Annotated in this window: 105 protein-coding genes, 1 pseudogene and 1 riboswitch (2 of these 107 cut by a window edge); of the genes and pseudogenes, 62 read left to right on the forward strand and 44 right to left on the reverse strand. The window is 71.4% G+C overall.

The features are described 5' to 3' along the window. A protein-coding gene (locus BMY97_RS13850) for an RNA polymerase sigma factor (RefSeq protein WP_245787324.1) crosses the window boundary here: on the forward strand, positions 1-735 show its 3' portion. 444 nt of this gene lie to the left of the window's left edge; only the last 735 of its 1,179 coding nucleotides appear in the window; its start codon lies off the left edge, out of view; it ends in the stop codon at positions 733-735. A 47-nt stretch (positions 736-782) separates the two neighbouring features. On the opposite strand, the gene BMY97_RS13855 is transcribed toward BMY97_RS13850, so the two are convergent. Further along, positions 783-2,456, reverse strand: a complete 1,674-nt coding sequence (locus BMY97_RS13855; protein WP_091617217.1) for an L-lactate permease — start codon at positions 2,454-2,456, stop codon at positions 783-785. Between the two features lie 37 nt (positions 2,457-2,493). Continuing rightward, positions 2,494-3,270 (reverse strand): IclR family transcriptional regulator, encoded by a 777-nt coding sequence (locus BMY97_RS13860; protein WP_091617504.1) that lies wholly within the window; start codon positions 3,268-3,270, stop codon positions 2,494-2,496. Between the two features lie 239 nt (positions 3,271-3,509). On the opposite strand from BMY97_RS13860, the gene BMY97_RS13865 reads away from it, so the two are divergent. The 4 genes from BMY97_RS13865 (at position 3,510) to BMY97_RS13880 (ending at position 7,679) form a co-directional block, all read left to right on the forward strand. Next, positions 3,510-4,736 carry a MurT ligase domain-containing protein gene (locus BMY97_RS13865; RefSeq protein WP_177231333.1) on the forward strand — a complete coding sequence of 409 codons (1,227 nt, stop codon included), beginning with the start codon at positions 3,510-3,512 and terminating at the stop codon, positions 4,734-4,736. Continuing rightward, positions 4,729-5,442, forward strand: coding sequence for a type 1 glutamine amidotransferase (locus BMY97_RS13870; RefSeq protein WP_091617219.1), 714 nt, complete (start codon positions 4,729-4,731; stop codon positions 5,440-5,442). The genes BMY97_RS13865 and BMY97_RS13870 overlap by 8 nt, the downstream gene beginning before the upstream one ends. Before the next feature lie 207 nt (positions 5,443-5,649). Then, positions 5,650-7,008, forward strand: coding sequence for a HAMP domain-containing sensor histidine kinase (locus tag BMY97_RS13875; RefSeq protein WP_177231334.1), 1,359 nt, complete (start codon positions 5,650-5,652; stop codon positions 7,006-7,008). A gap of 2 nt (positions 7,009-7,010) precedes the next feature. Then, positions 7,011-7,679 (forward strand): response regulator transcription factor, encoded by a 669-nt coding sequence (locus tag BMY97_RS13880; protein ID WP_091617220.1) that lies wholly within the window; start codon positions 7,011-7,013, stop codon positions 7,677-7,679. Positions 7,680-7,760: 81 nt separating this feature from the next. Here the strand turns inward: BMY97_RS13880 and BMY97_RS13885 are convergent, their stop codons facing one another. The 3 genes from BMY97_RS13885 to BMY97_RS13895 are packed head-to-tail and all read right to left on the reverse strand — an operon-like array spanning position 7,761 to position 9,339. Further along, a complete protein-coding gene (locus BMY97_RS13885; RefSeq protein WP_091617221.1) occupies positions 7,761-8,162 on the reverse strand; it encodes a CoA-binding protein in 402 nt (133 codons plus the stop codon). Positions 8,163-8,205: 43 nt separating this feature from the next. After that, a complete protein-coding gene (locus tag BMY97_RS13890; RefSeq protein ID WP_091617222.1) occupies positions 8,206-8,778 on the reverse strand; it encodes a hypothetical protein in 573 nt (190 codons plus the stop codon). A gap of 57 nt (positions 8,779-8,835) precedes the next feature. Next, positions 8,836-9,339: a VOC family protein gene (locus tag BMY97_RS13895; RefSeq protein ID WP_091617223.1), complete on the reverse strand. Its 504-nt coding sequence runs from the start codon at positions 9,337-9,339 to the stop codon at positions 8,836-8,838. 163 nt (positions 9,340-9,502) lie between these two features. Here BMY97_RS13895 and BMY97_RS13900 point away from each other — a divergent pair, with 163 nt between their 5' ends. Then, the gene (locus tag BMY97_RS13900; protein ID WP_091617224.1) at positions 9,503-10,297 is read left to right on the forward strand and encodes a 2-keto-4-pentenoate hydratase; all 795 of its coding nucleotides are present in this window, start codon (positions 9,503-9,505) and stop codon (positions 10,295-10,297) included. After that, positions 10,294-11,055, forward strand: a complete 762-nt coding sequence (locus tag BMY97_RS13905; RefSeq protein WP_091617225.1) for a 2-keto-4-pentenoate hydratase — start codon at positions 10,294-10,296, stop codon at positions 11,053-11,055. Before BMY97_RS13900 ends, BMY97_RS13905 begins: the two co-directional genes overlap by 4 nt. A 24-nt stretch (positions 11,056-11,079) precedes the next feature. Here the strand turns inward: BMY97_RS13905 and BMY97_RS13910 are convergent, their stop codons facing one another. After that, on the reverse strand, positions 11,080-11,952 hold the full coding sequence (locus BMY97_RS13910) for an alpha/beta fold hydrolase (RefSeq protein ID WP_091617226.1): 873 nt from the start codon (positions 11,950-11,952) through the stop codon (positions 11,080-11,082). A gap of 12 nt (positions 11,953-11,964) precedes the next feature. Continuing rightward, entirely contained in the window at positions 11,965-12,453 is a 489-nt protein-coding gene (locus BMY97_RS13915) for a DUF1579 family protein (RefSeq protein ID WP_091617227.1), read from the reverse strand. Between the two features lie 54 nt (positions 12,454-12,507). Between BMY97_RS13915 and BMY97_RS13920 the strand changes: the two genes are divergently transcribed. The 9 genes from BMY97_RS13920 (at position 12,508) to BMY97_RS13960 (ending at position 24,065) form a co-directional block, all read left to right on the forward strand. Then, on the forward strand, positions 12,508-12,960 hold the full coding sequence (locus BMY97_RS13920; protein ID WP_091617228.1) for a MarR family winged helix-turn-helix transcriptional regulator: 453 nt from the start codon (positions 12,508-12,510) through the stop codon (positions 12,958-12,960). Between the two features lie 1,106 nt (positions 12,961-14,066). After that, positions 14,067-16,502 carry a beta-glucosidase H gene (locus BMY97_RS13925; protein ID WP_091617229.1) on the forward strand — a complete coding sequence of 812 codons (2,436 nt, stop codon included), beginning with the start codon at positions 14,067-14,069 and terminating at the stop codon, positions 16,500-16,502. Positions 16,503-16,574: 72 nt separating this feature from the next. Next, positions 16,575-17,420 (forward strand): GNAT family N-acetyltransferase, encoded by an 846-nt coding sequence (locus BMY97_RS13930; protein WP_091617230.1) that lies wholly within the window; start codon positions 16,575-16,577, stop codon positions 17,418-17,420. Positions 17,421-17,485: 65 nt separating this feature from the next. After that, on the forward strand, positions 17,486-17,935 hold the full coding sequence (locus BMY97_RS13935; RefSeq protein ID WP_091617231.1) for a hypothetical protein: 450 nt from the start codon (positions 17,486-17,488) through the stop codon (positions 17,933-17,935). A 19-nt stretch (positions 17,936-17,954) separates the two neighbouring features. Further along, a complete protein-coding gene (gene boxC / locus BMY97_RS13940) occupies positions 17,955-19,610 on the forward strand; it encodes a 2,3-epoxybenzoyl-CoA dihydrolase (protein ID WP_091617232.1) in 1,656 nt (551 codons plus the stop codon). Positions 19,611-19,614: 4 nt separating this feature from the next. After that, entirely contained in the window at positions 19,615-21,036 is a 1,422-nt protein-coding gene (boxB, locus tag BMY97_RS13945; RefSeq protein WP_091617233.1) for a benzoyl-CoA 2,3-epoxidase subunit BoxB, read from the forward strand. 9 nt (positions 21,037-21,045) lie between these two features. Beyond that, positions 21,046-22,623, forward strand: coding sequence for a benzoate-CoA ligase family protein (locus BMY97_RS13950; protein ID WP_091617234.1), 1,578 nt, complete (start codon positions 21,046-21,048; stop codon positions 22,621-22,623). A 13-nt stretch (positions 22,624-22,636) separates the two neighbouring features. Further along, positions 22,637-23,491, forward strand: coding sequence for an amidohydrolase family protein (locus BMY97_RS13955; protein ID WP_091617235.1), 855 nt, complete (start codon positions 22,637-22,639; stop codon positions 23,489-23,491). A 202-nt stretch (positions 23,492-23,693) separates the two neighbouring features. After that, entirely contained in the window at positions 23,694-24,065 is a 372-nt protein-coding gene (locus tag BMY97_RS13960) for an RNA polymerase sigma factor (protein ID WP_245787325.1), read from the forward strand. A 6-nt stretch (positions 24,066-24,071) separates the two neighbouring features. Here the strand turns inward: BMY97_RS13960 and BMY97_RS13965 are convergent, their stop codons facing one another. Continuing rightward, complete coding sequence (locus tag BMY97_RS13965) at positions 24,072-24,524, reverse strand: MarR family winged helix-turn-helix transcriptional regulator (protein WP_091617506.1); 453 nt, start codon at positions 24,522-24,524, stop codon at positions 24,072-24,074. A gap of 389 nt (positions 24,525-24,913) precedes the next feature. Here BMY97_RS13965 and BMY97_RS13970 point away from each other — a divergent pair, with 389 nt between their 5' ends. Further along, on the forward strand, positions 24,914-26,050 hold the full coding sequence (locus BMY97_RS13970; RefSeq protein ID WP_091617507.1) for a dipeptidase: 1,137 nt from the start codon (positions 24,914-24,916) through the stop codon (positions 26,048-26,050). A gap of 46 nt (positions 26,051-26,096) precedes the next feature. Further along, positions 26,097-26,510: a LapA family protein gene (locus BMY97_RS13975; RefSeq protein ID WP_091617237.1), complete on the forward strand. Its 414-nt coding sequence runs from the start codon at positions 26,097-26,099 to the stop codon at positions 26,508-26,510. 13 nt (positions 26,511-26,523) lie between these two features. Here BMY97_RS13975 and BMY97_RS13980 read toward each other — a convergent pair whose 3' ends face one another. Further along, positions 26,524-27,372, reverse strand: a complete 849-nt coding sequence (locus tag BMY97_RS13980; protein ID WP_091617238.1) for a maleylpyruvate isomerase family mycothiol-dependent enzyme — start codon at positions 27,370-27,372, stop codon at positions 26,524-26,526. An 87-nt stretch (positions 27,373-27,459) separates the two neighbouring features. Here BMY97_RS13980 and BMY97_RS13985 point away from each other — a divergent pair, with 87 nt between their 5' ends. The 8 genes from BMY97_RS13985 (at position 27,460) to BMY97_RS14020 (ending at position 39,292) form a co-directional block, all read left to right on the forward strand. Then, the gene (locus BMY97_RS13985; RefSeq protein WP_091617239.1) at positions 27,460-28,233 is read left to right on the forward strand and encodes an Abi-alpha family protein; all 774 of its coding nucleotides are present in this window, start codon (positions 27,460-27,462) and stop codon (positions 28,231-28,233) included. Beyond that, positions 28,234-29,478, forward strand: a complete 1,245-nt coding sequence (locus BMY97_RS13990; protein WP_091617240.1) for a DUF445 domain-containing protein — start codon at positions 28,234-28,236, stop codon at positions 29,476-29,478. Positions 29,479-29,518: 40 nt separating this feature from the next. After that, positions 29,519-32,542, forward strand: coding sequence for a patatin-like protein (locus tag BMY97_RS13995; protein ID WP_091617241.1), 3,024 nt, complete (start codon positions 29,519-29,521; stop codon positions 32,540-32,542). Positions 32,543-32,847: 305 nt separating this feature from the next. Beyond that, complete coding sequence (gene ectA, locus BMY97_RS14000; RefSeq protein WP_177231335.1) at positions 32,848-33,351, forward strand: diaminobutyrate acetyltransferase; 504 nt, start codon at positions 32,848-32,850, stop codon at positions 33,349-33,351. A 38-nt stretch (positions 33,352-33,389) separates the two neighbouring features. Next, on the forward strand, positions 33,390-34,643 hold the full coding sequence (gene ectB / locus BMY97_RS14005; protein WP_091617242.1) for a diaminobutyrate--2-oxoglutarate transaminase: 1,254 nt from the start codon (positions 33,390-33,392) through the stop codon (positions 34,641-34,643). Positions 34,644-34,674: 31 nt separating this feature from the next. Further along, entirely contained in the window at positions 34,675-35,070 is a 396-nt protein-coding gene (locus BMY97_RS14010) for an ectoine synthase (RefSeq protein ID WP_091617243.1), read from the forward strand. Positions 35,071-35,104: 34 nt separating this feature from the next. Beyond that, on the forward strand, positions 35,105-36,007 hold the full coding sequence (thpD, locus tag BMY97_RS14015) for an ectoine hydroxylase (RefSeq protein WP_091617244.1): 903 nt from the start codon (positions 35,105-35,107) through the stop codon (positions 36,005-36,007). A 513-nt stretch (positions 36,008-36,520) separates the two neighbouring features. Next, positions 36,521-39,292, forward strand: a complete 2,772-nt coding sequence (locus BMY97_RS14020) for an AfsR/SARP family transcriptional regulator (protein WP_091617245.1) — start codon at positions 36,521-36,523, stop codon at positions 39,290-39,292. 4 nt (positions 39,293-39,296) lie between these two features. Here BMY97_RS14020 and BMY97_RS14025 read toward each other — a convergent pair whose 3' ends face one another. Next, positions 39,297-39,869, reverse strand: coding sequence for a TetR/AcrR family transcriptional regulator (locus tag BMY97_RS14025; protein ID WP_091617246.1), 573 nt, complete (start codon positions 39,867-39,869; stop codon positions 39,297-39,299). 106 nt (positions 39,870-39,975) lie between these two features. On the opposite strand from BMY97_RS14025, the gene BMY97_RS14030 reads away from it, so the two are divergent. Together BMY97_RS14030 and BMY97_RS14035 are read left to right on the forward strand one after the other, a co-directional pair. Next, complete coding sequence (locus tag BMY97_RS14030) at positions 39,976-40,890, forward strand: SDR family oxidoreductase (protein WP_091617247.1); 915 nt, start codon at positions 39,976-39,978, stop codon at positions 40,888-40,890. A gap of 436 nt (positions 40,891-41,326) precedes the next feature. After that, positions 41,327-41,548, forward strand: a complete 222-nt coding sequence (locus BMY97_RS14035) for a hypothetical protein (protein ID WP_091617248.1) — start codon at positions 41,327-41,329, stop codon at positions 41,546-41,548. 9 nt (positions 41,549-41,557) lie between these two features. Here the strand turns inward: BMY97_RS14035 and BMY97_RS14040 are convergent, their stop codons facing one another. The 6 genes from BMY97_RS14040 to BMY97_RS14065 form a co-directional block, all read right to left on the reverse strand. Then, a complete protein-coding gene (locus tag BMY97_RS14040; RefSeq protein ID WP_091617249.1) occupies positions 41,558-42,223 on the reverse strand; it encodes a hypothetical protein in 666 nt (221 codons plus the stop codon). 252 nt (positions 42,224-42,475) lie between these two features. Next, the gene (locus BMY97_RS14045) at positions 42,476-43,360 is read right to left on the reverse strand and encodes a hypothetical protein (protein ID WP_091617250.1); all 885 of its coding nucleotides are present in this window, start codon (positions 43,358-43,360) and stop codon (positions 42,476-42,478) included. Further along, complete coding sequence (locus tag BMY97_RS14050; protein ID WP_091617251.1) at positions 43,357-43,836, reverse strand: DUF6932 family protein; 480 nt, start codon at positions 43,834-43,836, stop codon at positions 43,357-43,359. The genes BMY97_RS14045 and BMY97_RS14050 overlap by 4 nt, the downstream gene beginning before the upstream one ends. Positions 43,837-43,908: 72 nt before the next feature. Beyond that, positions 43,909-44,349 (reverse strand): LapA family protein, encoded by a 441-nt coding sequence (locus BMY97_RS14055; RefSeq protein ID WP_091617252.1) that lies wholly within the window; start codon positions 44,347-44,349, stop codon positions 43,909-43,911. Between the two features lie 6 nt (positions 44,350-44,355). Then, positions 44,356-45,102: an OmpA family protein gene (locus BMY97_RS14060; RefSeq protein WP_091617253.1), complete on the reverse strand. Its 747-nt coding sequence runs from the start codon at positions 45,100-45,102 to the stop codon at positions 44,356-44,358. Between the two features lie 124 nt (positions 45,103-45,226). Further along, complete coding sequence (locus BMY97_RS14065) at positions 45,227-46,054, reverse strand: SGNH/GDSL hydrolase family protein (protein ID WP_091617254.1); 828 nt, start codon at positions 46,052-46,054, stop codon at positions 45,227-45,229. Between the two features lie 276 nt (positions 46,055-46,330). Between BMY97_RS14065 and BMY97_RS14070 the strand changes: the two genes are divergently transcribed. Further along, a complete protein-coding gene (locus BMY97_RS14070) occupies positions 46,331-46,999 on the forward strand; it encodes a DUF3159 domain-containing protein (RefSeq protein ID WP_091617509.1) in 669 nt (222 codons plus the stop codon). A 107-nt stretch (positions 47,000-47,106) separates the two neighbouring features. Here BMY97_RS14070 and BMY97_RS14075 read toward each other — a convergent pair whose 3' ends face one another. Next, the gene (locus tag BMY97_RS14075; RefSeq protein ID WP_091617255.1) at positions 47,107-48,099 is read right to left on the reverse strand and encodes an N-acetylglucosamine kinase; all 993 of its coding nucleotides are present in this window, start codon (positions 48,097-48,099) and stop codon (positions 47,107-47,109) included. After that, positions 48,096-49,139: an SIS domain-containing protein gene (locus BMY97_RS14080; RefSeq protein WP_177231336.1), complete on the reverse strand. Its 1,044-nt coding sequence runs from the start codon at positions 49,137-49,139 to the stop codon at positions 48,096-48,098. Before BMY97_RS14080 ends, BMY97_RS14075 begins: the two co-directional genes overlap by 4 nt. 145 nt (positions 49,140-49,284) lie before the next feature. Here BMY97_RS14080 and BMY97_RS14085 point away from each other — a divergent pair, with 145 nt between their 5' ends. Next, positions 49,285-50,040 (forward strand): GntR family transcriptional regulator, encoded by a 756-nt coding sequence (locus tag BMY97_RS14085; RefSeq protein WP_091617257.1) that lies wholly within the window; start codon positions 49,285-49,287, stop codon positions 50,038-50,040. A 70-nt stretch (positions 50,041-50,110) separates the two neighbouring features. Further along, positions 50,111-51,664 (forward strand): MFS transporter, encoded by a 1,554-nt coding sequence (locus BMY97_RS14090; protein ID WP_091617258.1) that lies wholly within the window; start codon positions 50,111-50,113, stop codon positions 51,662-51,664. A 6-nt stretch (positions 51,665-51,670) separates the two neighbouring features. Here the strand turns inward: BMY97_RS14090 and BMY97_RS14095 are convergent, their stop codons facing one another. Beyond that, positions 51,671-52,615: a threonine ammonia-lyase gene (locus tag BMY97_RS14095; protein ID WP_091617259.1), complete on the reverse strand. Its 945-nt coding sequence runs from the start codon at positions 52,613-52,615 to the stop codon at positions 51,671-51,673. Positions 52,616-52,770: 155 nt separating this feature from the next. Here BMY97_RS14095 and BMY97_RS14100 point away from each other — a divergent pair, with 155 nt between their 5' ends. Beyond that, positions 52,771-53,595, forward strand: coding sequence for a hypothetical protein (locus BMY97_RS14100; protein ID WP_091617260.1), 825 nt, complete (start codon positions 52,771-52,773; stop codon positions 53,593-53,595). Between the two features lie 6 nt (positions 53,596-53,601). On the opposite strand, the gene thiE is transcribed toward BMY97_RS14100, so the two are convergent. After that, positions 53,602-54,267, reverse strand: coding sequence for a thiamine phosphate synthase (gene thiE / locus BMY97_RS14105; protein WP_091617261.1), 666 nt, complete (start codon positions 54,265-54,267; stop codon positions 53,602-53,604). Positions 54,268-54,297: 30 nt separating this feature from the next. After that, positions 54,298-54,403: riboswitch (TPP riboswitch) on the forward strand. Between thiE and thiO the strand changes: the two genes are divergently transcribed. The 4 genes from thiO (at position 54,398) to BMY97_RS14125 (ending at position 57,061) form a co-directional block, all read left to right on the forward strand. Next, positions 54,398-55,474, forward strand: a complete 1,077-nt coding sequence (gene thiO, locus BMY97_RS14110) for a glycine oxidase ThiO (RefSeq protein ID WP_091617510.1) — start codon at positions 54,398-54,400, stop codon at positions 55,472-55,474. (Overlaps the previous riboswitch by 6 nt.) Then, complete coding sequence (gene thiS / locus BMY97_RS14115; protein ID WP_091617262.1) at positions 55,474-55,674, forward strand: sulfur carrier protein ThiS; 201 nt, start codon at positions 55,474-55,476, stop codon at positions 55,672-55,674. The genes thiO and thiS overlap by 1 nt, the downstream gene beginning before the upstream one ends. 2 nt (positions 55,675-55,676) lie before the next feature. Then, positions 55,677-56,438 carry a thiazole synthase gene (gene thiG, locus BMY97_RS14120; RefSeq protein ID WP_091617263.1) on the forward strand — a complete coding sequence of 254 codons (762 nt, stop codon included), beginning with the start codon at positions 55,677-55,679 and terminating at the stop codon, positions 56,436-56,438. 191 nt (positions 56,439-56,629) lie between these two features. After that, complete coding sequence (locus BMY97_RS14125) at positions 56,630-57,061, forward strand: MarR family winged helix-turn-helix transcriptional regulator (protein WP_091617264.1); 432 nt, start codon at positions 56,630-56,632, stop codon at positions 57,059-57,061. A 3-nt stretch (positions 57,062-57,064) separates the two neighbouring features. Here BMY97_RS14125 and thiD (BMY97_RS14130) read toward each other — a convergent pair whose 3' ends face one another. Beyond that, positions 57,065-57,898, reverse strand: coding sequence for a bifunctional hydroxymethylpyrimidine kinase/phosphomethylpyrimidine kinase (thiD, locus tag BMY97_RS14130; RefSeq protein ID WP_091617265.1), 834 nt, complete (start codon positions 57,896-57,898; stop codon positions 57,065-57,067). Positions 57,899-58,010: 112 nt separating this feature from the next. On the opposite strand from thiD (BMY97_RS14130), the gene BMY97_RS14135 reads away from it, so the two are divergent. Next, a complete protein-coding gene (locus tag BMY97_RS14135) occupies positions 58,011-59,030 on the forward strand; it encodes a phosphatidylinositol-specific phospholipase C domain-containing protein (protein ID WP_091617266.1) in 1,020 nt (339 codons plus the stop codon). Between the two features lie 44 nt (positions 59,031-59,074). Here BMY97_RS14135 and BMY97_RS14140 read toward each other — a convergent pair whose 3' ends face one another. Beyond that, positions 59,075-60,001 carry an NADP-dependent oxidoreductase gene (locus BMY97_RS14140; protein ID WP_091617267.1) on the reverse strand — a complete coding sequence of 309 codons (927 nt, stop codon included), beginning with the start codon at positions 59,999-60,001 and terminating at the stop codon, positions 59,075-59,077. A 101-nt stretch (positions 60,002-60,102) separates the two neighbouring features. On the opposite strand from BMY97_RS14140, the gene BMY97_RS14145 reads away from it, so the two are divergent. Further along, on the forward strand, positions 60,103-60,498 hold the full coding sequence (locus tag BMY97_RS14145) for a winged helix-turn-helix transcriptional regulator (protein ID WP_091617268.1): 396 nt from the start codon (positions 60,103-60,105) through the stop codon (positions 60,496-60,498). A gap of 3 nt (positions 60,499-60,501) precedes the next feature. On the opposite strand, the gene BMY97_RS14150 is transcribed toward BMY97_RS14145, so the two are convergent. From BMY97_RS14150 to thiC, 3 genes are read right to left on the reverse strand one after another with little or no spacing between them, the layout of a single operon-like run. After that, on the reverse strand, positions 60,502-60,714 hold the full coding sequence (locus BMY97_RS14150) for a hypothetical protein (protein ID WP_091617269.1): 213 nt from the start codon (positions 60,712-60,714) through the stop codon (positions 60,502-60,504). A gap of 43 nt (positions 60,715-60,757) precedes the next feature. Continuing rightward, the gene (gene thiD, locus BMY97_RS14155; protein ID WP_091617270.1) at positions 60,758-61,576 is read right to left on the reverse strand and encodes a bifunctional hydroxymethylpyrimidine kinase/phosphomethylpyrimidine kinase; all 819 of its coding nucleotides are present in this window, start codon (positions 61,574-61,576) and stop codon (positions 60,758-60,760) included. 34 nt (positions 61,577-61,610) lie between these two features. Further along, positions 61,611-63,254 (reverse strand): phosphomethylpyrimidine synthase ThiC, encoded by a 1,644-nt coding sequence (gene thiC / locus BMY97_RS14160; protein WP_177231337.1) that lies wholly within the window; start codon positions 63,252-63,254, stop codon positions 61,611-61,613. 291 nt (positions 63,255-63,545) lie between these two features. On the opposite strand from thiC, the gene BMY97_RS14165 reads away from it, so the two are divergent. Continuing rightward, positions 63,546-65,720 (forward strand): glycoside hydrolase family 15 protein, encoded by a 2,175-nt coding sequence (locus BMY97_RS14165; RefSeq protein ID WP_091617271.1) that lies wholly within the window; start codon positions 63,546-63,548, stop codon positions 65,718-65,720. 42 nt (positions 65,721-65,762) lie between these two features. Here BMY97_RS14165 and BMY97_RS14170 read toward each other — a convergent pair whose 3' ends face one another. Next, complete coding sequence (locus BMY97_RS14170; protein ID WP_091617272.1) at positions 65,763-66,329, reverse strand: peptide deformylase; 567 nt, start codon at positions 66,327-66,329, stop codon at positions 65,763-65,765. Positions 66,330-66,469: 140 nt separating this feature from the next. Between BMY97_RS14170 and BMY97_RS14175 the strand changes: the two genes are divergently transcribed. Continuing rightward, positions 66,470-66,778 (forward strand): DUF3263 domain-containing protein, encoded by a 309-nt coding sequence (locus tag BMY97_RS14175; RefSeq protein ID WP_091617273.1) that lies wholly within the window; start codon positions 66,470-66,472, stop codon positions 66,776-66,778. Beyond that, complete coding sequence (locus BMY97_RS14180) at positions 66,775-67,422, forward strand: LytR C-terminal domain-containing protein (protein ID WP_091617274.1); 648 nt, start codon at positions 66,775-66,777, stop codon at positions 67,420-67,422. The genes BMY97_RS14175 and BMY97_RS14180 overlap by 4 nt, the downstream gene beginning before the upstream one ends. A 47-nt stretch (positions 67,423-67,469) precedes the next feature. On the opposite strand, the gene BMY97_RS14185 is transcribed toward BMY97_RS14180, so the two are convergent. Next, complete coding sequence (locus BMY97_RS14185; RefSeq protein WP_091617512.1) at positions 67,470-69,761, reverse strand: AAA family ATPase; 2,292 nt, start codon at positions 69,759-69,761, stop codon at positions 67,470-67,472. Positions 69,762-69,771: 10 nt separating this feature from the next. Next, positions 69,772-70,389, reverse strand: a complete 618-nt coding sequence (locus tag BMY97_RS14190; RefSeq protein WP_091617275.1) for a nitroreductase family protein — start codon at positions 70,387-70,389, stop codon at positions 69,772-69,774. A gap of 76 nt (positions 70,390-70,465) precedes the next feature. Here BMY97_RS14190 and BMY97_RS14195 point away from each other — a divergent pair, with 76 nt between their 5' ends. Continuing rightward, positions 70,466-71,110, forward strand: a complete 645-nt coding sequence (locus BMY97_RS14195; protein WP_091617276.1) for a TetR/AcrR family transcriptional regulator C-terminal domain-containing protein — start codon at positions 70,466-70,468, stop codon at positions 71,108-71,110. A gap of 4 nt (positions 71,111-71,114) precedes the next feature. Here the strand turns inward: BMY97_RS14195 and pssA are convergent, their stop codons facing one another. Both pssA and BMY97_RS14205 read right to left on the reverse strand, forming a co-directional pair. Then, positions 71,115-72,107: a CDP-diacylglycerol--serine O-phosphatidyltransferase gene (gene pssA, locus BMY97_RS14200; protein WP_091617277.1), complete on the reverse strand. Its 993-nt coding sequence runs from the start codon at positions 72,105-72,107 to the stop codon at positions 71,115-71,117. A gap of 2 nt (positions 72,108-72,109) precedes the next feature. After that, positions 72,110-72,823 carry a phosphatidylserine decarboxylase gene (locus BMY97_RS14205; RefSeq protein ID WP_091617278.1) on the reverse strand — a complete coding sequence of 238 codons (714 nt, stop codon included), beginning with the start codon at positions 72,821-72,823 and terminating at the stop codon, positions 72,110-72,112. Positions 72,824-73,080: 257 nt separating this feature from the next. On the opposite strand from BMY97_RS14205, the gene BMY97_RS47020 reads away from it, so the two are divergent. Next, positions 73,081-73,257 carry a hypothetical protein gene (locus tag BMY97_RS47020; RefSeq protein WP_177231338.1) on the forward strand — a complete coding sequence of 59 codons (177 nt, stop codon included), beginning with the start codon at positions 73,081-73,083 and terminating at the stop codon, positions 73,255-73,257. 38 nt (positions 73,258-73,295) lie between these two features. Here the strand turns inward: BMY97_RS47020 and BMY97_RS14210 are convergent, their stop codons facing one another. Continuing rightward, positions 73,296-73,583, reverse strand: a complete 288-nt coding sequence (locus BMY97_RS14210; protein WP_091617279.1) for a GlsB/YeaQ/YmgE family stress response membrane protein — start codon at positions 73,581-73,583, stop codon at positions 73,296-73,298. Positions 73,584-73,658: 75 nt separating this feature from the next. Between BMY97_RS14210 and BMY97_RS14215 the strand changes: the two genes are divergently transcribed. Continuing rightward, a complete protein-coding gene (locus BMY97_RS14215; RefSeq protein ID WP_091617280.1) occupies positions 73,659-74,222 on the forward strand; it encodes a helix-turn-helix domain-containing protein in 564 nt (187 codons plus the stop codon). A 243-nt stretch (positions 74,223-74,465) separates the two neighbouring features. Beyond that, positions 74,466-75,470 carry an MFS transporter gene (locus BMY97_RS14220; protein WP_091617514.1) on the forward strand — a complete coding sequence of 335 codons (1,005 nt, stop codon included), beginning with the start codon at positions 74,466-74,468 and terminating at the stop codon, positions 75,468-75,470. 3 nt (positions 75,471-75,473) lie between these two features. Here BMY97_RS14220 and moeA read toward each other — a convergent pair whose 3' ends face one another. After that, complete coding sequence (gene moeA, locus BMY97_RS14225) at positions 75,474-76,679, reverse strand: molybdopterin molybdotransferase MoeA (RefSeq protein ID WP_091617513.1); 1,206 nt, start codon at positions 76,677-76,679, stop codon at positions 75,474-75,476. A 265-nt stretch (positions 76,680-76,944) separates the two neighbouring features. Here moeA and BMY97_RS14235 point away from each other — a divergent pair, with 265 nt between their 5' ends. The 4 genes and pseudogenes from BMY97_RS14235 (at position 76,945) to groL (ending at position 81,738) form a co-directional block, all read left to right on the forward strand. Continuing rightward, a complete protein-coding gene (locus BMY97_RS14235; protein WP_091617281.1) occupies positions 76,945-77,562 on the forward strand; it encodes an AIM24 family protein in 618 nt (205 codons plus the stop codon). 103 nt (positions 77,563-77,665) lie between these two features. Further along, complete coding sequence (locus BMY97_RS14240) at positions 77,666-77,872, forward strand: cold-shock protein (RefSeq protein WP_005164266.1); 207 nt, start codon at positions 77,666-77,668, stop codon at positions 77,870-77,872. Positions 77,873-77,940: 68 nt separating this feature from the next. After that, positions 77,941-78,819 (forward strand): annotated as a pseudogene (locus BMY97_RS48390) (serine/threonine-protein kinase); the annotation flags it as partial. 1,290 nt (positions 78,820-80,109) lie between these two features. Beyond that, complete coding sequence (groL, locus tag BMY97_RS14250) at positions 80,110-81,738, forward strand: chaperonin GroEL (protein WP_091617282.1); 1,629 nt, start codon at positions 80,110-80,112, stop codon at positions 81,736-81,738. 60 nt (positions 81,739-81,798) lie between these two features. On the opposite strand, the gene BMY97_RS14255 is transcribed toward groL, so the two are convergent. Both BMY97_RS14255 and BMY97_RS14260 read right to left on the reverse strand, forming a co-directional pair. After that, the gene (locus tag BMY97_RS14255) at positions 81,799-82,128 is read right to left on the reverse strand and encodes a hypothetical protein (protein ID WP_091617283.1); all 330 of its coding nucleotides are present in this window, start codon (positions 82,126-82,128) and stop codon (positions 81,799-81,801) included. Between the two features lie 257 nt (positions 82,129-82,385). Next, the gene (locus BMY97_RS14260) at positions 82,386-82,628 is read right to left on the reverse strand and encodes a PspC domain-containing protein (RefSeq protein WP_091617284.1); all 243 of its coding nucleotides are present in this window, start codon (positions 82,626-82,628) and stop codon (positions 82,386-82,388) included. A gap of 131 nt (positions 82,629-82,759) precedes the next feature. Here BMY97_RS14260 and BMY97_RS14265 point away from each other — a divergent pair, with 131 nt between their 5' ends. Further along, entirely contained in the window at positions 82,760-83,569 is an 810-nt protein-coding gene (locus BMY97_RS14265) for a transporter substrate-binding domain-containing protein (protein ID WP_091617516.1), read from the forward strand. Between the two features lie 6 nt (positions 83,570-83,575). Here BMY97_RS14265 and BMY97_RS14270 read toward each other — a convergent pair whose 3' ends face one another. Further along, a complete protein-coding gene (locus BMY97_RS14270) occupies positions 83,576-84,511 on the reverse strand; it encodes an o-succinylbenzoate synthase (RefSeq protein ID WP_091617285.1) in 936 nt (311 codons plus the stop codon). A gap of 67 nt (positions 84,512-84,578) precedes the next feature. On the opposite strand from BMY97_RS14270, the gene BMY97_RS14275 reads away from it, so the two are divergent. Continuing rightward, the gene (locus BMY97_RS14275; RefSeq protein WP_091617286.1) at positions 84,579-87,380 is read left to right on the forward strand and encodes an AfsR/SARP family transcriptional regulator; all 2,802 of its coding nucleotides are present in this window, start codon (positions 84,579-84,581) and stop codon (positions 87,378-87,380) included. Positions 87,381-88,518: 1,138 nt separating this feature from the next. Here BMY97_RS14275 and BMY97_RS14280 read toward each other — a convergent pair. Together BMY97_RS14280 and BMY97_RS14285 are read right to left on the reverse strand one after the other, a co-directional pair. Beyond that, positions 88,519-89,280, reverse strand: a complete 762-nt coding sequence (locus BMY97_RS14280) for a DUF4253 domain-containing protein (protein WP_091617287.1) — start codon at positions 89,278-89,280, stop codon at positions 88,519-88,521. 222 nt (positions 89,281-89,502) lie between these two features. After that, positions 89,503-90,240 carry a TetR/AcrR family transcriptional regulator gene (locus BMY97_RS14285; RefSeq protein WP_091617288.1) on the reverse strand — a complete coding sequence of 246 codons (738 nt, stop codon included), beginning with the start codon at positions 90,238-90,240 and terminating at the stop codon, positions 89,503-89,505. A 78-nt stretch (positions 90,241-90,318) separates the two neighbouring features. On the opposite strand from BMY97_RS14285, the gene BMY97_RS14290 reads away from it, so the two are divergent. Then, positions 90,319-91,770, forward strand: a complete 1,452-nt coding sequence (locus BMY97_RS14290; protein WP_245787311.1) for an MFS transporter — start codon at positions 90,319-90,321, stop codon at positions 91,768-91,770. Between the two features lie 12 nt (positions 91,771-91,782). Here the strand turns inward: BMY97_RS14290 and BMY97_RS14295 are convergent, their stop codons facing one another. Then, positions 91,783-93,429, reverse strand: a complete 1,647-nt coding sequence (locus tag BMY97_RS14295) for a DNA repair helicase XPB (RefSeq protein ID WP_091617289.1) — start codon at positions 93,427-93,429, stop codon at positions 91,783-91,785. An 89-nt stretch (positions 93,430-93,518) separates the two neighbouring features. On the opposite strand from BMY97_RS14295, the gene BMY97_RS14300 reads away from it, so the two are divergent. Then, positions 93,519-94,148, forward strand: a complete 630-nt coding sequence (locus BMY97_RS14300; RefSeq protein WP_091617290.1) for an LppU/SCO3897 family protein — start codon at positions 93,519-93,521, stop codon at positions 94,146-94,148. On the opposite strand, the gene BMY97_RS14305 is transcribed toward BMY97_RS14300, so the two are convergent. Then, the gene (locus BMY97_RS14305) at positions 94,149-95,114 is read right to left on the reverse strand and encodes an ABC transporter substrate-binding protein (RefSeq protein WP_091617291.1); all 966 of its coding nucleotides are present in this window, start codon (positions 95,112-95,114) and stop codon (positions 94,149-94,151) included. Positions 95,115-95,309: 195 nt separating this feature from the next. Here BMY97_RS14305 and BMY97_RS14310 point away from each other — a divergent pair, with 195 nt between their 5' ends. The 4 genes from BMY97_RS14310 (at position 95,310) to BMY97_RS47025 (ending at position 99,974) form a co-directional block, all read left to right on the forward strand. Further along, complete coding sequence (locus BMY97_RS14310) at positions 95,310-98,144, forward strand: sensor histidine kinase (RefSeq protein WP_177231339.1); 2,835 nt, start codon at positions 95,310-95,312, stop codon at positions 98,142-98,144. A gap of 11 nt (positions 98,145-98,155) precedes the next feature. Next, positions 98,156-98,833 (forward strand): copper homeostasis protein CutC, encoded by a 678-nt coding sequence (locus tag BMY97_RS14315; protein ID WP_091617293.1) that lies wholly within the window; start codon positions 98,156-98,158, stop codon positions 98,831-98,833. 76 nt (positions 98,834-98,909) lie between these two features. Then, complete coding sequence (locus BMY97_RS14320; RefSeq protein WP_091617518.1) at positions 98,910-99,641, forward strand: GAF and ANTAR domain-containing protein; 732 nt, start codon at positions 98,910-98,912, stop codon at positions 99,639-99,641. Between the two features lie 168 nt (positions 99,642-99,809). Then, positions 99,810-99,974: a hypothetical protein gene (locus BMY97_RS47025; protein WP_177231340.1), complete on the forward strand. Its 165-nt coding sequence runs from the start codon at positions 99,810-99,812 to the stop codon at positions 99,972-99,974. On the opposite strand, the gene BMY97_RS14325 is transcribed toward BMY97_RS47025, so the two are convergent. Then, a complete protein-coding gene (locus tag BMY97_RS14325; protein WP_091617294.1) occupies positions 99,962-100,552 on the reverse strand; it encodes a sigma-70 family RNA polymerase sigma factor in 591 nt (196 codons plus the stop codon). The genes BMY97_RS47025 and BMY97_RS14325 overlap by 13 nt on opposite strands. Before the next feature lie 285 nt (positions 100,553-100,837). Here BMY97_RS14325 and BMY97_RS14330 point away from each other — a divergent pair, with 285 nt between their 5' ends. The 3 genes from BMY97_RS14330 (at position 100,838) to BMY97_RS14340 (ending at position 105,451) form a co-directional block, all read left to right on the forward strand. Beyond that, positions 100,838-102,475: a S53 family peptidase gene (locus BMY97_RS14330; RefSeq protein WP_091617295.1), complete on the forward strand. Its 1,638-nt coding sequence runs from the start codon at positions 100,838-100,840 to the stop codon at positions 102,473-102,475. 107 nt (positions 102,476-102,582) lie between these two features. Continuing rightward, a complete protein-coding gene (mdlC, locus tag BMY97_RS14335) occupies positions 102,583-104,172 on the forward strand; it encodes a benzoylformate decarboxylase (RefSeq protein WP_091617296.1) in 1,590 nt (529 codons plus the stop codon). Between the two features lie 61 nt (positions 104,173-104,233). Beyond that, positions 104,234-105,451 carry an acyl-CoA dehydrogenase family protein gene (locus tag BMY97_RS14340; protein ID WP_091617297.1) on the forward strand — a complete coding sequence of 406 codons (1,218 nt, stop codon included), beginning with the start codon at positions 104,234-104,236 and terminating at the stop codon, positions 105,449-105,451. Positions 105,452-105,493: 42 nt separating this feature from the next. On the opposite strand, the gene BMY97_RS14345 is transcribed toward BMY97_RS14340, so the two are convergent. Genes BMY97_RS14345 through BMY97_RS14360 form a run of 4 tightly spaced genes read right to left on the reverse strand, consistent with a single transcriptional unit; the run spans position 105,494 to position 108,938 of the window. Beyond that, on the reverse strand, positions 105,494-106,357 hold the full coding sequence (locus BMY97_RS14345; protein ID WP_091617298.1) for an ABC transporter ATP-binding protein: 864 nt from the start codon (positions 106,355-106,357) through the stop codon (positions 105,494-105,496). Positions 106,358-106,379: 22 nt separating this feature from the next. Then, a complete protein-coding gene (locus tag BMY97_RS14350) occupies positions 106,380-107,210 on the reverse strand; it encodes an ABC transporter permease (RefSeq protein WP_091617299.1) in 831 nt (276 codons plus the stop codon). Further along, positions 107,207-107,974 (reverse strand): ABC transporter permease, encoded by a 768-nt coding sequence (locus tag BMY97_RS14355; RefSeq protein ID WP_091617300.1) that lies wholly within the window; start codon positions 107,972-107,974, stop codon positions 107,207-107,209. Before BMY97_RS14355 ends, BMY97_RS14350 begins: the two co-directional genes overlap by 4 nt. A gap of 1 nt (position 107,975) precedes the next feature. Continuing rightward, on the reverse strand, positions 107,976-108,938 hold the full coding sequence (locus BMY97_RS14360) for an ABC transporter substrate-binding protein (RefSeq protein ID WP_091617301.1): 963 nt from the start codon (positions 108,936-108,938) through the stop codon (positions 107,976-107,978). A gap of 640 nt (positions 108,939-109,578) precedes the next feature. Here BMY97_RS14360 and BMY97_RS14365 point away from each other — a divergent pair. Beyond that, on the forward strand, positions 109,579-112,725 hold the full coding sequence (locus tag BMY97_RS14365; RefSeq protein ID WP_425425271.1) for a sensor histidine kinase: 3,147 nt from the start codon (positions 109,579-109,581) through the stop codon (positions 112,723-112,725). After that, positions 112,722-113,170 carry the 5' portion of a roadblock/LC7 domain-containing protein gene (locus tag BMY97_RS14370; protein ID WP_396286839.1) on the forward strand. It continues 28 nt past the right edge of the window, so only the first 449 of its 477 coding nucleotides appear in the window; the start codon lies at positions 112,722-112,724; the stop codon falls past the right edge of the window. Before BMY97_RS14365 ends, BMY97_RS14370 begins: the two co-directional genes overlap by 4 nt.

Below are 113,170 nucleotides of genomic sequence, written 5' to 3' on the forward strand. Positions count from 1 at the left end.
CCGTTCGAAGTGCCGGTGGGCGAGGAACGCGTCGCGCGGCTTTCGTCGGTGCTGGAAGTGATCTACCTGGTCTTCAACGAGGGCTACTCCGCCACCCGCGGCGACGACTGGATGCGCCCGGCGCTGTGCGAGGACGCGCTGCGCCTCGGCCGGGTGCTCGCCGGGCTGATGCCGTCGGAGCCGGAGGTGCACGGGCTCGTCGCGCTGCTGGAGATCCAGGCGTCGCGCTCGGCCGCGCGCACCGGGACCAACGGCGAGCCGGTGCTGCTGATGGACCAGGACCGCGGGCGCTGGGACCAGCTGCTCGTCCGCCGTGGCCTCGCCGCGCTGGCCCGCTCGGAGGAGCTGGCCGGCGGCGCCTACGGCCCGTACTCGGCGCAGGCCGCGATCGCCGCCTGCCACGCGCGCGCCCGGACCCCGGACGAGACGGACTGGGTCAGAATTGCTGCCCTATATGAAGGTCTGGCCCAGATCACGCCCTCGCCGGTGATCGAGCTGAACCGGGCCGTGGCCGTTTCGATGGCTTCCGGCCCCGCGGCCGGGCTCGAACTGGTGGACCGGCTGCTCGACGAGCCGGCGCTGAAGGCCTACCACCTGCTGCCCAGCGTGCGCGGCGATTTGCTGCTGAAGCTGGGCCGTCCCGCGGAGGCCAGGGCGGAGTTCGAACGCGCCGCCGGGCTCACCGGCAACGCGCGGGAACGCACTCTGCTGCTGGGCCGCGCGGCGTCCTGCTGAGACGTTCGACGAGGGGCTGGCGTGCGTCTCGGTTTCGGAGGGCCGCGTCAGGGAATCATGAACTCCAGCACGGTCGCCTGAAGCAGTGAGATGACGCCGACCACGGCGGTCAGCGCGATCGACCACAGGAACGTCTGGCGCAGCAGGGATCCCTCCTTGCCGCTCTGACCGATCGCGGTCGCGCCGATGGACAGGTTCTGCGGCGAGATCATCTTCCCCATCACCCCGCCGGAGGTGTTCGTCGCGCCGGCCAGCACCGGGCTCAGGTGCAGCTGCTGCGCGGAGATCACCTGCATGGGGCCGAACAGGCTGTTGGTCGAGGCGTCCGAACCGGTGAGGAACACGCCGAGCCAGCCGATGTAGGCGGAGAACAGCGGGAAAACGGCGCCGGTGGTGGCGAGCGCGAGGCCGAGCGTCTGCGTCGCGCCGGAGTAGTTCATCACGAACGCGATCGCCAGGATCATGAAGATCGTCGCCAGCGCCCAGCGCATCTGGTACAGCGTGGCGCGGTACGCGGCCAGCAGCTGCTTCGGCTTCGCGCCCAGCACGAACCCGGCGATCACCGCCGCGATCAGGGCCACGGTGCCGGGTGAGAACAGGAAGTCGACGGTGAAGGCGGCCGCGTACGGCGTGTCCTTGGGCGTGATCGGCGCGTGCTGGATCACCTGGTTGTGCAGGCCCGGCCAGGCGAACACCCAGTCGGCCCGGTGGAGCAGCTTCGTCAAGTCGAGCCAGGACGGCAGGTGCGTGAAGATCGTGCCGATGCGCGAGGCGAAGATCGCCACGATCAGGATGATGTACGGCGTCCACGCGTAGAGCGCGCCGCGTTCGGACTTCTCCACGGCCGTCTTGACCGGTTCCTCGCCATCGAAGCGCCATACGGTCTTCGGCTGCCAGAACCGCGTGAGGACCCACAGCGCGGCCATCGCGGCGAGCGCGGCGAGCACGTCCACGAGGCTGGCGCTGATGTAGTTCGACGCCGCGAACTGCATCAGCGCGAACGCGACCCCGGCCGTCACGACGGCGGGCCAGACCTCCAGCATCTTCTTCCAGCCGGCCAGCACCACGACGAGGAACGCGGGGATGATCACGGCCAGGAACGGCACCTGGCGCCCGACCATCGACGAGAACGCCGCGGTCGCCTCGTCCGGCTTGAGGTGCATGATCGGCGCGGTGATCCGGCCGAGCACGATCAGCGGGTTGCCGAGCCCGCCGAACGCCACCGGCGCGGTGTTCGCGAGCAGCGCCAGCACCACGGCCTTCACCGGCGGGAAGCCGAGCGCGGCCATCATCGCGGCGGTGATCGCGATCGGCGAGCCGCCGCCCGCGACGCCTTCCAGCAGCGCGCCGAAGCTGAACGCGATCAGCAGCGCCTGCAGCCGCCGGTCCTCGCTGAAGCCCGCGAGCACCCGTTTGATGTGGGTGAACCGGCCGGTGGTGACCGTGACGTTGTGGAAGTACACGGCGTGGAACGCGATCCAGGCGACCGACCACACGCCGAACAGCACGCCCATGGCCGCCGAGTCGAACGCGAGCCCGGCGGGCATCCGGTACAGCAGCAGCGCCACCAGCAGCGCGGTGACCAGCGCCAACGCCGCGGAAAGGTGCGCGGACAGCTTGACCACGCCCAGCGAGACCAGCAGCACGATGATCGGGAGGGCCGCCAGCAGCGCGGAGAACCACAGCCCGCCCGCCGGCTGGTAGTCCTGGATCCAGGTCACGGGTCAGCTCCTTTGCCGCTCCTCGGCCGAAAAGGGTCTAGCGGCTGCGGACGTAACCGAGCCGGAGCGACAGTGCCGCGGCGGTGCCCGCGACGGTCGCGCCGAGTTCCTCGACCCGTCGCAGCACCCGTTGCGCCGGGCCCGCGACGCTGATGGCGGCGATCGGACGGCCGGAGTGGTCGCGCACCGCGGCGGCGACGCAGCCGACGTCGGGCTCGTTCTCGACGTCGTCGATCGCCCAGCCGCGGCGGCTCGCCTTCGCGAGGTCGTCCAGCAGCCGGCCGGGGTCGATGATCGTCTTGAGCGTCAGGCTGTCCAGCTTCATCCGGCGGATGCGCTCGAGCCGGTCGGGCTCGGGCAGCGCGGAGAGCCAGGCCTTGCCCAGCGACGTCGCGTGCTGCGGCCGCCGGGTGCCCAGCCGGCAGGCGAGCGTGACGGCGCTGGCGCTGCGTTCGGTGGCCACGTAGACCATGGCGTCGTTGTCCGGCACCGCGAGGTAGGTCGTCTCACCGGAGCGCTCGGCCAGCGACGCGAGGTAACGCGGGGCGCAGCGGTGCAGGTCGGTCGCGGCCATCGCGCGGGCGCCCAGCTCGACCAGCCGGGTGCCGAGGCGCACGCGCCCGGTGACGCCGTCCGCCTCGAGGTATTCGAGCTTTTTCAGGGTCCCGACGATGCGGTACGCGGCGCTGCGGGAAAGACCCAGTTGCCGCGCGATCGCGTTGGTGGAAATCTCCTGGTGCTGCCCGACGTGCTCGAGCACGGCGAGTCCGCGCTCCAGCGTGCCGCTCTGCTCCAACCCGCGTTCCGTCTCCACGTCGGCCTCCACCAGGTCGTCTTCCCGTTCAGCGGTACGTGTTTCCGCTAGGCGGGGTTGGACGTTAACACCTCCGATGTATGGGCGGAAGATCTTTCACATACCTCTCTTGCGCAGGGCTGAGAGTTGCCCTGAATGGTTCAACCTCCGATCGTTAGGGAAACTAACAAACGCGAGGGTGAGACTGGAGTCACGCTCTCAGGGAAATCACAACGCTTGGGGGTCATGGTCTGGTCCTGATGCCCCCTACCCACTTGCGCACCCGCATGTCCGTCGCCACCGGGCGGCTGACCGCACGGCTCTCCCGCGCCACCGGCCTCGGCCGCGGCGGCGTGATCGGCGGGCGGGTGACGTTGAAGCTCGATCCGGACGTGCTGCGCCGGCTCGGCCGCGAACGCACCGTCGTGCTCGTCACCGGCACCAACGGCAAGACGACCACGGCGTTGATGCTCACCCGTGCGCTCGAGGCGCTCGCGGACGTCGCGTCGAACGGCGACGGCGCGAACATGCCGGACGGTGTCGTCGCGGCGCTGGCCGCGCGGCCCGACGCGCCGTACGCGGTGCTGGAGGTCGACGAGGCGTACGTGCCCTGGGTGGCCGCGCAGGTGCGGCCCGCGGTGCTCGTGCTGCTGAACCTGAGCCGTGACCAGCTCGACCGCGTGGGCGAGGTCCGCGGCATCGAGCGTGACCTGCGGGCGGCGATCGCGTTGCTGCCGCGGACGGCGGTGGTCGCGAACTGTGACGACGTGCTCGTGACGTCGGCCGCGTCGGCCGCCGCGCGTCCGGTCTGGGTGGGCACCGGCCGTCGCTGGTCGGGTGACGCGACGACCTGCCCGCGCTGTGGCAGCGCGGTGCAACACGCCGCGGCGACCTGGCACTGCGAGTGCGGTTTCGCGCGCCCGCAGCCGTCTTGGGTGCTGGAGGGTGAGCTGGTGACGACGCCCGGCGGCCGGGACGTCGACCTGGACCTGCGGCTGCCCGGCGAGGCGAACCGGGCCAACGCGGCGCTGGCGCTGGCGGCCGCGCACTGCGTCGGCGTCCCGCCGCACACGGCCGCGGCCCGGCTGCGGACGATCACCGACATCGGCGGCCGGTACCGGACCGTGCGCCGCACGCGCCATTCGGTGCGGCTGATGCTGGCCAAGAACCCGGCCGGCTGGGCGGAAACGCTGCGGGTGCTGGACGAGGACACCCCGGTGGTCGTCGCGGTCAACGCGCAGGAGGCCGACGGGCGGGACCTGTCCTGGCTGTGGGACGTCCACTTCGAACGGTTGCGCGGCCGCCAGGTCGTGGTCACCGGCGAGCGCTCGGCGGACCTCGCCGTGCGGTTGTGTTATGCCGAGGTGGCGCACTGGACCGCGGCGGACCCGGTGCGTGCCATCGATTCCCTGCCGCCGGGCGGGGTCGAGATCGTCGCGAACTACACCGCCTTCCGAGACCTGGTGGACCGGCTCCCCAGTGGCTGACTCGACCGTCCGGATCGGACTGCTGCTGCCCGAAGTCCTTGGCACCTATGGGGATTCCGGAAACGCGCAGGTGCTGTGCAAGCGGTTGCAGTGGCGCGGCCACGAGGCGGAGGTCGTGCCCGTGGCGCTGGACAGCGCGGTTCCGTCCACATTGGACGTGTATTTGCTCGGCGGCGGGGAGGACACGGCCCAGGTGCTGGCCGCGCGCCGCCTGCTGGCCTCACCCGGCCTGACCCGCGCCGCGGAGACGGGGGCGACGGTCTTCGGCGTCTGCGCCGGCCTGCAGATCCTGGGCACCCGCTTCCGCGGCCTCGACGGCGCCGACCACCCGGGCGTGGGCTTGCTGGACGTCGTCACGGCCCCGGCCCCCCGCCGCGCCGTAGCGGAACTCGCGGTGGTCGGCGGCCTGATCGACACCCCCCTGACCGGCTTCGAAAACCACCAGGGCACCAGCACCCTGGGCGAAGGCAGTGTCCCGCTGGGCCGCGTCGTCCGCGGCACCGGCAACGGCGACGGCACGGAGGGCGCCGTCACGGGCCACGTCGTGGGCACCTACCTCCACGGCCCGGCCCTGGCCCGCAACCCGGAACTGGCGGACCTCCTGCTTTCCTGGGTCCTCGGGCACGAGCTGGCCCCTTTGGAGGTCTCGGAAGTAGACGTCCTCCGCGCCGAACGCCTGGCCACCCTGCCCCGCCGAATCCGATGACAGCCTGGCCCTTCCGCAGACAAGCCCCGCACTCCTCGGGGGGCGTCCCACACCCAGCCTACCGACGCCCCCCGACGAAAAGCGGGTTCGGGCGGAGTTGTCCACAGGGGTGCCCGGATGTGGATGACTGAGCCGCTGCCTGCCGATTCGGCGGGCTGGGGCCGTTACGCTGCGTATGTGAAAGTTCTCGCCGCTACCGGCGTTCGGATGCGCACCACCGCGGTTGCCGTGGTGGCGCTGGCGCTCGCCATCGCCACCGCGTGTGTCGTGGTGGTGCTGCTGCTCGAGGAGTCGCTCGACCGCAGCGTCACCGAGAGCGCGCGCAGCACGGGCCGCCAAGTGGCGATCCAGCTCGTCCGGGAAGGCACGCGTGACCTGTCCGCCAGCGACGTCGCCAGCACCGGCGACACCGAGGCCGTCACCCAGGTGCTCGACGCGCGGGGCAAGCCCATCGCCAGCGACCCCGCCATCACCGGGCAGCCGCCGCTCACCAGGGCGCGGCCGGCGCTGGGGCACGAAACCGTCGAGACCCTGCCGCTCGGGCTGAACGGCGACGGCAGCGAGTACCGCGTCGTCTCGCAGGAGGTGAGCGGGCCGGGCGGGCCGTTCACGGTCATCTCGGCGCGGTCGCTGGAACCGGTCACCGAGGCGTCCACCCGGCTGACCCTGCTGCTCGCGTTGATTTCCTTGCCACTGCTGGGCATCGCGGGCTTCGCGGTGTACCGAGCGGTCGGCTCGGCGCTGCGGCCGGTCGAGCAGATGCGCCGCACCGTCGCGGAAATCTCCACGCGAGACCTCGCCTCGCGCGTGCCGCTGCCACCCGGCGGGGACGAGGTGTACCGCCTGGCCGTCACGCTGAACGGGATGCTCGGCCGCCTCGCGTCCGCCCAGGCCGCGCAACGCCGTTTCGTCGCCGACGCCAGTCACGAACTGCGCTCGCCGCTCTCGACCATCAGCACCGCGCTCGACGTCTCGACCCAGCACCCCGAGACCACCGGCGAGCTGGTCCCGGTGATCACCCGCGAGACGGCGCGGCTGCGCGAACTCGTCGACGACCTGCTGGTGCTCGCGCGCACCGACGACACCACCGACCGCCCGTCGCGCACCGAAGTGGACCTCGACGACATCGTCCGCGCCGAGGCCGAGCGCGTGCGCGCGGAAGGGCCGGTCGAGATCGAGGTGCGCGCCGGTCCCGCGAAAGTGCACGGCAGCGAGGCACAGCTGCGCCGCGCGGTGCGCAATCTCGTGGACAACGCCCGCGGCCACGCCCGTGAACGGATTCGCGTCGCAAGCTCGGTGCACGGCGACGTCGTGGTGGTCGAGGTCAGCGACGACGGGCCCGGCGTCGCCGAGGCGGACCGTGAACGGATTTTCGAGCGTTTCGTCCGCCTGGACGCCTCGCGCCAGCGCGGGCACGGCGGCACCGGCCTCGGGCTGCCGATCGTCGCCGGCATCGCGGTGCGCCACGGCGGTCACGCGCGGTACGCCGACGTCCATGACCCCACTTATCCCGGCGCGCACTTCCGCATCGAGCTGCCCCGGCTCGACCTTTCGGAGGAGGACTGACCATGCGGTTGCTGATCGTCGAGGACGAGCGTGAACTCGCGGAGACCCTGCGCCGCGGCCTGGTCGCGGAGGGCTTCACGGTGTCCGTCGCGCACACCGGCCCCGACGGGCTGTGGTCGGCCACCGAGCACGACTACGACGCCGTGGTGCTGGACATCATGCTGCCCGAGCTGTCGGGGTACGACGTGCTCAAACGCCTTCGCGCGGCCCAGAACTGGACGCCGGTGCTGATGCTCACCGCCAAGGACGGCGAGTACGACGAGGCCGACGCGTTCGACCTCGGAGCCGACGACTACCTGTCCAAGCCGTTCTCGTTCGTCGTGCTCGTCGCCCGCCTGCGCGCGTTGCTCCGCCGCGGCGCGCCGGCCCGTCCCGCCGTGCTCGAAGCCGGTGACCTCCGGCTCGACCCGGCGGCGCGGACCGTCCACAGAGGAGAGAAGCGGATCGAGCTGACCGCGCGCGAGTTCGGCCTGCTGGAGTTTCTGCTGCGGCGCCAGGGCGCGGCGCTGACCAAGAACGACATCCTCGGCCACGTCTGGGACGCGCACTACGAGGGTGACGAGAACGTGGTGGAGGTCTATGTGGGCTACCTGCGGCGCAAGATCGACGCGCCGTTCGGGACCCACACCATCGAGACGGTCCGGGGGGTGGGCTATCGGCTCGTGACCTGACCCGGGAGCCGGTGCCGAATGCCGCAATGCCCAGCCGCGGCCCGGTTCACGGCGCAGCCGGCCGCAGTCGCCCGGCGCAGGTCAGTTCTTCGAGATCGCCCCGACCGCCCGGACCACGGCCGTGCAGCGGTCCTCGACGTACTCGAGGCCCGCGTCCTCCGCGATTCGGCGTGCCTCGGCGGAGACGATTCCTTGCTGCAGCCACAGTGCTTTCGCGCCGATGGCCACGGCGTCCGCCGCGATGCCCGCGGCTTCGCGGGACGGGCGGAAGACGTCGACGAGGTCCACCGGCTCCGGGATGTCCTTCAAGGACCGGTAGACCTTCTCGCCCAGCAGCTCCGTCGCCGACGGGTGGACCGGGATGATGCGGAAGCCGTGTGCCTGCAGGGTCGCCGGCACCCCGTGGGCCGCCTTCGCCGGGTCGCGGCTCAGGCCCACGACCGCGATCGTGTTCGCGCTCGCCAGGATCTCTTCGGGGGTCATGCCGGTGGAACGCCCTCGGCGGGGCGGGGATTCCGCGGGCGGGTCACAGCTTCCACAGCCGCAGCCCGCGGACCCGGTAAACCGGCCAGACCAGGTGCCAGGGCTTGCGTCGCAGGAACGCGCTCGTGCAGGTCAGGATGTTGCGGGCCGAGGTGGTGGCGACGTCGTGCCGGTCCGGCCACACCTCGCCGCTGACGCCGAGGGCGATGCGGAACACCGTGGCCAGACCGCGGCCCTGCAGGTCGTAGCGGGCGCCCGTGTCGCCGGAATCCGGGGCGAGGCGGGCGATCTCCGTGCGGAAGCCGCGGACGGCCTCGGCCTGCGCGCCGGCCGGCACATCGGCGACGCTGCCCACGATTGCCTTGCCGTGCAAGCGACGGGCGAAGCGGACGAGCAGCCGCCGCTCCCACCACGGGAGCACCCGCCGGTGGCTGAGCAGGGCCGCGCACTCGCCGTGGCCGGTGGTGAAGACGTCGGTGAGCTCGTCGTACGCGCTCAGCGCGGCGGGTTCGTTCAGGTGCAGCCGCACCTCGAAACGGATGCGGGCGACCAGTTCGTCCAGGTGCTCGCGGTGGTCCACTCGCGCCTTCGCCCGGGATGAAGACCAATCGGACATGGCTCTCCCTCTTCTCGCGCCACAGGGTAAGCGAGGAAGGCCGCGCCGACCACGGCTTCAGCCGATCTTCGAGCCGTACATCTCCCCGAGGTCGTCGGCGATCAGCTCGATGCGGGCGCCGTCCGGGTCGGGGAAGTAGATCGACGTCTTGCTTTCCAGCTGGTAGGCGACGCCGGCGTCGTCGAGCCGGCTGCGCAGCTCCGCCCAGCGCTCGGGCGGCACGGACAGCGCGAGGTGGTGCAGCCCGCCGAGCACTTCCGCGTACGGGCCGAGGTCGAGGCCCGGCAGGTCGAAGAAGGCGAGCGCGTTGCCGTTGCCGACGTCGAAGAAGAAGTGGCTGGACCCCGGGTAGTCGCGGTTCTCGAACAGCTCGGTGAGCGGGAAGCCGAGGATGTCCTGGTAGAACGCGATGGTCCGCTCGACGTCGCTGGAGATCAGCGCCGTGTGGTGGATGCCGCGGCCGCTGGTGGCGGGCCGTTCGGCCGCGGGGTGAAGGTGCTTGTCCCGCAACCGGTCGCGGGCTTCGGCGAGCTTCGCGACTTCGGACTCGGTGGGTGCCATCGGGGTCACGTCCTCTCTGGGGCCTGTGTTCCGAAACGGTACGCCAGAAATCTCTCGCGAGCAAGAGATTGCTGAGCGAGAGGATTTTCGTCCCGTCCAGCGGAACGGAGGTGTTGCCCGCGCGGACCCGGCGCGGCAGAGTTCGCCGGGTCGGAAGGGGCTCATGGACGCCAGCGAACTGAAGGAAGCCGTCGCCCGGCTGGAGCGCGCGCACGAGACGCGCGAGCCGATCGATCCTCTTGTCGACGCCTTCCCCGGCGCGACCGCCGAGGACGCGTACCGGATCCAGCAGGAGCTGGTGCGCCGCTGGGCCGACGCCGGTGACCCGGTCCGCGGGCACAAGGTGGGCCTCGCCTCGGCCGCGATGCAGCGGCAGATGGGCGTCGACCAGCCCGACTACGGGCACCTGACCGGGTCGATGTTCCACCTCGAGCACCAGCCGATTCCGACCACGAGATTCCTGCAGCCGCGGATCGAGCCGGAAGTGGCGTTTGTGCTCGGCGCGCCGCTGCGCGGGCCTGGGGTCACGGTCGCCGACGCCGTGCGAGCGGTCGACTTCGTGCTGCCGTCGCTGGAAATCGTCGACTCACGCATCAAGGACTGGCGCATCGCGCTCGTCGACACGATCGCCGACAACGCTTCGTCGGGCGGCGTGGTGCTGGGCAGCCGCCCGACCGCACTCGGCGACGTCGACCTCCGGCTCGCGGGCTGCACCCTGCACGTGAACGGGGAGCTGGTCGCGACCGGCGCGGGCGGTGCCGTGCTGGGCTCGCCGATCAACGCGCTCGTCTGGCTGGCCAACACCGTCGGCCCGCTCGGCGTGACCCTGGAGCCGGGGCACGTGGTGCTGCCGGGCTCGATGACCCGGGCGCATCCGGTGCGTCCCGGCGACACTGTTGTCGCGACGATGGCCGGCCTTGGCAGCGTGACTGCCGTGTTTTCCGGGGAGGACGCATGAGTTCCGGCATCCGCGAGGCGGCCGCGGAGCTGCTCTCCAGGACGGAAGCACGCGCGCCGTTGACCGAGTCGTGGCCCGAGCTGGACGTCGCGACGGCGTACGCCATCCAGGACGAGGCCCTGCGCCTGCGCCGGGAGCGCGGCGAAACGCTGGTGGGCGTCAAGCTCGGGCTCACCTCGCGCGCGAAACAGCAGCGCATGGGCATCAACGAGCCCTTGCTGGGCTGGCTGACCGACGCGATGGTGCTGCCCGCCGGCGTTCCCGTCCCGCGGCTGATCCACCCGCGCGCCGAACCTGAGCTGATCTTCGTGCTGGGCCGTCGCCTCGCGGGGCCGGGCGTGACGGCGGCGACGGCGCTGGCCGCGGTCTCCCACGTCTACGGCGGGATCGAGATCATCGACAGCCGCTACACCGATTACCGGTTCACCCTGCCGGACGTGGTGGCGGACAACGGTTCGTCCGCGTCGTTCACCCTCGGCCCGGTCGGCCTGCCACCGTCCTCAATGGACCTTTCGTTGGAGGCCGCGCTGCTGGAAGTCGACGGCCAGATCGTCGACACCGCGACGGGCGCCGCCGTCCAGGGCCATCCCGCCGAGGCACTCGCCCTCGCCGCGAACGCGCTGGGAGCCCGCGGCCTCGCCTTGGAACCAGGCTGGCTGGTGCTGACGGGAGGCCTCACCGACGCGGTGGACCTGCGCCCGGGCTCCCGCGTGGCTGCCCATTTCTCCCACTTGGGATCGGTGACGCTCGCCGGGTGACCCTGTTGGCGTCCAGAGTTCGGGTCAGGGATTGGTGGCGGGCCGGTCGGCGATGCGGGTGATGCCGTCGATGACGCGGGGCCAGGCTTCGCGCGGGAGGTCGTGGCCCATACCGGGGACGACGTCCAGGTCGGCGCGCAGGGCGCGGGCCGTGGCGCGGCCGCCGGAGACGTGGACCAGGGGGTCCTGCGTGCCGTGGACGACGAGGGACGGGACGTCGAGCCGGCGCAGCGCGGACGTGCGGTCGCGGGTCGAGACGATGGCGGCCAGTTGGCGGATGGCGCCGCCAGGGTGCACGCCGCGGTCGAAGGTTCGTTCGGCGCGCTCGCGCATTCGGTCCTCGTCGAACGGGTAGCCCGGCGAGCCGATCAGGCGGAACGTCTTGAGCAGCAGCGCGACGTACTCCTCGCGTGTGCGCGGTTGCGCTGCCAGCATCATCGCCGCGGCGCGGGGGCTGGGGCGGCCCACCAGCCGGTTGCCGGTGGTGGACATGATCGACGTCAACGACAGCACGCGCTCCGGCCGGCGGATGGCGAGCGTTTGCGCGATCATGCCGCCCATCGACGCGCCGGCTACGTGCGCTTGCTTGATGTCGAGCGCGTCGAGCAGGCCGGCGGCGTCGTCGGCGAGGTCGGCGATCGTGTAAGGGGCGGATCGCAGCAGGTAGGCGCGCGGCAGGTTCGCGCGCCCGGCCATCCGTGACGACCGGCCGACGTCCCGGTTGTCGAAGCGGATGACGCGGAAGCCGCGGGCGGCCAAGCCTTCGCAGAACTCGTCGTCCCACCAGATCATCGGTGCGGCCAGGCCCATGATGAGCAGCAGCGGCCGCCCTGAGGGGTCGCCGAACGTTTCGTGACAGAGCGTCACGCCGTTGGCCTCGATCATGGACTCGCTCATGGTTTCAGTGTTTCACTCCTCGACCGCGTTGGGCTGCTCGGCTTCGCGGGTGTAGCGGGCGCGCAGGAACGGGGTGAACTCGGTGGCCTGGCCGAGGTTCACGTCGATCTCGTGGGTGAGGACGTCGCCCTCCGGCGTCAGCCGATGACGGGCGACGCCGCGTGGGGTCGTCTTTTCCAGGTGCAGCGTGCCTCCCGTCCACCCGCCGCGACCGGGTGCGGCGGGTGGGAAACCGTAGCTGTCGAAGCCGTACCAGAGGGTCTCGCCGGTTTCCGGGTCGACGGTGAAAATGTTGTGGCCCAACAGTTTTGATCCGTCTTCGCGTGTCTGCTCGTAGTCCTGCAGCACGGCGAAACCGTCGAGCGCCGGCCGGTACTGGCAGGTGGCCGTCGCGATGGCGGCGGGCGCCCACGGTGACGCGGCGAGCTCCTCGGTACCGGCCCAATCGCCGACGAGCGCGGTGAGGGCTCTGTGCGCTTCGCCTCGGGTGGGGTTGTTCATCGGTCGGCTCCGTTCATTTCGACAGGTGCCTGTCGATGTGCGAGGCTAGCAGGTATGACACGGAGGTCCGCCCGAGCCGAAACACTCACCAGACTCGTCAACGAGGTCTTCCTCTCGAACGGCGCCCTGCTGGCGGCCGGCGACGTGCTGGCGGGCGAGGTCGGGCTGACTGCGACGCAGTGGCAGGTGGTCGGCTTTCTGGAGGACGGCCCCGTCTCCGCCGCCGAACTGGCCCGCCGCCGCGGCTTGCGGCGCCAGAGCGTGCAGGAGACGGTGAACCGCTTGCTGCGTAACGGAATGCTGACGCGGCTCGACAATCCCGCCGACGGTCGCGCGCCATTGCTCCACCTGACCCCGGCAGCCCGCGCCGCCCTGTCGACCTTGGGCCGCCGCCAAGCGAAGTGGGCGGATGGGGTGGCGTCTGGGATAGCGCCGGACGATCTGGCGGCGACGCTGCGGACCTTGCGGGCGCTGCGGGAACGACTGGCTGATGGGGTGGCGGAGTAGAGGGTGGCGAGTGGCTGGGGCCGGGCTGCGGTGGAGAAGTCGGCTTGCGCCATGTGGCTACTGGCGTGTGGTGGTTGGGGGTGCGGCCGCGGTAGGCGTCTAGTCGGGCTGTCGCGGTGGCTGAGGTGCGGTGGCCGCGGCGGTTTGGCGGGTGCCCGGGGTCCCTGCGACTGGCTTGCGGCGACGGTGGTTGGGGTGCGGCGGCGGTGGGTGCGCAGGTGTGTGGACGTGGTGACTGGCTTGTGGTCGTGGTGGCTGGGGGTGGGGCCGCGGTAGGCGTGCTGTCGGTTTTCGCGGTGGATTGTTTGTGGTGGCGGTGGCTGAGTTGTGGTGGCAGCGGGCGCGCGGATGCCGACCGGTGTGCGCCCGCGGCGTTTGGCTTCCGGACGTGGCGGCGGGTTCGCGGGCATGGTGACTGGGCTTGCGGTCTTCGCGGCTGAAGTGCTGACTCGGTGGGTGCAGGCGCGCCGGCATAGTGGCTGGTGAGTGGTGGCGGGCATGCGGACATGGCGGGCGGGTGTGCGGACATGGTGGCTGGCGAGCGGCCGTCGTGGCGGGCGTGCGGGCGCGGTGGCTGGTGAGCGGACATCGTGGCTGGTGTGTGGGCATGGTGGGCGGTGCGCGGCCGCAGCGGTTGGGATGCGGGCGCGGGGGGCTGGAGTGTGGAGGCGGGGACTGGAGTGTGGAAGTGGGGGCTGGAGTGTGGAGGCGGGGACTGGAGTGTGGAAGTGGGGACTGGCGGGCGGAAGTCGGGACTGTCTTGCGGCGACTGTGCCAGCGCTACTGCCAGCGCAGGCGCAGGCGACGGCGAGTGTGAAGGCGGGCGGGAGCGTCGGCGGGTTGAGTTGTTGGTGAATTGCTTGCCGCCTAAAGGAATTCCGACACGCATGGACGGTTCGTCCAGTGGGGCGTGCGCGGCTGCCGCGCCGTGGCGGGTGGCAGGTGGGGTTGCTGGTAAGGCAAAAGAGGGTGAAAGTGCCCGGTGGGAGAGCGTGGAAGGCCGGAGCGGTGAAGGCATGAGCGTGGCGGCGCGGGAGGTGGCGCCGAAAAGAGCCGGGGATGTCGATCGTGGTAACAGGGTGGTGACTTGAGCTAGTCTCCGGCTGGTGACTCGTGACCTGGACGCCCTGTTGAACGAGCTGGACCTCGAGACCAAAACGCGCCTGCTTGCCGGGGCGTCCGTCTGGTCGTTGCCGGCGGTGCCGGGGATCGGGCTTGGGGCGGTGGTTTTCTCGGATGGGCCGGTTGGGGTGCGTGGGGTGCAGTGGAGTGCCGACGATCCCTCGGTGACGTTGCCGAGCCCGACGGCGTTGGCTGCCACGTGGGATCCTGCGCTCGCGAGGCGGGTTGGCGGGCTGCTTGCGGGCGAGGCGCGGCGCAAGGGGGTGCACGTGCTGCTCGCGCCCACCGTCAACCTGCATCGGTCGCCGCTTGGCGGGCGGCACTTCGAGTGCTACTCCGAGGATCCGCTGCTGACCGGGCTGATCGGCGCCGGGTACGTGATCGGGGTGCAGGCGGGTGGGGTGGGTGTCACCGTGAAGCACTTCGTGGCCAACGATTCCGAGACCGAGCGCCTCACCGTGGACGTGCACGTGGCCGAGCGCACCCTGCGCGAACTCTACCTCGCGCCCTTCGAAACCATTGTGCGCCAAGCAAAGCCCTGGGGCGTGATGGCCGCCTACAACAGCGTGAACGGCCGCACCATGACCGAGCACGACGCACTCGTCAACGGCGTGCTGCGCCGCGAGTGGGGCTTCGACGGGGTGGTGGTCTCGGACTGGCTCGCCGCGCGCGACACCGTCGGCGCGGCCCGGGGCGGGCTCGACATCGCGATGCCCGGACCGAACAGCGTCTACGGCGAGCGCCTCGCCGAGGCCGTGCGCGCCGGCAAGATCAGCCCGAAACGGGTGGACGCCATGGTCCGGCGGGTCCTGCTGCTGGCCGAGCGCACGCACGCGTTCACCGACCAGAAGCCGCCGAATCCGTCCGAAGTAGACGGAAACGCGCTGGCGCAGGAAGTCGCGCAGCGGTCGTTTGTGCTGCTGCGCAATGGGTTTTCGCACAAGGAAAGACCCGTGCTCCCGCTCGAGGAGCCGAAAAGCATCGCGCTCATCGGCGCCCTCGCGGCCGACCCCAAGATCCTCGGCGGTGGCAGTGCCACCGTGTTCCCCGAACACATCGTCTCCCCTCTGGACGGCCTGCGGGCCGCTCTTCCTCACGGCACCGAGCTGCGTTACGCCGTCGGTGCCGACCCGCGAACGACGTTACCGCCGGCCACCGACAATTTCCGGCTCCGCGCGATGGTGCACGACGCCGGCGGCTCCGAGCTCGCCACTTTTGCCCTCAGAGAAGGGAAAATCGACTGGATCGGCGAGCTGCCGCGCGGCCTCGAACTGGCCACGCTCGACTCGGTGGACATCGCCGGCACGTTCACCCCGACGGTCTCCGGCGTCCACACCTTCGGCATCACCGGCCTCGGCCACCTCACGCTGCGGGTCGGCCGCCAGACGCTGTTCGACGGCCCCAGCATCCCGTCCGGCGACATCTTCGCCGCGATCATGAAGGTGCGCGAGCACCGCCGGGAAATCGAGCTGGCGGCCGGAAAGCCGGTCGACGTCCGGCTCACCTACCGCGTGCCCAAGGAGCTGCGCGCGTTCGCCCAGGGTTCGTTCGCGTGGCTCGTTTTCGGGCTCGGGCACCAGGAACCGGCGCCGGACGAGGACGCCACGCTGAAGGAGGCGGTCCGGCTGGCCGGGCAGTCCGAGGTCGCGGTGGTCGTCGTCGGCACCACCGCGGAGGTCGAGAGCGAGGGCTTCGACCGCGCTTCCCTGCGGCTGCCCGGGCGTCAGGACGAGCTGGTGGCGAAGGTCGCCGCGGCCAATCCGAACACCATCGTGGTGGTCAACGCGGGCGCGCCGGTGGAGCTGCCGTGGCGCGAGGACGTCGCCGCGATCCTGCTCACCTGGTTCCCCGGCCAGGCCGGCGGGGCCGCGCTCGCGAGTGTCCTCTTCGGACACGAGGAGCCCGGCGGCCGCCTGCCGACCACCTGGCCCGCGACGCTCGCGCAGAGCCCGGTCACGAATGTCCAGCCCCACCAGGGAATCCTCGAGTACGACGAGGGTGTCTTCATCGGCTACCGCGCCGCACCGCCGGACACCGCGTACTGCTTCGGCCACGGCCTCGGCTACACCACCTGGAGTTACGACGACCTCGCCGTCGCCCCGACGCCCGAAGGCGGTGCGGCCGTTCGCGTGCGGCTGCGCAACACCGGCGACCGCGCGGGCCGCGAAGTCGTCCAGATCTACCTCTCCCCGGCGCAGCCCGACGCGGAGCGACCGGTCCGCTGGCTCGCGGGTTTCGCGTCGGTCGAAGCCGGCCCCGGCGGTGGCGTCACCGCGCTGATCCACGTCGAGCCGCGCGCCGCGGAGACCTGGCGGGCCGGCGCCTGGCGGCACAACGGCGGCGAGTACGTCTTCGAGGCCTCCCATTCCAGCGTCGAACCCCGGCTCAGCACCACGGCGACGCTCGGGAAAATCCGTTGACCGCACGGGCCGGCACCTTCGCGAGACCAGAAGGGAGGTGGGGCCGGTGTCCGGTTACTCGTTTTCACTTCCCTGCCCACCACCGGTCTCGTCGGCCGCGGCCTGCTCGGGCAGGACTACGCCGAACAAGCCGCCCGCGGTCAGTACCGCCCGGAGTGGGCCTGGGTCGCGCTGCGTGAAGGCGTGGTCGTGGCCCGCGCCGCCTGGTGGGGCGAGCCGGACGCCGAAGTCCCCGTCGTGCTGGACTGGCTCGACTTCACCGACTTCGACGCCGCCGTCCACCTCCTCCGCACCGCGGCGTGGCGGGCCGAGTTCTCCCTGCTGACGCCGCCGGGCTGGCGTGACCGCGCCGACGTCGCCGAGGAGGTCGCCGAGCGGATCCAGGCGGTCGAGGCCGTCGGGCTGGAGTTCCTGGTCGAGCGCTACTTCTACGACTGGACGCCCGAGCACGGCCTGCCATCGAAACCCGGCCTCCTCACCTTCCGGCCCGAGCCGGACGACGACGTGGTCCTCGAGGTCTTCCGGCGCATCCACGTGGGCAGCCTCGACGCCCACGTCCGCCGCACCGTCGAAGAGCATGGCCTGGACGCCGCCGCGCGAGAGGATCTGGACATCCTGCGCGGAATGCCGGGCCCACGGGACTGGTGGCGCCTCGCATACGCGCGCGAGGGCGACCTCGTCGGCCTCATCGCGCCCACCAGGAATCCGCACGCCCACGTGGTCGGCTACGTCGCTGTGGTGCCCGAACACCGTGGCCACGGCTACGCCTACGACCTGCTGGTGGAGACGACCCACGAGCTGACCGGACACGGGGCCGAGCGGATCGTGGCGGGCACCGATGTCGCGAACGTCCCCATGGCGGCCGCGTTCGCCAAGGCCGGTTACCCCGTGCGGGCCCATCGGATCGATCTGGTCTGACGGTGTGAGCAGCGTGTACTCTCCTCGCTAGAGCGATCTATCTAGTCGTCAGGGGGCGAGGAATAGTGGACGTTCTCAAGGAAAAAGGCCTCACGCCGTTGCGGGTGATCCTGGGGTTCACGCTGCTCAGCACGGTCCTGCACTACTCGCACAATGTCGTCCGCGCGCAGGACTACCCGCAGATCCAGGGCATCAGCGTCCTGGCGACGCAGATAGTGGTCGCGTTCGGCTGGGTCCTGTTCACGACGTTCGGCGTGCTCGGCTACCGCGACTACCGGCACGGCCGCTACTGGCGCGCGCTGGCGTTCCTGCTGGTCTACTCGCTTTCGGGGCTCGCCAGCGCCGGCCACTTCCTGGTGGGCACGCTGCACATCCCGGCGTTCTGGTACGCCACGGTCTTCACCGACGCGGCCTCCGCGCTGGCCCTGTGGATCTTCGTCTGCTGGGCGGCCGTCCGGCTCAACCGGGTGAGTGCCGTCGATCAAGTCCTACAGAACATTGACGTTGGTCACTGATGTGTAGACAATCGATGGGGTGACGACCCACACACCGGTGACCTTCGAGCGCCACCCGGACCGCTACCGGCACTGGCGCCTGACCGTGGACGACGACGTCGCCTGGCTGGAGATGGACGTCGATGAGCAGGGCGGCATCGTGCCCGGGTACGAGCTGAAGCTGAACTCGTACGACCTCGGCGTCGACATCGAGCTGTACGACGCGACCCAGCGGCTGCGGTTCGAGTACCCCGCGGTCCGCACGGTCATCCTGACCAGCGCGAAGGAGAAGGTGTTCTGCGCCGGCGCGAACATCCGCATGCTGGCCGCGTCGGAGCACCACTGGAAGGTGAACTTCTGCAAGTTCACCAACGAGACCCGCAACGGCATCGAGGACGCCACCGAGCACTCCGGTCAGCGGTACCTGGCCGCGGTGAACGGGAGCTGCGCGGGCGGCGGTTACGAAATCGCCCTGGCGTGCGAGAAGATCCTGCTCGTGGACGACAACTCGTCGACGGTCGCGCTGCCGGAGGTGCCGTTGCTCGGCGTGCTGCCCGGCACCGGCGGCCTGACCCGGTTGGTCGACAAGCGCCGCGTGCGCCGCGACCGCGCGGACGTGTTCGCGACGCGTTCCGACGGCGTCAAGGGCAAGACCGCCGTCGACTGGCGCCTGGTCGACGAGCTGGTGCCGCGTCAGGAATTCCGCGAGACCGTGCTGTCGCGCGCGCGGGACCTGGCCGACGAGTCGGACCGCCTGCCCGCCGAAGCCGGGATCGAGCTGACGCCGTTGACCTGCGAGGTCACCGAGGACGGGCTGAAATACCGGTTTGTCGACGTCGTCTGCGACCGTGCGGCGGCGCTGGCCACGCTCACCGTCCGCGGTCCGCGGGACGACCCCGGCGACCTGCACGAAGAGGGCGCCGGCGGCTGGCTGCTCGCGATGACCCGCGAGCTGGACGACGCCATCCTTCGCTTGCGCACCAACGAGAACGAGCTGGGCACCTGGGTGCTGCGCACCGAGGGGGACCCGGCGAAGGTGCTCGCGTGCGAACAGGCCGTGTTCGGCGCGAAGGACTGGCTGGGCAACGAAATCCTGCACTACTACAAGCGCACGCTGAAGCGGCTCGACGTCACCAGCCGCACGCTCATCGCGTTGATCGAACCGGGCAGCTGCTTCGCCGGAGTGCTGCTGGAGCTGGCGCTGGCGGCCGACCGTCAGTACATTTTGGACGGTCCGCCGATCGACGACGAGGATAGCGACGAACGAGCGTCGATCACCTTGTCGGAGGCCAACTTCGGCCCGTTCCCGATGGGCAACGGCCTCACCCGGCTCCAGTCGCGCTTCTACGGCGACGACGACCACGTCGCCTGGCTGGCCCGCGAGCGCGGCCACGCGCTGACCCCCGCCGAGACCGTCGAGCTGGGCCTGGTCACCGACGCCCCGGACGACCTCGACTGGGAGGACGAGATCCGGATCGCGCTGGAGGGCCGCGCCTCGCTGAGCCCCGACGCGCTCACCGGGATGGAGGCGAACCACCGGTTCGTCGGCCCGGAAACCATCGAAACCAAGATCTTCGGCCGGCTCACCGCCTGGCAGAACTGGATCTTCACCCGACCGAACGCCTCCGGTCCCGAGGGCGCCCTGCGCCGCTACGGCACCGGTCAGAAGGCGGTCTTCGACAGGAAGCGGGTCTGAGCAGATGCCCGAGCGGATCGACTACGACGCCAAGATCCCGAACAACGTCAGCCTGGCCGACGACCGGCGGCTGCAGCGGGCCCTGGAGGGCTGGCAGCCGAAGTTCATGAACTGGTGGGGCGAGATGGGCCCGACGCTCGAGACCCAGGGCGTCTACCTGCGCACCGCCGTCAGCGTCGGGCGGGAGGGCTGGGCGCACTTCGACCACGTGAACGTGCCGGACTACCGCTGGGGCATCTTCCTCGCCGAGCGCGAGCCGGACCGTCGCATCGCCTTCGGCGAGCACGCGGGCGAGCCGGTGTGGCAGCAGGTGCCGGGCGAGTACCGCGCGGACCTGCAACGGCTGATCGTGATCCAGGGCGACACCGAGCCCGCGTCGGTCGAGCAGCAGCGCCTGCTCGGGCTGACCGCGCCCAGCCTGTACGACCTGCGGAACCTGTTCCAGGTGAACGTCGAGGAGGGCCGTCACCTGTGGGCGATGGTGTACCTCCTGCACGCGTACTTCGGCCGCGAGGGCCGGGACGAGGCGGAAGGCCTGCTGCTGCGCAACTCCGGCAGCCCGGACACGCCGCGCATCCTCGGCGCGTTCAACGAGGAGACGGCCGACTGGCTGGCCTTCTACATGTTCACCTACTTCACCGACCGCGACGGCAAATACCAGCTGGGCACGCTCAAGGAAAGCTCGTTCGACCCGCTTTCCCGCACCTGCGAGTTCATGCTGAAGGAGGAAGCGCACCACATGTTCGTCGGCACCACCGGGGTCGACCGCGTGGTGCAGCGCAGCGCCGACCTGGTGCGCGAGCACGACACCCTCGAAATCGGCTCGCACGGCGGGATCCCGCTGGCCATCATCCAGAAGTACATCAACTTCCACTACACCGTGTCGCTGGACCTGTTCGGCAGCGAGACCTCGACGAACGCGGCGAACTACTACACCGCGGGGCTCAAGGGCCGCTGGCAGGAGGGCCGCCGCAAGGACGACCACAAGCTCACCGACGACGCCCGCACACTGGACCGCCCGCGGGACGACGGCACGTGGACCTCGGAGGAGCTGCAGGCGATCCTGTTGCTGAATCTCGACCTGCGCGGCGAGTACATGGCCGACTGCCAGACCGGCGTCAAGCGCTGGAACAAGATCCTCGACGACGCCGGCATCGGGTTCCGGTTCAAGCTGCCGCACCCTGGCTTCAACCGCGAGGTCGGCATAAACTCCGGCCACCATGTCACTCCCGACGGCACCATCGTCGACGAGTCGACCTGGCAGGCCGCGAAACACCAGTGGCTGCCCACGACCGAGGACCTCACGTTCGTCCGCTCGCTCATGCACCCGGTGTACGAGCGGGGGAAGATCGCGAGCTGGGTCGCACCGCCGCGGCAGGGCATCAACGGCAAGCCCTTCGACTACGAGTACGTGCACCTCACCTGAGGGGGGCCCATGACGGTTCCGTCGAGCGGCGGGTTCAACGCCGCCGAGTACCTGCTGGGCGCGGGGCGGCCCGAGGCGCCCGCGGTCGTCTCGGCGCGGCGGACGCTCAGTTACGCCGAGCTCACGGCGGAGGCCCACCGGGTCGCCTCCGGGCTGCGGTCGCTGGGCGTGCGGCCGGAGGAGCGGGTGATGCTGTGCATGGTCGACGACGTCGAGCTGCTCACCGGGATCCTCGGCGCGATGCTCGCGGGCGCCGTCGCGGTGCCGGTGTCCACCATGGTCACGGGGCTGGAGCTGGGCCGGGTGCTGGCCGATTCGCGGGCGCGGGTGCTCGCGGTGTCCGGCGAGTTCGCCGCGCAGGCGGTGGCGGCGCTGGGGATCGCGCCGGAGGTCACCGACGTGCTGCTCGACCGGGCGGACCCGGGCCAGTTCCCGGCGGGCGTCCGCGCGCACCAGTGGACCGAAGTGACCACTGTGGACGATCCGGGCGTCCGCGCGGCGCGCACGTGGGAAGATTCACCGGCGCTGTGGCTGTACACCTCGGGCACCACCGGGCAGCCGAAGGGCGCGATGCACCGGCACGCCAGCATCCGCGCGGTGTGCGAGACCTACGCCAGGGAGATCCTCGCGACCACTTCGGCCGACCGGTTCCTGTCCGTGCCGAAGCTGTTCTTCGCCTACGGGCTGGGGAATTCGGCGTTCTTCCCGCTCGCCGCCGGCGCGACGACGCTGCTGGAGCCTTCGCGTCCGACACCCGCTCTGTTCTCGGCCCGTGCGAAAGCCGACAAGCCGACGTTGTTCTTCGGCGTCCCGACGTTCTTCGCGGCGCTGCTGGCCAGCGACGTCCCGGACGACTCGTTCGCCTCGGTGCGGTACGCGGTTTCGGCCGGGGAACCGTTGCCGGCGGCCATTTTCACGCGTTTCCGCGAACGCTTCGGGGTGGAGATCCTGGACGGGATCGGGTCCACCGAGGCGATGCACATCTTCCTGTCCAACCGCCCCGGCGCGATCCGGCCGGGCAGCACGGGCACCGCCGTGCCCGGATACCAGGTACAGCTGCGCGACGAGGCCGGTGAGCTGATCGAGGCCGCCGGGCAGCCGGGTGAGCTGTTCGTCTCCGGCCCGTCCACGGCGACGGGCTACTGGGCGCGGTACGAGGCCACGAAGTTCGTGTTTCAGGGCGAATGGCTGCGCACGGGCGACAGTTACGTGCGCAACGAGGACGGCACGTACACCTGCCTCGGCCGCTTCGGCGACATGCTGAAGGCGGGCGGGATCTGGGTGTCACCGTCCGAAGTGGAGGAACGGCTGCTGGAGCACCCCGCCGTCGCCGAGGTGGCGGTGGTCTCGGCGCCGGACGCCGACGGGCTGGACAAGCCGGTGGCGTGTGTGGTCGCGGCACCGCACCAGAAAGTGGACGCGGACGAGCTGATCGAGTTCTGCCGGGCGGGGCTGGCGGCGTTCAAGCGGCCGCGTGGCGTGGTGGAGCTGGCCGAGCTGCCGAAGACGGCCACCGGCAAGGTCCGGCGGAACGTGATCCGCGAGCTGGTCCGCGAGTCGCTGCTCGTGCCGGAGCCCCAGCCGTGATCGACTGGCGCGCATGATCGACGGTCGTTTCGTGGTCGACGCCCACGTCCACACCCCGCGCCTGCCCACGCTGAAGCCGGCCTGGATGGACTGGGCCCGCGACTTCGCCGGCTCGTACCCGTGGCGCACGGTCTACGACGAGGACGGCGCGGTGATCCCCGCGGCCATGGACGAGCTGATGGACGCCGAGGGCGTCGACCGCGTGCTGCTGTTCTGCGAGTACAGCCCGCGCGCGACCGGCATTCAGCCGATCGAGGACAACCTCCCGCTGGTGGCGCACAATCCCGAGCGCTTCCGCCTGGTGGCGAACGTGAACCCGCACCTGCACCACCCGCTGCGCGACGAGGCGGCGCGGCAGCTCGACCTCGGCGCGGTGGCGCTGAAGATCCACCCGGTGCACGGCGCGTTTTCCCCGGCGGACAAAGAGCTCTACCCGGTGTACGAGCTGTGCGCGGCACGCGGGGTGCCGGTGATCCTCCACTCGGGACTCTCGGTGTTTCCCGGCGCCAGGGCGAGCTTCGGCGACCCGTCGCTGCTGTCGGACGCGGTGGAGGACTTCCCGACGGTGGACTTCGTCTTCGCCCACGGCGGCCGCGGCTGGTGGTACGATGTCGCCGCCTTCATGGCCCAGTCGCGGCCGAACGTCTGGCTGGACCTGGCCGGCCTGCCCCCGAAGAAGCTCCCGGAGTACTACGCCCGCTTCGACCTGGTGCGGCTGGCGCGCAAGTGGATCTTCGGCACGGACTGGCCGGGCGTCCCCGGCACCGCGGTGAACGTGCGCGCGGTGGCCGATCTGGGGCTGCCCGAGGACGTGCTGGAGGGAGTCCTGTCGGGCAACGCGGTGCGGTTGATGCCGGGAATCCGGTAGTTCACCCGTTTCGGCGTTTGTCCCTTTTTTCGGGATCCGGGCCTGGGTGAGCGGCGTCTGCGTTCGGTGACACGGCAATGAAGGGACTGCCCAGTGACCGATCACCGAAGACTCTCGGCCCTGGTCGTCCGGGTGCTCGCCGCCGATCCGGGGGCTGCGGGGTGACGCGGAGGACGCCTGCCAGTCCGCGTGGCTCGACTTCCTGCGGCGGCCGCCGGCGCTGCGTGATCAGACCCGCCTCGGTGGCTGGCTGGCCGCGGTCGCCCGCCGCCACGCGGCCCGCGCCGTCGCCCGCCGCACGCGGGCAGCGCCGGCGCCGGACTCCCCGCCCGCGCCGTCCCCGGAAGCGGTTTTCCTTGCGGCGGAACGGAATACGGCGTTGTGGCGCGCGATCGACCGCCTGCCCGCCCGCCATCGTCAGCTGCTGGTTCTGCTGGCCTACCGCCCGGACCTCTCGCCTCTCGAGGTGGCCGCTGCGCTGGGGATCGCCCCGGGCAGCCTTTCGGTGCTCCGTCGCCGCTGCCTGGCCACCCTGCGCCGCCGGCTGACGTCGGAAGGCTTCAGTTATCCGTGAGCGGCTTCAGCTGTTCACCGAGCGCAGCGTGCGCATGGCTTCCGCCAACGCGGGCGCGTCCTCGCCGAGCGGGGTCAGGACGATCCGCCGCAGGATTTCCGCGCAGGCGGCCCGCGCGCGATCGGCGACGTCGAGGCCGTGGTCGGTGAGGGAGGCGAACGTGACGCGCCGGTCGTCCGGGCTGGGGACGCGGCAGATGAGGTCCGCGGCGACCAGGCGGTCCGCCACCTTCGTGAAGCCGCCGCTGGAGAGGGCGGCCTCGGTGGCGAGCCGGGTCATCGGCATCCGGTGCTCGGGGGAGCGCACCAGGCGCATCAGGATGTCGAACGACGCCGGCGCCAGGCCGAACCGGTCCGCGATCTCGCCCATCAGCTTGTCCTGTGTGGCCAGGTAACCCTCGATCACCAGGCCCCACCAGGTCACGACCTCGTCGTCGTCCGTGTTCGGATCAGGGGTCACGGAGTCACGGTACCGCACAATCTCACCGGAATATATCTTGCGCGCGAGAGAGATGGAGAGGGCTCCCGGACACCGCCCATAAGCTCGGCTGGGTCGAAGCCGAAAGGGAGCCGCACGTGGCCTGCGAGCTCTGCGGTCAGGAGGTCCGGGTCCGGCTGTACAGCGTCACGCACGCCATCCGGCTGCGGCGTCGCTGGCTGGGAGTCTCCGGTGCCGGGCTGGTGGTGCTGGGCCTGGCCTTGTTCGGCCCGTTCGGCCCGGGCCTGGTCCTGCTGGACACCGCCGGACTGGCCGTGCTGTCCGCGTGCGCGGCCGCCGTCGGGTTCGCTCAAGCCCACGGTCCGGCCACACCACAACCTCCCGCGACCCGGACGTCTAGGGTCGAGGGCATGACTTCCGGGGCGCTCGAGCGTGCGACGAACCTGCTGGACACCACGATCCTGGCCGACGGCCACAACGACCTGGCGTGGGAGCTGCGGAGCCAGGCCGGGCCGAACCCGGTCGAGGCGGCCGCCGCGCTGGACCTGACCGTGCGGCAGCCGTCGTTGCAGACCGATTTTCCCAAGCTGGCGCAGGGAAAGCTCGGCCTGCAGTTCTGGTCGGTGTACGTGCCGTGCCAGTTCGAGGGCGACAGTGCCGTGACGGCCGTGCTGGAGCAGGTCGAGCTGGTGCACCAGCTGGCCGAGCGGTACCCGGACCGGCTGCGGCTGGTGGACACGGCGGCCCAGGCCGAGGCCGCGTTCGCCGACGGCCGGATCGCGTCGCTGCTGGGCGCGGAGGGCGGCCACAGCATCGCGGAATCGCTCGGCGTGCTGCGGAGCCTGCGCCGCCTCGGCGTCCGGTACATGACGCTGACACACAACCTCAACACCACGTGGGCCGACTCGGGCACCGACGAGCCGGCGCACGGCGGGCTCACCGAATTCGGCCGCGAAGTCGTGCGCGAGATGAACCGGATCGGCATGCTCGTGGACCTTTCCCACGTCGCGCCGAGCACGATGCGCGACGCGCTGAAGGTGTCCAGCGCGCCGGTGATCTTCAGCCACTCTTCGTGCATCGCGGTCAACAACCACCCGCGCAACATCCCCGACGACGTGCTTTCACAGCTGCCCGCGAACGGCGGCGTCGCGATGGTCACCTTCGTGCCCGGCTTCATCTCCGCCGCGGTGACGGCGTGGGACGAGCAGCTCAAGGCCGCGATGACGGCGGCCGGCCAGAACTTCCTCGACCTCGGGCAGCGCGGCCGGTTCGCCGAGGCCTGGGACGCGCCGCCGAAGCCGACGGCGACCGTGGCCGACGTCGTCGCGCACGTCGAGCACGCGCGTGAGGTCGCGGGCATCGACCACATCGGCCTCGGCGGCGACTACGACGGTGTCGGCACGCTGCCCGACGGGCTCGAGGACGTTTCCAAGTACCCGGTCTTGTTCGCCGCGTTGATGGAGCGCGGCTGGAGCGACGAGGAGTGCGCGAAGCTCGCGGGCCGCAACACGCTGCGGGTCCTGCGGGACACCGAACTCACCCATTAGGGGAACAGCGACAGCGTTTGTGCTCGTGGAGGCGGACAATCGAGGCATGTCCCACGCGCGAGGCGACAATCCCACCGATGCCGGCGGCACCGTCAGTCCCGAGGTCCCCGAAGCGCCGCCGGGCTCGCTCGAACCGGCCGGAGACCAGGCCGGCGACGTCCGGCCCGGCCCAGAGGAAGTGCGGCCGCCTTCCGCCAAGCCCGCGAAGATCAAACGGACGCGGGTGAGCGGCACCTGGATCGCGGTGATCGTCGCGATCGTCGTGCTGGCCTTCCTGCTGGTCTTCATCCTGCAGAACCTCGACACGGCGACCGTGCACTTCCTCGGCGCCCAGGGCAGCATGCCGCTGGCCGTGGCGATGCTGTTCGCCGCGATCGCGGGCGCCGCGCTGGTCGCCCTGATCGGCGGCGCGCGGATCCTGCAGCTGCGCAAGCAGGCTCGGCGCCCGCGTCGTCGCTGATCCCGCCGAGGGGTCAGACGATGATCGACACCATGCCCAGCACCGTCGCGCAAACGCTTTCGTCGCCGCTGACCTCGATGTCCGACGCGACGTCCGCGGGCTTCACGGCGCGCGTGCAGAGCCGCCAGAACGTGTCCGGGTCCGTGGCCACCGCGGCGAGCGGCGAGCGTGAGGTGGGCGCGCCGCGGTCCAGGGTCCAGCCGGTGCCGGTCGAGTGCGCGGTCCACCGGCCGCCGGACGGGCCGGTCACCGTATAGCCCACCTGGCGGCCGGCGCGGGCGGTCACCGAGCGGAGGGTGAACGGCAGCGCGCGCATGAACGTGTCCAGCACCGGCGCCCGGAACTCCGGCTCGTCGAGCGGCGCCGCGCCCACGGCCTCGCGGATCTGCTGCTGGTGCACCCAGTACTCGGTGTACTCCCGCGCCACGTCCAGCCAGATCGGCGCCGGCTCCGGGCCGGCCCAGCTCACCGGCCCGCCCAGCTCGTCCAGGTCGAGCCGCTTCCACAGGTCGGTCAGCTGCGAGGTGCTGTCCACCAGCATCGCGAACAGAACCTCGGGCGAAAGCCGGCGCAGCGCGAGCACCCACTCCGCGTTGATGCGGTTGATGAACGCCGGGAAGGCTTCGCCCGGGCGCGGCTCGTCGACGTGGTAGCCGTCGCGGTCGCGGGAGAGGCGGCCGAGCTTGTCGCCGAGGATGTGGGCGACGAGGTCGTGCACGGTCCAGCCGGCGCACGCGGTGGGCGCGGCCCACTGCTCGGCGTCGAGCCCGGTCAGCAGGCCGACCAGTGCCTGCTCCTCCCGCGCGAGCAGCGGCAGGACGTCGATCGGCGGTCCCCAGTGCGTCGCGGTCATGGGCGCCATCCAAACAGCACCCGGGAGCCGCCCGTCACAGGGCTGTTCGGCCTACTCGCAGGTAGCATCAGCGCGAGCACAGAGGGGAGGCCGCCCGTGGACAACCAGCGACCGAACGACGTCGCGGACCTGGCGCGCCGGGCCGGGCAGCTGGCCGGCTGGGCCGCGCGCACCGGCTTCCAGTTCAGCCGGAAGCTGCCGGGGATCGACACCGCCGAGCGCGGCATCCGCCAGGTCGAGCGGACCCTGCTGGGCGAGCTGCGGCGCCGGCTCGACGAGGTCGACGACCCGTACCACGCGGCGCTCGCCGCGGCGTCCGCGATGAACCGCAACGACGGCAGCCCGCGCGTGGTCGAGGCGAGCGTGACGCTCGTGCCCGCGCGCGACCACGTCGAGCCGCTGCGCGCCGCGATGGCCGAGCTGCTGAACCACTCCATCGGCTTCGGCCGCGACCGGGCCCGCGAGTACCTGTATGCGATCATCCTGCGCCAGCTGACGCCCGACGAGGCGCGCATCCTTTCCGCGCTGTCGGACGGTTCGCCGTTCCCGGCCATCGACGTCGCCGAGCGCACGGCCATCGGCGCCGCCGGGCGGATCGTGCTGCGCAACGCTTCCACCGTCGGCAAGTCGGCCGGGGTCTCGCTGCCCGATCAGGTGCCCGGGTACCTGACCCGGCTGATCGGGCTGGGCCTGGTCGAGCTGGACGAGGAGGTGCCCTCGCTCGAGACGCAGTACGAGATCCTGCTGACCGACGAGGCCGTGCGCGAGGTGGAGAAGCAGGTGAAGCGGATCAAGGTGATCCGCCGGACCGTGCACATCTCCCGGCTCGGCGCGCAGTTCTGGCAGGCCTGCGACCCGAGCCTCGGCTAGATGGGCGCCTTCCTCACCGGCATCTTCGACGACTTCGCCCGGCACTGGCCGCTGTACGTCTCGATCCCGGTGGTCGCCGCGCTGATCGGTTACGGCACCAAGCTCGTGGCCATCCGGATGATGTTCCAGCCCGTGGAGTTCATCGGCATCAAGCCGTTCCTCGGCTGGCAGGGCATCGTGCCCAAGCGCGCCGCGCGGATGGCGAGCATCGCCTGCGACACGATGACCGAGCAGCTGCTGCAGCCCTCGGAGGTCGTGGCCCGGCTGGACGCGGACCGGATCGCCCGCGAGATCGAGAAACCGCTGCTCGCGGCCGTCGAGGACATCGTGCGCGAGGTCGCCGGGCACTACCAGCCGGGGCTCTGGGAGTCGCTGCCGGTGGGCGTGCAACGGCTGGTGATCCAGCGGGTGCAGGCCGAGTCGCCGCACATGGTCAAGGCCGTGCTGGAGCTGATCAAGTCCGATGTGGACAGTGTGTTCGACCTCAAGGGCATGGTCGTCACCAGCCTGGTGAAGGACAAGCGCCTGCTCAACCGGATCTTCCAGGAGGCGGGCGCGGAGGAGTTCAAGTTCATCGCCCGGGCCGGCCTGGTCTTCGGCGGGGTGATCGGCGTGATCCAGATGATCGCCTGGGTGCTGTTCAAGTTCCCGCCGATCATGCCGGTGTTCGGCCTGTTCACCGGCTGGTTCACCGACTGGCTGGCGCTGCGGATGATCTTCTACCCGCTGGAGCCGAAGCGGTACTTCGGCGTGCAGTGGCAGGGGCTGTTCCTCAAGCGGCGCGCGGAGGTGGCCGAGGCGTACGGCGAGCTGATCGCGAAGGAGATCATCACGCCGCACAACGTCATCGAGGCCGTCCTCCGCGGGCCGCTGTCCGATCGCGTGCTCGCGCTGATCCAGCGGCAGCTGGACGCCGAACTCGGCCGCGCGGCGAACGTCGCCAAGCCGCTGCTGGTGTTCGCCATCGGCAGCCGCCGTTACCAGGACATGAAACTCTCCATCGCCGGGCAGATCATGAACCGGCTGCCGGAGACGATGCGCTACATCGAGGAGTACGCCACCGACGCGATGGACATCCGCAACGTGCTGGTGGACAAGATGAAGGAGCTCTCGCCGGAGGAGTTCGAGCAGCTCCTGCGCCCGGCTTTCCAGCAGGACGAGTGGATCCTGATCGCGACCGGCGCGGTGCTGGGCTTCGCCGTGGGTGAAGCCCAGGTGTTGATCCTGGAACAACTCGCCACCTGAGCCTTGTGGCGGCCCCGGCCCGGCCGGGACAATCCCCGGCATGACCGAGGGGGCGGTCCCATGGCCGCAGGAGATCCGGCTGGCGATGACGATGGTCGGGGGCGCGAGCCTGGCCGTCTGGATGGGCGGGGTGGCGACCGAGGTTTCGGCGCTGCTGCACGCTTCGCGCACACCGGACGCCGAAGGCGGCTACCGGAAGCTGCTCGACCTGCTGCACGCGACCGTCTGCCTCGACGTGCTCACCGGCACGAGCGCGGGCGGCATCAACGCCGCGTGCCTCGGCCTGGCGGAGGCCTACCGCACGACCCCCGAGGTGCTGCGGGACACCTGGCTCCACACCGGCTCGATGGACAACCTCATCCGCGACCCCGGCGAGCGGCAGCCGCGATCGCTGCTCGACGGGGACCGGGTGCTGCTCGGCGGACTGGAGCGGGCGCTGCACCGCATCACCGACGGCCGCCCGATGCCCGTCGGCGATCCCGACATCACCGTGCTGCTCACCGGGACCATGGTCGACGGCGAGACCACGCGGTACGACGACGCGCTCGGCAACATGATCCGCGATAGCGAGCACCGCATGCTCTTCCGCTTCGACGGTCCACAGTGGAAACAACAGGTGCACGGGCCGCTGGCGCTGGCGGCGCGGTCCACGGCGTCGTTCCCCGGCGCGTTCGAGCTGTCGCGGCTGCCGATCGGCAAGACCGGCACCGACCCGCTGCACCCGGACATGACCGAGTACACCGAGCTGACGCGCTCGCACTGGCTCACCGACGGCGGGGTGCTGGTCAACAAGCCGCTGCGGCCGGCGTTGCAGGAGATCTTCGAGCGCCCGTCCTCGGCCGACGTCCGGCGGCTGCTGCTCTACGTCGTGCCGACCACGGAGGTCGAGACCACCGCGCTCCCGTGCGACCCGGCGAATCCGCCGCTGCTCGGCGCGGCGCTGGCCAAGGTCGTGTCGACGGTGATGAACCAGACGATCAGCTCCGAGCTCGACGAGCTGACCCGGCACAACGACTCGGTCTCCCGGGCCCGTGACACGCGGGTTTCCCTTGCCGCGCTGGGACTTCAGGGCAGTGACCTGGTCGATCCGCGGATGATGGCCGCCTACCTCGACCGCCGCGTCGCCGACGACGCGGCGGAGCTGGTGCGCTCGGCCGTGCGACGGTATGCACTGTCCGATATGGACAGTGCGGACGCCGGTACCGCGGAGTGGGCGTCCGGCATGTCCGAGGGGCTGCGTGAAATCGCCGCAACGGGGTTGAAGGACGGTATGGCGGTGGACCCGCCGCCGGCTTCGTGCACCGTCGAGCAGCTCGCGGCCTACCGGTCGACGGCGCTCGACGACGCTGTCGCCACCGGGTTGCAGCTGGTCAATGCCGGTTTCCGGCTGGGACCGGACGCGGCGCGGGCGGCGCAGCTCAACGAAGCCCGCGCGGAGCTGCACAAGGCCCGCCAGACGGCCGCCCGTGGGATGCGGCTCTCGGCTTGGGTGGCCCATCACGAGCCGCCCGCGCAGGGCACGTCGCTGACCGCATGGATCGGCGGGCTGGCGCGGGAATGGGCGAAGATGGGCGCCACGGAGGCGTTGCTGCGGGCGTGGCCGATGGTGACCGCCGCACTGCGCGCCGCCGCCCCGCCGTTGCGCTCGCTCGCCACCGATCCGGCGAACGACGCGGCCGAGATCGTGACCACGCTGCTCCGCTGGTTCGGCTTGGCCGGCTCGGAAGCCGCCGAAGGTGCGGCAGCCAGCGAAAGCGCCGAACTCCCGGCTCCGGCTTCGGTAGACGACGGGCTGCTGCGTTCCCGGCTGCTCCGGCTGCACATGGCGACCCGCGGGCTGCTCGCCCAGCCGCCGTCGGTGGATCAGCGGGTGGACCTGGTGCAGGTCAGCGCGGACACCCGCACGTTGCTCGACCTGGGCCGCCGGCGCAGCCGGGACAAGCTCACCGGGATGCAGGCCGACTACTTCGGCGCGTTCTACAAGTCGTCGTGGCGGGCCAGCGACTGGATGTGGGGCCGGGTGGACGGCGCGGGCTGGCTGACGCAGTGTCTGCTGGATCCGAAGCGGCTCAAGGCTTTGCGGGACATCGTCGGCGCGGAGGCCTTTCGCGGTCAGGTGCGCGACACGTTCAACGCGATCGGCTGGCGGCCGCCGGACGCCGCGGACAACGGGCCCGCCGACGAGCTGTCGTCGCTGCTGGCCCAGCTCGGTGCGGAGCTGGCGTTCCTGGGCCTCGACGCGCAGCTGGGCGACGTCGCGTTCGGCGATCGGCTGCCGGCCAGCCTTCCGGTGACGTCGATGGTGCTGGCGCGGGCGCGGCAGTCGCAGATCGCGCGCGCGGAGCTGCCGGAGGTCGGCAAGCAGGCCGAGGCCGACGCCGTCGAGGGCAACGGGAAGCCGTCGGAGAACTTCCGCGCCGTGGCCGCCTCCGTGTTCACCGACCAGAATTCGGCGGACGACGACGTGACCCAGCGGGTTTTCCAGGCCTGCCAGGTTTCCGCCGAGCGGTTCGAGCAGGAGCGCGGCTCGACGCTGCTGACGAAGACGCTCGTCAAGGCGGGCGCCGCGGGCCTGAACGCCGCGGCGGGGGCCACGCGGGTGCCGTCGTCGTTGCAGCCGGCGGCGAAGTTCGCCCAGCTCACCGGTCGCAGCGCGTGGTGGGTCACGCTGGGCGCGACCCGGCTCGGCCGCCCGTGGAACCTGCTGGCGGGCGTGGTCACCATGCTGGCCGGGCTGGTCCTCGGCGGCAATGGCGGTGTTGTGCTCCAGTGGGTGGGCCTGCCGCTGGCCGCGGGCGCGCTCGTGTTCCTGGTGGTGAGCCTGCTGTCGCTGCGCCGCACGTGGCGGATGGTGCTGACGCTGCTGGGCGTGCTGGTGACGGCCGCGTTGCTGTTCGCCGCGTTCCTGCCGCCGATCGCGCACCCGCTGTTCGGCTGGCTCGGTGACGTCGTGGCGGGCTGGCGCCGGGGCGAGGCTCCGGTGTGGTGGCTCGCCGTGGTCCTGCTGCTCCTGCTGCCCGCGCTCTGGTCCCCGATCGCCGCCTGGCGTCGTCGTCGCCGCTGATTCGAAAGGGCGGTTTTCCTGCGGGGTCTCGCGGACAGTCGCTGTTCCGACGCGCCGGGTGACCAGGCCGGTCAGTCGCTCGTCTTGCGGTGTGGCGGTTTTGGGTTCATGGTCGGGAACCAGCGGAAACGCTTGAGGCCGCCTACCTCGGTGGGCGGCCTGGTCGCACGGCATACCCCGCCTGGCTCCGGAGCAAACGTGTTTGTGGGGCTCCTCACCGGGGTACCCGCGTTCCCCCTGGTAACAGGGGTGGGCGCGAGCCGCGTCGCTGGCGGCAGGAAAATTCTCTGTTACGTTTCCTTGGTATGTCCGGAAAGCACTTGATCGAATCGCCGACCAAGGCCGATGGCGCCGCGCTCTGGCGAATCGCGCGCGATTCGCAGAAGCTCGATCTCAACTCGCCGTACGCGTACCTGCTGTGGTGCCGCGATTTCGCGCAGAGTTCGGTGGTCGCCCGCGTCGATGGTGAGGCGGTGGGATTCGTCATCGCCTACCGGAAGCCGTCGGAACCCGAAGCCGCACTCGTGTGGCAGGTGGCCGTCGACTCGTCTCAGCGCGGGAAGGGCCTGGCCGGGCAGCTGCTCGACCGGCTCTACGAGCGTTTGGTGGACAACGGGGTCCGCTACCTGGAAACCACGATCACCCCCGACAACGAGGCCTCCATCCGGCTGTTCGCTTCCTTTGCGAAGCGGTGGAACACGGACCTGGAGAGCAGCCGCTTGTTCGAGGCCGGAGATTTCCCGGAAGACGGCGAAGGCGGGCACGAGCCCGAGGACCTTTACCGCATCGGACCGCTGACCCGCCAATAATCCGCTTTTTTCGGGGCGAGTAGGAGCAAGGAAACGTCATGAGCATCTTCGAAGAGCTCGAATCGGAAGTACGCAGTTACAGCCGCGGCTGGCCGGTGGTCTTCGACCGCGCCCAGGGCAGCTGGCTGCACGACGAGGGCGGCAAGCCCTACCTCGACTTCTTCGCCGGTGCGGGCGCGCTGAACTACGGGCACAACAACCCGAAGCTCAAGGCCGCGCTGATCGACTACATCCAGCGCGATGGCGTCACGCACGCGCTGGACATGTTCACCGTGGCGAAGCGGGACTTCCTGGAGACCTTCAAGGAGAAGATCCTCGGTCCCCGCGAGCTGGACTACAAGGTCGTCTTCCCCGGCCCCGGCGGCGCGAACGCCGTGGAGGCCGCGCTGAAGCTGGCCCGCAAGGTGACCGGCAAGGAGTCGGTCATCAACTTCACCAACGCGTTCCACGGCATGACGCTGGGCGCGCTTTCGGTGACCGGCAACTCGATGAAGCGCGGCGGCGCGGGTGTCCCGCTCGTGCACGCCACGCCGATGCCGTACGACCGCTACTTCGACGGCGCGATGCCGGACTTCATGTACTTCGAGAAGCTGCTCGAAGACTCCGGCAGCGGCCTGAACGAGCCCGCCGCGGTGATCGTCGAAGGGGTGCAGGGCGAGGGCGGCATCAACGCCGCGCGGCTCGACTGGCTGCGCGGGCTGTCCGACCTGTGCGAGCGCCACGGCATCCTGCTGATCCTCGACGACGTCCAGATGGGCTGCGGCCGCACCGGCGCGTTCTTCAGCTTCGAGGACGCCGGGATCAAGCCGGACATGGTCTGCCTGTCGAAGTCCATCAGCGGGTACGGCATCCCGATGGCGCTGACGCTGATCAAGCCGGAGCTGGACGTCTGGGAGCCGGGCGAGCACAACGGCACCTTCCGCGGCATCAGCCCCGCGTTCGTCACCGCCACCGAGTCGCTGCGCACCTACTGGAGCGACGACGAGCTGGAGAAGTCGACCAAGGCCAAGGGCGAGCGCATCGCCGCCGCCTTCAAGGACATCGTCGAGGCCCACCCGGACGCGAACCTGTTCGCCAAGGGCCGCGGCCTGGCGCGCGGCATCGAGTTCGCCGACGGCGACCTGGCCGGCGCGGTGTGCAAGGCCGCGTTCGAGCGGGGCCTGCTGATGGAGACCTCCGGCCCGAACGGCGAGGTGATGAAGTTGCTGCCGCCGCTGACCTTGACCGACGATGAGCTGACCCAGGGGCTGTCGATCATCGACGAGTCCATCACCACGGTCCTGAGCAAGTAGCGAGCAGGCCGGAACAAGTTAGGAGCCGCCAGTGCTGGTCCGCACCCTCGACGAGGTCACCGACACCGACGCCGACATCAAGACCCCGAACTGGCGCAGCAAGCGCATCATCCTGGCCAAGGAGGGCGTGGGGTTCTCGGTGCACGAGACCACGCTCTACGCGGGCACGGTGAACGACTTCTGGTACGCCAACCACATCGAGGCCGTGTTCATCACCTCCGGTGAGGGCGAGATCGAGGACCTGGCCACCGGTGAGGTCCACCCGCTCAAGCCGGGCACCCTCTACCTGCTCAACGACCACGACAAGCACCAGGTCCGGCCGAAGACCGAGATCAAGTGCGTGTGCGTGTTCAACCCGCCGGTGACCGGCCGCGAGGTGCACGACGAGAACGGCGTGTACCCGCTGGTCACCGAAGACCCCGTCTGAGAGACAACGACAGAAGATCAGGAGGCGAGCCACTGTGACGCTGATGGACACCCGGGTCGAGGACGGCTACCCGACCCGGATCACCGGTACGCCGGAGCAGCTTCCGCGCGTGCATCCCACGGTGTGGGGTACCGAGGCAGACGGCCCGATCGACGCCGCCACGCTGGCCCATCACGAGGTCACCGGCTACACCGTCGACGAAGGCCTGCTCTCGCCCGGTGAGGTCCAGACGTACTGGCAGGAGCTCGTGCGCCTCTCCTCCGACGAGGAGCTGCGCGCCGACGAGCGGGTGATCACCGAGGCGAAGACCGGCGAGGTCCGGTCGGTCTTCGACGTGCACGTGCTGTCCGACCTGATCCGCGAGCTGGTCCACGACCCCCGGGTGCTGGACCGCGCGCGGCAGATCCTCGGCTCCGAGGTGTACATCCACCAGAGCCGCGTGAACTACATGCCCGGGTTCAAGGGCACGGGGTTCTACTGGCACTCGGACTTCGAGACGTGGCACGCCGAGGACGGCATGCCGTCGCCGCGCGCGGTCAGCTGCTCCATCGCGCTGACCGACAATTACCCGTACAACGGCGGTCTCATGGTCATGCCGGGCTCGCAGCGCACATTCGTGCAATGCGCGGGCGAGACGCCGGAGGAGAACTACAAGGCTTCGCTGAAGGACCAGCGCGTCGGGGTGCCCGCCGAGGACGACATCATGAAGATGGCGGCCGAATACGGCATCGAGCAGTTCACCGGCACGGCGGGTTCGGCGCTCTGGTTCGACTCGAACATCATGCACGGCTCGTCGAACAACATCACGCCGTATCCGCGGTCGAACATCTTCCTGGTCTTCAACAGCGTCGAGAACGAGCTGCAGGAGCCGTTCGCGGCGAGCGCGCCCCGGCCGGCGTTCATCGCGGGCCGGGACAGCACGCCGCTCAAACGGTGATGGTTGTTACCACCGTGCCGCGGCGGGTCGGAAGTAGCCGGGGAAACGCGCCCTGTTACCTTCTTGCCACTCCGCTCCGGCCCTGGAAGGCCGCTGCGGAGCAGTTGTCCACGGCCGTCCGGGATTCAAGCTCGGGGTGAGCCCCCCGCCCGGCCGGGACAGCGCGAAGTCGGGTGGACCGCGCCCCCTGGCGGCCCGGCCGACGTCACCGAGTCCGGCCCCGCACCATCAGTTCGGGACTGATGGTGCGGGGCCGGATTCGTTTTTCCCGGACTTTCCCGGCGTTTCCGGATTACGGGTTCCTGCTCCGAATCCCGTCCCGCGTTACGACATTCGGGGTAATCGCCGAGCCGGGCTGCCGAAGTGGGCGTACTGACGGTGAAACAGCGGCCAATCGGCGGTTGCCCGGCGGTGATCGTTCACGAAAGAGCTGTATCTGTCAGCTCCCGATCACGGTAGGTTGACGTTTTTGGCGGACAGGCGCCGGACCAGCCCGGGGAGGTGCGCGGGAGCATGGCCGAAAACGGAGCCGGCGCGCGCGTCGAGCTGCTCGGACCGGTGCGCCTGCTCGACGGCGCCCAGGCGGTCGCCATCGGCGGTCCCGGGGTCCGGGGCCTGCTCGCGCTGCTGGCGTTGAAGGTCGGCAAAGTCGTTCCGCTGGAAGAGATCATCGACGCGCTGTGGGGCCACGACCCGCCGGCCACCGCGCGGACCATCGTCCACGGCAACGTCTCGCACCTGCGCCGGGTGCTGCGGGACATGGCCGACGGCCCGGTGGCGGAGATCCTCACCAGCCCGCCCGGTTACCAGCTCGCGATCGACCCGGAGCGGATCGACGCGCACCGCGCGCGGGCGCTGCTGGACCGCGCCGCGCTGGAGCCGCCGGCGCGGGCTTCGGCGCTGCTCGCGGAGGCGCTCGCGCTGTGGCAAGGGCCCGCGCTGTCCGGTGTGCCCGATTCCGTGCGGGCGCCCGAACTCGAAGACCTCCGCCTGGCCGTGCACGGTGCCCGGGTCGACGCCGACCTGGAGCTGCGCCGGCACAACGAGCTGATCGTCGAGCTGAGCCCGATCGTCCGCGCCGACCCGCTCGCCGAGCGCCCCGCGGGCCAGCTCATGCGCGCGCTCTACCGCGCGGGCCGCCGCGGCGACGCGCTCGAGCTGTACCGGACGGTTTCCCGGGCCACCCTGCGCACGCTCGGCGTCGAGCCCGGCAGTGAGCTGCGCTGGCTGCACGAACGGGTGTTGAACGACGACCTCGGCGCGCGCAGTGTGGCCGCGCCGAGCCCGGCCGAGCCCGGGAAAGCGCCTTCCCAGCTGCCCGCCGCGCTGCCCGCGCTGGCCGGCCGCGACGAGGAGCTGGTGTGGCTGGACAGGCTGGCCGAGACGGCCGAGAGCGCTGTCGCCGTCGTCTCCGGGACAGCCGGGGTCGGCAAGAGCGCGCTGGTCGTGTGGTGGGCGCACCACGCGGAGAAGCGCTTTCCGGACGGCGTGCTGTTCGCGTCGCTGCGTGGTTTCGACGCCCGTGACGCCCCGATGGAGCCCGCGGACCTGCTGACCCAGTTCCTGCTCGGCCTCGGCGTGGCGGCCGGCGAGGTCCCGGAGCGGCTGCACGAACGCGTCGCGCTGTACCGGTCGCTGATCGCCGGACGGCGGATGCTCGTGCTGCTCGACGACGCGCGCACGGCCGAGCAGGTCCGTCCGCTGCTGCCGCCCAGCTCGCGCTCGATGACCGTGGTCACGAGCCGCTCGAGGCTGGAGGGGCTGGCCGTTTCGCACGCCGCCCGGCTGCGGGTGCTGGGCACGCTCGCGCCCGAGGACGCCGTGCTCGTGATCGAGGAGCTGGCCGGTCCCGGCGACTTCGACCTGAACCACGCGCTCGCCCGGCTCTGCGGCTACCTGCCGCTGGCGTTGCGGATCGCGGGCGCGCGGCTGTCGTCCAGTCCACAGTGGACTACGAAGGACCTGGTCGACGAGCTCGGCAACGAGCGCACCCGCCTCGCCGCGCTCCAGGTGGACGGCGCGGACGACGGCGTGCGGGCGGCGTTCGACGTCTCGTACCGCGGCCTGCCCCCGGAACTGGCCCGGCTGCTGCTGTGGCTCGGCGCCCTGCCCGGCGAAGCGGTGGGCCCGCACCTGATGGCCGCGGTGGCCGGGATCCCCGTCGCGCAGGCGCGGCGAGCACTGCGGACGCTCGCGACACACAACCTGCTCGCCGAGACCGCGCGTGACGTCTTCGTCTCGCACGACCTCGTCCGGCTGTACCTGTGGGAGCTGGCACAGTCCGAATTGGACACTGACGAGCGCGCGGGCGTGCTGGCCGGTGCCGTGCGCTACTACCAGGCCGCTTCGGACACGGCGCGGCGCCGGATGCTGCGGATCGTCGACTCGCTCGACTTCACCGGCTCGCTGCCGGCCGAAGCGCTGCCGCCGTTGCGGACCTACGACGAGGCACAGGACTGGTTCGCCGCCGAGTGGCCGAACCTGCTGGCGGTGCTCGACGCCGCGTACACCGCCGCGCGGTACTCCGACGTCTGGCGGCTGGCGCGGGTCGCGCACACCTACCGCGTGGTGCACCCGCTTTTCGACGACTGGAACCGCCTGGTCGACCTCGGGCTGGCCGCCGCCGAGGCCGCGGGCGAGGTGCTCGGGCAGTGCTGGATGCTGATCTCCCGCTGCGCCGTCGCGTTGACCTTCGAGCTGCCGCAGGGCTGCCTCGCCGACGCCGAGCGCGCCCTCGACCTGGCCGGCGGGCTGGGCGACAAGCGATTGGTGACGTCGGCGAACATCCACCTCGGCAGCGCGCTTTCCCTGCTGTCGCACCATGACGAGGCCATCGAGCGGCTGCGCGAGGCCGTCGCGGAGACCGAGCGGACCGGCGACCTCGAGCTGCGCGGGCAGGCGCTGGCGAACTGCGCCGAGACGGAGAAGCGCGCCGGCCGCGTCCAGGACGCGATCGCCCACCAGCTCGGCTCGCTGGAGATCGACCGCGAACTGGGCGACGACAGTTATGCCGTGGTGTCCTTGAACAATCTCGCCGAGCTGCACCTGCGCGCCGGCGACCGGGCCGCGGCCGAGCGCTACACGCGCGAAGGCGTCGAGCTGGCCACGGCGCGTCAACTCGAGCTGCAGGAAGGCATCCTGCGCGTCACGCTCGCGCGCATCCTCCGGGCCGGGGGCAGCGTGGACGCCGCGCGGGAGCAGTACGGGCTCGCCTTGGGGCTGTACGAGTGGACGAACCCGGGCCGGGTCTCGGACCTGCGGGCCGAGGCCGCGGAACTGGATTAGGCCTTCAGCCGAGTTCTGCGGCGGTGGCGCGCAGTTCGTCGACCGCCTGGTGGGCGAGTTTCGCGTAGGCCTCGCCGGCCTTCGGCTCGATCCAGCGGGTGAAGGCGAGGTGCAGGGCGAGGCCGCCGAATTCGGCGGCGAGGTTCGCGACCGGTTCCGGGTCCCCGCGCTCGCGCAGGGCGGCGGCCATGGCCGTGGTCAGGACGGTGCCCTTGAGCAGTTCTCGTTCCCGCAGCTCGACGTTGGCCGCGATGATCGCCTGGCGCTCCCGGGCCAAGACGCGCCGCTCGTCGTCGAAGATCGAATCGAGTGCCGTCAGCGCGGCGGTGATCGCTTCGAGCGGGGTCGCGGACGTCGGTGCGGCGGCGATCGCCTCGGCGATCAGCCGGGTGAGCTGCTCCTGGCCGCTGAACAGCAGCTCCCGCTTGTCGGCGAAGTGCCGGAAGAAGCTCCGCTTGGTCAGGCCCGCGCGCTCGGCGATCTCCGCGACGGTGGTGCCGTCGTAACCGCGCTCGCGGAACAGCTCGAGGGCGGCCAGCTCCAGTCGCTCACGTGCGTTCGGTTCCCATCGGCCCATGTCCGCATTCTAGGTGATGGCACCCGGTGTCGTCCGATGCTATAGTCATGGCACCAGGTGTCATCACCTGGACGGGCCGCGGCCCGTTTTCCCAGGAGGAGTTCTCATGCGGGTTTTCATCACCGGCTCGTCCGGTCACGTCGGCTCGGCCGTGGTCGCCGAACTCGTTTCGGCCGGGCACGAGGTCGTCGGCCTGGCCCGGTCGGACGCGTCGGCCGCCAAGGTCGAGGCGCTCGGCGCCGAGGCGCGCCGCGGCGACCTGGACGACCTCGAAGGCTTGCGCGAAGCCGCTTCGGCGGCCGACGGCGTCATCCACCTCGCCTTCAAGCACGAAGCGATGATGAGCGGCGACTACGAGACCGCGATCAAGGACGACCTGACCGTCGTGCGGGTTCTGGGCGAAGCGCTGGCCGGTACCGGGAAGCCGTTGGTGACGACGTCGGGGACGGCCATGCTCGCCGGCGCCGGGCTGGGGCGCGCCATCACGGAGGAGGACACGCTCGAGTCGGGGCCGCGGATCGAGTCGGAGAACACCGTGATCGGTTTCGCCGAGCGGGGCGTCCGGTCCTCGATCGTCCGGCTCCCGCCGACTGTGCACGGCCCGCTGGACCGCCACGGCTTCGTCAAGATGCTGGTCGAAACCGCCCGTGCGAAGGGAATCTCCGGCTACGTCGGCGACGGCGCCAACCGCTGGCCCGCCGTCCAGACCACGGACGCCGCCCGCCTTTACCGGCTGGCATGGGAATCCGCCCCGGCCGGCTCGCGGCTGCACGCGGTGGACGACGAGGGCGTCCCGCTGCGCCGGATCGCCGAGGTCATCGGCCGGCGCCTGGGCGTGCCCGTCGCCCCCATCGCCGACGAGGCCGCGCCGGCGCACTTCGGCTTCCTCGCCCCGATCGTCGCGGCCGACAACCCCACGTCCAGCGCCCGCACCCGCAAGCTGCTGGACTGGGCGCCGGAACTGCCCCGCCTGCTCGCCGACCTCGAACTCGACCACTACTTCGCGGTGGCCGCGGTTTAGCCCGCTCTCGGGCGGCGCCGGTCCGGTGGCGCCTGAATCCGTTTCACCAGCGTTTCCGCAGGTGGTCCATACCCTGGCCGGGCATCCTTAGTGGTTTCTTAGCGTGATCGGAACGGGGCCGCGTAGGGTCCGTCCGGTGCCGGGGGAGCCCTAGGGGAGGGGCAGGCTGGGAAGCCGGCACCACGGCCCCGCGACCGTCCGCGGCCCGGGTCCGGAAGAGCCGCCAGGAGCGGTTCGGTGGCGGTTGGCCGGCCGAAATGGGGGTAGGCCGGCCGGCCGCCAGGCCGCACTCTGCTGGTCTCGGACGGTGCTGGTCTCGGACGGTGCCGGTCTCGGACGGTGGTTGTCTCGCGCGGCGGTGGTCGAGGGCAGTAGTTGTCCCGCGCGATGTGCTCAACGAGTACCGTTCGCGCCGCCCGGCTGGGATCATCGGCCGATGATCCTGTTGCCGATGCCGAGCAGCCCGGCCTTCATGATCTTCTTCGCCACGCTCTACGGCGGCTTCGGCGGCCTCCTGGTTTACGGCGGGCTGGCGTTCAGCGGGCTGTGGCCCATGCTGATCATGGGCGTACCGCTGGTCGTGCTCGCGGTGATCATCTTCGTGCTGGCGATCCGTTCCGTCCGGAAGGGACACGGGTGGTTTCGGCCCATGAGGTGACGCGCCCGGCTAACCCACGTTGGCCGTGCACAGCGCGATCGTCGTGCCGCTGTTCTCCGCGACGGTCTTGCCGTCGACCACGATGGCGCAGCTGATCTCATTGCTGACGCCCGCGTTCGAGCTGTCGGCGGTGAGGGACAGGATCGGCGCGCCACCGTTGTAGGAGGCCTTGCCGTGCCACTGGTCGGTGCTCGGGGGAGCCGAATCGGTGCGCTGGTCATTCAGCGTGCCGTAGCGGACGGTCGCGCCGCCGGCCGAGGTGACCACGTAGTCCACCGAATGCTTGTCGCCGGAGACCGGCGGCAGGTGTAGCTCGCTCGCGCCGCCCGCGCCGAAGGCCGACGGGAACAGCAGCATCGCGCCGGACAGCAGGGCCGCGGCCACCGACACCAGCAGGCTGAGCACGGCGAGGCCGCGTCCCCGCACCACGTTGCGGCCGGCCAGCACCAGGCCGACGAGCGAAAGGACCAGGCCGACGCCCACAAGCGGCCACGCGAGGTAGCTGTAGTCCGGCATGAAGGCCACAAGAATCGCCGCGAGACCGCACAGCAGGGCGATCACGGCGAAGAAGTTCAGCTTGGGTCTGGCCGGCGCGCGGCGCTGCGTGACGGAGACGGGCGCGGGCGGGCGGCCGTGGCGTGCGGGGGCAGGCGGGTACCGGGGGTCGGACGTCATGCGTGGGGCCCTTCGGGTTGAAGTGCGACGACGTTAACCCAAAAGCATGGCGGTAGACGAAATCGTTACATACTGGAAAACGTCAGCATTTCACCGCTTCGGCCGGACTCCGGTCATTTACTGGCGCCACGCCCCCATGATGACCTGCTGGAACGTGCCCGAAAAGGATATTCCGCCATGATCAAAATAGGGCGTACGCAGGGTAGGTGAAATCCCCGCGGAATTCACGGTGGTGAATGGCAGCGGGATCAATCAATGATCGAAGAGGTTCACTTCGGGCGTGATCTCCAGCAGCTCGTGCACCGGACGCCCACGCCGGCCGTCGATGGTGGTCGTGCGCACCACGCGCAGCCGCGCCGTCACCGGGCGGTCGAGGTTCTCCTTGATCTGGTCCAGCAGGTCCGGCGCCACCGCGCCCTGGATCGTCCCGCCCGATTCGCGCTCCAGATAGAAGATCCGCCGTCGCGTGCGGACGCCGTCGAGCCGTCCGCTCACCGTCTCGTAGCCGACGGCCTCGCGCGATTCCCGCAGGCTGCCCTGCAGCACCCGCGCCTGTTCCGTGGTCATGCTGCGCGTCAGCTGCTCGCCCGCCGTGGGCGTGAGCGCCATGCCGATGCCGGCGTGTTTGCTGACCGCGTTGACGACGTCGCTCACCGCGTTGCGGACCGTGTCGCGCTGCAGCAGCACGGCGTCGAGCGCGCCGTCGTCGGAGCCGTTCGCCGGGAGGAAGTCGCACAGTTCCTTGACCGCGCGCTCGGACAGCGTCTCGATCCCGTCGTGGATCAGCGCGTCTTCGAGGGCCGGCTCGGGGAAGCCGAAGAAGATCGCGTTGCCCGCCTGGCCGCGCTGGATCAGCGGCGCCTTGTCCCGGTCGGCCTGCTGGACGAACGTGACCTCATTGGACGGATTGCGGATGATGTGGCCGATTTTCGCCGTCGCGTCCTGCAGTGCGCGGCTGATGTCGGAGAAGGTGTACGCGTCTATGTGCGTCTCGCCGATCACCGAGACGTGCAGCAGCGGCGAGCGCGAAGTGCGCTCGAACTTCGCGTTGGCCGCCATCGCGGACGCGCGGGCCAGGTCGTCGAGCCAGGTGCCGCCGGGGACCTCGTCGGCGATGCGGCGGAACTCGTTCCTCACCAGACCATCTCCGGGAACCCCTTGCCGCCGTCGGCCCACACGGCCTCCCACACGTCCTCGTCCCCCGGCCGGCACAGGAATCCGTCGAGCATGCCGCCGACCGGCTGCACCTGGTCGAGGTACATCGCGGGCTGCCCGACGATGATGCCGCGCAGGGTGAGCAGGCCGTACAACGCGGTGCGCCCGTGGTCGTCGAGCCGCTTGAGCGCGCCCCACTCGTCCGGGATCAGCACGACGTCGAGGCCCTGCGGCGGGTGTGGCGTCGTCCGTGTCACGAACGCGCCGCTGACCCACGCGCGCCCGGACGAGATCACCCGACGGGCGACACCGAGGTAGCTGTTGAGGGCGCTGAACAGGATCTCGCGCTCGTTCTGATACGGCGCGTCGAAGACCAGCCGCTCGTAGACATCGGCCAGGTCCGCGGGGTGACGGCCCGGCGGCAGCAGGTTCTGCGGCGTCCAGTGCGGGAGCGCCATCGGACCTCCTGACCTCGTCCGGGGCTCGCCGGCTCCCGCTCACAGTGCGTAGCCGAACTTACCAGGTGGGTGTCAGCCACCGCGCCCAGGCTGCCGTGGTGAAGGCCGGTCCGTCCGCAGCCACTCGCCGGTCGTCTCCGCGTCGGTCTCCGCCGCGGCGGGCCAGCCGAGATCACCCGACAGGCGCGCTTCGGGCTCCGGCAGGCGGCCCTCGGAGTGGTCCTCCGGCTCGTAGGGCTCGTCGGGGTCGACCTCCGGGTAGTCGTTGTAAACGCGCTCGGGCTGCTGCGGGTCCTCGTGGTCGTAACGGCCGACCGGGATGTACTGCGTCCGCTCGGCCTCCAGCGGCGCCGGCACGTCGAGCGGTTCCTCATCCACCTCGTCGTAATCGTGGATTTCGTGCTCCGCCAACGGTTTCGGCCGCGCCGCGCGCATCAGCAGCCACATCACCGCGGCCCCGAGCAGGAACGCGATGAGCAGCCAGAGCCAGATCTGCCCGAAGAGCCAGAGCATCCGCCGTCACCTCTCTTCGACTGTGATCTCGACGCGCCGGTCGTCGCCGCCGGAGCCGCCGCCCGGTGCGGTCACGCTGGTGCCGCGGGCGAGGAGCCGGTTCGCGGGCACGCCCTCGTCCGTGAGCAGCCGCACGACGGTCCGTGCGCGGTTCTGCGCGAGCTTGAGCGCGGCGGTTCGCCCGCCCGGTCCGTCGGCGACGTGCCCGGTGATGCGGTAGCGCAGGCTGTCCGGCGCGGCCGAAAGCAGCTTCGCGATTCCCCGCGCGGCCTGGTCACCCTCGTCGGTGAGCTGCGCGCTGTCCGGCTTGAACGTGACGGGGGTGCTCGCCAGCTGCTTGTCCAGCGCGTCCTGCATACCGGCGCGGTCCGTCGGCGGCGCGGGCGGTGGGGTCGGGGTGGCGCTCGGGCTCGGCGGCGCGCTGGTGGTGGGCGGCGCGCTGCTCGGCGACGGCGCGGGCGTGGACGGCGTGCCCCCGCCGGAGACCTGCGCGGATTGGACCCCGTCCACTCCCCGGACGATGCCGAGCGCGCGGCCGGCCTGCTCGGCGGGGAAGCCGGACAGCGTCGCTTCGCGCCCGGAGAATGTCACGTCGCCGCCGGTGATCCCGGCCGCGGTGAGCGCGGAGCGTGACCGCTCGCCGAGGCCGGACTCGATGCCGGACCCGCTCACCCACGTCGCCAGCCCCGCGAGCAGGGCCGTCACGACCACCGCGAGGGGGATCAGGCGGAGCCAGCCGCGTGCACCGGACATAAGGGGACCATAGGCCGGTGCACTCCCGTTGGCGACCTGGTCGGGCCCGCCGTTCGGGTGGCCCTTCCTGCGTGGAAGGCCCCCTCACGAAGGCGAGGGGGCCGACCGGGAAGGGGAAACGGCGTCAGGACGCGGCGGCGTTGTCGCGGAAGTTGCGGACCTCGATTTCCAGCGCGGCGGCCTCCGCTTGCACGAGCGGGGACAGCTGCGGCCGCTTCGGTGACAGTCCGTCACCCATGGACTCGCCCTTGATCTGGCGGCGGATCCACGGCAGCAGGTGCGTCTTGGTCCAGGTGAGGTCCGAGCGGCGGGAGGTGATCCAGGTGGCCGGCTCGGTGCTCGCGGGGTACGGCACGCGCCAGTCCTCGTCCACGGGCACGCCCAGCACCTCGGCGGTGTGCAGCGCGATGCGGCGGTGCGCGTCCGGCGTGAAGTGCAGCCGGTCGTCGCTCCAGGCGCGGCGGTCGTGCAGCGGCTCCATCGCCCACAGGTCGACCATCTTCGCGCCGTGGCGCTCCGCGATCGCCCACAGGTGCGCGTTGTAGATGCCGACCTTGCCGCGCAGCACGCTCATCACGGACAGGGACTTGGTGTCGGGGCCGTTGAAGATGACCACCGGGATGCCGGCCGCGCGCAGCTTCGCCACCCCGGCCTCGAGGCGGGCGGCCACGGCGTCGACGTCCGCGCCCGGCACGATGATGTCGTTGCCGCCGGCGCACAGGGTGACCAGGTCGGGCTTCAGCTCGAGCGCGATGGGCAGCTGCTCGTCGATGATCTCGTCGAGCATTTTGCCGCGCAGGGCCAGATTGGCGTATTGGAAACCCGGCTCACCCCCGGAGAGGACCTCCGCGAGCCGATCCGCCCAGCCCCTGAAGGAGCCGTCCGGCAGTCCGTCGTTGAGGCCTTCGGTGAAGCTGTCACCGATAGCCACGTAACTGTCGATTCCGTACACGCTGGGTTCCCCTTCCCATCTCGCCGCGCTTGCCCCCGACATGTAGTTGTACACCCCAACTAACAGTCGGACGTCCCCGTATCCTTCCCGGAAGCCACCCCTGATTCAGCTGGATGTCACAGTCTCTTACCTTGTCGGTCCGATTCGCCCCCGTATTACGCGAACTTCACCACTCGGCAGGCCCGTGAACCGCTCGCCCGGGGGCCAATCGGACATCCGATGTGGTGAAGGTCTCCCGGCCGGGAGGGTCCGGCCGGGATCCGGCAGGCTGTGAATGTGACCGACGAGACGACGCCCGCGCGCGAATCGCTCACGCAGATCCTCGGCGGCCGGCGAGGGGCGATCGACGCGAGCATCCCGCCGGCTGCCTTCGTGATCGGCTGGCTCGTGACCGGGCGTTCGATCGCGTGGGGCGCCGGCGTCGCGATCGTCGTCGCGGTGCTGCTCGGCGGCTACCGGGTGGTGCGCGGCGGCAAGGCGCGCGCGGTGGTGGTGAGCCTCGCCGCGGTGGTGATCGCCGCGCTGATCGCGCTGCACACCGGGCGCGCGGAGGACTTCTTCCTGCTTCAGCTGCTGTCCAACGCGGCGAGCGCGCTGCTCTTCGCGGCCAGCATCGTGGTGCGCTGGCCGTTGCTCGGCGTGATCGTCGGGCTGCTGCTCGGCCAGAAGACCCGCTGGCGCCGCGACCCCGCGCTGCTGCGCGCCTACTCGTGGGCGAGCTGGGTGTGGGTGCTGCAGTACCTGCTGCGCGTGGTGGTCTACGGCCTGCTGTGGTGGGCCGGGCAGGTGGTCGTGCTCGGCATCGCGCGCACCGTGCTTTCCTGGCCGCTGGTGGCGGCGACGGTCGCGGTGAGCGGCTGGGTGCTGTACAAGTCGCTGCCGCCGGAGCATCCGGGCCTGCGCCTGGCCCGCGAACCCGGGGCGGACGAGCGACCCGGGACATAAGGCGGCCCCCGGCGAGGGGGGAGGGTCCGGGGGCCGGTGCCTACGGTACCCGGATCACCGGGCCTGAGTCGACGCTTTCGACCCTTTGAACCAATTTTCGGTCGCATTCACTCCCGGGAAGGCCGCGGGGCCGTCTCGCCCCACGCGTCGACCGCGGCCAGCCAGGTGGCCCCCAGTACCCCGTCGGAGCTGGTCAGCACGTCGAGTCCGGCGAGACCGGCCCGTACGGCGGCGCCGACCGGACTGTCCTCGGCGAGCACGCTGCCCACGAGAACCAGGGGGGTCGACTCGCCGGGCTCGCGCGTGGCGAGCGCCAGCGAGACCAGGAAATCGGCCGCGCGGGCGACGATCTCCATCGCGGCGGGCTCCCCGGCGATGGCCGCGGCGCTCACGAGCGGAGCGAACCGGGCCAGCCGGACGGGCGGTTCGGCGTTGGCCTTCGTGATGAGCGCGCTCGCGGTGGCGACGCGGTCCGCCTCCGTCTCCACGGGTCCGATGTGGAAAGTCGCCTGACCGGAAGCGGGAGAGTCCACAGCGGACGGTCCGGCCGCGGCCGCGAGCACGGCGGCCGGCAGCCCGGTGAGGTCGGCGCCGCCGCGCAGTGCGGCCAAAGTGGACCGCACCGCCTCGCGGCCGAGCCAGTACGCCGAGCCCTCGTCGCCCAGCAGCCAGCCGTAGCCGCCCGCTCTGGCCGCGGTGCGGCGTTTGCGGATGCGGCAGGCGATCGAGCCGGTGCCGGCGACGAGCACGGTGCCGTCCGGGGCCGACGTCGCCGACGCGTACGCGACCTCGGCGTCGGCCACCGTGCGGACCACGCCGCCGAGCCCGACCCGCTGCCACGCCGCGTCGAACACCGCCGCGACGGCCGGGTCGGAGAGCTTGCTCACCCCGGCCATGCCGACCACGGCGGCGACCACGCCGGTCCGCCCGCCGAGCGCGGCGGCGATGGCGTCCGCGATCCGGCCGGCCGCCACCTTGGGTGCGTGGGCGTTCGGGTTCGCGCCCTCGCCGGCGGCCGAGCCCAGCACAACGCCGGCGGCGTCGACCACGATCGCCCGGGTCGACGTGCCGCCGGCGTCCACGCCTACGACGAAGCTCACCGGGTCTTGGTGACCTTCAGCAGGCCGCGCGGGCTGTCGGGGTCGCCGCCGCGGGCGAGCGAGAGGCCCAGCGCGATCCGCTGGATCGGCAGGATCTCCAAGATCGGCGCGAGTTCTTCGGCCGACGGCGCCACCGGGATCCGCAACGCGGCCGGCACGTCCGCGGAGGCCGAGCCCACCGCGAGCACGTCCGCCCCGCGCTTGCCGACGGCGTCGAGCACCTCGGCCATCGCGTGGCCGCCGTGGCCGGCGCTGGTGACCGCGAGCACCGCGGTCTCTCCGTCGACAGCCGCGACGGGACCGTGAAGCAGGTCCGCTCCGCTGTACGCGCGGGCCGCGAGGTAACTCGTCTCGGCCAGCTTCAGCGAGCCCTCCAGCGCGGTCGCGTACGAGTAGCCGCGGCCGGTGGTGAGCACGCGGTCGACGAAGCGGTAACGGTCCACCGCGCGCTGTACGCCTTCGGCCGCGCCGTCGAGCGTCTGCTGTGCCAGCTCGCCCAGCTTCTCCGCGTCGGCACCCTTGCCGCCGCGGATGGCGTCGATGAACAGGTACAACGCGAGCAGCGTCGCGGAGTACGTCTTGGTCGCCGCGACGGCCTTCTCGACGCCGGCACCGATGTCCACGCCCAGCTCCGCCGCCGCGCGCAGCGGCGAATCGAGCGTGTTCGTGACGGAGACGGTCAGCGCGCCTTGCCGACGCGCCGCCTCGGTTACCTCGATCAGGTCCGGGGAGCCGCCGCTCTGGCTTACGGTGACGAAGAGCACGTCACGCAGATCCGGGCGCGCGCCGTAAAGGGTTGCGGTGGACGGCGACACTAGACCCGCGGGCAGGCCAAGGAGTACCTCGATCAGGTACTTCGCGTACAACGCAGCGTGATCACTGGAACCACGGGCGGCGAGCAGAGCGAAACGCGGGGGGTTTTGTGAAATCTTTTCAGCTACTTCCGCAATTCCGGCCTGCCGCTCGACGAGCCCGGCCAGTACGGCAGGCTGCTCCGAGATTTCCGCGGCCATGTGCTCGCCGGGATGTTGTTGGGTCATCACTTTCCTCTCCGCCGGGAACGAGGTCCCGGGTTGTGCAAAGCGGCGTGCGGTCAGGTCTAGACCAATGCTAGCCGGGCGGAGCGTTTGTGGTGAAGGGTACGTTTCCTGATGGGGAAGTGGCGCGTTAGTGAGGGAGCCGTTCATGTTGGAGACATCCCCCGCGGGTGAGGCGGGGACAGCGGCGGGTGTGCGCGGGCAGCGCGAACCCAAGTACTGGGCGCTGAAGCAGCACCTGCTGGACCTGCTCGACGCCTTGCCGCCGGGCTCGCCGATCCCGACGGAGCGGGCGCTGGCGGGCGAGTTCACCGTGTCCCGCACGACGGTGCGCCAGGCGCTGGCGGACCTGACCGCCGAGGGCCGGCTGCACCGCGTCCAGGGCAAGGGCACTTTCGCCGCCGAGCCGAAGCTCGCGCAGCGGCTCCAGCTCTCGTCGTACACGGAGGACATGCGCAAGCAGGGCCTGAAGCCGTCGTCGAAACTGCTCGAGGTCGAGGAGCTGGCCGTCGAGGGCGAGCTGTCGAAGCTGCTGGCGATCCGCGCGGGCGCGAAGATCCTTCGCCTCCGGCGGCTGCGGCTGGCCGATTCCCAGCCGATGGCGTTGGAGACCACGCACCTGCCGCTCGGCCGGTTCCGCGGGCTGCGCAAGCACATCACGGCGGGCGGCTCGCTGTACGCGGTCCTGCGCGAGCACTACGGAGTCGAGCTGGAGCGCGCCGAGGAGACGATCGAGACCTCGCTCGCCGGGCCGCAGGAGGCCGAGATGCTCGGCGCGGACGTCGGCATGCCGGTGCTGATGCTGACCCGCCACTCGTTCGCCACCGACGGCAAGCCGGTGGAGTTCGCCCGGGCGATCTACCGCGGCGACCGCTACAAGTTCGTCACGACGCTGCTTCCGTAAGCCCGATTCGGGTGCTTGCGCCCGAACCGCCGCCGGGCCACCGTGTGCGCATGAACCTGAAACGTGCCCGGTGACCGCGGCCGAGGCCACCGGGATCCGCTGGGGCACCCCGATGGCGAGGGGCGTGCTCTGGACGACGATCCTCGGCTCGGGCATGGCGATGCTCGACGGCAGCGTCGTCAACGTCGCGCTGCCGCGGATCGGCGAGGAGCTGCAGGCCTCCGTCGCGGGCCTGCAGTGGATCCTCGACGGCTACCTGCTCGCGCTGGCCGCCCTGATCCTGGTCGCGGGCTCCCTCGGCGACCGCTACGGGCGGCGGCGCGTGTACCTCGTGGGCGTGGTGTGGTTCGGCGTCGCCTCCGGGCTGTGCGCCGCCGCGACGTCCACCGAGATGCTGGTGGCGTTCCGCATCCTGCAGGGCATCGGCGGCGCGCTGCTCACCCCCGGCTCGCTGGCGATCCTGCAGTCCTCGTTCGCGCACGACGACCGGGCCCGCGCGATCGGCGCGTGGTCCGGGCTCGGCGGCATCGCCTCGGCCGTCGGCCCGCTGGTCGGCGGCCTGCTGGTGCAGGTCTGGTCGTGGCGGCTGGCGTTCCTGATCAACCTGCCGGTGGCCGTGATCGTGGTGCTGATGGCGCGCCGTTACGTGCCGGAGTCGCGAGACACCGCCGCCACCGGCCACCCGGACTTCGGCGCCGCCGCGCTCGGCGCCCTCGGGCTCGCCGGGGTGACGGGCGCGCTCGTGGAGGCGCCCGGCCGCGGCATCGGCGACCCGATCGTGCTGGTCGCGCTGGTCGTCGGCGTGCTGGGGCTCGGCGCGTTCGTCTGGCTCCAGCACCGCTCGCGCGAGCCGCTGGTGCCGCCCTCGCTGTTCCGCGACCGCACGTTCACGCTGTCCAACGCGCTGACGTTCGTGGTCTACGCCGGGCTCGGCGGCGTGCTGATGCTGATGGTGATGCAGCTGCAGGTCTCGCTGGGCTACTCGCCGACCGCGGCCGGGCTCGCGGGGCTGCCGATCACGATCATCATGCTGCTGCTCTCGGGCCGCTCCGGCGCGCTCGCGCAGCGCATCGGGCCACGGCTGCAGCTGGTCGTCGGCCCGATCGTGGTGGGGGCCGGGATGCTGCTGCTGATGCGCGTCGGCCCCGGCTCGTCCTATCTCGGCTCGGTGCTGCCCGCCGTGGTCGTGTTCGGCCTCGGCCTGGCGACGGTGGTGGCCCCGGTGACCGCGACGGTGCTCGCGGCGGCCCCGGACCGCTACGCCGGCGTCGCGTCCGGGGTCAACAACGCGATCGCCCGATCGGGTGGACTTCTGGCGGTGGCCGTGCTGCCCGCCGCGGCCGGGCTGACGGGTTCGGCCTACCGCGACCCGGTCGCGCTGACCGCGGGCTGGCGGATGGCGCTGCTGATCTGCGCCGTGCTGGCGGTGGCCGGCGGCCTCATCGCGTTGGGGATTCACAACGGCGTGCTCGGCGCCGGGCCCGCCGAGACCGACGCCGCCGACGCCGACGACACCGCGGCTGCCACGACGCATCCGGCCGAGGAGTCACCGCACCCGGGCGATTGCTTCCACTGCGGCGTCGAAGGCCCGCCGACCTACATCCGTCCGGTGAAGAGCTCGTAAGCCCTGCTACGCGAGCAGCTCCGCCAGCAGCGCGGGGTCGATGTTCCCGCCGGAGACCACGGCCACGGTGCGCCCGCCCGGCAGCTCGCCGGAGTGGTGCAGGAACGCGGCGGTGGCGGTCGCCCCGCTCGGCTCGGCGACCAGGCGGGCCTGGCGGGCAAGGGCGCGCACGGTGTCGCGGATCTCGTCCTCGGTCACCGTGACGATGCCGTCGAGCACCTTCCGCAGGTGCGCGAACGTGAGCTCGGAGGGCTGCGCGCGCAGGCCGTCGGCGATGGTCCGGGCTCGCCGCTCCATCGGCCACTCGACGCGCCGGCCGATCCGGAGGCTCTCGGCCGAGTCCCCGGCCAGCTCCGGCTCGACGCCGTAGACCTTCGCGCCCGGGCGCAGCGCCTTGATCGCCGTGCCGATGCCCGCGGCGAGGCCGCCGCCGCTCACCGGCACCAGCACGGTTTCGACATCCGGCAGGTCGGCGGCGATTTCCAGGCCGATGGTGCCCTGGCCGGCGATCACGTCGAGGTGATCGAACGGCGGGATCAGGGTCAGCCCGCGCTCCCGCGCGATGGCCAGGGCGGCCGGGGCCTGCTCGGCGATGGGCACCTCCACGACCTCCGCGCCCCACCGGCGGGTGGCGTCCACCTTGAGCCGGGGCGCCACGTCCGGCACCACGATCACGGCCGGGATCCCGAAGGCGTGCGCCGAGTAGGCCACCGCCTGCGCGTGGTTACCACTCGAATACGCGACGACGCCGCGAGCGCGGTCCGCGTCTTCGAGCGCGGCGATCGCGTTGTACGCGCCGCGGATCTTGAACGCGCCGATCTGTTGCAGGCTCTCGGGTTTCACCCACAGCTCACCGGAAGCCCAGGGCTGGCGAAGCAGCGGAGTGCGCACGGCGGTGCCCGCCACCCGATGGGCGGCCGCCTCGATTTCGGAGATCGTCACGAGTCGCATGTGCCGATTATGTCAGGAGAATGTGAGCTTTAGTCCGTCCACTATGGATAGTCAACGTGGCGTCGCTCACCTCTGGGCAACGAAGGGAGTCCCCCGGACGACTTACACGTTGGAACCATCAAGGGAAAACTGGGCGGGACAAGCAGATCGGGATCATGAGCGAGGAGCAAGAGAAGGCGTCCGGGCAGAACGCCAAGAAGGGTTTGCGGCTGACGCCGGTGCTCGCCGCCGCGCTCGCGGCGGTGACGGCGGCATTGCTGGGCTCGACGCTCGGCGTGGCCGGGACGGTCGTCGGCGCCGGGGTGGCGAGCATCGTCACCACCGTCGGCGGCGAGCTGTACCTGCGTTCGCTGCAGCGCACGCGTGACGCCGCGCTGAAGGCGCGCTCCGTGCTGGCCACGGCCGGGCAGCGGCGCGGCACCAGCGGCGGCTTGGAGCCGGTGGAGGACCCGGCCCAGCTGCCGACGATGTACCTGTCGACCCGTATCCCGGCCGACCCGTCGGAAATGCCGACGGTGCGACTCTCGAAGCCCACCGGCCCGGAGAACACCAGCGCGGGGGAGACCGAGCCCGAGCCGGCCGGTTCGCTCGCCGACAAGCTCCGGAAGCTGCGCTGGCCCTTGATCATCGGCACCAGCGTGGTCGCCACGGCCATCGCGATCGTGTTCATGCTCGGCCTGGAAGGCGCCACGAACGGCAAGGCCGGCGCGGGCTTCTACCACAAGCCGGACACCAGCCAGCAGCAGAACCGCGAGGACACCACGCCGACGACGTCGCAGAACACCGCGCCGCCGACCGAGACTTCGTCCGGCACGCCGACGTCCTCGGAGCAGCCGCCCACGTCGTCCACCACGTCGATCTCGCCGACCACGGACAGCAACCCGCCGTCGACCTCGGCGCCGAGCACCGGGACGTCGCAGCCGCCGACCCAGCAGAGCCAGCCGACGAAGGCCGGTGCGCCGACGAACGCGAACTCCTGACGGCGCTCAGCCCAGGCGGCTCTTCAACGTCCGGGCCGCGGCCTTCGGGTCCTCGGCCTCGGTGATCGCGCGGACCACCACGATCCGCGACGCGCCGGCGTCGAGGACCTCGGGCAGCCGCTCCAGGTCGATTCCGCCGATGGCGAACCAGGGCCGCCGCGGCCCGGCCGCCGCGGTCGCGCGCACCAGGTCGAGGCCGGGGGCGAACCGGCCGGGCTTGGTCGGCGTCGGCCAGCACGGGCCGGTGCAGAAGTAGTCCACGCCGTCCTCGGCCTCGGCCGCCCGGGCCTGCTCGACCGAATGCGTCGAACGGCCGATCACCACGTGTTCGCCGAGGATCCGGCGGGCCAGCGGCACCGGGATGTCGTCCTGGCCCAGGTGGAACACGTCGGCGCCGACGGCGAGGGCGACGTCCGCGCGGTCGTTCACGGCCAGCAGCGCGCCGTGCCGTGCGCAGGCCTCCGCGAGCACTTCGAGTGCCGCGATCTCCTGCTTCGCTTCGAGTGGCGCACCGTTCGTCTTGTCGCGCAGCTGGACGATGTCGACTCCGCCGGCGAGCGCGGCGTCGACGAACTCGGCCAGGTCGCCGCGGGACGCGCGGGCGTCGGTGCACAGGTACAGCCGGGCGTCGGCCAGACGCGCGCGGATCCGGTCTCCGGTCAAGGCGGGCATGGCGGCGACGTTACCCGCGCGCTACGGTGGACTGGTCCGCACGGGAGCCCGGGACACGGGCTGAGAGGGAGCTGCCGCTCCGACCGTGGAACCTGATCCGGGTCATGCCGGCGCAGGGAGCGTGATCCCCTTGAACGAGAACTTGACCGTCGTCGGCGGCGGTGTGATCGGGCTGTCCGCGGCCTGGCGCGCGGCCCGGCGCGGCCACCACGTCACGGTCTTCGACCCCGAGCCCGCGCGCGGCGGGGCGTCCTGGCTGGCCGGCGGCATGCTGGCGCCGGTGACCGAGGCGTGGCCCGGCGAGGAGCACGTGCTGAGCCTCGGCGAGGAGTCGCTGCGGCGCTGGCCGGCCTTCGCCCGCGAGCTGGCCGAAGAGGGCGCCGACCCGGGCCTGGCCGGGCACGGGACGATCGTCGTCGCGTTCGACAGCGCCGACGCCGGGCACCTGGACATCCTGGCCGACTACCTGCGCTCGCTGGGCCGCGACGTCGAGCAGCTCACCGGGCGGGAGGCGCGGCGGCTCGCGCCGGGCGTCGGCGCCGTCCGCGGCGGCCTGCACGTGCCCGGCGACCTGGCCGTGGACAACCGGAAACTGCTCACCGCGCTGTTCGACGCCTGTGTCCGGCGCGGGGTGGAATTCCGCCGGGAACGGGTGGAGAGCCTCGACGGCCTGGGGCCGGTGGTGCTCGCCGCCGGGGCCTGGACCGGGCGGCTGCACCCGCTGCTGGAGTCCGCCGTCCGGCCGTTGAAGGGCGAGATCCTGCGGCTGCGCCCGCGCCGGGGCTGCCTGCCGCCCCCGCCGTACACCGTGCGCGCGATGGTCGAGGGCCGGCCGATCTACCTCGTCCCGCGCGCCGACGGCGAGCTGGTGCTGGGCGCGACGCAGTACGAAGCGGGATTCGACCAGGCCGTCACCGCGCGCGGGGTGCGTGAGCTGCTGGAAGGCGCGGAACGGATCCTGCCCGGCATCACCGAGTACGAGCTGGTCGAAATCGCCGCCGGGCTGCGGGCCGCGAGCCACGACGCCCTCCCGTACGTCGGGGAGCTGGGCGAAGGCGTCTTCGCGGCGACCGGGCACCATCGCAACGGGCTGCTGATGGCCCCCGTGACCGCGGACGCCGTGGTCGCGTGGCTGGCCGGGGAGCCGCCGCCGGACGAGATCGGCGCGGCCACGCCCGCCCGCCTGTTGGAGAAGGAGCGAGTCTGATGGAGATCAAGGTCAACGGCAGCTGGTGCGAGTTCCCGGACGACACCACGGTGGCCGACGTGCTCGACGCGAAGGGGGCCGCGCGCCAGGGCGTGGCCGTCGCGGTGAACGGCGAGGTCGTCCCGCGCGGCGCGTGGGCGGGTTCCGTGGTGCCGAAGGGCGCGAGCATCGACGTGCTGACCGCGGTCCAGGGAGGTTGAGCATGACGGACGGGGACCAGCTGGTCATCGGCGCGCACAAGCTTTCGTCACGGCTGATCATCGGGACCGGGGGCGCGGCGAACCTCGCCGTGCTGGAACGGGCGCTGGTCGCGTCCGGCACCGAGCTGACGACGGTCGCGATGCGCAAGGCGGACGCCGAAGGCGGTTCCGGGGTGCTCGCGCTGCTGCGGCGTCTCGGCATCGGGCTGCTGCCGAACACCGCGGGCTGCCGGACGGCCGCGGAGGCCGTGCTGACCGCGCGGCTGGCGCGCGAGGCGCTGGAGACGGACCTGATCAAGCTCGAGGTCCACGCCGACGACCGCACCCTGCTGCCGGACCCGGTCGAGACGCTGGACGCCGCCGAGCAGCTCGCCGCCGACGGGTTCACCGTGCTCGTGTACACGAACGACGACCCGGTGCTCGCGCTGCGCCTGGAGGAGGCCGGCTGCGCGGCGGTGATGCCGCTGGGCGCGCCGATCGGCACCGCGCTGGGCATCCGGAACCCGCACAACATCGAGCTGATCGTCTCGCGCGCCTCGGTCCCCGTGGTGCTGGACGCGGGCATCGGCACCGCCTCCGACGCCGCCTTGGCCATGGAACTCGGCTGCGATGCGGTGCTTCTGTCGACGGCGGTGACCCGCGCGTCCGACCCGGAGCGCATGGCGTCGGCAATGCGTTCCGCCGTGGTGGCCGGTCGCCTGGCCCACGGCGCCGGGCGGGTGCCGCAGCGGTTCTGGGCGCAGGCGTCCAGCCCGCCCCGGTGAGCCGGGCGTGTCCACTGTGAATTGACCGGCCGGGCGCAAACGGGTAAGCCGATAGGTGCGTTCGGACCGCGTCGAGTGTGGAGAGTGGTGATTCAGCCCGCGTTTAACGCGGATCGAGCACGGTCAGGCCGTATGGTTGACGGCACCTTTCCGGCGCACCAGCGGCGGGCAAAGCGGCAAAGGAGCCAGCCGTGACCCTCACCTCGGTCCAGGATGTCTCGGGCAGGCTGTACCTCGCCGTCGGCCGGCTTTCCCGATCGCTGCGGCAGGCGGGGGTCCCCGGGCCCGGCCACGGCGCCATCTCGGCGCTCGCCACGCTGGTGCACTCCGGGCAGCTGCGCCTCGGCGACCTCGCGGCGAAGGAAGGGGTCGCGGCGGCCACCATGTCGCGCATCATCGCCACGCTCGTCGAGTCCGGGTACGTGACACGCGAGTCCGACCCCGTCGACCGGCGCGCCTGGCTCGCCCGCGCGACGGAGGAGGGCGAGCGGCTCGTCTCCGGCGTCCGGTCCACCCGGGTGCAGGAGCTGAACCGTCGCCTCGACCGGCTCGCCCCCGAGGACCGAGAGGCCCTCACGGCCGCGCTGCCCGCGCTGGAAGCCTTGCTCTCCGACGAAGCCTGACGCCTACCGTTCCTCCGGGGCCAGCCGCCAGAAAGCCGACACGGGCCCGATCTTCGCGCCCATCGGGTACGCGTGCTCGACGGCGTGGGAGACGAACCACTTGCCGTACCGGGCGGCCTCCACCACGGACATGCCCTTGGCGAGGCCGGCCGTCAGCGCGGACGCCATCGTGTCGCCCGCGCCGTGGGTGTGGGGCGTCTCGTAGCGGCGGCCGGGCAGCTCCACGAACGACGAGCCGTCGAAGAGCAGGTCGACGCACTCCGGGTCGGACCGCAGGTGGCCGCTCTTGACCAGGACGTACTTCGGGCCCAGCCGGTGCAGCGTCACGGCGGCGGCGCGCATGCCCTCGCGGTCGGTGACGGTCAGGCCGGTGAGCAGCCGTACCTCGTCGAGGTTCGGGGTCAGCACGGTGGCGCGCGGTAGCAGCTCGTCGCGCACCGCCGCGAGGCCCGCGTCGTCGAACAACGGCTTGCCGTGCATCGACGCGGCCACCGGGTCGACCACGAAGGGGACTCTCGCGTCGCGCCCGATCTCCGCCCGGTCACAGGCCGCGGCCACCGCGTGGATGATCTCCGCGGACGCCAGCATGCCCGTTTTCGCCGCGCCCACGCCCATGTCCGTCGAGACGGCCTCGATCTGCCCCGCCACGATGTGCGGCGGGATGTCGGTGCGGTCGTGCACGCCGAGCGTGTTCTGCACCGTCACGGCGGTGACGGCGACGAGCCCGTGCACCCCGCAGGTGAGGAACGTGCGCAGGTCCGCCTGCAGCCCGGCGGCTCCGCCCGAGTCGGAGCCGGCGATGGTCAGCGCGGAGGGCGGGGCCGGGTTTTCAGTCATGGCACGTTCCGACTTCTGGTCTAGTCCATTTGGTCAGCTGTCCTTCATCCACAGTCCATCACGGTGGCACAGTGTGAAAGCCATTGCACTACCGGTGGGCGAAGGGGCCAGGATGAAGATTTCCTCAGTGGTCGTGGTGATCGGCGCGCTCGTCGCGGCGGCACTGACCGGGGCGACCGCGGCGAGCGCGGACAGCCCGAAGATCTCGCACGTGACGACGGTCGGCGTGCACAACACCTACGACCCCGCGGCGTACCCGTATCTGGCGCAGGCGCTGGACAACGGCTCGTCGCTGATCGAGCTGGACGTCTGGCCGGACATCATCACGCACGAGTGGAAGGTCAGCCACTCCAACCCGCTGGGCAACTCGAACAACTGCGTCGCCGCGTCCTCGGCCGCCGACCTCTACTCCGGTGGCACCAACAAGGACCTCGAGTACTGCCTCGACGACATCCGGATCTGGCTCGCCGCCCACCCCGGGCACACGCCGCTCACGCTGAAGCTCGAGATGAAAACGGGCTTCTCGGCCAATACCGGGCTCGGCCCGGACTCGATCGACGCCGCCTTTCGCGCGCACCTCGGCGGCGCCGTGTTCAAGCCCGCGGACCTGCTCGGCAGCTACGCGACCCTCGACGATGCGTCCAAAGCAGACAATTGGCCGAGCGTGGACTCCTTGCGCGGCAAGGTGCTGACGGAGATCATCCCGGGCACCGTCGAGGAGGGGAACCCGACCGACACCCTGCACACCGACGTCGAGTACGGGAACTACCTGCTGGCGCAGAAGAACGCCGGGAAGCTGGGCGACGTCCAGATCTTCCCGACCGTGCACGGCGCGGCCGGCGGCGACCCGCGGGACAAGTACACCGCGGACCTCAAGCCGTGGTTCGTGGTCTTCGACGGTGACGCCAGCGCGTGGGTCACGCAGACCGGTCCCGGCTGGTACGACGACAACCACTACTACCTCGTGATGACCGACGGCCAGAACGTGTCGCCCGCGATCGACGACCACAACCCGACCGTCGACCAGGCCAACCAGCGCGTGGCGGACCTGGCGAAGCAGCACGCGTCGGTGGTCACATCTGATTGGACGAGCCTAACGAGTGTCCTGCCGCAGGTGCTCACCCGCGGTTGACGCCGCTTTGGGGCCACCGTTTTGCCGCGGTGGCCCCAAAGCCGTCAGACGGTGGTGAGGACCAGCTTGCCCGTGACCCGCCCGGCTTCGCCGACCTCGTGGGCCTTCGCGACGTCTTCGAGCGGGAAAGCCTGGTCGACGTGCACGGTGAGCCGGCCCGCCTCGACCAGCTCGACGAGGCCGAGCAGCCCGATCTGATCGGGCTCCACGAGAATCCCCTCCGCGCGCACGCCTCGTCGCGAAGCCTCGGCCGCGGCCCGTTCGCCGACGCCGCCGGGCACGGAGACCAGCAGGCCGCCGTCGTTCAACGAGGGCAGCCAGCGCAGGTCGTTCTCCTCGCCGACCAGCCCGAGGAGGAGGTCGACGTCCGTGGCCGTCGCGCTCTCGTCGCGGTAGTCGATCGGCTCGTCGACGCCGATAGAACGCAGGAACTCGTGCTTCGCCGCGCTGGCCGTGCCGAGCACGTACGCGCCTCGCGCCTTGGCGATCTGCACGGCGAGGTGGCCGACACCGCCCGCGGCCGCGTCCACCAGCACCCGCTGTCCACTCTGGACTCCCGCCACGTCCACGAGCGCCTGCCACGCGGTCAGCCCGGCCAGTGGCAGACCCGCGGCCTCGGCGTGCGAGATCCCGGCCGGCTTGCGCACGAAGTGCCGTGACGGCGCCGTCACGTACTCCGCGTACGCCGCCGCCTCGCGCGGAAACCACGGCATGCCAAGGACTTCGTCACCTTCGCGCACGCCGGTGGCGCCGAAGCCGACTTCCTCGACGACGCCGGAGACGTCCCAGCCGAGCATGTACGGCGGCTCGCCGAGGAACACCGGGTGGGCGCGGGTCTTCCAGTCCACGGGGTTGATGCCGGCCGCGTGCACGCGCACCAGCACCTCGGTCGGGCCCGGCACCGGGCGGGCGGCCTCGATCACCTGCAGCACCTCCGGGCCGCCGAACTCCCGCTGGGTCACCACGCGCATCTCGGTCTCTCCTTCTTGTTGTCGTTCGTGAACCGCTCTCCTATGCTCGGGTTGTTCGTCACTTTTCGCTAGAAGGCACTTCTCGGTAAAGTAGGTACCTGATGGAAACTAGCTGCGACCAGGACGGACCCTGGGATGTCTATCTGAAGAGCTGCCCGTGCCGCGACGTGCTCGACCTGCTCGCGAACAAGTGGACGGCGCTGGTCCTCGGCGCGCTCGCCCGGCGCCCGCACCGTTTCGGCGAACTGCGCCGGGCCGTCGACGGCATCAGCCAGAAGATGCTGACGCAAAACCTGCGCACCCTGGAGCGCGACGGCTTCGTCACCCGCACGGTGTACCCGACCACCCCGCCGACGGTGGAGTACGCGCTCACTGAGATGGGCGCCGAGGTCGGCTCGCACCTCATCGCCCTCAGTTCGTGGTCCCAGGCGAACTTCGACCGCATCCGCGACGCCCGCTCGACCTACGACGACCGGACGTTGGAGCCGGTCACCTAGGGCTCAGCCGAACCGTGGGCCGACGTTGAGTTCGCGGGCTCGCAGGTCCGCGAGGTCGCGGCTTTCGGCGATGCCGGGAGACGGGGTGAGTCCCGCTTTGCGGAGCAGCTTGATCACAGACGCCGGCTGGTGGGCGGTGACCAGCCGGTCGACCTCGGTTCGCAGGTCTTCGGGCAGGCTGTCCCACAGGGCGCGGGTGCTGGTTTCGTCGGTCACGGGCCCAGTGTGGCCGCCCGGCGCGCGAGCTGCCACCACACGCTCAGTCCGCGAGCCGCCAGAACGGCGAGACCGGGCCCACCCCCGCGCCGAGCGGGTACGCCTCCGCGACGCACCGTTCGATGAAGCGCTTCGCCTCCGCGACGGCCGTCGGCACGTCGGCGCCCTTCGCCAGCGAAGACGTGATGGCCGACGCCATCGTGTCGCCGCCGCCGTGGGTGTTCTCGGTGTTGATGCGGGCGCCGGTCAGCTCGATCGGCTCCGTGCCGTCGTACAGCAGGTCGACGCAGGTGTCGGTGTCGCGCATGTGGCCGCCCTTCACGAGCACCCACCGCGAGCCGAACTCCAGCAGCGCCTCGGCCGCCGCGCGCTGCGTGGCCGGATCGGTGACGGTGATGCCGGTGAGCAGCCGCACCTCGTCGAGGTTCGGCGTGATCAGGGTGGCGCGCGGGAACAGTTCGGTGCGGATCGCCTCGAGCGCTTCCTCGCGCAGCAGCGCGTGCCCGGTCATCGACGCGGCCACCGGGTCGACCACGAACGGCGTGCCCGTGTCCCGTCCGATGTGGACCTCGTCGAGCGTCTTCGCCACCGCCTGGATGATCTCGGCGGTGGCGAGCATGCCGGTTTTCGCCGCGTGCACCCCCATGTCCGAAGCGACGGCCTTGATCTGCGCGGTGACGACGTCCACCGGGATCTCGGTGAAACCCTGCACGCCCAACGAGTTCTGCACCGTGACGGCGGTCAGGGCGACCAGCCCGTGCACCCCGTTCGCGAAGAACGCGCGCAGGTCGGCCTGCACGCCCGCACCACCGCCGGAGTCGGATCCGGCGATGGTGAGGGCGGTCCTCGGAGCTGTGTTCATGGCCCCTCCGCGGGAAAGAGCACGTCGGGGCGAGTCACTGCCCGACCACGGGCAGGTACACCTTGTTGCCGTGCTCGCCGAACTCGGCCGACTTCTCCGCCATGCCGGCCTCGATGGCCTCCACAGTGGACAGACCGTGCTCCTCGGCGTACTTGCGCACGTCCTGGGTGATCCGCATCGAGCAGAACTTCGGGCCGCACATCGAGCAGAAGTGCGCCGTCTTGGCCGGTTCCGCGGGCAGCGTCTCGTCGTGGAAGGAACGCGCGGTGTCGGGGTCGAGCGACAGGTTGAACTGGTCGTTCCAGCGGAACTCGAAGCGCGCCTTGGACAGCTCGTCGTCCCACTCCTGCGCGTGCGGGTGGCCCTTGGCGAGGTCGGCGGCGTGCGCGGCGATCTTGTACGTGATCACGCCGGTCTTCACGTCGTCGCGGTTGGGCAGCCCGAGGTGCTCCTTCGGCGTGACGTAACACAGCATCGCCGTGCCGTACCAGCCGATCTGCGCGGCGCCGATGGCCGAGGTGATGTGGTCGTACGCCGGCGCGATGTCCGTGGTGAGCGGGCCGAGGGTGTAGAACGGCGCCTCGCCGGTCAGCTGCTCCTCGAGCTCGACATTCTCCTTGATCTTGTGCATCGGCACGTGGCCGGGGCCCTCGATCATCACCTGCACGTCGTGCTCGCGCGCGAGGTGCGTCAGCTCGCCGAGGGTCTCCAGCTCCGCGAACTGGGCGCGGTCGTTCGCGTCGGCGATGGAGCCGGGGCGCAGGCCGTCGCCGAGGGAGAACGTGACGTCGTACTTCCGCAGGATCTCGCAGAGTTCCTCGAAGTGCGTGTACAAAAAGGACTCCTGGTGGTGCGCCAGGCACCAGGCGGCCATGATCGAGCCGCCCCGGCTGACGATGCCGGTGACCCGGCGCGCGGTCAGCGGGATGTAACGCAGCAGCACGCCGGCGTGCACGGTGACGTAGTCCACACCCTGTTCGCACTGCTCGACGATCGTGTCGCGGTACACCTCCCACGAAAGCTTTTCCGGGTCGCCGTCGACCTTCTCCAGCGCCTGGTAGATCGGGACGGTGCCGACCGGCACGGGTGAGTTGCGGATGATCCACTCGCGCGTCTCGTGGATGCGCTTTCCGGTCGAGAGGTCCATGATCGTGTCGGCGCCCCACCGGGTGGCCCACACCATCTTGTCGACCTCTTCCTCCACAGAGGACCAGACGGCCGAGTTCCCCATGTTGGCGTTGATCTTCACCAGGAACTTCTTGCCGATGATCATCGGCTCGGACTCCGGGTGCCTGCGGTTGACCGGGATCACCGCGCGCCCGCGCGCCACCTCGTCGCGCACCAGCTCGGGGGAGCAGCGTTCGCGCGCCGCGACGAACTCCATCTCCCGCGTGATCACGCCGGCTTTCGCCCAGCCCAGCTGGGTGTTGTGGGTGCGCCCGTCGGCCCAGCCGGTGCGCAGCTGGTGAAGTCCATTGTGGACGTCGATCTTGGCGTCCGGATCGGTGTACGGACCGGAGGTGTCGTACACGTCGAAATGCTCATCGTTCGACAGGTCGACCCGCCGGGCCGGCACCCGGAGGCCGGATTCCGTCTGGTGGTAGACCTTGTGCGAACCGGTGATCGGCCCCGTGGTCACGGCAGGCGTGATGGCGGCCTTGTTCTCCAGCGTCGTCAACGACGTTCACTCCCTACGCCGGCATTACCCGGTCAGGTTCATGCGGTCGGTGACGCCGGGTGCCCACAGACAGACACCAGTCACCCTCTCAGCCCGCCAAGGCGCGAGCTCCCGCGTTTTTGAGTTGAGGTTGCGCCACCGACCATGCCACGGCGGCGCGGGCGGCACAAGGCTGTCGCCTTTCCGGCTGGTGGCTTGTTCACCGGATCGGACCATGCGAGCGGCAGGGATCGACGTAACAATCGCAGGGCTTTGCGCAACTGTGCGCGCTACGTCTCACCTGGGGTCGATATGCGAAAAGTCTTACTCCCGGCGCTGGCGACGCTGCTGGTGACCAGCCTGGTCCCCGCCGTCGCGACCGCCGCGGGCAGCGGTGGTGAAGCACCCGGCGCGCCGGGCACTCACCCGAGCTGGCTGCCCGCCGACAAAACCGGCTTCGGCACGGCACGCGAGGCCGGCAGCGACATCTGGTTCACCCTGCAGGCCGGGCGGATGTCGGAGGTCTACTACCCCGACCTGTCCACGCCGAGCGTCCGTTCGCTGGAGCTGGTGGTCAGTGACGGGCGGAGCTTCGCGACCGTCGACTCGTCCGCCCGCGCGCAGCAGGTGCGCCGCGTCGACTCCGGCAGCCTGACCTACGAGCAGACGATCACCGACGACCAGCACCGCTGGCGCCTGCGCAAGACCTACGTGACGGACCCGGCCCGGGCGAGTGTGCTGGTGGACGTCGACTTCACCTCGCTCACCGGGCGGCCGTACCAGCTGTACGCCGTCGCCGATCCGGACCTCACGAACGACGGCTCCGACGACTCGGCCCGCGCGTCCGGCCCGCTGCTCACCGCGAACGACGCGAAGACCGCGGCAGCGCTGACCGCGGCACCGTCGTTCACCAGCACGACCGTGGGCTACGACGGCGCGTCCGACGGCATCACGCAGCTGACCAAGACCCGCAGGCTGACGCCGTATGCCAGCGCCAGCAAGGGAAACGTCGTCCTGACCGGGCAGACGGCCGCCGACGGCGTGCGGTCGCGGCACGTCACGCTCGCGCTCGGGATGGGCGCGAACAGCTCCGCCGCGGCGGCCAACGCACAAGCGTCGCAACGGCGCGGCTTCCGTGACGCCGAACGCGCCTACGACCGCGGCTGGGCGGGCTACCTGCGGACGGTGAGCCGGCCGCCGTCGTCGCTGAAGACCGGGAGCGAGCGGGACCTTTACACCGCGTCCGTGCTGACGCTGGCGGCGAGCGAGGACAAGCACCACCCGGGCGCCTTCATCGCGTCGCCGAGCATGCCGTGGCGGTTCGGGAACAACGATCCGGCGTACTCGCCGTCGGGCACCTACCACCTGGTGTGGCCGCGTGACCTCTACCAGATCGCGACCGGCCTGCTGGCCGCCGGCGACCGCGCGGCCGCGAACCGGTCCGCCGACTACCTGTTCGGCACCCAGCAGCTGCCGGACGGGCACCTGCCGCAGAACAGCAACGTCGACGGCAAGCCGTACTGGACGTCCGTGCAGCTCGACGAGACGGCGTTCCCGATCGTGCTGGCGCAGCAGCTCGGGCGCGCCGACCTGTGGCCGGGAGTGAAGAAGGCGGCGGATTTCCTGCTGGACTACCGCGCGGACAACGGAAAAGCGTCGCCGTACACCCAGCAGGAACGCTGGGAGGAGCAGGACGGGTACTCGCCGTCGACGATCGCGGCGGTGCTCGCCGGCCTGGTCTGCGCGGCCGATCTGGCCTCCCGCAACGGCGCCGCGGCCGACGCCCGGCGGTACCTCGCGGCGGCGGACGCGTTCAAGGCCGGGCTGGCGAAGCAGACCATCACGACGAACGGGCCGCTGTCGAAGGACCCGTACTTCGTGCGGCTGACCAAGGACGGCGACGCGAACGCCGGGACGAAGTACAACCTCGGCAACTCGTCGGTCACCATGGACCAGCGGGCGGTGACGGACGCGGGCTTCCTCGAGCTGGTGCGGCTCGGCGTCTACGCGCCGGACGACCCGGTGATCCGCAACAGCGTCAAGGTCACCGACGCGGACATCTCGTACACCACGCCGAACGGCCAGTTCTGGCACCGCTACACCAAGGACGGCTACGGCGAGCAGGCCGACGGCTCACCTTGGGACTACACGTTCCCGTCCGAGAGCCGCACGACGTTCGGCCGGCTCTGGCCGCTGCTGGCCGGCGAACGGGGCGAGTACGAGCTGGCCGCCGGTGACCGCGCCGCCGCGGCCGGGCGGCTGCGCGACCTCGGCCGGGTGGCGAGTTCCGCGGACACCATGCCGGAGCAGGTCTGGGACGAGAACCCGCCGTCGGGCGAACCCGGTTTCGCGCCCGGCACCCCGACCGGCTCGGCGACGCCGCTGGCCTGGACCCACGCGCAGTACGTCCGCCTCGCCTGGGCGGTGCGGGACGGCTCGGTGATCGAACAGCCCGCGGTGGTGCGCTGCCACTTCCTCGGCTGCTGACCGCCCCTGGGTGTTCATGACGGTTCTCGCCGTCATGGACACTCAGGCGTCGGCGGGTTCCTTGGGCGGGGTCCAGCTCAGGCCGGGGACGCCCCACTTGTTCTTCTTCAGCATCTTCTTCGCCGCGCGGGCGTGGCGGCCGACGAGGCGGTCGAGGTAGATGAAGCCGTCGAGGTGGTCGGTCTCGTGCTGGAGGCAGCGTGCGAAGTACCCGGTGCCCTCGACCTCGATCGGGTTGCCGTCGACGTCGAAGCCGGTCACCTTGGCCCACGAGGCGCGCCCGGTCGGGTAGGACTCGCCGGGGGCCGACAGGCAGCCCTCCCAGTCGTCGTCCGGGTCGGGCATGGTCTCGGGGATCTCCGAGGTCTCCAGCTTCGGGTTGACCACCGCGCCGCGGTGCTCGACCCCGTCGTCGTCCGGGCAGTCGTAGACGAACAGCCGCAGGTCGAGGCCGATCTGGTTGGCGGCGAGGCCGACCCCCTCGGCGGCGTACATCGTTTCGAACATGTCCTCGACGAGGGTGCGCAGCTCGTCGTCGAACTGCGTGATCTCGCGGGTCGGCTGGTGCAGCACCGGGTCGCCGGCGATGCGGATGGCGTGGACGGTCACGAGCGGCGAGTTTAGTCGGACCCCTCTGGTACACCTGGATCGGACCGTGACGCGCCGGGTCGGATGCCCATGTCGAGACTGGGTTCCGTGGTTGAATGGCGCCCGCGGAAGGACAGCCGAAACCGAGCACGAGGAGCCGCATGGACGCCGCGGAGTCGATGGCTGAGGACCAGCCGTCGCCGCCGGAAACCGTGGGTGGCCTGACCGAGCGCGAGATGCAAATTCTCGCCTTCGAGCGTCAGTGGTGGCGTCATGCCGGCGCCAAGGAGAACGCCATTCGTGAGCGCTTCTCGCTGTCCTCGACCCGCTACTACCAGCTGCTGAACACGCTGCTGGAGAAGCCCGAAGCAGTGGAGGCCGATCCGATGCTGGTGAAGCGGCTCCGCAAGACGCGGGCCGCGCGGCAGCGTAAACGCGGCGCCCGGCGGCTGGGGATCGAGCTGTCATGAGCTTCTTCTCGGGACTGTCCCGGCCCCTGCGGGCCGCGGCCGTCGCCTTGATCGGGGTGGCCGTGGTCGCCGCGGTGATCGGCGGCGTCACCCTGGCGACCAGCGGCGGGTCGAACGACAACACCGCCGGTCCCAGCAACTCGGCCGGGCCCTCCTCTCCGGCTTCGTCCGGTGCGCCGTCGTCGGCGCCGGGCTCGTCGAGCGCGCCGCCTTCGTCACCGAGCGCGCCGCCGTCCTCCTCGGCCGCGCCGGGCTCGTCCTCGGCGGTCCCGCCGGGCGGCCAGCCCACCGGTCAGCCGGGCCAGCCCGGTGGCCAGCCGGGGACCGACCAGCAGGCGTCCAACAAGTGGGTCACCGTGCGGGTCTACAACAACTCCCTGATCAAGGGCCTCGCCGAGCAGGCCGCGAACGACTTCCGCGGCGCGGGCTGGAACGTGCCCGAGGTCGGCAACTACTCCCAGGGCGTGATCGACCACACCACGGCCTACTTCCGCCCCGGCACCGACGAGGAGGCGGCCGCGAAGCAGCTGGCCACCGAGTTCGGCTTCCAGGCGCAGCCGCGGTTCGACGGCATCCAGAACTCGAGCCCCGGCGTGATAGTGATCATCACCAAGGACTACCAGAGCGGCCACAAGGGCAGCTGACCAGCGCGAACGTGAAAAGGGGGCCACCCAGCCGGGCGGCCCCCTATTCAGCGTTCCTGCTGCGCCTGGGCGTACGCCTCCAGCGTGGCCAGCTGCGCGGGATCCAGCGACGGCCGCACGGCCTCGCGGGCCTTGGCCAGGTGCGCGGAGGTCACCTCACGGGCCTCCAGCGACTCGCGCATCGCGGTGAGCGCGGCCTCGCGGATCAGGGCGGCGCAGTCGGCCGCGGAGTAACCGTCCAGGGTGGACGCCAGCCCCTTGAGGTCCACATCGGACGCCAGCGGGGTGTTCTTCGAGGTGGCGATCAGGATGGCGGCCCGCGATCCGGCGTCCGGCGGCGGCACGTAGACGCGCCGTTCCAGCCGCCCGGGCCGCAACAGCGCGGGGTCCACCAGCTCGGGCCGGTTGGTGGCGCCCAGCACCACGACCTCGCGCATCGGCTCCACCCCGTCCAGCTCGGTGAGCAGGGCGGCGACCACGCGGTCGGCCACGCCGGAGTCCGAGGACTGGCCGCGCCGCGGCGCGAGCGCGTCGATCTCGTCCAGGAAGATCAGCGACGGCGCGGCGTCGGCGGCCCGCCGGAACAGGTCGCGCACCGCGCGCTCCGACTCGCCGACCCACTTGTCCAGCAGCTCGGCGCCCTTGATCGCGAAGACGTTCAGCGCGCCGGTGCCGGCCAGCGCGCGCACGAGGAAGGTCTTGCCGCCGCCGGGAGGCCCGTAGAGCAGCACACCGCGCGGCGGGTCGACGCCCAGCCGTGCGAACGAGTCCGGGTAGCGCAGCGGCCACAGCACCGTCTCGGTCAGCGACTGCTTGACGTCCACCATGTTGCCGACGTCGTCGAGCGTCAGCCCGCCGGTGGCCAGGTTGTCCGAAGTGGACAGTGAGATCGGCCGGACGGTGGCCAGCGCGTCGAGCAGGTCCTGCTGGGCGATGCGCGGCTCCTCGGCCTCACGCTGGCGCAGCGCGGCCCGCAGCGCCGCGTCCCGGCGCAGCGCGATCAGGTCCGCGGCGACGAACCCGGGCGTCCGCTCGGCGAGCACGCCCAGGTCGGCGCCCGGTTCCACCGGCACGTCACGCAGCAGGATCCGCAGCAGCTCGGTGCGGGTCTTCGCGTCGGGCAGCGGCAGGCCCAGCTCGCGGTCGAGCAGCTCCGTGGTGCGCAGCCGGGGGTCGGCGGACTCGGCGCGCTGGGTCGTCGCCACCAGGGCCAGGCCCTCGTGACGCAGCGCCGTGCGCAGCTCCTCCAGCAGGACGGTGGCCACGGGCGGCGGCTGGGTGGCGGGCAGCAGCGCGTCGACGTCGTTGATCAGCAGCACGGCCGGCCCGTCGCCGTCGGTCGCGCGGGTGATCGCCTCTTTCAGGCGGGCGTGCGCGGCATTCGGCTCCAGCACGGCGATGTTCGGCGCGGCCAGCGACACCACGCGCACCTTCTCGGCCTTGGCCACGGACCGTACGAGCGACGCCTTCCCGACGCCTTCCGGCCCGGACAGCAGCACTCCGAGGTGGGCTGTGGTGCCGAGCCGCGCGAGCAGCTCCGGGCGGTGGAACGCCAGGTCGAACCACTCGGCGAGCTTGCGGGCCGCGCTTTCCGCGCCGACCAGGTCGGTCACCGGCGGCACCGGTTCGGCCGCCTCCACGGACTCGGCGACCACCACCTCCTCGATGACCTCCGCGTCGATGTAGTCCTCGGCCGCGGTCACGGCCGTGCTGCGGACCAGCGCCGTCGCGCTGCGCGTCGAGGGCTCGCCGCCGGCCGGCTCGCCGGTGCGCGCCCCGCCCCGCCAGCTGACCACAGTGGACGGCCCGATCGCGACCACGCCGGCCGGCTCGGTGGCCGTGACCGTGAGCAGCTCGTTGGTCCAGGTGGCGCCGATCGCGCGGGAGAGCTGGCCGCGCACGGCGATGACGTCCGCCCCCGGAACCGGGGAAAGGTCTTGCGGCAGCAGGGAAACCGCGTCGCCGAGGGTGACCACCTTGCCGGTCAGCGCCAGCCGCAGGGTCTGCGGCGGCACCGACGCGCTGGCCAGCCGGGAGCCCGCGACCGTCACCGTCTTCGCCGCGGCCACGTCGGCCGGCGCGACGACGATCTCGGCGCCCTCGGTGATGCCGAGGTTCGACATCGTGACGTCGTCGGTCAGCACCACGCCGGGGGTGCCCTCCTCGTCGGACGGCGCCGCCAGCGCGGCGCTCCGGCGGGCCCCGGTGAGGTGCACGGCGTCCCAGGCACGCAGGCCCAGCGCGTCGAGCACCTCCGGGTGCAGCCGCACCACCCCTCGCCGGGAGTCGAGCGCGGACGGCGTGTGCCGGACGGTCAGCGTGATCTGGGGGTCGCTCACGCTGCTCACCCTAGCGACGCGGGCCCGCCCAGGCGTCGAACGACAGGATCTCTTCGACCGGCGGCCGGGGCGCGGGCGAGAACTCGGCCTGCTTCGAGTAGGCCACCGCGATGAGGCCGATCTGCGTGAAGCCCTCGGGGATGCCGAGCAGCTTCGCGACGTCCTCCTCGTGGTCCACGACGTGGTACGAGCACATCGAGCTGGCCAGCCCCCGGGTCCGCAACGCGAGCTGGAAGCTCCAGACCGCCGGGTAGATCGAGCCGTAGTACGCCGACTGCTCGGCCGGTGAAGACGGCGGACGGCCGGGCATGCACGGGATCACCAGCGCGGGCACCTGGCCGATGTGGTCGACCAGGTGCCGGGCCGACACGAACATGCGGCTGTCGACCTGGTCGGCGTAGTGCGCCCAGGCGGCGTGCGCGGACCGCTGGACGAGCGGGGCGATCCCGGCCCGGATCGCCGGGTCGGTGACGGCGATCCAGCGCTGCGCGGTGAGCAGCCCGCCCGCGGCCGGCGCCTGCTGGGCGACGCGCAGGCAGTCCGCGATGACCTCGTGGGCCACGGGCCGGTCGAGGTCCAGCTTCCGCCGGACGGAGCGGGTGGTGGTGAGCAGCGTCTCGGTGTCCATGGGTTCCCTCCGGAGCTGATACTTACGACGTAAGCGTACACCGTAAGTACTTACGACGTAAGCTACGCTGGCCGACGTGGTCCGGGAGACGCTGACACGCGAGAAGGTGCTGGAAGCGGCCCTGCGCCTGGTGGACGAGCACGGCATGGGCGCGCTGTCGATGCGCAAGCTGGCGGCGGAGCTGGGCGTCGAGGCGATGTCGCTGTACAACCACGTCAAGAACAAGGGCGATCTGCTCGACGGGATCACCGCGCACGTCTTCGAATCCGTGCCGCTGCCGGACGAGGGCTGGGGCTGGGAGACACGCGTCCGGCACCTCGCGGAGGGGCTGTACACGGCGTTCACGCGGCATCCGGCCGTGGTGCGGACGCTGGCGGCGGAGGAGGCGAACCCGCGTTCGCCGGGCGCGCTGCGGGTGATCGACGCGCTGGTGGGCGCCCTGCTCGACGGCGGGCTGGACGAGGCCGCCGCCGCCCGCGGCTACCGCTCGCTGATGGGACTGACGTTCGGCGCGGCCCTCGCGGACTCCGTCGGGCTGGCCGGCACCCCGGCCGAACGCGAAGAACCGGTCGACGACTGGTTCTCGCGCATGGTCGACCCGCGTGAGCACCCGAACCTGCTGCGGGTCCTGCCCGCCCTGCGGTCAGTGGACTGCGTGCAGGACTTCCAGGCGCAGCTTGCCTTGCTGGTGGCCGGATTGCGGGTTTCCGCGGCGCGGTGAGCGGTTACTTGCGCCGGATCCCGATCCGCCGCCAGCTCCGGCGGCGCTGGGCGGGACCGGAGCCCGGGCCAGCGCCGGTGGTGGTGCCGTGGTCGCGATCGCGGTGGGCGCGGGTGGCCCGGACGAAGTCGGAACCGTTGCGGGGCAAGCGAACGGCGCGCATGGCGGCCCCCGCGACCCGGCGGGAGGCCGGGCGCAGCCGGAGCCGTCGCTGGCTGCGGGCACGGCGGATGGCGCGGCGTTCGCGCGGCGGGACCGTCCAGGCCTCGGGGTGCGCGGCGAGCCAGCGGTTCCGGTAGACCGCGTACGGGATGTGCAGCAGGTACAGCACCAGCGCGGCGGCCAGCGCCACCAGCGGGAACTGGATGATCGCCGCGGCCAGCAGCCCGACGCCGACCAGCAGCGGCGCGATCGCCTTGGCGGGTGCCTTCACGGTCTTCAGCGACAGCGTCGGGATGCGGCTGATCAGCAGCACGGCGACGGCGATCGTCCACGCCAGCACCACGTACTGCTGCGACCACCAGCCCTGGCCCCACTGCAGCGTCATGATCAGCGGCAGCATCGCGACCAGGCCGCCGGCCGGGGCGGGCACGCCGACGAAGAACTCGCCCGCGTAGGCCGGCTGGTCGGTGTCGTCGAGCAGGGTGTTGAAGCGCGCGAGCCGCAGGATCATGCAGACCGCGAAGATCAGCGACGCGACCCAGCCGATGCGGTCGCCGCCGGACTGCCACACGTACAGCACCAGCGCGGGCGCGACGCCGAACGAGATGCCGTCGGACAGCGAGTCGAGTTCCGCGCCCATTTTCGACGTGGCGTCGAGCAGGCGCGCGATGCGGCCGTCGAGGCTGTCCAGCACGGCGGCGATGCCGATCGAGGCGATCGCCATGGCGTAGTTGTTCGTGAGCGCGAACTGCACCGAGGAAAGCCCGGCGCACAAGGCGAGCACGGTGATGGCGTTCGGCAGCAGCCGGATGCCCGGGGTGGTCACGCGGACCATGGTCAGCCTTCTCCAAGCGCGGGGAGTTCGGCGATCACTGTCTCGCCGCCGACCGTGCGCTGGCCCTTCGAGACCAGGACGCGGCTGCCGGGCGGCAGGTACAGGTCGACGCGGGAGCCGAACCGGATGATGCCGTAGGTGTCGGCGGCGGCCACCTTGTCACCCTCGCGGATCTCGCACAGGATGCGGCGCGCGACCAGCCCGGCGATCTGCACGACGACGAGCTCGTGGCCGTCGGCGGTGCGCATCAGCACGGAGTTGCGCTCGTTGTCCTCGCTCGCCTTGTCCAGGTCCGCGGACAGGAACTTGCCGGGCCGGTAGGCCACCTTCTCGATCACCCCGGTGGCCGGCGCGCGCTGGACGTGCACGTCGAACACCGAGAGGAACACGCTCACGCGCATCCGCGGCTCGGCGGGCAGGCCCAGCTCGGGCGGCGGCACGGCCTCTTCGAGCAGGGAGACGAGTCCGTCGGCGGAGGCAACGGCGACGTTGTCGCGCGCGGGCGGCACCCGCTTCGGCTCGCGGAAGAACGCGGCGGTGGCCGCGGTGGCGAGCGCGCCGACGACGCCGAGGCGCTTGGAGAACCGGCGCAGCACCAGCGTCGCCGCGAGGCCGCCGAAGACGAACGGGCGGCCCGCCGGGTGCATCGGCGGCACGGTTTCCCGGGCCAGCTGGACTGCGTGCGCGAGGGGGTTGCCGGTGGGCTTGCCGCTCATGGGTCGGTTTCCCCGCTGTTCGTCATCGGAGGGAGGGAAGGGACGGGATACGTCCGATTCGGGCTTCACCACGCTACCGCTCGTCGGCGGGCGGACACGCCCGCCCCTGGTGGGCGAGGTGCCGGACCCCCCGCAAGGGTTTCCCCGCCACGGGTGGGAGCGACCACAATCCGCTAACGTTCAGTGGAAATTCTCGATAACTCTCGGTAGTTGACGCCGCTCGGGGCTGGTCCCCGGGCCGACCTGCCGAGGTGACGATGAGCGTTCCGGATTCGCTGACGGAGCTGTTGTGCGCCTGGCGCCGGGACGTCGCCTCGGTACCGCTGCCGATGCTCGTCGACCCGGCCCGGGCGGTGCTGGTCCTGCGCCACGCAGCGCGGGTGCATGCATCCCCCGACGACGCATGCACCCGCGTGCGGAACGACTCAGCTTAGTGGTTCACGGCGTTTGCTGACCGATCGTCGGCAAACCGTTACAAACGGTCACGGTCACGATGGCGGCCCGCGGCGCTGACCAGGCGCAGGATCGCCAGCAGCACGATCGCGCCGAGGATGGCGACGCCGAAGCTGGGGAAGTCGAACCCGAACCGCTGGTGCTCGCCGGTGGCGAGCTGGTAGACGAAGCCGCCGAGGGCCGCGCCCAGCACCCCGACCAGCACGCTGACCAGGCAGCCTTGCCGGCGCCGGTCCGCGCCGCCGACCACGATGTTCGCGATCCAGCCGACGAGCGCGCCGAAGATGATCCAGGTGAAGAAGCCCATGGCGGCCAGGATACCGGGGCTCGGTTTGCTCAAGAGATATTGTACAAGAGTAATTGTGCAACTAGTCTTGTGCGTATGGCCGAACGCGAAGTCCACGAGATCCGCGACTCCCGGGTGCTGGCGGCGATGTCGCACCCGCTGCGCCGCCGCCTGCTCGACATCCTGAAGCTCGACGGCCCGGCGACGGCGTCCGTGCTCGCGGAGAAGACCGGCCAGGCGGTGGGGAACATCAGCCACCACTTGAAGGTGCTGGCGGGCGCGTCGCTGGTGGAAGAGGCGCCCGAGCTGGCGCGCGATCGTCGCGAGCGCTGGTGGCGACGGCGTTCGCGCGCCCTGTCGTGGTCGTCGGAGGATTTCGTCGGTGACCCCGTCGCCGACGCCGCGGAGACCCTGAGCCTCGACCGGCAGGCCTCCCTCGCGCGCACGTGGCTCGCCGCGATGGAGACCGAGGCCCCGCAGTGGCGCGATTCGTGGTTCGACAACGAAACCTGGGCCCGGCTGTCCGCCGCGGAGCTGGACGAGCTGAACTCGCGGGTGATCGCGCTCTTCTCGGAGTACTCCGAACGCGACTTGCCCGAAGATGGCGTTGAGCGTCGCCCGGCGTTCCTCTTCGCCCGCGGCTTTCCCGCCCAGCCGTGACTCGTCGGCTGGGACGGGATTTCCGGCTGCTGTGGGCCGGTGGGCAGATCCGCGCCGGTCGGTTCCTCGCGCCAGCGCGGACTTTCGGCTGAGCCGCGCGCTCTTGCCGAGTTGTCCACATCGCGGTGGTGCTGTGGACAACTCGGCGAGCTGGGCCTTTTCGTCGGTGGGCACCGATAGACTGGACAAGGGCCGTCCCCCGGAGGATGGGCGGGGGCTGCGCTGGCGCCGAAGCGGCCGGTGATGGCGGCCTGCAACACCGTCTCCATGGTCGTGTTCGCGAGTGTCCCGCTCGCGCAGCTGGCCGGGGTGCTCTCGGTGCCGTACCTGCTCGGGGTCGCGCTGGCGGCGGGCACCGCGAAGGTCTTCTTCTCCGTTGCCTATCGCAGTTATCTGCCGGTGCTCGTCGAGCGGGAGCACCTGCTCGCGGCCAACACCCGGTTGCAGGGCAGCGAGTCGGCCGCGCAGGTCGGCGGGCCCGGGCTGGCCGGGGTGCTGGCGGCGGTCTTCGGTCCGGTGAGCGGGATTCTGGCCGACGCCGTCAGCTTCGGGGTTTCCGCGCTGTGCCTGCGGGCGATCCGGCAGCGGGAGGCGAAACCCGCTGCCGCGGCACGGGTCCGGCTGCGGACCCAGGTCGCGGAGGGACTGCGGTTCGTCGCCGCGGATCCGTACCTGCGGACGCTCGTGGCGTTCGGCGCGGTGTCCAACCTCGCGCTCGACGGGTACGCCTCGATCCAGGTCGTCTTCCTCGCGCGTGACCTCGACGCCGGGCCGGGCACCATCGGCCTCGTGCTGGCGGTCGCCGAGGTGGGCGGCGTCGTCGGCGCACTACTGATCGGGCGGCTGGCCACGCGGTTCGGCACGGCGCGGGCGTTTCTGCTCTGCGAGGCCTTCGCCGCCCCCGCGATGCTGATCGGCCCGGCGGGCGGCCTCCTCTGCTTCGTGGTGGCCGGAGTCGCGGTCAGTGGCGGGCTCGTCGGGTCCAATGTGGTCGCCGGCGCCTTCCGCCAGGGCTACTGCCCGCCCGAGCTGTTCGGCCGGATCACCGCGTGCTCCGCCGTGGTCAACTACGGCACGATCCCGCTGGGCGGGCTGCTCGGCGGGATCCTCGGGCAGACCCTCGGCGTGCGGGAGACGATGGTCGTGATGGGCGCCGTGCAGCTGGCCGCGCTCGCGATCCCGGTCTTCAGCCCGGTGCGCCCGCTGCGGGATTTCCCGCAGCGCCAAGGAGAACGCGACCTGGTGTAGACGCTAGAGCAGCAGCACGTCCACCTCGTCGCCCTCGGCCACCTCGGTGACGTCCTCCGGCAGCACGATCAGGCAGTTCGCCTGGGTGAACGCCGCGAGCAGGTGCGAGCCGGGGCCGCCGCGCGGGCCGACCTGGCCGGTGACCTCGCCTTCGGTGGGCGTGTAGAAGCCGCGGCGGAACTGGCGGCGGGCGGCGGGCGAGGACATCGGCTCGGTGAGCCGCGCGCGGACCCGGCGGCGGTCGACGTCCGTGTGGCCCATCGCCGACAACAGGGCCGGGCGGAGGAACGCCTCGAACGACACCAGCACGCTCACCGGATTCCCGGGCAGCGTCACGACCGGCACGCCGTTCCAGCGCCCGCAGCCCTGCGGCCCGCCGGGCTGCATCGCGACCTTCCGGAATTCCACGCCCTGGCCGGTCAGCGCGTCCTTCACCACTTCGTACGCGCCCGCGGACACCCCGCCGGACGTCACCAGCAAGTCGGCCTCGGCCAGCTTCGGCTCGATGACCGCGCGGAACTCCGCCACGTCGTCCACCACACTGCGCACCACGTCCACCCGGCAGCCCAGCCCGCGCAGGGCGGCCGCCAGCATCACGCTGTTGGACTCGTAGATCTGCCCGTGCCGCAACGGGTTCGGTGCCTCGACCAGCTCCGTGCCGGTCGACACCACCAGCACCGACAGCGGCCGGTACACCGCCAGCTCGGCCAGCCCCACGGCCGCGGCCAGGCCCAGCTGCGAGTGGCCGAGCACCGTCCCCGCGTGCAGCGCGAGAGTCCCCTTCACGACGTCTTCGCCGGTGCGCCGCACGTGCGTGCCCGCGGCCGGCGCCGCCGAGATCACCACCGACGACGTGCCGCCGTCGGTGTCCTCCACCATCACCACCGCGTCCGCGCCGGGCGGCAGCGGCGCACCGGTCATGATCCGGTGCACCGTGCCCGGCTCCAGCGGGGCGACGTCCACGCGGCCGGCCGGGATGTCGTCGGCCACCGGGAGCGTCGCGGGCCGCGCCACGCTCGCCCCGGCGATGTCGGCCGCGCGCACCGCGTAGCCGTCCATCGCGGAGTTGTCGAACGGCGGCAGCGACACCCCCGCGTGCACGTCTTGGGCCAGGACGAGACCGGCTGCCCCGGCCAGCGGGACGGTGGTCACAGGCGCGCGTCCGAGCAGGTCGGAGACGGTGCCGCGATAGGAGTCGACGGAGATCACGCGGACCATCCTCCCTTGCCGCGGCGGCCGTGCAACACTCTCCCGCGGCAGGAGTCAGGGATCAGGGGAGTGATCATGCAGGTTTCGGTCCGCCACCGGCCGTCGTTCGCGGTGGCGCGGTTGACGCCGGCGCCAGGGGAGCCGGCACAGGTCGAGTCCGGCGCGACGATGGCGACCGGCTGCGGCGTGACCCTCCGGCCGCCGGCCCCGGGCGGAACCATGAACGGCCCCGGGCCCTTCTCCCACCAGCCTTCCCGCTCCTGACATGCGCGTCCACACCAGGCACACCCCCAACTTCGGCGTCGCCCGCGTCCTGCTGGCGCCGGGCGAAGCCGTGCAGTCGGCGGGCGACACGATGCTGGCGACCAGCTTCGGCGTGACCGAGTCCGCGCCCTCGCGCGGCGGCGCGCGCAAACCGGGACTTTCGCTGTTCACCGCGCCCGCCGAGGGCGGCTGGGTCGACCTCGCGCCGATCGGGCCCGGCGACGTCTACCCCCTCGAGCTGACCGGCGCCACCGGCTGGTCGGTGCACCGCGGCGCCGTGCTCGCGCGCCCCGCGTCGGTGCGCCACGACCAGACCTGGGCGCCGTTGCAGCAGCTCTTCGGCGCCGACTCGGGATTCCTCGACCACTACAGCGGCACCGGCCCGCTCGTGCTCACCGCGCCCGGCCCGGTGGACTCGTTCAAGCTGTCCGCGGGCGAGATGGTCACCGTCCGGCCCGATTACGTGCTGGCGTACCCGGACACCCTGCAGTGCCGGCTGCGCGCGGTCGACCCGAGCGGGCCGCAGTCGCTCAAGACCGGGGAAGGGCTGGTCCTGGACTTCGCGGGACCCGGCACCGTGCTGGTGCAAGCCAGGAACCGGCGGGTTTCGCACGCCTGACGGGCCGTCGGATTGCCCATTGCCGAAGACCGTAATTCCGGTAGCGTGAACTGCACTTCCAGCCGCTACCGGGGCAGCGGATCTTGTCCACAGGGAGGGCGCCGTGGCTGTCGGCACCGTCAAATGGTTCAACTCGGAAAAGGGCTACGGATTCATCGAATCCACTGAAGGCCCGGACGTCTTCGTGCACTACTCGGCGATCCAGGCCGACGGTTTCCGCACGCTCGACGAAGGCGATCGCGTGGAGTTCGAGGTCCAGTCCGGCCGCGACGGCCGCAGTCAGGCCGCGGACGTCCGGAAGGTGTCTTGAATCCGGGCTCCTGACCAGTTGGGCGAACCGGGGGTGGCTGCGGATTCCCGGGCGTTAAGCTGCGCAGCGTGACAGGCGACGTGTCGGGGGACCTCACCGGTCGACGGCTGGGCAACTACCGCATCGACTCGGTGCTCGGCAAGGGCGGCATGAGCGTGACCTACAAGGCCACGGACGTGCGCCTGGGCCGCAAAGTGGCGCTGAAGATCATCGGTGACCACCTCGGCGCCGACGCCGAATTCCGCGAGCGCTTTGTCGACGAAGCCCGCAACACCTCCGCCATCGACCACGCCAACATCGTGCCGCTGTACGACTTCGGCGAGCTCGACGGCATGCTCTACATCGCCATGCGCATGGTCGACGGCGGCGACCTGGCCGGCCTGATCTCCGGCGGCCCGATCGCGCCCGCGCGGGCGCTGTCCCTGCTCGACCAGGTCGCGGACGCCCTCGACACCCTGCACAACCGTGGTCTGGTCCACCTCGACGTCAAGCCCGCCAACGTCCTCGTCACCAGCCGCGAGACCTCGCGCGAGCACGTCTACGTGGCCGACTTCGGCCTGACCCGCCGCGGCGCCACCGGCCACCGCACCCGCGGCGGCGACTTCCTCGGCTCGCCCACCTACGCCGCGCCCGAACACCTGCGCGGGGAGCCGCTGGACGGGCGCACCGACCAGTACGCGCTGACCTGCGTGCTGTTCGCCTGCCTCACCGGCAGCCCGCCGTTCAAGGGCGATGTGCCGACCGTGATCAAGGGCCACCTCAACGGCGAGCCCCCGTCGGTTTCGCGCGTGGTGGCGCTGCCCGCCGCGGTCGACGACGTCGTCCGCAAGGGCATGGCCAAGAGCCCGGCCGACCGCTACCCGAACTGCGTCGCGATGGTCGCCGCCGCGCGGACCGCGCTCGGGCCACTGGCCACTTCGGACACTCCGCCCGGGCCGCCGGGCACGCTCCCGGCCGCCGCGGCGCCGGGCGAGATGGCCGCCATGCAGCCGTACGGGGGACAGCAGCCGCCCCCGGGCTACGGCCAGCCGGGAGTCGGCCAGCCGGGGCCCGGTCAGGGCGCTCCGGGTGCTCCGGGGCAAGGCGGCATGGACGGCGCGAGCAGCCAGAGCGGCGCGATGGCCGCGTGGTCCGGACCAGGTGGCGTGGACGCCGCGCACAGCCAGGGTGCCGGGAACGCCGGGTGGTCCGGCCAAGGTGGCCAGGGTGGTCTTGGTGGCCCTGGCGTGGCCGGATCTGGTGGCCAGGGCGGACTCGGCGGTCCCGGCGCGGCTGGACCCGGCGGGCCTGGCGCGGCTGGACCCGGTGGGCCTGGCATCGGTGGTTCCGGCGCTACCGGGCCTGGTGGTCAGGGCGGACTCGGCGGTCCCGGCGCGGCTGGACCCGGCGGGCCTGGCGTCGGTGGTTCCGGCGCGGCCGGACCCGGCGGACCCGGTGGGCCCGGCGTCGGCGGTCCAGGCTGGGCTGCTCCCGGCACGTCGAACGGCCCCGGCGGCCCGCAGCACGGCACGCCGCAGCAAGGCCCACCCCCCGGTTACGGCGGTTACCCCGGCCAGTCCGGCATGCCGCCCCAGGGATTCCAGCCAGGACCCCAGCAGCCGGGACCCCAGCAGCCGGGTTACGGCTACCCGGGTCAGCAGGCTCACCCGGGCCAGCCCGCGTACGGCGGGATGCCGCACCCGGGTTACGGCCCTCCCGGTGAACCGATGCGGTTGCGGCCGCCGTCTCCCGCGGGCGGGCCCAGCGCGTTCCAGCAGTCGAAGAGCGGCGGGCTGAAGTGGCTGTGGATCGGGCTGGGCGTGCTGGTGCTCGCCGGGCTGGTCGTCGGCGCGATCTTCCTGTTCGGCGGCGGCAGCGGCAGTGGCGGGGGCACGAACCCCACCACCGCGCCCAACATCCCCGTCGGCCCGGGTGGATCGCAGTCCAACGCGCCGGCGACCTCGCTCAAGGCGCCGCCGACGTCGATCTCGATCCAGCCGAGCCGCTGACGCTGACCTGCACTTCTTGCACTCTCACCCCGCGAGTGCTAAACACGGACCTGGCACTCGACGCCGTTGAGTGCCAGGTGGGCGGTCACCGACCGCTCGCCTGAAGGTCGGGACGGTGAGGCTGGCCCCAGTGGCCGGTCGTCCGTCGCGGGCACCGAGCCTGGCCGAGGAAGAGTCCTGCTGCCGCCGCTGCTGGCACCACAGAGCGCAGCGCGGCGGTGGCGCCCAATACCGGAGGACCACACCGTTATGGCCAAATTGATCGCGTTCGACGAGGACGCCCGCCGCGGTCTTGAGCGCGGCCTGAACATCCTCGCCGATGCCGTCAAGGTGACGCTCGGCCCGCGTGGCCGGAATGTCGTGCTCGAAAAGAAGTGGGGCGCGCCGACCATCACCAACGACGGTGTCTCCATCGCCAAGGAGATCGAGCTCGAAGACCCGTGGGAGAAGATCGGGGCCGAGCTCGTCAAGGAAGTTGCCAAGAAGACCGACGACGTCGCGGGTGACGGCACCACCACCGCCACCGTGCTCGCCCAGGCGCTCGTGCGCGAGGGCCTGCGCAACGTCGCCGCGGGTGCCGACCCGATCAGCCTCAAGCGGGGCATCGAGGCGGCCGTCGAGGCCATCACCGAGCAGCTGCACAAGGCCGCCGTCCAGATCGAGACCAAGGAGCAGATCGCTGCTACCGCCTCGATCTCGGCCGCTGACCGCACCATCGGCGAGCTGATCGCCGAGGCGCTGGACAAGGTCGGCAAGGAAGGCGTCGTCACCGTCGAGGAGTCGAACACCTTCGGCCTGGAGCTCGAGCTCACCGAGGGCATGCGCTTCGACAAGGGCTACGTGTCCGGTTACTTCGTGACCGACCCGGAGCGTCAGGAAGCCGAGCTGGAGGACCCGTACGTCCTGCTCTTCGGCTCCAAGATCTCGAACGTCAAGGACGTCCTGCCGCTGCTGGAGAAGGTCATCCAGTCCGGCAAGCCGCTGCTGATCATCGCCGAGGACGTCGAGGGCGAAGCCCTGGCCACCCTGGTCGTCAACAAGATCCGCGGCACCTTCAAGTCCGTCGCCGTCAAGGCGCCGGGCTTCGGTGACCGCCGCAAGGCCATCCTGCAGGACATCGCGATCCTGACCGGTGGCCAGGTGATCTCGGAGGACGTCGGCCTCAAGCTGGAGAACGCGGACCTGTCGCTGCTGGGCCGTGCCCGCAAGGCCGTGATCACCCGTGACGAGACCACGATCGTCGAGGGCGCGGGCGACGCCGACCAGATCCAGGGTCGCGTCAACCAGATCCGGGCGGAGATCGAGAACTCGGACTCCGACTACGACCGTGAGAAGCTGCAGGAGCGGCTCGCGAAGCTGGCCGGCGGCGTCGCCGTCATCAAGGCCGGTGCCGCGACCGAGGTCGAGCTCAAGGAGCGCAAGCACCGCATCGAGGACGCGGTGCGCAACGCCAAGGCCGCCGTGGAAGAGGGCATCGTCGCCGGTGGCGGCGTGGCCCTGATCCAGGCCGCCGAGGTCGCGTTCGCGGGCCTGAAGCTCGAGGGCGACGAGGCCACTGGTGCCAACATCGTCAAGGTCGCCGTCGAGGCGCCGCTCAAGCAGATCGCGATCAACGCCGGCCTCGAGGGCGGCGTTGTGGCGGAGAAGGTCCGGTCCCTCCCGCAGGGTCACGGCCTGAACGCCGCCACGGGTGTCTACGAGGACCTGCTCGCCGCCGGCGTGCCGGACCCGACGAAGGTCACCCGCTCCGCGCTGCAGAACGCCGCCTCCATCGCGGCGCTGTTCCTGACCACCGAGGCCGTCATCGCGGACAAGCCGGAGAAGGCTTCGGCCGCTCCGGCCGACCCGTCCGGTGGCATGGGTGGCATGGACTTCTGAGTTCGGGCTACTGCTTCACCGGGAAAGCCCGGTCCGCTTCGGCGGGCCGGGCTTTTTCTCTTATGCGGTAAGGAAAGCGAAGGCCACGGCCGGGACCAGCAGCCCGGCCGCGAGCAGGCCGAGGCCCCAGCCCCAGGCCGTCCCGGCCCGCCGGGCCCGGCAGACGACCACGATCGCGGCGACGGCGGTCGGCAGCACGGCCCCGATCGGGCTGAACGCGAACGCGACGGCGCCCGCGCAGTCGCTGGTGTCGCCGTCGTCGGTGCACATCGCGCTGAACCCCAGCAACAGCAGCGATACCGCGCCGGCCCCGAGGACGAGCAGCCCGCCGAGCGTGCACACCACCGCCCGAGCGGTGACGACGGAAGCCGGAGCCGGCGAGTGGGTCATGACGGTCGGACGCGGGCGCGGCGGTCCCCGTTCCGGCGTGAACGCGTGAGCGCCGCGGGGGACTGCTTCATCGCGTGCGACACGGGCCCGGAGGCCCGGTCCGCGCATGAGGAAGGGCCCGGACGCCTCCCCTGGCATCCGGGCCCTTCCGTCCTCCCCCTTGGGGCGTGCACCCCGTTTCCCCTTGTCCCGCACCACGACCCCCGTCTGCGGTGCGGGTCGGGCGCCGGACCCCCTGCGGCCGGCGCCCAGGTGGGTCAGGCGGCCGTCTCGGCCGGGGCCGTCGCGTCGGCCGAGTCGGGTGTCAGGAGGGCGGCCGCGGCGTAGACCGGGAGGACGACGCCGGCCGAGAGCACCGCGCCGGCCACCGCGGCGATGCGCACCATCGACGGGTCGACGCCGAGGTAGTCGGCCCAGCCGGCGCAGACGCCGGTCAGCTTGCGGTCGGTGCTGCTGCGGAAGAGCTTCTTGGTTTCCGGGGTGTACACGCTGTTCGTCATGTCTTCATCCTGCGGCGTCAGCGGTTCCGCCACATCGGGGAACGGCCCGGAGACCGACCCTGGACTCCGACCCTGAGCCCGGCTCAGGGAAAACCGGATGCCCGCTGGTCCGCGGTGGCGGGCAAGATGGCCTGATGGTCAAAACGAGGGTGGTCGCGCTCGGAGTGGTCCTGCTGGTCGTGCTGGGCGTCGGCGCGGCGGCAGCGGCCCCCGGAGGTGACGGCGCCGGGTGGTCCGGTGCTGGACGGCTCGGTGAGATCGTCGCGCGCGGCGAGCTGCGGGTCTGCGGCACCGGCGACTACCGGCCGTTCACCTACCTCGACTCCGACGGCCGGTGGAGCGGCATCGACGTCGACCTCGCCGCGGATCTCGCGCGGCGGCTCAGCACGCGGCTCACCCTCGTCCGGACCACCTGGGCGAAGGTGGCCGTCGACGTCGGGAACCGGTGCGACCTCGTGATGGGCGGGGTTTCCGTGACCCCGGCCCGCGCCCGCACGGCGCTGTTCACCACGCCGTACCTGGGCGACGGCAAGACCCCGATCACACGCTGCGCGGACGTCGCGAAGTACGCCACGCTGGCGCAGATCGACCGCGCCGGCGTGCGCGCGATCGTCAACCCCGGTGGCACCAACGACCAGTTCGCGACGGCGAACCTGCACCACGCGACCATCGTGCGCTACCCGGACAACAACACGATCTTCGAGCAGCTCCTCGCCGGTCGCGCGGACCTGATGATCACCGACGCGTCCGAGACGCGGTGGCAGGCGCGGCAGCACCCGCAGCTGTGCGCCGTGCACCCGGACCAGCCGTTCACCCAAGACGAGAAGGCCTACCTCCTGCCCCGCGGCGAGGACGCCTTCCGGCAGTTCGTGGACCGGTGGCTGCTGGAGGTGCGCGAGGACGGCACGTACGCGCGGGTCACGCGGCCTTGGCTCGGTTGAGCCGTTTCAGCGCAGGGCGCGGACTCGGGACAGCCGGCTTTCCCATACCGCGGCGACGTCCGGCGAGGCCGGGAACGATGTGAAGCGGTCCGGCTCCGGCGCCTGCGGCAGGACCGGCAGGTAACCGTCCACAGGGGACAGTGAGCGGCCGCAGACGTCACCGGTCAGCAAGGAGATCGTGCCGAGGCCGCACGCGAAATCGAGTTCGGGCAGCGCCCCGGCGAGCGCGAGCCCGGCGGCCAGGCCGACGCTGGTCTCCACCGCGGACGACACCACACACGGCAGCCCGCAGGCCTCGGCCACCTCCAGCGCGCGGCGGACCCCGCCCAGCGGCGCGACCTTCAGCACGGCGAGGTCCGCGGCCCCGGCGACGGCGACCTTCAGCGGGTCCTCGGCGCGGCGGATCGACTCGTCGGCCGCGATGCGCACCGAAACCCGGCGGCGGACGGCGGCGAGGTCTTCGATCGTCGGGCACGGCTGTTCGGCGTACTCCAGGCCGCCCGCGGCCCGATCCAGCTCGGTGAGCGAGCGAACGGCGGTGTCGACGTCCCAGGCGGTGTTCGCGTCCACGCGGAGGGCACCGGCGGGGCCGAGCGCGTCCCGGACCGCTTCGACGCGCGCGCAGTCTTCGGCCAGCGTCGAGCGCTTGTCCGCGACCTTCACCTTCGCCGTCCGGCAGCCGGAGGCCCGGACCAGCTCGTGCGCGCGCTCCGGCGTTACGACCGGGACTGTGGTGTTCACCTCGACGCGATCGCGCACCGGCGCGGGCCAGCCCGCTTCACTCGCCTCCAGCGCGGCGGCGAGCCACGGCGCGCTTTCGGCGTCCGAATAGTCCGCGAACGGGCAGAACTCACCCCAGCCGGCGGGCCCCTTCAGCAGCAGGCCCTCACGGACGGTGATACCCCGGAACTGGTTGTGCAGCGGCAGCGCGTAGACCTTCATCGCCCCTGATCATGCCATCGCCGCCGGGTGGGGAACTCGGATGCCGATCGGCCGGGTACCCACCAGAATGGGAGAGGTGGACGGCCTGGACTTTCGCGTACTCGGCCCGGCCGAGGTCGTGGCCGGCGGCCGAGCCGTGCCGCTGGGCGGCAGCCGTCCGCTGATCGTGCTGGCCGGGCTGCTGCTGCGGGCCAACCGCGTGGTGTCCGTCGACGAGCTGGGCCGCTGGCTCTGGGACGACGACCGGCGCCGGTCCAAGGGCGCGCTCCAGACGTACGTGCTGCGGCTGCGCCGCGCGCTCGGCGAAGGGGTGGTGATCCGCACCGAGCGCGGCGGCTACCTGCTGGAGGTCGACGAGGCGCTGGTCGACCTGGGCCGGTTCCGCGCGCTCGCCGCCCGCGGGCGCGAGGCCGCCGAGCGCGGGGAGCACCGGGCCGCGGCCGAGCTGTTCGCCGAAGCTCTCGGTGAGTGGCGGGGGCCGGCGCTGCAGAATGTCGAATCTGAGGCCCTGCACCGCGACGAGGCCGGCCAGCTCGCCGAGGAGCGGACCCGCGTGCGCGAACTGTGGGCCGACGCGCTGCTGGCGATCGGCGAACACGCTGCCGTCATCCCCGTGCTGACCCGGCTGACCAAGGAGAACCCGCTGCGGGAGCGGCTGCACGAGCAACTGGTGCTCGCGCTGTTCCACTCCGGCCGCCAGGCCGAGGCGCTGGCGGTCTACCGGCGGATCCGCGACGTGCTGGCCGACGAGCTGGGGCTCGACCCCGGCGCGGGCCTGCAACTGGTGCACCGGCTGGTGCTCAACGGCGCGGAACCGGACGACCTCGCGCTCCGCCATCCGGCCGCCGAGCCGCGGGTGCCGCGGCAGCTGCCGGCCGACCTCGGCGCGTTCGCCGGGCGCGAAGCCGACCTCAAGGCGTTGCACGCGCTCCTGCCCGAGGCACTGGACGACGGCACCTCGACTCCCATCGCGTCGGTGGAAGGCATGGGGGGTATAGGAAAAACAACGCTGGCGGTCAATTTCGCCCACCGGATCGCGGAGCAGTTCCGCGGCGGGCAGGTGTACCTCAACCTGCGCGGTTACGGGCCGGGCGACCCGGTGGAGCCGATCGCGGCGCTGGAAACGATGATCCTGGCGCTCGGCGTGCCGTGCGACCAGATCCCCGCGGACCTCGACGGCCGCGCCGCCACCTGGCGCACCCACACCGCCGGCCGGCGGCTGTTGCTGGTGCTGGACAACGCGAACAGCACCGAGCAGGTGCGCCCGCTGCTGCCCGGCCCCGGCTGCCTGGTGGTGGTCACCAGCCGCTGGCAGCTGCGCGCGCTCGTGGCGACGCACGGCGCGCGGCGGGTCGCGCTGGAGCAGCTCGGCGAACAGGACGCGGTGGAGCTGCTGGCGTCGGCGATCGGCGTGGACCGCGTGAACGCCGACCCGGCGGCGACCGAGCGGTTCGTCCGTTACTGCGGCGGCCTGCCGCTGGCGATCCGGATCCTCGCCGTGCGCGCGGCGCAGTTCCCGGACTTCCCGCTGGGCGAGTTCGTCTCGGCGCTGGACGCGGAGCCGGACCGGCTGGGCTCGTTCGACCTCGGCGACGGCGAGGAGACGAACATCCGCTCGGTGTTCTCGTACTCCTACCGCGCGCTGGCGCCGCCGGCCGCGCGGCTGCTGCGACTGCTCGGCTTGCCCACCGGCCCGGACTTCACGGCCGGGGCCGCGGTGGCGCTCGCCGGCCGGGACCCGGTGAGCACCCGGGCGGCGCTCGACGCGCTCGTCTCGGCGCATCTGCTTTCGCAGCCGCAACCCGGGCGGTACCAGTTCCACGACCTCATCCGCGTGTACGCGGGGGAGCTCGCGCACCACGTGGACGACGAGGAGTGCCGCGCCGCCGCGCTGGACCGCCTGCTGGACTGGTACCTCGGGTCGGCGCTGAACGCGTCGCGCGCGATGCGGCCAGACCGTTTCTACCGTTCGCTCGGCCTCGAGGGCTGGGCCGTCGGCGTGGAGTTCGCGGATTACCACGCCGCTCTCGGGTGGTTCGCCGCCGAGTACGGCAACCTCGTGTCGGCTGTGCATCTGGCGTTCCGGCAGCGGCGGTACGCGCACTGCTGGAAGCTGACCTGGCTGTTGCAGACGTACTTCGCCGGCCGCGCGCGGATCAACGACTGGCGCGCGGTGTACGCGCTGGCGCTGCGGGCCACCCGCATCTCCGGCGACCGCGACGGCGAGGCGGGCATCCTCAACGGCCTCGGCGTGATCGACGGGGTGATGCGCGACTACGCGTCTTCGCGGAACTACCTGGAGCAGGCGCTGGCGATCCAGCGCGAGCTCGGTTCGCGCGAGGGCGAGGCGCGGGCGCAGTACAACCTCGCGATGGCGGCGAACAATCTCGAGGACTTTCCCAGCGCGTACGAACACGGCACTCAGGCCCTGCAGATCGTCCGTGATCTGCGGCTCGGCGGTTTCGAGGCCAACGTGCTGCGCGCCCTCGGCGACCTCTGCACCACGATGGGCGACCATCCGCGCGCGCTCTCCCTGGCCGACGAGGCCCTGGCCCTGACCCCGCCCGACGGCGATCCACGTGAGGGCCGGTACTCCCTGCACACCCGCGGCCGGGCCCTGCTCGGCCTCGGCCGCCACCGCGAGGGCATCGAGTGCATGTCCGACGCCGTCGACATGTTCTTCGCGATGGGCGAACAGTACGAAGCCGCGGACGTCCTGGCCCAACTCGGCTCGGCCCACCTGCGCCTCGGCCACGTCGCCGCCGCCCGCGACTGCTGGCTCCGCTCAGTGCGGCTGCTGACCGACATCGGCCACCCCGACGTCGATGACGTGCGCGCCAAGCTGGCCGCACTGGTCTCTGTCCACTGAGGACTGGCGGGTGGCCGTGCTGCCACGCGGCCGTGCCGCCGCACCTGCCAGGTGCCGCGCTGCTGCGCCGCGGTGCCGCCGGGCGGCGGTGCCGCCGCACCTGCCAGGTGTTCGCGCTGCTGCGCCGCGGTGCTCTGCTGAGGCGAGCGCTGTGTCGAAGTATTGCGGCGCGCTACTGGGGCCGCTGTGCTGTGCCCGGAGGTCGGCTACCGGTGCCGGGCTGCGGCGCTGTGCGGCTTGCTGGCGGCGGCGAGCTTGACGGCGGTCGGGCGGGCACAGTCGGGGTTGGTGCGGCGGCCGGGCGGGCGCGGTCGGGCTGGTGCGGAGGTCGGGTGGGCACAGTCTGGTTGGTGCGGCGGTCGGTCGGGTGCGGCGGTCGGGTGGGTAACGGCGGTCGGGTGGGCGCGGGTGGCGGTCAGGTGGGCGTGGCCGGGCAAGGGGCCGGTGAGCCGGAAGAAGGAGAAGCGGAGGGCGGCCGGGCGCGGTGGTCGGGTGCGGCGGTCGGGTGGGTAACGGCGGTCGGGTGGGCGCGGGTGGCGGTCAGGTGGGCGTGGCCGGGCAAGGGGCCGGTGAGCCGGGAGAAGGCGGTGCGGCGGTCTGCGTGCCGACCCCCAGAGACAGCAGGCAGACCACCGGCATCCGTACGCCTCACTCAATCGGAAGCCGCTCACTGTTCGCTCACTGTGGGTCGGAGGGAGGGCTGCCGCTCTGGTCGTTCGGTGACTGGTGTGATGCGAGCATGCTGGAATCGGGCGCGAACACGAAGTCCGACGGCGTCCCGTCGAACCATGCCTGCCCCGGCCGTTGCCGCGAACAGAACGGCCCGTTGGCCCTCACGGCGTTCAGCTGCCGCGAGAGGCATTCCAGCCCACGCTGCGGTACCAGCACCACCGGACAGAAATCCTTGCGCCACAGCGGATATCCCCGAACCGAAGGGTCGCTTCGGGTTTTTCGCCGCGGGCGGTTCCGGTAGACCCGCCCGCGCGGCTCTCTCCCGGACACCCGCACCACGTTCCGGGACATTCGACCCAACTGTGGGGACGCCCGTCTCACCGCCATCGCGCAGCTGGGTTCGAGCTGAAATCTGCGCCGGGACGACCGAGCTGGACGGGCTCGCGACCGCGCGGCCCTGGCGCCTTCAGGCCCACGAGAACCTCCACAACCTGGACTGGACCAGCTCGGCCGCGTACTCCCGGAGGTTGCCGGGCTGGGCGAGGTACGTGGGCAGGCTGAAAGCACGGTGCTCGGCCGCGACGGTGAGGGCGCGGGCCTGGTTGCGCGGCGGCGCGGAGACGGACAGCACCAGCGAGTCGAAGCCCACGCTGAGCAACGTGGCCCCGAACCGGTCCTCCCAGCTGCGGAGGACGGCGGAGAGCTCGGCGACCTGGTCGGTCAGCTTGATCATGCCCGTCCAGCCGAGGTGGGCCGGGATGTCGGCGGGACGGCTGGTCTGGACCAGGCCCAGCCGGTGCGAGGTGCGGGTGGACAGGATGGAGCCGGTGTTGCCGGCCTCGGCCAACGGGTCGGACCGGCGGTGGGAGCGGCGGGCCAGGCCGGGGAACCGCGTGCCGAACGGGCGCAGGCAGGCGCCGTCGCAGCAGGAGCTGTCCCACCAGCGCGCGAGCACCTCGGCCGGGTCGGCGGAGCCGACGCGGTGCCCGGCCGGCGCGAGATGGCCGCGGTCGTCCAGCCAGTCTTCACCGCGCGCGGCGAAGCGCTGGTCGTGCGGGATCAGCACCGGCCAGAGGCCGGACCGGTCGAACTCCGCGACACAGCTGAGATACCGCTCGGGCCGGGCGAGCGGCTCGTCGGACACCCAGATGCGCCCGTGCCACCGCCCGGGCGGCAGGGTCTGGACCGGCGGTGCCCCGAGGCCGGGGCGGAACGGTGCGATCGTCATGGCTTCCCCTCGAACTGGTGTTCGGTAGTGCATGTCGAACAGTAGTTCGAGGGTCCGACAATTTCCAGGGTTCTGGTCGCTCATCCGTTCGAGTGAATCCAGAAAAAGGCAGGTCAGGGCGCCGGCAACCCAAAGCGAGGGAAGAAATCAGTTTCGGACGGGGCTCCTGTGGCTGCTGTGAACGATGCGGCAAGCGGGTGACGACCAGTCCCGCGACGGGCCCTACGACGTCGCCGGCACGAGCCCGCGGAGCAGAACGCCGAGTGTGAAGTCGAACCGGTCGTGCTCGTCGCCGTGGGTCAGCTCCCGCGCGTACGCGACCGTGGTCGGAAAGCGGCTCTCGGGCAGCATCTTGAACCGCTCGATGAGCTCGGCCCGGTCGGCGCCGTCGCCGTCCTCCTCGGGCCGCTGCCTTAGCGACGCCTCGAAGCTGTGCGCGCTGACGTAGAGGAACGCGGCGTCGCTCGCCCAAGCGGCGGACTGCGGCGAGACCCCTCCGGTCAGCAGGATCGTGAGCAGCCCTTCGCCGATGCGAAGCGTGTCCAGGCTGTTCGGGGTGCCCGCCAGCGCGGCGCGCGAGATGCCCGGGTACCGGAGGTACTGGTCGCGCAGCTGGCGGCAGACGTCGAGGACCTGCTCCTGCCACCGCGCCGGGTCCGGCGTGGGCAAGGTCACCTTGGCGCACAGCTCGCCGATCAGCAGGTCGTCCAGCTCCGCCTTGTTGCGCACGTGCGCGTAAAGCGACGACGGGCCGGTCTGCAGTGCGGCGGCGACCCGGCGCATCGTCAGCGCCTCGAACCCTTCGGCCTCGACGAGCTGGAACGCGGTGTCCACGATCCGGCCGACGGTGATGGGCGCCTTGCGGGACCGCGACGTGGCCCGCGTGTCGCCTAGGGCCGCGATCTGTGCCGCCCACTGGTCACGGGAAACGGTGCCGCGCGAAGCGCTCCTGTCAGCCATGGCCCGACTATAGCACTTGACACGAACAGTGTTCAGACATAGAACAGTGTTCGTATCGAATCCGCGGAAGGAGCGCCCATGAGCGTCGAAAGCCCCCCGATCCAGGCCTCGCCCCGATCCCTGCGCGAGGCCTGGATGGCCCTGGCCGGGCTGTCCGCGGTGTTCCTGTTCGAGATGCTGGACAACTCGATCCTGAACGTCGCGCTGCCCACGATCGGCCACAGCCTGCATGCCTCGACCGTCGCGCTGCAGTGGGTGACCGGCGCCTACGCGGTCGTGTTCGGCGGCCTGATGCTCGCGTTCGGCGCGATCGCCGACCGGTTCGGCCGGCGGCGGGTCATGCTCGTCGGCCTGGTGCTGCTGGGCGTCGCGAGCCTGGCGACCGCCTTCGTCACCACCGCGGAGCAGCTGATCGCCGTCCGGGTGGTGATGGGCGTCGCCGCGGCGATGACCACCCCGGGCTCGATGGCGCTGGCCTTCCGGCTGTTCGAGGCGGACAGCCTGCGCGTGCGGGCGATGACCGTCATCTCCACCGTGGGCATGGCCGGGCTCGCGCTCGGCCCGACGGCGGGCGGCCTCGTGCTCGCCATCGCGCCGTGGCAGGTCCTGCTGCTGGTGAACGTGCCGATCGCCGGGCTCGCGATCCTCGGCATCCGGGCCGGCATCGCCGCGGACGATCCGGCGGATCTGCACCGGGACCCGGTGGACGTGCCCGGGGCCGTGCTGGGCACTGCGACGGTCCTGCTCGCCCTCGCCGCACCCACGCTGTTCGTGAACGAGGGCGCCGGCTCGTGGATGCCGTGGCTAGCCGCCGCTGCGGCCGTCGTGGCGGCGATTCTCTTTGTCCGGCGCCAGCTTTCGGCGCGTTACCCGCTGCTCGACCTGAGGCTCGTCGCCCGCCCGCTGGTTTCCAGCGGCCTGGCCTACAAGGCCGCGTCCGGGCTCGCGACGGCCGGCCTCGGCTACCTGGTGACGCTGCAGCTGCAGCTCGCCTGGGGGTGGTCGCCCACGCTCGCGGCCATCGGCATGCTGCCGCAGGTGGTGGTCCTCCTCGCGGGCGGCCGGTTCGTGAATCCGTTCGTGGAACGGGTCGGCCTCGACCGGGCCGCCTGGCTCAGCGCCTCGGCGGTGGTGCTCGGGCTCGCCGTCTACGCCCTGATGAACAGCTTCGGCTACGTGTGGGTCGCCCTCGCGCTCGTGATCGAGGCCGCCGGGATGCGCGTCGTCGGCGCGGTCGCCGGGGTCAACGTGCTCCGCGGCCTGCCGAAGAACCGGAGCACGATCGGCGCGGCGCTGGTCGACACCGCCACCGAGGTCACCTCCGCCGTCGGCATCGCCGTGACCGGCACGATCCTCGCCGCGCTGTTCACCGGCAGCATCGCCACGTCGAACTGGAGCGCGCGGCAGACCACGCAGTTCCAGACCGCCGCGACCCTCTCCGGCCTCGTGCTCACCGTCGTGGCCGCGGCGCTCGTCGGCTGGGCGATCCTCCGCATGCGGGGTACCTCGGACGAGCCGGAATCCCTGTAGCCCAAGGAGAAACTACAGCGGCCGCCGCAGGTCCTCGGCGTCCACGATGTGGTAGGCGTAGCCCTGTTCGGCCAGGAAACGCTGGCGGTGGGCCGCGTACTCGGTGTCGACGGTGTCCCGCGAGACGATCGAGTAGAAGTGCGCCTGCCGGCCGTCGGCCTTGGGCCGCAGGAGCCGGCCGAGGCGCTGGGCCTCCTCCTGGCGCGAGCCGAACGTGCCGGAGATCTGGATCGCCACCGAGGCTTCCGGCAGGTCGATCGAGAAGTTCGCCACCTTGGACACCACCAGCGTCCGCAGTTCGCCGCGGCGGAAGCGGTCGAACAGCTCCTCGCGCTCCTTGTTCCTCGTCGAGCCCTGGATCACCGGGGCGTCCAGCTCGTCGCCCAGCATCTCCAGCTGGTCGAGGTACGCGCCGATCACCAGGGTCGGCTCGCCGGCGTGACGCTCCACAATGGACCTGATCACCGGGGTTTTCGTCATGGCCGTGGCGGCGAGCTTGTAGCGCTCCTCCGCCTCCGCCGTGGCGTACGCGAGGCGCTCCGCGTCGGTGAGGGTGACCCGCACTTCGGTGCACTCCGCGGGCGCGATCCAGCCCTGCGCCTCGATGTCGCGCCACGGCACGTCGTAGCGCTTCGGGCCGATCAGGGAGAACACGTCGCCCTCGCGGCCGTCCTCGCGGACCAGCGTGGCCGTCAGCCCGAGACGGCGGCGCGACTGGAGGTCCGCGGTCATCCGGAAGACCGGGGCGGGCAGCAGGTGGACCTCGTCGTAGACGACCAGCCCCCAGTCACGGGAGTCGAACAGCTCCAGGTGGCGGTACTCGCCCTTGGTCTTGCGCGTGACCACCTGGTAGGTCGCGATGGTGACCGGCCGGATCTCCTTCTTCTCCCCGGAGTACTCGCCGATCTCCTCCTCGGTCAGCGAAGTGCGCGCCACCAGCTCGCGCTTCCACTGCCGTCCCGCGACGGTGTTGGTCACCAGGATCAGCGTGGTCGCCTTGGCCTGCGCCATCGCGGCCGCGCCGACCAGCGTCTTGCCCGCGCCGCACGGCAGCACGACCACGCCGGAGCCGCCCGCCCAGAAGGCCTCGGCCGCGCGGCGCTGGTAGTCGCGCAGCTCCCAGTCCTTCTCGTCGAGGTCGATCGGGTGCGCCTCGCCGTCGACGTAGCCCGCGAGGTCCTCGGCCGGCCAGCCGACCTTCAGCAGCGCCTGCTTGAGCCGCCCGCGCTCGGACGGGTGCACGACCACGGTGTCCGGGTCGACGCGCGCGCCCAGCATCGGGCTGATCTTCTTGTGCCGCGAGACCTCCTCCAGCACCGCGCGGTCGGTGGTCGACATCACCAGCCCGTGCGCCGGGTGGTTGGCGATCTGCAGCCGGCCGAACCGGCCCATCACGTCGACGACGTCGATCAGCAGCGGCTGCGGCACCGGGAAGCGGGAGTACGTGGTCAGCGCGTCGACGACCTGCTCCGCGTCGTGCCCGGCGGCACGCGCGTTCCACAGCGCCAGCGGCGTGATCCGGTAGGTGTGGACGTGTTCGGGGGCGCGCTCCAGCTCGGCGAACGGCGCGATCGCGATCCGCGCGTCGTCGGCCTGCGCGTGGTCGACCTCGAGCAGCACGGTCTTGTCGGACTGGACGATCAGGGGGCCATCAGTCACCTGTCCTTTATACGTTCCATCCGCGGCCGTCCTCCCGCCGCGGGCCCGCGGGTGCCAAGATGATCGCCAGGACCATTGGGAGGGGCCCCTTGAGCACACCACCGTTCGGCGTCCCGTCGGCAGCCAATCCGTTCCAGCCCCCGGGCTACGCGCCGCCGCCCCCGCCCCAGCCGGGGAGGCCGGGGCCGCTCGGCGCCAGGACGAAGGCGCTGCTCGGCGGCGCCGTCGTGGTCGCGCTGGGGCTCGGCTCGCTGGGCGCGTTCGGGGTGGCCGCGATCGCGCACTCGGCCGGCCCGCCGTCGGCGGGCAGCTGCCTCTACCTCAGCCAAGAGACCATCGGCACCCAGTCGTACCACGGGGTCGGCTGTTCGGATCAACGCGCGACCTACCGGGTGGACAACGTGGTCCACGGGTCCTCGACCTGCCACGGCAGCGATTACGTCCGGTTCCAGGTCTTCGGCGGCTCGTCCCGCAGCACCGGCTCCACCCCGGACGAGACGCTCTGCCTCGCCCTGAACGTCTCCTCGGGCGACTGCCTGCGCAACGTCGACGACGAGACGTCCGTGCGCAAGGTGACCTGCACCGATCCGACCGCGCAGGCCCGCGTCAGCGTGCACGACGGCGACGACAGCCAGTGCGACGCCGCGGCCACTGCCCTCGCGTACGCGGGCCCGCCGGCCCGGACGGTCTGCCTGATCCCGTCCGGCGAGAACATCTAGCTACGGCTGGTCTTCCTCCGGGAGCATCGCCTGCACGTCCAGCCGGTTCGCCAGCTGTCCCGCGGTGTGCATCAGGTCGGCGACCCGCTGCAGCCGGGTCGCCGACAGCGTCGTCGGGTAGCTGCCCAGTGAGATCAGCGCCGCCGTGGTCGCGTCGATGTCGGAGAACGTCGGCAGCGCGTCGCGCACGGTCGCCGAGTCGCCCGCGGTCAGCTGGGCCTGCATGAGCACCCGGCGGAAGGCGGCGAGCGTGTGCGGGGCGGCCTGCGCGAACGCGCCGGTGGCGGTGTAGCCCGAGGCCGGGAAGTCCAGGGTGGCGCCGCTGGAGCCGTCCGCGAGGATCTGCGCGCCCAGCTCCTTCTCCGCGCGGGTGATGAACGGCTCGACCATCAGCGCCGCGTCGGCGTCGCCGGACTGGAGGGCCTGCGGCATCTGGTCGAACGGGCGCGCCACGTAGCGGATCTTGGCCCGGTCGACGCCGGCGGTCGAGAGCACGGAGCCCGCGGTCAGCGCGCCGATGTCGTCCGGGGTGTCCACCGCGATCTTCGGCGACTTCTTGGCCGTGGGCTCGGTGTAACCGGAGCCGGGGAGCGTGACCAGCGCGATGGTGTTGCTGCCGGAGGTGTAGGCCTCACCCTGGAGCTGGAGGGTGGTGCCGCCGCTCGCGGCGCGGAACAGCGAGACGTCGCTGCCGAACGTCACGTCCAGTTGACCGGAGGTCAATTTGGCCAGCCCGTCGTTCGCGCCCAGCTCCACCAGGTCTACGTTCAGCCCGGCTTCGCGGAACTTCCCGGCGGCCACGGCGATCCGCAGCGGCGCCGTGTCGATCGGGTTCGCGACGCCGACGCGCAGGGTGGTCCGCTCCAGCGCCGGCGGCGGCGCTGAGTCACCGGAAGTGAACAGGGAGCAGCCACTGGTGGCCAGCAGGACCGCCACCAGTGCCAACGCCAGTCCGCGTACGTTCATCCGCTCTCACCTACCGAGAGAATCTGCTCATCATGCTGGAGCTTATGGTCCGCTGCCCATACCATCGCGGACAGGGCCGTGGCCCCGCCAGAATGGCATCCCGATCTGCCCGAGGTGACCTACTCTTCAGTAGGTTCGAGCTGGAGAACCCGATGCCGTCCGTGGGTGAGGTCCCGCGGTGAAAAGGAAGCCCAGGTGACCCGTCGCGACAAGCGTCCCCGCAAGGGCGACGCGACGGATTCCGCTGCCCGGCAGAAGGACGTCACGGATTCCGTTGCCCAGCAGCAGCTCGGGGGCCGTTGGCGGCTGCGCAACTGGCGGTTGCGCACCAAGCTCTTCGTCGTCCTGCTGATCCCGGCGCTGGCCGTGGTCGGCCTGGTCGGCCTCCGCGTGAGCAGCGACCTGCGCGACGCCCAGCAGCTCGCCGAGTTCGCCGCGCGGGGCCGGGTGGACAGCGCCGTGGCCGAGGTGTTGCACCAGCTGCAGCGCGAGCGGGACGTCACGGTCCGGTTCGTGGCCGGCAACCGGCAGGGCAACCCGGCCGACCTCGCCGGCCAGCGCACGCGCGTGGACCAGGCCATCGGCGCCTTCGAGCGGACGCTGGCCGACAGCAAGCCGCGGCTCGCCGCCTCCGCCGCCAGCAGCCTGCAGCAGAGCGACGACCGGCTCCACGTGCTCAGCGGCCTGCGGTTCTCCGCCGAGCACTCCGCCTACCCGGCCGACGCCGTGCTGCGGTCCTACAGCGAGCTGATCTCCGGCCTGCTCGACATCAGCGACACCGCCGCCGCCGACGTCTCGGACCCGCAGCTCGCGCGGCTGCGCCTGGCCGGCAACGCGCTGGCGCGGATCAAGGACCAGATGTCGGTCAAGCGCGCGATCATGGCCGAGGCGCTCGCCGAAGGCAGCCTGAACCGCGATCGCACGCGCGCGCTGCTGGGCGCCGAGGCCGAGCTGGCCGCCGCGCGCAACGACTACCGCACCTTCGCCACCCCCGACCAGCAGCGGATGTACGACGACACCGTGATCGGCCTGGTCGTCGACATCGGCAACGACCTGGTCGAGTCGGCGCTGACCCGCACCGAGAACGGCCAGTCGCTCGCCGGGCTCGACCCGGACCAGTGGGACACCGCGGCCACCTACACGGTCAACCTCACGCACCAGGTGCAGGAGGCGCTGCTCGTCCAGCTGCAGGAGCAGACCGACGCGATGGCCGCCCGCGCCCGCACGTCGACGATCTGGGACGGCGGCATCGTCCTGGCCGTGCTGCTGGTGGCCGGCGTGCTGTCGGTGGTCATCGCCCGCTCGCTGCTGCGGCCGCTGCGCGTGCTGCGGCGGACCGCGCTGGAGGTCGCCGACCACCGGCTGCCCGAGGCCGTCCAGCGGCTGCTCACCGACCCGGACCCGGCGCCGGAGAAGATGCGGCACCGCGCGGCCGTCGCACCCGTGCCGGTGTTCACGCGCGAAGAGGTCGGGCAGGTCGCTCGGGCCTTCGACCAGGTGCACGGCGAGGCGGTGCGGCTCGCTGCCGAGCAGGCGCTGCTGCGCGAAAACGTGAACGCGATGTTCGTCAACCTCTCGCAGCGCAGCCAGGACCTCGTCGAGCGGCAGCTGTCCGTGCTCGACCGGATGGAGGCGGACGAGCAGGACCCGGACACGCTCGCGGGCCTGTTCGAACTCGACCACCTGGCCACGCGGATGCGGCGCAACAGCGAGAACCTGCTGGTGCTCTCGGGCACCGACCTGGTGCGCGAGGACACCGGCGCGGTGGTCGCGGACGAGATCATCGGCGCCGCGCTCAGCGAGGTCGAGCACTACCAGCGGATCGAGCTCGGCCCCGGCCCGGCGCTCGCGGTGCGCGGCGAGGCCGTGAACGACCTCGTGCACGTGGTGTCGGAGCTGCTCGAGAACGCGACGCGCTATTCCGACGAGCGCACCATCGTCACCGTCGAAAGCGCCCGGACGGCGGACGGGGCCTGGCGGATCGACATCACCGACCGCGGCGCCGGCATGCCGCAGGCCGAGATCGACCGCACGAACGCGCGGCTGGCCGACCCGCCGGACGTCGACGTCGAGGTCTCCCGCCGGATGGGCCTGTACGTGGTGGCGACGCTCGCGGTGCGCCACGAGATCGAGGTCCGCCTGCATCCGGCCGAGGGCACCGGCCTGCGCGCGACGGTGCTGGTGCCGGCCGCGCTGATCACCGAAGCCCCGGTGCCCGCACCGGCCTCGGTCTCGGCCGAACCCGAGCCTTCGCCCGAGCCGGAGCCCATGCCGGAGCTGCTGGCCCCGCTCGCGCCGCTGACCCCGGTGGCCGAGCCGGTGCCGGACGAGCCGGCCGACGACGTGCTGCTCACGCCGGTGCTGGAGCCCGGGCCGCCGCGGCGCGCGCCGGTGGTGGAGAGCAGCCCGCCGTGGCCGCCGGCCGCGGAACAGCGCTCGCACCTGGAGTTCGACGCGCCCACCGAGCGCATGCCCGCCTACCGCGACGTGCTTTCGCGCTGGTTCGACGCCGTGTCCTCGTCCCCGGACGCCCCGGCGCCCACACCCCCGGAACCGCTCCCGATCGCCCCGGGACACGAGACGCCCCGCGCCGAGGCCGAGCCGCCGCGGCACGCCATGGCGGTGCCGGAGCAGCTGGCGTTCCCGGTCGCCGACCCGGAGCCGGAATACCCGGCCGCCGAGCCCGAACCCCCCGAGCCCGGGTATCTGGAAGCCGAGTACCCGGAAACCGAGTTCTCGGCGTTCGAGGAGCCCGCGTACCCGGCCGATGAGCCGCCGTACCCGACGGAGGAGCCGGACGCGGACCCGCAGTGGCCGACGCCCGACGAGCTCGAGCAGGAGGACGGCGCCGAGGACACCTGGCCCTTCCTGCGGGTTTCCGACGTCGAGGACGGCCCCGGGCTGGTGCCGGAGCAGCGGCCGATACTCTCGCTTTCCCCCGAAGCGGTGCGCGAGCGGATGACGAGCCTTCAAGGCGGGTTCCGCCGCGGTCGCCACGCGCGGGGGGACGACACCACGCACCCTGATTGAACGGACGACGCATGAGCTCGAAGACCGCCCTGCTGGAAGTGATCGCGCTGGGCGCCGAGGACGCGCAGCGCGCGCAGGAGGGCGGGGCGGACCGTCTCGAACTGGTCGCCGACATGGCGAGCGACGGGCTCACCCCCTCGGCGGCGACGGTGCGCGAAGTGCTCGCCGCGACCGACCTGCCCGTGCGGGTCATGCTGCGGGGCGCCAACTCCTTCGCCGCCGGTGACCTCGACGCGCTGCGGGCCGACGCGGCGAAGCTGGTGGAGGCCGGCGCACGCGAGTTCGTGTTCGGCTTCCTGACCGAGGACAACGAGGTCGACGCCGAGGCCTGCCGCTCGCTGCTGAAGGAGCTGGACGGCCTGGCCTGGACATTCCACCGCGCGATCGACCGTTCGCGCGACCCGATCGCGGCGTTCGGCGTGCTGGCCGAGCTGGGCTGCGACACCGTGCTGGCGGCGGGCCACCCGGCCGGGGTCGGGAGCGGCCTGTCCGTGCTGCAGCGGCTCGCGCGCCGCGAAGACGGCCCGGCGCTGCTGGTCGGCGGCGGCCTGCGCGCCCAGCAGGTGCACTTGCTGCGCGCGGGCGGGGTGCGCGGGTTCCACGTCGGCAGCGCGGTCCGTCCCGGCGGCTGGCAGTCCACTGTGGACGTGGACGCGGTGCGCCAATGGGCTGACCTGGTCAAAGCGTGACCTGACAACGGCCGGATTGCTCTACAGTCAGCGGCGGGGTTTCCGGCGGGCGAACAAGTCACGGGAGGTGGCCGGCTTGACCGAAGGGCGGCTCCTGGAGACGTTCGTCGAACTGGCCGACACGTTGATCGACGACTTCGACGTCATCGAGTTCCTGCACCTGCTGTCCGGCCGCTGCGTCGAGTTGCTGAACGTCGACGCGGCCGGTCTGCTGCTCGCGAACGCGGCGGGGGAGCTGCAGCTCGTGGCCAGCTCGGACGAGGAGGTCCGGCTGCTGGAGCTGTTCCAGCTGCAAGGGGACGAGGGGCCCTGCCTGGACGCGTACCGGCTCCGCCGCGAGGTGACGAACGCCGACCTGGCGGCGCTGTCGGGGGAGTGGCCGAAGTTCGCCGCGGCCGCCGCGGACCACGGTTTCCGCGCGGTGCACGCCCTGCCGGTGCGCCTGCGGTCGGAGGTGATCGGGGTGCTGAACCTGTTCTCCTCGGCGCCGGGCGAGCTGGGTGCCGGGGATCTGCGGGCCGCCCGCGCGATGGTCGACGTCGCGACGATCGGGCTGCTGCAGGCCCGCATGATCCGGCACCACGAGGTCCTGGTCGAGCAGCTGCAGACGGCGCTGTCCAGCCGGGTGATCATCGAGCAGGCCAAGGGGTTCGTCGCCGAGCGGCTCTCGCTGGAGCTGGACCAGGCCTTCGCCGTGCTGCGCCGATACGCGCGCAGCCACAACCGGAAGCTGAGCGCGGTGGCCGGCGACGTCGTCGCCCGGTCGGCGACGGTGCGCGAGCTGTTCGAGCGACCGGCCGGACGCTGAAGGCCGGGTTGTCCATCCGGTGAGAACCGGTTCGCCCGGTGGGCTGGACTTCACCACCACACCCCGATCGATGGCCGCCGTAGCGTCCGCGCGCGGCTATCGTTTGAAGTCTCCCGTCCCTGACCCCCGGCGGCAGCAACGTCCGATCGCAGGTGCAGGAGGCGCGCCATGGGCGTGCGCATTCATTTCGGGCTCCCGGCCGAGGCCGGGCGCCGTGATCCGGCCACGCCCGTGAAGCGTCCGCTGACCGGCGTGCGCGCCCTGCTGGCCAAACGGGAGCCGCGCACTCTGGGCCCAGCCGGGCCCGGGACCAAAGCCGTTCACTCGGACTGATTCGCCGCCTTGGCGTTCATCAGCTGCCGCAGCTTGGACAGCGACCGATGCTGGGCGACGCGCACGGCGACGGCGCTCGGCAGGCCCAGCGCCTCCGCGGTCTCTTCGGCGGTGAAGCCGAGGACCACCCGCAACGTCAGCAGGTCCCGGTGCAGCGGCGGCAGATGGCTGAGCAGCTCCCCGATCTGGAGGCGCGCGTCGGTGCGCGCGTATTCGTCCGGTGCGGCCAGTGAGCTTCCGGCACGGGTGTCGCCGGGATCGGCGAACGGCTCGGACAGGTCACGGCTCTGGCGCCGGTATGCGTCGGCGACCTTGTGCGCGGCGATGCCGAAGACGAACGAGAGGAAGCTGTCGGTCTCGTAGCGGTAGCGCGGCAGCGCGAGCAGCACCGCCATCAACGTCTCCTGCGCGCAGTCCTCGGCGCCGAAGCTGCTGCCGAGCCGTCCGCGGCAGTAGCGCAGCACCAGCGGGCGAAGGTCGGCGAGCAGCCGGTCCACTGCCGTCCGGTCGCCCTCGATCGCGGCCGCGACCAGACGGGCGTCCAGACGCGGCGCGGGCGGGCGCTCGTCGGTGGACATCCAGTGCCGCCCCGGGGTTCGACTCGGTGATCGCGTTCAGCAAGAGTCCTCCTTCCTGACCGGGATGTCCATCTCGGTCAGGCGTGCCCGGCAAGCCGGGCAACTGCGACATATCCGGTCAAAAGCGCCGGAAATTGCAGCGGTGGCACATAAACGGAACAAGAAAAGGTCAGACAAAAGTAGGTTCCTTGACGGCTTACGAATTTCTTAAGCTTCCTCTGCCGTCGGAGCACGGGGCCCTGAGTGTGTTCCGGCGCGGTCCCCCACCGTTTGAGAGGAATTGCCATGCGCTTGCGCAAGCTCGTCGCCGCAGCGGTACCGCTGCCGGCCTTGCTGTGCCTTTCCCTGGCCCCCGCCGCCAACGCGGACCCGCTGGTCACGATGGCTGCCAACGCCGCCCCGCTGACCCAGAGCGACCGCACCGGCGACGTCGGAGCCGATCAGCAGATCCCCGCGGCGCTGTCACTGAAGCTCCACAACCAGCAGGCGCTGGACCAGTTCCTCTCCGACGTCCAGAACCCCGCCTCGCCCCAATACCACCACTTCCTCACGCCCGCTCAGTTCAATACTGCATTCGGCCCAACACAGGCCGACGTGAACAAGGCCGTTGCATTTCTGAAACAAAACGGCGCGTCCGGAATCGAGGTTTCCGGCAACCGTCAGGCGATCACGTTCACCGGTTCGGCCGCGCAGCTGGAATCCACGTTCCACACGCGGATCGGCAATTATCTGGACAAGATCACCGGCCGTAAGTTTTTTGCCAACGACTCGGCCCCGTCGTTACCTGCCTCCGTCTCGTCGGTGGTCGGCTCGGTCGTCGGCCTCGACAACCACGCCGTGAAGCAGCACTCGGCCACCACCGCGGCGCCGCACGTGGTCAAGGCCGTGACGCCGCCCATCCTCAAGAGCGCCTACGGCACCAGCGGCCTCTCGGCCACCGGCGCGGGCGTGAACGTCGGCTTCGTGGAGTTCGACGGGTACAAGAAGGCGGACATCACCAGCTACGACACGAAGTACGGCCTGCAGGCCGGCAGCGTCTCGACGGTCTCGGTGAGCGGCGCCAACTACGACTCGAGCCCCGGCCAGGGCGAGGTCGAGGTCGACCTGGACATCGAGGTCGTGCACGCGCTGGCCGCCGCGGCCAACGACTACGTGTACGAGGCCCCGAACAGCAACGCCGGCGAGCTGGCGATGTACCAGAAGATCGCCTCCGACGCGAAGGTCAAGGTCGTCTCCATCTCGTGGGGCTCGTGCGAGGCGGCCGAGGGCTCCTCGGCGGCCAACAGCGTGAACAGCGCGATCTCGACCGGCACCGCGGAGGGCATCAGCTACTTCGCCGCCGCGGGTGACGACGGCACCACCGACTGCGCCCGCCAGACCGGCAGCTACTCGAAGGCCGTCGACTTCCCGGCGTCCAGCCCGAACGTCTCCGGCGTCGGCGGCACCCAGCTGACGGTCACCTCGTCCAACGGCTACAGCAGCGAGAAGGCCTGGAACGACGGCTCGAACGGCGCGGGCGGCGGCGGCATCTCGACCGTGTTCAGCGCCCCGTCCTGGCAGTCGAAGCAGAGCACCACGAAGCGCAAGGTCCCGGACGTCGCGGGTGACGCGGCCATGGGCTCGGCCTACACGATCGTCAGCGGGGGCAGCACCGGCAACGTCTGGGGCACCTCGGGCGCGGCCCCGCTGTGGGCGGGCTTCGCCACGCTGCAGAACCAGGTCCACGGCGGCGGCCTCGGCAACCTGAACCCGACCTTCTACAGCATCGGCAACGGCAGTTCGTACGGCACCGGCTTCCACGACGTCACCACCGGCAACAACAGCCTCAACGGCACCACCGGCTTCACCGCCGGCACGGGCTACGACCAGGTCACCGGCTGGGGCTCCTTCAAGGGCACCGGGCTCTCGGGCCTGATCGGCTGACCCACCCCGGTTGCGCCGAGGGCCCCTTTCCCCGTGGGAGAGGGGCCTTCGGTCCGTTTTGCCGGGCGTGGTTCAACCCGGGCCGGAGCCGGGATAGCGTGGGGGCCATGGGAAATCGCACCGTCCGGGACGCCACTCGCGAGCTGCTCCGGAACCTCGGCCTGACCACCGTGTTCGGCAACCCCGGCACCACCGAGGTCGCGTTCCTCACCGACTGGCCCGACGACTTCACCTACGTGCTCGGGCTGCAGGAGTCGGCCGTGGTCGCGATGGCGGACGGCTACGCGCAGGCCACCCGCAAGCCGGTGCTGGTCAACCTGCACTCGGCGGGCGGGGTGGGCCATTCGCTCGGGCACGTGTTCACCGCGTTCCGCAACCGGTCGCCGCTGATCGTGCTGGCGGGCCAGCAGACGCGGTCGCTGCTGCCGGACGAGCCGTTCCTCGGGGCGGTGCAGGCGGTGGACTTCCCCAAGCCGTACGTGAAGTGGAGCATCGAGCCGGCCAGGGCCGAGGACGTGCCCGCGGCGATCGCGCGGGCCCACCACGTCGCGACCCAGGCGCCGCAGGGTCCGGTGTTCGTCTCGGTCCCGGTGGACGACTGGGACCGCGAGGCGACCATGCCGCTGCCGTCCGGGCACCGGGTGCCCGGTTTCGCGCCCGATCCGGACGCGCTGGCCGAACTCGCCGCGGCGCTCGACGGCGCCGAGCGGCCCGCGCTGGTGGTCGGCGCGAGCGTGGACGCCGAAGGCGCGGTGCCGGAGCTGGTGGCACTGGCCGAGAAGCTGGGCGCCGGCGTGTGGGTCGCGCCGATGTCGTCCCGCTGCTCGTTCCCCGAGGACCACGAGCTGTTCCTCGGCTTCCTGCGCCCGGAGCGGCGCGCGGTGGCCGACGCGCTCGAGGCCCACGATCTGGTGGTGGTGCTGGGCGCGCCCGCGTTCACCTACCACATCTACCGCGGCGAGCCCGAAACCGCGCTGCCGCCGATGCACGTGATCAGCGACGACGAGCAGGTCCTCGCGCGCGTCGCGATCGGCACCGGGATCCGCTCGACGTCGAAGCTCGCCATCCGCGCGCTGGCGGAGCGGGTCCGGCCGGCCGGGCGCACGGTCGCGCCGCGCGCCCCGAGGCGGGCCAAACCGGCCGAGGTCACGCCGATCTCACCGGACTACGCCTACTCGGTGGTCGCGGATCTGTTGCCGGACAACACCATTGTCGTCGAAGAGACGCCGAGCCACCGCAGCAGCATGCACGATCACCTGCCGATCACCGCCACCGACACGGGTTTCCTGACCGTCGCCAGCGGCACCCTCGGCTACGGCCTGCCCGCGGCGGTGGGCGCGGCCATGGGGCGCCCGGACCGCAAGGTGGTCGCGGTGCTCGGCGACGGCTCCAGCATGTACTGCGTGCAGGCACTGTGGACGGCCGCGCGCGAGCACGTGCCGGTCACCTTCGTGATCCTGGACAACGCGCAGTACGCCGCCGTGCGCATCCTCGGCGAGAACGCGGGCGGGCGGAAGATGCCGGGCACCGAGCTGGGCGGCATCGACTTCGCGCAGCTGGCCCGGAGCATGGGCTGCACGGCCAGCACGGTCGAGCAGCCCGGCGAACTGCGCCCCGCGCTCGCCGCCGCGCTGGCCTCGGCCGGGCCGAGCCTGGTGCACGTCAAGGTGGACCCGAACCCGCAGACCATCTACTGAGCCCGCTTTCCCGGGGCCGGGCCGCATTGACCCGACCGGGTGACGCTGTTTGGATGTCCGGGTGCAGCCTCTACTCACTCCCGGACAGCAGGAACTCGTCGACCAGGCCGGAAAGCTCGCGGACGTGTTCGCCGAGCGCGCCGCCGTCCACGACCGCGAGAACACCTTCCCCCACGAGAACTACGAAGACCTGAGGGAAGCGGGTTTCCTGCGGCTTTCGGTGCCCGAGGAGCTGGGCGGCTTCGGCGCCGGGCTGCCGGAGATCCTGCCGGTGCTGGAACGGCTGGCGATGGGCGACGGCGCCACCGCGCTGGCGTTCACCATGCACCTCTCGCCGCTGGGGCAGTGGGCCAGCGTCTGGCGGCGGACGAAGGCGCCGAGACTGGCCGAGATGCTGGTGAAGGCCCGCGAGGGCGACCTGGTCTGGGCGTCGATCACCAGCGAAACCGGTCTGCGCAACGACATCACGGACTCGAAGACGTCCGCGGTGAAGGTCGACGGCGGCTTCGAGCTGACCGGCCGCAAGAGCTTCGCGACCAACTCGGCCGTCGCCACGCACTGCTCGACGACCGCGCGCTACGAGGACGCCGACGGCGGACCGCGGCTGCTGCTCTGCCAGATCGCGCTGGACCAGCCCGGCGTCACGATCCACCCGACGTGGAACACGATGGGCATGCGCGGCACCCAGAGCAACGACGTCGAGCTGGACAAGGTGTTCGTCGAGGACGCGGCCGTGGTGCACTCGCTGCCGGTCAAGCACCTCGACGCGCGGGTGCTGGAAACCGTGTGGGCGTGGGCGATGCCCGCCTTCTCGGCCGTCTACACGGGAATCGCGGCGGGCGCGCTCGACTGGACCGTGAAGTCGTTGCGGCAGCGGGGAAAGACCGGCGACCCGGTGCTGCAGGACGTGATCGGGGAGTGCCAGATCCTGATCGAGGCCTCGCGTGCGCTGATCTACCGCCACGCCGAAGAGGTGACCAGCCGCCGCCTGTTCACCGGTGACGTGCAGGACGGCGTCGCGCGCTGCTCGATGGTGAAGTACGTGGCCGCCAACAACGCGGTGCAGGTGATGCAGCGGCTCGTGGACGTGCTGGGCGGCATGTCCTACACCAAGGCGCTGCCGTTCGAGCGCATGTGGCGGGACGTGCAGGCGAGCACCTTCATGCCGATGGGCAACCTGGCCACGCGCAAGCTGGTCGGCGCGAACGTGCTCGGCGTGCGGACCCTGCCGGAGATCAGCCCGGACGAGACGGGCCACGACTCGCGGGCCAAGGCCTGAAGCCTCGTGAGTGTTCCAGCCGGTTCCAACCGGCCGGAACACTCACGAGCTTTGCATGTCCTCGGTGACGGCTTTCTCGGTCTTCTCGGCGGCCGAGGCCAGCTCCCACTCGGCGGCGTCCGCGGCCGCGGCCTGCGCCGGGCTGCCGTGCAGCAGGCGGGCCACCTCGCCGCGCAGGGCGACGAACTCGGCCGACTCGCGGGTGGTGATCTGGTCGCGTGACGCAGGCAGGCCGACGGGCAGGTCCGCGACGATCCGCGCCGGCGACTTCGACAGCACCAGCACCCGGTCGCCCAGGTAAACGCTCTCGTCGATGTCGTGCGTGACCAGCAGGACGGTGGTGCCCTGCTGGGCCTGCACGCGGCGCAGCAGGTCCTCCAGCTCGAACCGGGTCTGCGCGTCGACGGAGGCGAACGGCTCGTCCATGATCAGCAGCGCCGGGCGGCTCGCCAACGCGCGCGCGATGGACACCCGCTGCTGCATGCCGCCCGAGAGCTGCCACGGGAACTTGCCGCCGACGCCGGAAAGGCCGACCGCGTCCAGCGCCGACGCGGCCTGGGCGCGCCGCTCCGCCTTGCTCAGCTTGCCCCAGCGCAGGGGGAACTCGACGTTCTTCGCCACGGTCAGCCACGGGAAGAGCGAGCGGCTGTAGTCCTGGAACACCACGGCCAGATCGTCGGGCACGCCGTCGACCCGGTCGCCGTGCAGGCTCACGGTGCCGGACGTCGGCGGGAGCAGCCCGGCGATCGCCCGCAGCAGCGTCGACTTGCCGCAGCCCGACGGGCCCACGATGCACGCCAGCTGGCCGGCCTCGACCGTGAACGACAGCTCGTTCACGGCGGTGTGCGCCTGGTCGCCGGTGCCGTAGCGGTGGCTGAGGCCGGAGACCTCGAGCATGGTCGACATTTCTGCAACTACCTTCCGGAACCTAGTGACGGCCGGGCTGCCACGCGAGCACCCGCCGCTCGACGGCGAGCAGGGCCGCGTTGAACCCGTAACCCAGGATGCCCAGCAGCACGATCCACGCCCACATCTGGTCGAGGTCGTAGGAGCGCTGGGCGAACAGCAGCGCGTAGCCGATGCCGTTGAGCGCGCCCACCAGCTCGGAGATCGCCATCAGGATCAGCGCGATCGACAGCGAAAGCCGCAGGCCGGCGAAGATCTTCGGCAGCGCCGCGGGCAGCACCACGAGCCCGATCCAGTACCGGCGGGGCGTGCGGAACGCGCGGGCGGTCTCGGCCTTCACCTTGTCCACCGAGCGCGCGCCGTCGACCGTGTTGAGCACGATCGGCCACAGCGAGCCGAAGATGATGGTGGCGACCTGCATGCCGGGTCCGATGTGGAACAGCACGATGAACACCGGCACCAGCGCGGGCGGCGGGATCGCGCGGAAGAACGCGAACAGCGGCCCCACGTAGTCCATCCCGGTGCGCGAGCGGCCGAGCGCGACGCCGAGCGCGACGCCGATCACGACCGAGATCAGCCAGCCGCCGAGCACCCGCTCGAGGCTGGGCACGACGTGGTCGAACACCGCGTCGCCGAGGAAGATGTGCGAAGCCGGGCCCGAGAACCACAGCTTCGCCGCCGCGACAGCGATCTTGCTGGGCGGTGGGAAGAACACGTTCTGGCTCAGCCGCGTCGCGATCTCCCAGAGGACCACGAGCACCACGAGCACCAGCCACTTGCGGGCGAACCCGCTCAGCCCCCGGCCGACGCGGCCCCGGGCCGTGAGCACCGAAGGCTTTTCGACGACGGTCATGCGGCGGCCCCCTCGTCGGCGGTGCTCCAGCGGAAGAGCCGCCGGCCCAGCCGCTCCAGCCCCTCGTTCACCAGGAAGCCCAGCACACCGGCGACCACGGTGCCCGCGAGCACCAGGTCCATCCGGTTCTCGCCCGAGGACGCCTCGAGGATGAACTGCCCGATGCCGAGCTTGGCGCCGGCCAGGAACTCGGTGCTGATCACCAGGATCAGGGAGATCGCCGCGGACATCCGGATGCCGGTGAACACGAACGGCGCCGCGTGCGGCAGCGCGACGGACGTGAGGATCCGGGACTTCGGCGTGCCGTACGTCCGCGCGGTCTCGGTCAGCAGCGGGTCCATTTCGGACAGTGCGTAGATGGTGTTGAAGAGAATGGGCCACACCGCCGCGTACACGGCGAGGGCGATCTTCGACTCGGGCCCGCCGCCGATCAGGATCAGCACCAGGGGGATCAGCGCCACGGACGGGATGGGCCGGAGGAACTCGACGACCACCCTCGTCGCGTCGCGCAGCCAGCCGATGCTGCCGAGCAGCAGGCCCGCGGGGACCGCGATGGCGATCGAGATGACCAGCGCGATCGCCCAGGCCAGCACCGACGCGATGACGTCGCGGACGAACTCGGTGTCGCCGAGCAGTTCGCCGAGCCGGGCGAACACGACGGTCGGCGGGGGGAGGTCGTTCTGATTGACCAGGCCGGCCCGCACGACTACCTCCCAGAGCAGGAGAAAGCCGAGCAGGCCGACCAGATTGCGGACGATCCTCACGTCAGGATGCGCTCGCCTGCGGCACGATCATCGAGGCCACGTCGATCTTGCTGGGGATGGTGCCGAACTGCTGCATCAGGTCCGGGACGCGCTGCAGGCGCCGCGCGTCCAAAGTGGACTGGAAGGTGAGCAGCGCGGTCAGCGAGGCGGTGGCCTGGTCGACCTTGGAGAACTGCACCATCAGCGGCTCGATCTTCGAGCGGTCCGCCGATTCCTTGGTGGCGCGCAGCATCGCGCGCTGGAAGGCCGCCACGGTCTTCGGGTTCGCCGAAGTGAACTTGCCCAGGGAGCCGTAGCCCGCGGTCGGGAAGTCCTGGGTGGCGCCGGAAGCGGTGTCGACGATCGGCACCGTGCCGTTGGTCTTGGCCGAGCTCGTGATGAACGGCTCGGTCAGGAAGCCCGCGTCCACGTCGCCGCGCTTGACCGCGCCGCCGATCAGCGGGAAGCCCATCGAGACCCACTTGATGCCGGTGAAGTCCACGCCGTTGTCGCGCATGACCGACTTGGTCAGCGTGTCGCAGATCGTGTTCTGCGCGGTGATGGCGATCCGCTTGCCGGCCAGGTCGTGCACGTTCTTCACGACGCCGCCGGGCATCGCGACGATCTCGGTGCTCTTCGGGCCGGCCGACGAGGCGTCCGACACGAACTTGATGTCGGCGTTGGCCTTGCTCTTCGCGACGAAGAACGGGGTGTAGCTGGAGTAGGCGATGTCGACCTCGCCGGACTGGAGCTTCTGCAGGGAGGCGTCACCACTGGCGGCGTCAACGGTCTCGACCTCGAGGCCCTCGGCCTTGAAGTAGCCGTTCTGCACCGCGAGGTGGAACGGGGCCACGTCGATCGTCGGCATGATCGACACCTTGATCTTCGGCTTCTCCAGACCGGAGCCGGTGTTCGTGCTGCCCGAGTCGTCCGAGCCGCCGAGCAGGCCGCAGCCGCTCGCGGTCAGTGCGACGCCGCCGGCCATGGCGAGCGAGAGAAAGCCGCGCCGCCCGAGTCTCGGCTGGCTGCTCCCGGCTGAATCAAACAAGGCCGCTCCTTGGAAATGAGGTCACGTGTGGCTGACCAGTGGGTTGGAGTGTGGCTCATTGTCCGGAGTCACGCGGCTACTGTAGAGAAGCGATCTTGCGATCACAATGGGTGGTCAAAAACGTTGCCCGAGTGGTTTCAGTCACTCGTACAGGTGATCGAAGGTCCCTGCGTGTGCCCGATCTGGCCCATCATGGTGCTGCCCGATTGGTCTTGATCGGCTGTACGGGTGCTCCCATGCGGCTGTCAAGAGGGTTACAAATCGGCCAGTCGTTCGCTACCCTCTGCTCCGGCAGAGTGAGGTATGGACCACCGATGTAGTGAGAGTTTGCCTCGTCAAGAGGCATTCTGCGCGGGCCGTTGCCAGTCGGCGACCTTGTGGCTTAGGCCGAACGGACCAGTGATCGACCAGTGCGGGGAACGAACGTCATGCAAGTGCTGAACCGATTCCGCGCCGGGAGGTGCGGTGAACCGCACCTGGAAGTCGATCTTCTCACTCGTAAGGGTGTAATGACGCGGTCATGTCCGGCGCTCCGACCCCTCGGAGAGCCGGGCCGCCTGCCGGGAGTGTGCGGATAGTGGTCCCGGGCTCGGCAGGCTTCAATTCACAGGGTCCTTCGGGGCCGGACAACGATGGTGGTGCGGCGGTGCCGGACGAAGACACCGCGGGGTCGGGAGGGGCCTCCGCGAGCGAAGGCGGGGCAGTGGCTCCCGCGCGGAAGGGCTCGGTCTTTGCGCTGGGCAACTGGCGGCTGAGGTCGAAGCTCGCCCTGATCCTGATCATCCCGACGCTGACCGCGCTGGTGCTGGGCTCCCTGCGCGTGGTGGACGACATCCAGCAGACGGTGCAGTTCGGCCACACGGCCGACCAGGTCGCCTTCGCGGTCAAGGTCACCACCGTGGTCCACGACCTGCAGGGCGAGCGCGCGCTCGCCGTCGCCCGGCTCTCCTCCGGCGACTCGCTCCGCCAGACCGGCCTGGACGCGCAGATGGCGAAGGTCGACCGTGACGTCGACGACCTGCGCAACGCCGTGGTCACGCTGAACACCGACACCCAGGCCACCAGCGACCGGTACGCGCGCGGCCTCCAGCGCCTCGACGCGCTGCAGCCGCTGCGCGCGGCGATCAGCACCTCTTCTTATTCGGATGTTGCGGTGCTGGACACCTATTCGTCCATCCTCGACTCGCTCATCCAGCTGGGCCGCGAGGTGACCACCGCGGTCACCGACCGGGACCTGCTGCGCCTGGGCAACAGCACGCAGTCGATCAGCGAGGCCAAGGAGTTCATCGTCCGCGGTGACGCGGCGCTGCAGATCGCGGCCTTCCGCGACGGATTCCCCGGCGACCTGCTCGACGAGGCGCGGGCCTCGGAGGCCAGTGGTGACGCGTCGGTCGCGGCGTTCCTCGCGAACGCCACCGACGACCAGGTCCAGCTGTACAACGACACCGTTTCGGGCCCGGAGGTCGACGACCGGCGCCGGATCCAGACCTCGTCGTTCTCCTTCGCGCAGCAGGGCGCGCCGCTCAACATCAACCCCACCGAGCTCGGCCAGGACAGCACCGTGGCGGCGGACAAGCTGCACGCGGTGGAGAGCAGCCTGCTGTCCCAGCTCCGCTCGCAGGCCGACGGCCTGGCCTCCAACGCCGTGCGGTCGGCTTGGATCGGCGGCGCGGTCGTGCTCGCCGCGCTGATCGCGGCCCTGATCCTGATGCTCGTGATCGCCCGCCTGATGCTGCGCCCGCTCCGGGTGCTGCGGACGACGGCGCTGGACGTCGCCTACACCCGGCTGCCGGAGACGGTGCAGTCCATCCTGGACGACCCGGACCCGGTCAACGCCTCGAAGAAGGCGGTCGCCCCGGTGCCGGTCACCTCCCGCGACGAGATCGGCGAGGTGGCGCGCTCGTTCGACGTGGTCCACGAGCAGGCCGTCAAGATGGCCGCCGAACAGGCACTGCTGCGCGAGAACGTCAACGGCATCTTCGTGAACCTCTCCCGCCGCTCGCAGCGGCTGGTGGAGCGCCAGCTGGGCGTGATCGACCGGCTGGAGGCCGACGAGCAGGACCCGGACCACTTGGCCAGCCTGTTCGAGCTCGACCACCTCGCCACTCGGCTGCGCCGGAACGGCGAGTCGCTGCTGGTGCTCTCGGGCGCCGGGCTGGCGAAGTCCGTGCCCAAGCCGGTGCCGGCCGCGGACGTGATCGGTGCCGCGGTCTCGGAGATCGAGCAGTACGCGCGCATCGAGGTCGGGATCGTGCCCGAGGTCGCGGTGCAGGGCCTCGCCATCCACGACCTCGTGCACGTGCTCGCGGAGCTGCTCGACAACGCGACCTACTTCTCCGAGCCGGAGACGAAGGTCACCGTCCGCGCCGTCATCACCCGCAAGAAGGCGCTGGCCATCCAGGTCACCGACCACGGCGTGGGCATGGGCGACGACCGGCTCGCCGAGATCAACCAGCGGCTGGCCGACCCGCCGGACCTGGACGTGTCGGTGACCCGCCGGATGGGCCTGTACGTGGTCGCCCGCCTGGCCCAGCGCCACGGCATCGAGGTGCGGCTGCGCGAGAACGAGGACATCGAGGGCGGCGTCATCGCCCGGGTCGTGGTGCCGGCCGAGCTGCTCACCCAGATCCGCGTGGCCACCCCGCCGCCGCGGCACACGCCGCCGCCGGTCAACCGCAGCGAGGTGTCGCACCCGAGCTTCCCGCCGGTCAACCGGCCGCTCGAGCGCGGGCCCGAAGCCACTCCGCCGCCCCCTTCGGCCCCACCGCCGCCGCCCGCGGCGCCGGCCCCGTCGAACGGCGGCCTGGTCCCCCTCGACCAGCCGATCAGCCTCGACGACCTGGTCGCGGGCAACCGCGCCGCCGGGCCGTTCCTCAGCCCGGAGATGCCGGTCCCGGAGAGCCCGGCGTGGCCGACCGCGGAAGATCTGGCGCCGCTCACCCAGCAGCCCAACGGGGACGGTGCGAGCCTGGCGGAGACGGAGTTCCCGCCGCTGGTGCTGCCGAAGCGCGAGCCGAAGTACCTCGCGCCGGAGGAGCCCCAGCGGGCCGAGCCCGTCGCCGACGACAGCTCTTCGGCCCTCGAGGACGACGTGCCCACCCGGCGGCTGCCGATCTACCAGTCGGTGCTCTCGCGGTGGTTCAGCGAAGGCAGCGACGGGGGCGACGGCGAGCCCGGTTTGGCCGAGGACCTCACGGCCATGCCGTCGAAGGCCGAGACGCCCGCGGAGCCGGAACGGACCACCGCCCCGGCCCCGGCGGAGAGCAGCAACGGCACGCACGAGCCCCGTCAGGAGGAACCGATCGAAGCGACGCCGCTCTACCCTGGTTCCGACGACGGCTCGGACGAAAGCTGGAGCAGCGCCTCCGACGAGGGCTGGCAGGCCGCGCAGTCGTTGCTCGAGACCAAGAACGAGGAGGTGACGACGGCCGGGTTGCCCAAGCGCGTCCCGAACGCGTACCTGGTCCCGGGCTCGATCGGCAGTCCCTCGGAATCCTCCGAGCCGCACAATTCCTTCACCGACGCGACCTCCGGGCTGCCCGGAACGGGTGCGATGACCCGCTCGGCCTCCGCGGCTCGCAGCAGGATGGCAAGCTTCCAGCGTGGGTACACCTCCGGGAGGCACGCATTGAAGGACCGACCGGCCGACGACAGGCTCGGCGAGGACGGTGTTCCGGTGAGTGGATCCGGGTACTTGAGCGACAGCAGTGAGGAGCGACAGTGACACGGGCGGGTGCAGTGCAGCCGGGAGGCGGCTCGGCGCAGCCGAACGGCAGGGCGGCAGGCGGCGCGGCGGGTAGCTTCGCGTGGCTGATCACGGACTTCGTGCACCGGGTGCCGGGTGCGGCCCACGCGGTCGTCGTCTCGGCGGACGGGCTCCTGCTGGCCGCCTCGCGCGGCCTGCCGAAGGACCGGGCCGACCAGCTGGCGGCGGTCGCGTCCGGGCTGACCAGCCTGGCGCGCGGAGCGGCGAAGGTGTTCGAAGGCGGCCCGGTCGCGCAGACCGTGGTCGAAATGGCCAATGGCTTCCTGTTCCTGATGTCGGTTTCCGACGGCTCGTGCCTCGCGGTGCTGGGCTCGCCGGAGAGCGACATCGGTTTGGTGGTGTACGAGATGACCCTGCTCGTCGAACGGGTCGGCCAGCAGCTGACTCCGGAGATGCGCGCGCA

The organism is Amycolatopsis saalfeldensis (assembly GCF_900110575.1).
Classification (GTDB): Bacteria; Actinomycetota; Actinomycetes; order Mycobacteriales; family Pseudonocardiaceae; genus Amycolatopsis; species Amycolatopsis saalfeldensis.

Excerpts from the sequence above, each read along its gene's own strand:
- BMY97_RS13865 (WP_177231333.1), top strand. The coding sequence starts at position 3,510 with ATGCCCCCTACCCACTTGCGCACCCGCATGTCCGTCGCCACCGGGCGG.
- BMY97_RS13875 (WP_177231334.1), top strand. The coding sequence starts at position 5,650 with ATGCGCACCACCGCGGTTGCCGTGGTGGCGCTGGCGCTCGCCATCGCC.
- BMY97_RS13880 (WP_091617220.1), top strand. The coding sequence starts at position 7,011 with ATGCGGTTGCTGATCGTCGAGGACGAGCGTGAACTCGCGGAGACCCTG.
- BMY97_RS13885 (WP_091617221.1), bottom strand. The coding sequence starts at position 8,162 with ATGACCCCCGAAGAGATCCTGGCGAGCGCGAACACGATCGCGGTCGTG.
- BMY97_RS13890 (WP_091617222.1), bottom strand. The coding sequence starts at position 8,778 with ATGTCCGATTGGTCTTCATCCCGGGCGAAGGCGCGAGTGGACCACCGC.
- BMY97_RS13895 (WP_091617223.1), bottom strand. The coding sequence starts at position 9,339 with ATGGCACCCACCGAGTCCGAAGTCGCGAAGCTCGCCGAAGCCCGCGAC.
- BMY97_RS13900 (WP_091617224.1), top strand. The coding sequence starts at position 9,503 with ATGGACGCCAGCGAACTGAAGGAAGCCGTCGCCCGGCTGGAGCGCGCG.
- BMY97_RS13905 (WP_091617225.1), top strand. The coding sequence starts at position 10,294 with ATGAGTTCCGGCATCCGCGAGGCGGCCGCGGAGCTGCTCTCCAGGACG.
- BMY97_RS13910 (WP_091617226.1), bottom strand. The coding sequence starts at position 11,952 with ATGAGCGAGTCCATGATCGAGGCCAACGGCGTGACGCTCTGTCACGAA.
- BMY97_RS13915 (WP_091617227.1), bottom strand. The coding sequence starts at position 12,453 with ATGAACAACCCCACCCGAGGCGAAGCGCACAGAGCCCTCACCGCGCTC.
- BMY97_RS13920 (WP_091617228.1), top strand. The coding sequence starts at position 12,508 with ATGACACGGAGGTCCGCCCGAGCCGAAACACTCACCAGACTCGTCAAC.
- boxB (WP_091617233.1), top strand. The coding sequence starts at position 19,615 with ATGCCCGAGCGGATCGACTACGACGCCAAGATCCCGAACAACGTCAGC.
- BMY97_RS13950 (WP_091617234.1), top strand. The coding sequence starts at position 21,046 with ATGACGGTTCCGTCGAGCGGCGGGTTCAACGCCGCCGAGTACCTGCTG.
- BMY97_RS13955 (WP_091617235.1), top strand. The coding sequence starts at position 22,637 with ATGATCGACGGTCGTTTCGTGGTCGACGCCCACGTCCACACCCCGCGC.
- BMY97_RS13970 (WP_091617507.1), top strand. The coding sequence starts at position 24,914 with ATGACTTCCGGGGCGCTCGAGCGTGCGACGAACCTGCTGGACACCACG.
- BMY97_RS13975 (WP_091617237.1), top strand. The coding sequence starts at position 26,097 with ATGTCCCACGCGCGAGGCGACAATCCCACCGATGCCGGCGGCACCGTC.
- BMY97_RS13980 (WP_091617238.1), bottom strand. The coding sequence starts at position 27,372 with ATGGCGCCCATGACCGCGACGCACTGGGGACCGCCGATCGACGTCCTG.
- BMY97_RS13990 (WP_091617240.1), top strand. The coding sequence starts at position 28,234 with ATGGGCGCCTTCCTCACCGGCATCTTCGACGACTTCGCCCGGCACTGG.
- BMY97_RS13995 (WP_091617241.1), top strand. The coding sequence starts at position 29,519 with ATGACCGAGGGGGCGGTCCCATGGCCGCAGGAGATCCGGCTGGCGATG.
- ectA (WP_177231335.1), top strand. The coding sequence starts at position 32,848 with ATGTCCGGAAAGCACTTGATCGAATCGCCGACCAAGGCCGATGGCGCC.
- ectB (WP_091617242.1), top strand. The coding sequence starts at position 33,390 with ATGAGCATCTTCGAAGAGCTCGAATCGGAAGTACGCAGTTACAGCCGC.
- BMY97_RS14020 (WP_091617245.1), top strand. The coding sequence starts at position 36,521 with ATGGCCGAAAACGGAGCCGGCGCGCGCGTCGAGCTGCTCGGACCGGTG.
- BMY97_RS14025 (WP_091617246.1), bottom strand. The coding sequence starts at position 39,869 with ATGGGCCGATGGGAACCGAACGCACGTGAGCGACTGGAGCTGGCCGCC.
- BMY97_RS14030 (WP_091617247.1), top strand. The coding sequence starts at position 39,976 with ATGCGGGTTTTCATCACCGGCTCGTCCGGTCACGTCGGCTCGGCCGTG.
- BMY97_RS14035 (WP_091617248.1), top strand. The coding sequence starts at position 41,327 with ATGATCCTGTTGCCGATGCCGAGCAGCCCGGCCTTCATGATCTTCTTC.
- BMY97_RS14040 (WP_091617249.1), bottom strand. The coding sequence starts at position 42,223 with ATGACGTCCGACCCCCGGTACCCGCCTGCCCCCGCACGCCACGGCCGC.
- BMY97_RS14050 (WP_091617251.1), bottom strand. The coding sequence starts at position 43,836 with ATGGCGCTCCCGCACTGGACGCCGCAGAACCTGCTGCCGCCGGGCCGT.
- BMY97_RS14055 (WP_091617252.1), bottom strand. The coding sequence starts at position 44,349 with ATGCTCTGGCTCTTCGGGCAGATCTGGCTCTGGCTGCTCATCGCGTTC.
- BMY97_RS14060 (WP_091617253.1), bottom strand. The coding sequence starts at position 45,102 with ATGTCCGGTGCACGCGGCTGGCTCCGCCTGATCCCCCTCGCGGTGGTC.
- BMY97_RS14080 (WP_177231336.1), bottom strand. The coding sequence starts at position 49,139 with ATGACCCAACAACATCCCGGCGAGCACATGGCCGCGGAAATCTCGGAG.
- BMY97_RS14085 (WP_091617257.1), top strand. The coding sequence starts at position 49,285 with ATGTTGGAGACATCCCCCGCGGGTGAGGCGGGGACAGCGGCGGGTGTG.
- BMY97_RS14095 (WP_091617259.1), bottom strand. The coding sequence starts at position 52,615 with ATGCGACTCGTGACGATCTCCGAAATCGAGGCGGCCGCCCATCGGGTG.
- BMY97_RS14100 (WP_091617260.1), top strand. The coding sequence starts at position 52,771 with ATGAGCGAGGAGCAAGAGAAGGCGTCCGGGCAGAACGCCAAGAAGGGT.
- thiE (WP_091617261.1), bottom strand. The coding sequence starts at position 54,267 with ATGCCCGCCTTGACCGGAGACCGGATCCGCGCGCGTCTGGCCGACGCC.
- thiS (WP_091617262.1), top strand. The coding sequence starts at position 55,474 with ATGGAGATCAAGGTCAACGGCAGCTGGTGCGAGTTCCCGGACGACACC.
- thiG (WP_091617263.1), top strand. The coding sequence starts at position 55,677 with ATGACGGACGGGGACCAGCTGGTCATCGGCGCGCACAAGCTTTCGTCA.
- thiD (WP_091617265.1), bottom strand. The coding sequence starts at position 57,898 with ATGACTGAAAACCCGGCCCCGCCCTCCGCGCTGACCATCGCCGGCTCC.
- BMY97_RS14135 (WP_091617266.1), top strand. The coding sequence starts at position 58,011 with ATGAAGATTTCCTCAGTGGTCGTGGTGATCGGCGCGCTCGTCGCGGCG.
- BMY97_RS14140 (WP_091617267.1), bottom strand. The coding sequence starts at position 60,001 with ATGCGCGTGGTGACCCAGCGGGAGTTCGGCGGCCCGGAGGTGCTGCAG.
- BMY97_RS14145 (WP_091617268.1), top strand. The coding sequence starts at position 60,103 with ATGGAAACTAGCTGCGACCAGGACGGACCCTGGGATGTCTATCTGAAG.
- thiD (WP_091617270.1), bottom strand. The coding sequence starts at position 61,576 with ATGAACACAGCTCCGAGGACCGCCCTCACCATCGCCGGATCCGACTCC.
- BMY97_RS14165 (WP_091617271.1), top strand. The coding sequence starts at position 63,546 with ATGCGAAAAGTCTTACTCCCGGCGCTGGCGACGCTGCTGGTGACCAGC.
- BMY97_RS14175 (WP_091617273.1), top strand. The coding sequence starts at position 66,470 with ATGGACGCCGCGGAGTCGATGGCTGAGGACCAGCCGTCGCCGCCGGAA.
- BMY97_RS14180 (WP_091617274.1), top strand. The coding sequence starts at position 66,775 with ATGAGCTTCTTCTCGGGACTGTCCCGGCCCCTGCGGGCCGCGGCCGTC.
- BMY97_RS14190 (WP_091617275.1), bottom strand. The coding sequence starts at position 70,389 with ATGGACACCGAGACGCTGCTCACCACCACCCGCTCCGTCCGGCGGAAG.
- pssA (WP_091617277.1), bottom strand. The coding sequence starts at position 72,107 with ATGGTCCGCGTGACCACCCCGGGCATCCGGCTGCTGCCGAACGCCATC.
- BMY97_RS14205 (WP_091617278.1), bottom strand. The coding sequence starts at position 72,823 with ATGAGCGGCAAGCCCACCGGCAACCCCCTCGCGCACGCAGTCCAGCTG.
- BMY97_RS47020 (WP_177231338.1), top strand. The coding sequence starts at position 73,081 with ATGAGCGTTCCGGATTCGCTGACGGAGCTGTTGTGCGCCTGGCGCCGG.
- BMY97_RS14210 (WP_091617279.1), bottom strand. The coding sequence starts at position 73,583 with ATGGGCTTCTTCACCTGGATCATCTTCGGCGCGCTCGTCGGCTGGATC.
- BMY97_RS14215 (WP_091617280.1), top strand. The coding sequence starts at position 73,659 with ATGGCCGAACGCGAAGTCCACGAGATCCGCGACTCCCGGGTGCTGGCG.
- BMY97_RS14220 (WP_091617514.1), top strand. The coding sequence starts at position 74,466 with ATGGCGGCCTGCAACACCGTCTCCATGGTCGTGTTCGCGAGTGTCCCG.
- BMY97_RS14235 (WP_091617281.1), top strand. The coding sequence starts at position 76,945 with ATGCGCGTCCACACCAGGCACACCCCCAACTTCGGCGTCGCCCGCGTC.
- groL (WP_091617282.1), top strand. The coding sequence starts at position 80,110 with ATGGCCAAATTGATCGCGTTCGACGAGGACGCCCGCCGCGGTCTTGAG.
- BMY97_RS14255 (WP_091617283.1), bottom strand. The coding sequence starts at position 82,128 with ATGACCCACTCGCCGGCTCCGGCTTCCGTCGTCACCGCTCGGGCGGTG.
- BMY97_RS14260 (WP_091617284.1), bottom strand. The coding sequence starts at position 82,628 with ATGACGAACAGCGTGTACACCCCGGAAACCAAGAAGCTCTTCCGCAGC.
- BMY97_RS14270 (WP_091617285.1), bottom strand. The coding sequence starts at position 84,511 with ATGAAGGTCTACGCGCTGCCGCTGCACAACCAGTTCCGGGGTATCACC.
- BMY97_RS14275 (WP_091617286.1), top strand. The coding sequence starts at position 84,579 with ATGGGAGAGGTGGACGGCCTGGACTTTCGCGTACTCGGCCCGGCCGAG.
- BMY97_RS14280 (WP_091617287.1), bottom strand. The coding sequence starts at position 89,280 with ATGACGATCGCACCGTTCCGCCCCGGCCTCGGGGCACCGCCGGTCCAG.
- BMY97_RS14285 (WP_091617288.1), bottom strand. The coding sequence starts at position 90,240 with ATGGCTGACAGGAGCGCTTCGCGCGGCACCGTTTCCCGTGACCAGTGG.
- BMY97_RS14290 (WP_245787311.1), top strand. The coding sequence starts at position 90,319 with ATGAGCGTCGAAAGCCCCCCGATCCAGGCCTCGCCCCGATCCCTGCGC.
- BMY97_RS14305 (WP_091617291.1), bottom strand. The coding sequence starts at position 95,114 with ATGAACGTACGCGGACTGGCGTTGGCACTGGTGGCGGTCCTGCTGGCC.
- BMY97_RS14315 (WP_091617293.1), top strand. The coding sequence starts at position 98,156 with ATGAGCTCGAAGACCGCCCTGCTGGAAGTGATCGCGCTGGGCGCCGAG.
- BMY97_RS47025 (WP_177231340.1), top strand. The coding sequence starts at position 99,810 with ATGGGCGTGCGCATTCATTTCGGGCTCCCGGCCGAGGCCGGGCGCCGT.
- BMY97_RS14325 (WP_091617294.1), bottom strand. The coding sequence starts at position 100,552 with ATGTCCACCGACGAGCGCCCGCCCGCGCCGCGTCTGGACGCCCGTCTG.
- BMY97_RS14330 (WP_091617295.1), top strand. The coding sequence starts at position 100,838 with ATGCGCTTGCGCAAGCTCGTCGCCGCAGCGGTACCGCTGCCGGCCTTG.
- mdlC (WP_091617296.1), top strand. The coding sequence starts at position 102,583 with ATGGGAAATCGCACCGTCCGGGACGCCACTCGCGAGCTGCTCCGGAAC.
- BMY97_RS14345 (WP_091617298.1), bottom strand. The coding sequence starts at position 106,357 with ATGTCGACCATGCTCGAGGTCTCCGGCCTCAGCCACCGCTACGGCACC.
- BMY97_RS14350 (WP_091617299.1), bottom strand. The coding sequence starts at position 107,210 with ATGACCGTCGTCGAAAAGCCTTCGGTGCTCACGGCCCGGGGCCGCGTC.
- BMY97_RS14360 (WP_091617301.1), bottom strand. The coding sequence starts at position 108,938 with ATGGCCGGCGGCGTCGCACTGACCGCGAGCGGCTGCGGCCTGCTCGGC.